The organism is Zobellia alginiliquefaciens, from assembly GCF_029323795.1.
Classification (GTDB): Bacteria; Bacteroidota; Bacteroidia; order Flavobacteriales; family Flavobacteriaceae; genus Zobellia; species Zobellia alginiliquefaciens.
This window is the reverse complement of record NZ_CP119758.1, coordinates 2,076,173-2,191,515: the sequence shown is the minus strand read 5'-3', so window position 1 is coordinate 2,191,515 and position 115,343 is coordinate 2,076,173. Positions and strand designations below refer to the sequence as shown.

At 39.0% G+C, this 115,343-nt stretch carries 97 protein-coding genes and 1 tRNA gene (2 of these 98 running past the window's edge); 52 read left to right on the top strand and 46 right to left on the bottom strand.

All coding sequences use genetic code 11. From position 1 onward, the window contains the following. A protein-coding gene (locus P0077_RS09275; RefSeq protein ID WP_276168898.1) for a TFIIB-type zinc ribbon-containing protein crosses the window boundary here: on the bottom strand, nucleotides 1–430 show its start. The gene continues 656 nt to the left of window position 1, outside the view; only the first 430 of its 1,086 coding nucleotides appear in the window; its start codon is at nucleotides 428–430; its stop codon lies beyond the left edge, outside the window. A gap of 60 nt (nucleotides 431–490) precedes the next feature. Next, a complete protein-coding gene (locus P0077_RS09270) occupies nucleotides 491–1,624 on the bottom strand; it encodes an SPFH domain-containing protein (RefSeq protein ID WP_276168897.1) in 1,134 nt (377 codons plus the stop codon). 175 nt (nucleotides 1,625–1,799) lie between these two features. On the opposite strand from P0077_RS09270, the gene P0077_RS09265 reads away from it, so the two are divergent. After that, nucleotides 1,800–2,747, top strand: a complete 948-nt coding sequence (locus tag P0077_RS09265; RefSeq protein ID WP_276168896.1) for a carbohydrate kinase family protein — start codon at nucleotides 1,800–1,802, stop codon at nucleotides 2,745–2,747. On the opposite strand, the gene P0077_RS09260 is transcribed toward P0077_RS09265, so the two are convergent. Genes P0077_RS09260 through P0077_RS09250 form a run of 3 tightly spaced genes read right to left on the bottom strand, consistent with a single transcriptional unit; the run spans nucleotide 2,748 to nucleotide 5,523 of the window. Beyond that, the gene (locus P0077_RS09260) at nucleotides 2,748–3,884 is read right to left on the bottom strand and encodes an ATP-binding protein (RefSeq protein ID WP_276168895.1); all 1,137 of its coding nucleotides are present in this window, start codon (nucleotides 3,882–3,884) and stop codon (nucleotides 2,748–2,750) included. Then, entirely contained in the window at nucleotides 3,881–4,636 is a 756-nt protein-coding gene (locus P0077_RS09255) for an SDR family NAD(P)-dependent oxidoreductase (RefSeq protein WP_276168894.1), read from the bottom strand. Before P0077_RS09255 ends, P0077_RS09260 begins: the two co-directional genes overlap by 4 nt. 11 nt (nucleotides 4,637–4,647) lie before the next feature. Beyond that, nucleotides 4,648–5,523, bottom strand: coding sequence for an aldo/keto reductase (locus tag P0077_RS09250; RefSeq protein ID WP_276168893.1), 876 nt, complete (start codon nucleotides 5,521–5,523; stop codon nucleotides 4,648–4,650). Nucleotides 5,524–5,680: 157 nt separating this feature from the next. Between P0077_RS09250 and P0077_RS09245 the strand changes: the two genes are divergently transcribed. The 21 genes from P0077_RS09245 (at nucleotide 5,681) to P0077_RS09145 (ending at nucleotide 29,659) form a co-directional block, all read left to right on the top strand. After that, a complete protein-coding gene (locus tag P0077_RS09245; protein ID WP_276168892.1) occupies nucleotides 5,681–6,682 on the top strand; it encodes an AAA family ATPase in 1,002 nt (333 codons plus the stop codon). Nucleotides 6,683–6,771: 89 nt separating this feature from the next. Beyond that, nucleotides 6,772–7,638, top strand: coding sequence for a DUF58 domain-containing protein (locus tag P0077_RS09240; RefSeq protein ID WP_276168891.1), 867 nt, complete (start codon nucleotides 6,772–6,774; stop codon nucleotides 7,636–7,638). Further along, a complete protein-coding gene (locus P0077_RS09235) occupies nucleotides 7,638–9,305 on the top strand; it encodes a hypothetical protein (RefSeq protein ID WP_276168890.1) in 1,668 nt (555 codons plus the stop codon). Before P0077_RS09240 ends, P0077_RS09235 begins: the two co-directional genes overlap by 1 nt. Then, on the top strand, nucleotides 9,306–10,304 hold the full coding sequence (locus tag P0077_RS09230; protein WP_276168889.1) for a vWA domain-containing protein: 999 nt from the start codon (nucleotides 9,306–9,308) through the stop codon (nucleotides 10,302–10,304). A 60-nt stretch (nucleotides 10,305–10,364) separates the two neighbouring features. Beyond that, complete coding sequence (locus P0077_RS09225; protein ID WP_276168888.1) at nucleotides 10,365–11,411, top strand: VWA domain-containing protein; 1,047 nt, start codon at nucleotides 10,365–10,367, stop codon at nucleotides 11,409–11,411. Further along, entirely contained in the window at nucleotides 11,411–12,274 is an 864-nt protein-coding gene (locus P0077_RS09220) for a tetratricopeptide repeat protein (RefSeq protein WP_276168887.1), read from the top strand. The genes P0077_RS09225 and P0077_RS09220 overlap by 1 nt, the downstream gene beginning before the upstream one ends. Continuing rightward, on the top strand, nucleotides 12,268–14,058 hold the full coding sequence (locus tag P0077_RS09215) for a BatD family protein (RefSeq protein ID WP_432422806.1): 1,791 nt from the start codon (nucleotides 12,268–12,270) through the stop codon (nucleotides 14,056–14,058). Before P0077_RS09220 ends, P0077_RS09215 begins: the two co-directional genes overlap by 7 nt. A 38-nt stretch (nucleotides 14,059–14,096) precedes the next feature. After that, a complete protein-coding gene (locus P0077_RS09210) occupies nucleotides 14,097–14,855 on the top strand; it encodes a tetratricopeptide repeat protein (protein ID WP_276168885.1) in 759 nt (252 codons plus the stop codon). 60 nt (nucleotides 14,856–14,915) lie between these two features. Beyond that, nucleotides 14,916–15,212, top strand: coding sequence for a hypothetical protein (locus P0077_RS09205; protein ID WP_276168883.1), 297 nt, complete (start codon nucleotides 14,916–14,918; stop codon nucleotides 15,210–15,212). Nucleotides 15,213–15,288: 76 nt separating this feature from the next. Beyond that, nucleotides 15,289–16,881 (top strand): SulP family inorganic anion transporter, encoded by a 1,593-nt coding sequence (locus P0077_RS09200; protein WP_276168881.1) that lies wholly within the window; start codon nucleotides 15,289–15,291, stop codon nucleotides 16,879–16,881. A gap of 5 nt (nucleotides 16,882–16,886) precedes the next feature. Then, nucleotides 16,887–17,732 (top strand): universal stress protein, encoded by an 846-nt coding sequence (locus P0077_RS09195; protein ID WP_276168879.1) that lies wholly within the window; start codon nucleotides 16,887–16,889, stop codon nucleotides 17,730–17,732. 16 nt (nucleotides 17,733–17,748) lie between these two features. Next, nucleotides 17,749–18,375, top strand: a complete 627-nt coding sequence (locus tag P0077_RS09190; protein ID WP_276168876.1) for a carbonic anhydrase family protein — start codon at nucleotides 17,749–17,751, stop codon at nucleotides 18,373–18,375. Between the two features lie 97 nt (nucleotides 18,376–18,472). Next, nucleotides 18,473–19,099: a carbonic anhydrase gene (locus P0077_RS09185; RefSeq protein WP_276168874.1), complete on the top strand. Its 627-nt coding sequence runs from the start codon at nucleotides 18,473–18,475 to the stop codon at nucleotides 19,097–19,099. A 49-nt stretch (nucleotides 19,100–19,148) separates the two neighbouring features. Beyond that, on the top strand, nucleotides 19,149–21,029 hold the full coding sequence (locus P0077_RS09180) for a SulP family inorganic anion transporter (RefSeq protein ID WP_276168872.1): 1,881 nt from the start codon (nucleotides 19,149–19,151) through the stop codon (nucleotides 21,027–21,029). 77 nt (nucleotides 21,030–21,106) lie between these two features. Next, complete coding sequence (gene pheS, locus P0077_RS09175; RefSeq protein WP_276168870.1) at nucleotides 21,107–22,126, top strand: phenylalanine--tRNA ligase subunit alpha; 1,020 nt, start codon at nucleotides 21,107–21,109, stop codon at nucleotides 22,124–22,126. An 8-nt stretch (nucleotides 22,127–22,134) separates the two neighbouring features. Next, on the top strand, nucleotides 22,135–22,530 hold the full coding sequence (locus tag P0077_RS09170; RefSeq protein WP_276168868.1) for a hypothetical protein: 396 nt from the start codon (nucleotides 22,135–22,137) through the stop codon (nucleotides 22,528–22,530). Nucleotides 22,531–22,787: 257 nt separating this feature from the next. Further along, on the top strand, nucleotides 22,788–23,267 hold the full coding sequence (locus P0077_RS09165) for a GbsR/MarR family transcriptional regulator (protein ID WP_276168866.1): 480 nt from the start codon (nucleotides 22,788–22,790) through the stop codon (nucleotides 23,265–23,267). Between the two features lie 82 nt (nucleotides 23,268–23,349). Beyond that, complete coding sequence (locus P0077_RS09160; protein ID WP_276168865.1) at nucleotides 23,350–24,438, top strand: efflux RND transporter periplasmic adaptor subunit; 1,089 nt, start codon at nucleotides 23,350–23,352, stop codon at nucleotides 24,436–24,438. A gap of 37 nt (nucleotides 24,439–24,475) precedes the next feature. Next, the gene (locus P0077_RS09155) at nucleotides 24,476–27,625 is read left to right on the top strand and encodes an efflux RND transporter permease subunit (protein ID WP_276168864.1); all 3,150 of its coding nucleotides are present in this window, start codon (nucleotides 24,476–24,478) and stop codon (nucleotides 27,623–27,625) included. Between the two features lie 7 nt (nucleotides 27,626–27,632). Then, on the top strand, nucleotides 27,633–29,036 hold the full coding sequence (locus tag P0077_RS09150; protein WP_276168863.1) for a TolC family protein: 1,404 nt from the start codon (nucleotides 27,633–27,635) through the stop codon (nucleotides 29,034–29,036). Nucleotides 29,037–29,050: 14 nt separating this feature from the next. Continuing rightward, the gene (locus P0077_RS09145; RefSeq protein WP_276168862.1) at nucleotides 29,051–29,659 is read left to right on the top strand and encodes a TetR/AcrR family transcriptional regulator; all 609 of its coding nucleotides are present in this window, start codon (nucleotides 29,051–29,053) and stop codon (nucleotides 29,657–29,659) included. Nucleotide 29,660: 1 nt separating this feature from the next. Here P0077_RS09145 and P0077_RS09140 read toward each other — a convergent pair whose 3' ends face one another. Next, nucleotides 29,661–30,128, bottom strand: a complete 468-nt coding sequence (locus P0077_RS09140; protein ID WP_276168861.1) for a CYTH domain-containing protein — start codon at nucleotides 30,126–30,128, stop codon at nucleotides 29,661–29,663. After that, nucleotides 30,121–30,795 (bottom strand): NAD-dependent epimerase/dehydratase family protein, encoded by a 675-nt coding sequence (locus tag P0077_RS09135; protein ID WP_276168860.1) that lies wholly within the window; start codon nucleotides 30,793–30,795, stop codon nucleotides 30,121–30,123. The genes P0077_RS09140 and P0077_RS09135 overlap by 8 nt, the downstream gene beginning before the upstream one ends. A gap of 28 nt (nucleotides 30,796–30,823) precedes the next feature. Between P0077_RS09135 and dinB the strand changes: the two genes are divergently transcribed. The 3 genes from dinB (at nucleotide 30,824) to P0077_RS09120 (ending at nucleotide 35,530) form a co-directional block, all read left to right on the top strand. Then, nucleotides 30,824–31,924 (top strand): DNA polymerase IV, encoded by a 1,101-nt coding sequence (dinB, locus tag P0077_RS09130; RefSeq protein WP_276168858.1) that lies wholly within the window; start codon nucleotides 30,824–30,826, stop codon nucleotides 31,922–31,924. 234 nt (nucleotides 31,925–32,158) lie between these two features. Beyond that, a complete protein-coding gene (locus P0077_RS09125) occupies nucleotides 32,159–32,980 on the top strand; it encodes an AraC family transcriptional regulator (RefSeq protein WP_276168856.1) in 822 nt (273 codons plus the stop codon). Nucleotides 32,981–33,055: 75 nt separating this feature from the next. Continuing rightward, nucleotides 33,056–35,530 (top strand): TonB-dependent receptor, encoded by a 2,475-nt coding sequence (locus tag P0077_RS09120; RefSeq protein ID WP_276168853.1) that lies wholly within the window; start codon nucleotides 33,056–33,058, stop codon nucleotides 35,528–35,530. Nucleotides 35,531–35,595: 65 nt separating this feature from the next. Here P0077_RS09120 and arfB read toward each other — a convergent pair whose 3' ends face one another. The 7 genes from arfB to P0077_RS09085 all read right to left on the bottom strand — a co-directional run bounded on the left by arfB (nucleotide 35,596) and on the right by P0077_RS09085 (nucleotide 42,730). After that, nucleotides 35,596–36,000, bottom strand: coding sequence for an alternative ribosome rescue aminoacyl-tRNA hydrolase ArfB (arfB, locus tag P0077_RS09115; protein WP_276168851.1), 405 nt, complete (start codon nucleotides 35,998–36,000; stop codon nucleotides 35,596–35,598). 3 nt (nucleotides 36,001–36,003) lie between these two features. Then, nucleotides 36,004–36,984, bottom strand: a complete 981-nt coding sequence (locus P0077_RS09110; protein ID WP_276168849.1) for an ABC transporter ATP-binding protein — start codon at nucleotides 36,982–36,984, stop codon at nucleotides 36,004–36,006. Nucleotides 36,985–37,055: 71 nt separating this feature from the next. Next, nucleotides 37,056–39,185, bottom strand: a complete 2,130-nt coding sequence (locus P0077_RS09105) for a prolyl oligopeptidase family serine peptidase (protein ID WP_276168848.1) — start codon at nucleotides 39,183–39,185, stop codon at nucleotides 37,056–37,058. Between the two features lie 98 nt (nucleotides 39,186–39,283). Beyond that, a complete protein-coding gene (locus P0077_RS09100; protein WP_276168846.1) occupies nucleotides 39,284–40,273 on the bottom strand; it encodes an aspartate-semialdehyde dehydrogenase in 990 nt (329 codons plus the stop codon). A 207-nt stretch (nucleotides 40,274–40,480) separates the two neighbouring features. Beyond that, nucleotides 40,481–40,885, bottom strand: coding sequence for a large conductance mechanosensitive channel protein MscL (gene mscL / locus P0077_RS09095; RefSeq protein WP_276168843.1), 405 nt, complete (start codon nucleotides 40,883–40,885; stop codon nucleotides 40,481–40,483). A gap of 95 nt (nucleotides 40,886–40,980) precedes the next feature. Further along, a complete protein-coding gene (gene alr / locus P0077_RS09090) occupies nucleotides 40,981–42,093 on the bottom strand; it encodes an alanine racemase (protein WP_276168841.1) in 1,113 nt (370 codons plus the stop codon). Beyond that, on the bottom strand, nucleotides 42,077–42,730 hold the full coding sequence (locus P0077_RS09085; RefSeq protein WP_276168840.1) for a thymidine kinase: 654 nt from the start codon (nucleotides 42,728–42,730) through the stop codon (nucleotides 42,077–42,079). Before P0077_RS09085 ends, alr begins: the two co-directional genes overlap by 17 nt. A 167-nt stretch (nucleotides 42,731–42,897) precedes the next feature. On the opposite strand from P0077_RS09085, the gene P0077_RS09080 reads away from it, so the two are divergent. From P0077_RS09080 to P0077_RS09060, 5 genes are all read left to right on the top strand, one after another. After that, nucleotides 42,898–43,608 (top strand): DUF8457 domain-containing protein, encoded by a 711-nt coding sequence (locus P0077_RS09080; RefSeq protein ID WP_276168839.1) that lies wholly within the window; start codon nucleotides 42,898–42,900, stop codon nucleotides 43,606–43,608. Between the two features lie 115 nt (nucleotides 43,609–43,723). Continuing rightward, entirely contained in the window at nucleotides 43,724–44,080 is a 357-nt protein-coding gene (locus tag P0077_RS09075; RefSeq protein WP_276168838.1) for a DoxX family protein, read from the top strand. Between the two features lie 5 nt (nucleotides 44,081–44,085). After that, entirely contained in the window at nucleotides 44,086–44,757 is a 672-nt protein-coding gene (gene rsmI, locus P0077_RS09070) for a 16S rRNA (cytidine(1402)-2'-O)-methyltransferase (RefSeq protein ID WP_276168836.1), read from the top strand. 5 nt (nucleotides 44,758–44,762) lie between these two features. Further along, nucleotides 44,763–45,107: a HopJ type III effector protein gene (locus tag P0077_RS09065; RefSeq protein ID WP_276168834.1), complete on the top strand. Its 345-nt coding sequence runs from the start codon at nucleotides 44,763–44,765 to the stop codon at nucleotides 45,105–45,107. 6 nt (nucleotides 45,108–45,113) lie between these two features. After that, on the top strand, nucleotides 45,114–45,689 hold the full coding sequence (locus tag P0077_RS09060; protein ID WP_276168832.1) for a uracil-DNA glycosylase family protein: 576 nt from the start codon (nucleotides 45,114–45,116) through the stop codon (nucleotides 45,687–45,689). A gap of 2 nt (nucleotides 45,690–45,691) precedes the next feature. Here the strand turns inward: P0077_RS09060 and P0077_RS09055 are convergent, their stop codons facing one another. Next, entirely contained in the window at nucleotides 45,692–46,537 is an 846-nt protein-coding gene (locus tag P0077_RS09055) for a class I SAM-dependent methyltransferase (RefSeq protein WP_276168831.1), read from the bottom strand. 203 nt (nucleotides 46,538–46,740) lie between these two features. Here P0077_RS09055 and P0077_RS09050 point away from each other — a divergent pair, with 203 nt between their 5' ends. From P0077_RS09050 to P0077_RS09035, 4 genes are all read left to right on the top strand, one after another. Next, nucleotides 46,741–47,169 carry an OsmC family protein gene (locus P0077_RS09050; RefSeq protein WP_194531104.1) on the top strand — a complete coding sequence of 143 codons (429 nt, stop codon included), beginning with the start codon at nucleotides 46,741–46,743 and terminating at the stop codon, nucleotides 47,167–47,169. Nucleotides 47,170–47,225: 56 nt separating this feature from the next. Then, nucleotides 47,226–48,914 (top strand): single-stranded-DNA-specific exonuclease RecJ, encoded by a 1,689-nt coding sequence (recJ, locus tag P0077_RS09045; RefSeq protein WP_276168828.1) that lies wholly within the window; start codon nucleotides 47,226–47,228, stop codon nucleotides 48,912–48,914. Beyond that, the gene (locus tag P0077_RS09040) at nucleotides 48,911–49,291 is read left to right on the top strand and encodes a VOC family protein (protein WP_276168827.1); all 381 of its coding nucleotides are present in this window, start codon (nucleotides 48,911–48,913) and stop codon (nucleotides 49,289–49,291) included. Before recJ ends, P0077_RS09040 begins: the two co-directional genes overlap by 4 nt. Nucleotides 49,292–49,622: 331 nt before the next feature. Continuing rightward, a complete protein-coding gene (locus P0077_RS09035; protein ID WP_276168825.1) occupies nucleotides 49,623–50,885 on the top strand; it encodes an MFS transporter in 1,263 nt (420 codons plus the stop codon). Here P0077_RS09035 and P0077_RS09030 read toward each other — a convergent pair. After that, nucleotides 50,872–51,648, bottom strand: a complete 777-nt coding sequence (locus tag P0077_RS09030) for a UDP-2,3-diacylglucosamine diphosphatase (protein ID WP_276168823.1) — start codon at nucleotides 51,646–51,648, stop codon at nucleotides 50,872–50,874. The genes P0077_RS09035 and P0077_RS09030 overlap by 14 nt on opposite strands. A 42-nt stretch (nucleotides 51,649–51,690) precedes the next feature. Next, nucleotides 51,691–52,140 carry a 6-pyruvoyl trahydropterin synthase family protein gene (locus P0077_RS09025; protein ID WP_276168821.1) on the bottom strand — a complete coding sequence of 150 codons (450 nt, stop codon included), beginning with the start codon at nucleotides 52,138–52,140 and terminating at the stop codon, nucleotides 51,691–51,693. An 87-nt stretch (nucleotides 52,141–52,227) separates the two neighbouring features. On the opposite strand from P0077_RS09025, the gene P0077_RS09020 reads away from it, so the two are divergent. Next, nucleotides 52,228–52,869, top strand: a complete 642-nt coding sequence (locus P0077_RS09020) for a 2OG-Fe(II) oxygenase (RefSeq protein WP_276168820.1) — start codon at nucleotides 52,228–52,230, stop codon at nucleotides 52,867–52,869. A 178-nt stretch (nucleotides 52,870–53,047) separates the two neighbouring features. On the opposite strand, the gene P0077_RS09015 is transcribed toward P0077_RS09020, so the two are convergent. The 3 genes from P0077_RS09015 to P0077_RS09005 are packed head-to-tail and all read right to left on the bottom strand — an operon-like array spanning nucleotide 53,048 to nucleotide 55,700. After that, on the bottom strand, nucleotides 53,048–53,815 hold the full coding sequence (locus P0077_RS09015) for an enoyl-CoA hydratase/isomerase family protein (protein ID WP_276168817.1): 768 nt from the start codon (nucleotides 53,813–53,815) through the stop codon (nucleotides 53,048–53,050). A gap of 39 nt (nucleotides 53,816–53,854) precedes the next feature. Beyond that, nucleotides 53,855–55,189: an MATE family efflux transporter gene (locus P0077_RS09010; RefSeq protein WP_276168815.1), complete on the bottom strand. Its 1,335-nt coding sequence runs from the start codon at nucleotides 55,187–55,189 to the stop codon at nucleotides 53,855–53,857. A 10-nt stretch (nucleotides 55,190–55,199) separates the two neighbouring features. Continuing rightward, nucleotides 55,200–55,700 (bottom strand): GNAT family N-acetyltransferase, encoded by a 501-nt coding sequence (locus P0077_RS09005; RefSeq protein WP_276168813.1) that lies wholly within the window; start codon nucleotides 55,698–55,700, stop codon nucleotides 55,200–55,202. A 51-nt stretch (nucleotides 55,701–55,751) separates the two neighbouring features. Here P0077_RS09005 and P0077_RS09000 point away from each other — a divergent pair, with 51 nt between their 5' ends. Beyond that, nucleotides 55,752–56,546, top strand: coding sequence for a universal stress protein (locus tag P0077_RS09000; RefSeq protein WP_276168811.1), 795 nt, complete (start codon nucleotides 55,752–55,754; stop codon nucleotides 56,544–56,546). A 74-nt stretch (nucleotides 56,547–56,620) separates the two neighbouring features. Then, nucleotides 56,621–56,694 (top strand) — tRNA-Ala (locus tag P0077_RS08995). Nucleotides 56,695–56,758: 64 nt separating this feature from the next. Here the strand turns inward: P0077_RS08995 and P0077_RS08990 are convergent. The 12 genes from P0077_RS08990 to P0077_RS08935 form a co-directional block, all read right to left on the bottom strand. Continuing rightward, nucleotides 56,759–58,459 (bottom strand): beta-N-acetylhexosaminidase, encoded by a 1,701-nt coding sequence (locus P0077_RS08990; RefSeq protein ID WP_276168809.1) that lies wholly within the window; start codon nucleotides 58,457–58,459, stop codon nucleotides 56,759–56,761. 37 nt (nucleotides 58,460–58,496) lie between these two features. After that, nucleotides 58,497–60,257 carry a RagB/SusD family nutrient uptake outer membrane protein gene (locus P0077_RS08985; RefSeq protein WP_276168808.1) on the bottom strand — a complete coding sequence of 587 codons (1,761 nt, stop codon included), beginning with the start codon at nucleotides 60,255–60,257 and terminating at the stop codon, nucleotides 58,497–58,499. Nucleotides 60,258–60,268: 11 nt separating this feature from the next. After that, entirely contained in the window at nucleotides 60,269–63,418 is a 3,150-nt protein-coding gene (locus tag P0077_RS08980; RefSeq protein ID WP_276168806.1) for a SusC/RagA family TonB-linked outer membrane protein, read from the bottom strand. A gap of 332 nt (nucleotides 63,419–63,750) precedes the next feature. Continuing rightward, nucleotides 63,751–65,166, bottom strand: a complete 1,416-nt coding sequence (locus tag P0077_RS08975) for a Gfo/Idh/MocA family protein (RefSeq protein WP_276168804.1) — start codon at nucleotides 65,164–65,166, stop codon at nucleotides 63,751–63,753. Between the two features lie 50 nt (nucleotides 65,167–65,216). Further along, a complete protein-coding gene (locus tag P0077_RS08970) occupies nucleotides 65,217–67,163 on the bottom strand; it encodes an FAD-dependent oxidoreductase (RefSeq protein WP_276168802.1) in 1,947 nt (648 codons plus the stop codon). Nucleotides 67,164–67,196: 33 nt separating this feature from the next. After that, entirely contained in the window at nucleotides 67,197–68,270 is a 1,074-nt protein-coding gene (locus tag P0077_RS08965) for a hypothetical protein (protein WP_276168801.1), read from the bottom strand. A gap of 11 nt (nucleotides 68,271–68,281) precedes the next feature. Next, nucleotides 68,282–69,667, bottom strand: a complete 1,386-nt coding sequence (gene glmM, locus P0077_RS08960; protein WP_276168799.1) for a phosphoglucosamine mutase — start codon at nucleotides 69,665–69,667, stop codon at nucleotides 68,282–68,284. A 13-nt stretch (nucleotides 69,668–69,680) separates the two neighbouring features. After that, on the bottom strand, nucleotides 69,681–71,609 hold the full coding sequence (gene nagB / locus P0077_RS08955; protein ID WP_276168796.1) for a glucosamine-6-phosphate deaminase: 1,929 nt from the start codon (nucleotides 71,607–71,609) through the stop codon (nucleotides 69,681–69,683). Nucleotides 71,610–71,630: 21 nt separating this feature from the next. Further along, on the bottom strand, nucleotides 71,631–72,965 hold the full coding sequence (locus tag P0077_RS08950) for a sugar MFS transporter (protein WP_276168795.1): 1,335 nt from the start codon (nucleotides 72,963–72,965) through the stop codon (nucleotides 71,631–71,633). A gap of 5 nt (nucleotides 72,966–72,970) precedes the next feature. Beyond that, complete coding sequence (locus tag P0077_RS08945) at nucleotides 72,971–73,903, bottom strand: NAD-dependent epimerase/dehydratase family protein (RefSeq protein ID WP_276168793.1); 933 nt, start codon at nucleotides 73,901–73,903, stop codon at nucleotides 72,971–72,973. Beyond that, nucleotides 73,900–75,009 carry a phosphotransferase enzyme family protein gene (locus P0077_RS08940; protein ID WP_276168791.1) on the bottom strand — a complete coding sequence of 370 codons (1,110 nt, stop codon included), beginning with the start codon at nucleotides 75,007–75,009 and terminating at the stop codon, nucleotides 73,900–73,902. Before P0077_RS08940 ends, P0077_RS08945 begins: the two co-directional genes overlap by 4 nt. Continuing rightward, nucleotides 75,006–75,932, bottom strand: a complete 927-nt coding sequence (locus P0077_RS08935; protein WP_276168789.1) for a nucleotidyltransferase family protein — start codon at nucleotides 75,930–75,932, stop codon at nucleotides 75,006–75,008. The genes P0077_RS08940 and P0077_RS08935 overlap by 4 nt, the downstream gene beginning before the upstream one ends. 286 nt (nucleotides 75,933–76,218) lie before the next feature. Between P0077_RS08935 and P0077_RS08930 the strand changes: the two genes are divergently transcribed. Further along, nucleotides 76,219–77,271 (top strand): substrate-binding domain-containing protein, encoded by a 1,053-nt coding sequence (locus tag P0077_RS08930; RefSeq protein ID WP_276168787.1) that lies wholly within the window; start codon nucleotides 76,219–76,221, stop codon nucleotides 77,269–77,271. Nucleotides 77,272–77,339: 68 nt separating this feature from the next. On the opposite strand, the gene P0077_RS08925 is transcribed toward P0077_RS08930, so the two are convergent. The 5 genes from P0077_RS08925 to P0077_RS08905 form a co-directional block, all read right to left on the bottom strand. Beyond that, a complete protein-coding gene (locus P0077_RS08925) occupies nucleotides 77,340–78,542 on the bottom strand; it encodes a sensor histidine kinase (protein WP_276168785.1) in 1,203 nt (400 codons plus the stop codon). A 256-nt stretch (nucleotides 78,543–78,798) separates the two neighbouring features. Continuing rightward, nucleotides 78,799–79,359 carry a type 1 periplasmic binding fold superfamily protein gene (locus P0077_RS08920; protein ID WP_276168783.1) on the bottom strand — a complete coding sequence of 187 codons (561 nt, stop codon included), beginning with the start codon at nucleotides 79,357–79,359 and terminating at the stop codon, nucleotides 78,799–78,801. 17 nt (nucleotides 79,360–79,376) lie between these two features. Next, nucleotides 79,377–81,782: a TonB-dependent receptor domain-containing protein gene (locus P0077_RS08915; protein WP_349292989.1), complete on the bottom strand. Its 2,406-nt coding sequence runs from the start codon at nucleotides 81,780–81,782 to the stop codon at nucleotides 79,377–79,379. Between the two features lie 33 nt (nucleotides 81,783–81,815). Continuing rightward, on the bottom strand, nucleotides 81,816–82,148 hold the full coding sequence (locus tag P0077_RS08910; protein ID WP_276168781.1) for a hypothetical protein: 333 nt from the start codon (nucleotides 82,146–82,148) through the stop codon (nucleotides 81,816–81,818). A 145-nt stretch (nucleotides 82,149–82,293) separates the two neighbouring features. After that, on the bottom strand, nucleotides 82,294–83,640 hold the full coding sequence (locus P0077_RS08905; RefSeq protein WP_276168779.1) for an exopolysaccharide biosynthesis polyprenyl glycosylphosphotransferase: 1,347 nt from the start codon (nucleotides 83,638–83,640) through the stop codon (nucleotides 82,294–82,296). Nucleotides 83,641–84,376: 736 nt separating this feature from the next. On the opposite strand from P0077_RS08905, the gene P0077_RS08900 reads away from it, so the two are divergent. The 3 genes from P0077_RS08900 to P0077_RS08890 are packed head-to-tail and all read left to right on the top strand — an operon-like array spanning nucleotide 84,377 to nucleotide 87,502. Next, nucleotides 84,377–85,666, top strand: coding sequence for a DUF5690 family protein (locus tag P0077_RS08900; RefSeq protein WP_276168777.1), 1,290 nt, complete (start codon nucleotides 84,377–84,379; stop codon nucleotides 85,664–85,666). A 2-nt stretch (nucleotides 85,667–85,668) separates the two neighbouring features. Then, complete coding sequence (locus P0077_RS08895; RefSeq protein WP_276168775.1) at nucleotides 85,669–86,832, top strand: TIGR03364 family FAD-dependent oxidoreductase; 1,164 nt, start codon at nucleotides 85,669–85,671, stop codon at nucleotides 86,830–86,832. Next, complete coding sequence (locus tag P0077_RS08890) at nucleotides 86,825–87,502, top strand: phosphonatase-like hydrolase (RefSeq protein WP_276168773.1); 678 nt, start codon at nucleotides 86,825–86,827, stop codon at nucleotides 87,500–87,502. Before P0077_RS08895 ends, P0077_RS08890 begins: the two co-directional genes overlap by 8 nt. 81 nt (nucleotides 87,503–87,583) lie before the next feature. On the opposite strand, the gene P0077_RS08885 is transcribed toward P0077_RS08890, so the two are convergent. Then, nucleotides 87,584–88,150 carry a helix-turn-helix domain-containing protein gene (locus P0077_RS08885; RefSeq protein WP_276168772.1) on the bottom strand — a complete coding sequence of 189 codons (567 nt, stop codon included), beginning with the start codon at nucleotides 88,148–88,150 and terminating at the stop codon, nucleotides 87,584–87,586. 273 nt (nucleotides 88,151–88,423) lie between these two features. Here P0077_RS08885 and P0077_RS08880 point away from each other — a divergent pair, with 273 nt between their 5' ends. From P0077_RS08880 to P0077_RS08835, 10 genes are all read left to right on the top strand, one after another. After that, entirely contained in the window at nucleotides 88,424–91,642 is a 3,219-nt protein-coding gene (locus tag P0077_RS08880) for a SusC/RagA family TonB-linked outer membrane protein (protein ID WP_276168770.1), read from the top strand. A 30-nt stretch (nucleotides 91,643–91,672) separates the two neighbouring features. Continuing rightward, nucleotides 91,673–93,118 carry a SusD/RagB family nutrient-binding outer membrane lipoprotein gene (locus P0077_RS08875; RefSeq protein WP_276168768.1) on the top strand — a complete coding sequence of 482 codons (1,446 nt, stop codon included), beginning with the start codon at nucleotides 91,673–91,675 and terminating at the stop codon, nucleotides 93,116–93,118. Nucleotides 93,119–93,205: 87 nt separating this feature from the next. Beyond that, nucleotides 93,206–94,852: an alkaline phosphatase family protein gene (locus P0077_RS08870; RefSeq protein ID WP_276168766.1), complete on the top strand. Its 1,647-nt coding sequence runs from the start codon at nucleotides 93,206–93,208 to the stop codon at nucleotides 94,850–94,852. After that, nucleotides 94,853–96,127, top strand: a complete 1,275-nt coding sequence (locus tag P0077_RS08865) for a ComEC/Rec2 family competence protein (RefSeq protein WP_276168765.1) — start codon at nucleotides 94,853–94,855, stop codon at nucleotides 96,125–96,127. Continuing rightward, nucleotides 96,114–97,487 carry a (R)-1-hydroxy-2-aminoethylphosphonate ammonia-lyase gene (pbfA, locus tag P0077_RS08860; RefSeq protein ID WP_276168764.1) on the top strand — a complete coding sequence of 458 codons (1,374 nt, stop codon included), beginning with the start codon at nucleotides 96,114–96,116 and terminating at the stop codon, nucleotides 97,485–97,487. The genes P0077_RS08865 and pbfA overlap by 14 nt, the downstream gene beginning before the upstream one ends. 3 nt (nucleotides 97,488–97,490) lie before the next feature. Beyond that, nucleotides 97,491–99,086, top strand: coding sequence for a fibronectin type III domain-containing protein (locus P0077_RS08855; protein WP_276168763.1), 1,596 nt, complete (start codon nucleotides 97,491–97,493; stop codon nucleotides 99,084–99,086). After that, nucleotides 99,083–100,162, top strand: a complete 1,080-nt coding sequence (locus P0077_RS08850) for a sulfatase-like hydrolase/transferase (protein WP_276168762.1) — start codon at nucleotides 99,083–99,085, stop codon at nucleotides 100,160–100,162. Before P0077_RS08855 ends, P0077_RS08850 begins: the two co-directional genes overlap by 4 nt. Nucleotides 100,163–100,563: 401 nt before the next feature. Then, nucleotides 100,564–101,427 carry a UDP-2,3-diacylglucosamine diphosphatase gene (locus tag P0077_RS08845; protein ID WP_276168761.1) on the top strand — a complete coding sequence of 288 codons (864 nt, stop codon included), beginning with the start codon at nucleotides 100,564–100,566 and terminating at the stop codon, nucleotides 101,425–101,427. A 22-nt stretch (nucleotides 101,428–101,449) separates the two neighbouring features. Then, on the top strand, nucleotides 101,450–102,457 hold the full coding sequence (locus P0077_RS08840) for a glycosyltransferase family protein (protein WP_194529274.1): 1,008 nt from the start codon (nucleotides 101,450–101,452) through the stop codon (nucleotides 102,455–102,457). Between the two features lie 6 nt (nucleotides 102,458–102,463). Then, nucleotides 102,464–103,837, top strand: coding sequence for a GH1 family beta-glucosidase (locus tag P0077_RS08835; RefSeq protein ID WP_276168760.1), 1,374 nt, complete (start codon nucleotides 102,464–102,466; stop codon nucleotides 103,835–103,837). Nucleotides 103,838–104,104: 267 nt separating this feature from the next. Here P0077_RS08835 and P0077_RS08830 read toward each other — a convergent pair whose 3' ends face one another. Genes P0077_RS08830 through uxaC form a run of 4 tightly spaced genes read right to left on the bottom strand, consistent with a single transcriptional unit; the run spans nucleotide 104,105 to nucleotide 108,256 of the window. Continuing rightward, nucleotides 104,105–105,400, bottom strand: coding sequence for a TRAP transporter large permease (locus P0077_RS08830; protein WP_194525444.1), 1,296 nt, complete (start codon nucleotides 105,398–105,400; stop codon nucleotides 104,105–104,107). Nucleotides 105,401–105,405: 5 nt separating this feature from the next. Then, complete coding sequence (locus tag P0077_RS08825) at nucleotides 105,406–105,864, bottom strand: TRAP transporter small permease (RefSeq protein ID WP_194525443.1); 459 nt, start codon at nucleotides 105,862–105,864, stop codon at nucleotides 105,406–105,408. Between the two features lies 1 nt (nucleotide 105,865). Next, nucleotides 105,866–106,846, bottom strand: a complete 981-nt coding sequence (locus P0077_RS08820) for a TRAP transporter substrate-binding protein (RefSeq protein WP_276168759.1) — start codon at nucleotides 106,844–106,846, stop codon at nucleotides 105,866–105,868. A gap of 12 nt (nucleotides 106,847–106,858) precedes the next feature. After that, nucleotides 106,859–108,256: a glucuronate isomerase gene (gene uxaC, locus P0077_RS08815; RefSeq protein WP_276168758.1), complete on the bottom strand. Its 1,398-nt coding sequence runs from the start codon at nucleotides 108,254–108,256 to the stop codon at nucleotides 106,859–106,861. Nucleotides 108,257–108,562: 306 nt separating this feature from the next. On the opposite strand from uxaC, the gene P0077_RS08810 reads away from it, so the two are divergent. Next, nucleotides 108,563–109,273 carry an SDR family oxidoreductase gene (locus tag P0077_RS08810; RefSeq protein WP_194525440.1) on the top strand — a complete coding sequence of 237 codons (711 nt, stop codon included), beginning with the start codon at nucleotides 108,563–108,565 and terminating at the stop codon, nucleotides 109,271–109,273. Between the two features lie 18 nt (nucleotides 109,274–109,291). Here P0077_RS08810 and P0077_RS08805 read toward each other — a convergent pair whose 3' ends face one another. The 4 genes from P0077_RS08805 to P0077_RS08790 all read right to left on the bottom strand — a co-directional run. Then, entirely contained in the window at nucleotides 109,292–112,045 is a 2,754-nt protein-coding gene (locus P0077_RS08805; protein WP_276168757.1) for a PD-(D/E)XK nuclease family protein, read from the bottom strand. 62 nt (nucleotides 112,046–112,107) lie between these two features. Next, a complete protein-coding gene (locus tag P0077_RS08800; protein ID WP_276168756.1) occupies nucleotides 112,108–113,466 on the bottom strand; it encodes an OmpA family protein in 1,359 nt (452 codons plus the stop codon). 113 nt (nucleotides 113,467–113,579) lie between these two features. After that, the gene (gene kbl / locus P0077_RS08795) at nucleotides 113,580–114,773 is read right to left on the bottom strand and encodes a glycine C-acetyltransferase (protein ID WP_276168755.1); all 1,194 of its coding nucleotides are present in this window, start codon (nucleotides 114,771–114,773) and stop codon (nucleotides 113,580–113,582) included. 4 nt (nucleotides 114,774–114,777) lie between these two features. Further along, nucleotides 114,778–115,343, bottom strand: the end of a protein-coding gene (locus tag P0077_RS08790) for a UvrD-helicase domain-containing protein (RefSeq protein ID WP_276168753.1). 2,542 nt of this gene lie beyond the right edge of the window; the window shows 566 of its 3,108 coding nt (coding positions 2,543–3,108); its start codon lies off the right edge, out of view — the gene reads right to left on this strand; the stop codon is at nucleotides 114,778–114,780.

Sequence of the window (115,343 nt, the reverse complement as noted above, 5' to 3'; positions counted from 1 at the left end):
TCAACTTATTTGGCGCAAACCAGAGCCCACCAACCCATGTTTTGAAAGTTGCTTTTGCCTTTTTGGCATCCATCTGAAATGGAACGAGAGCTCCGGGCACAATCCAACCCTCTCTTTCTACATCTTCGAGAATTAAGGGCTCACTGCAGTATATACAGTTTAGTGATTTATAATTCTCCTCTACGTGTTGATTCGCACCACAATTTTTGCAATGGAGTATATCAATAGTTTCTGTATAGGCGTTCTCGCCCACTACTGTCAGGTAATGCTGAAGTTCTAGCTCTTCAAAACTACTTTTGGTCTGTTCTATAAACTCTTCATAACCGCAATATTCACATTTTAGTTGATGCGAACCTGGTCTGAACTTTAACTCGGCACCACAATTGGCACACGCCTTTTTATGTTCCGATTGTTTTGTTTCTTCTTCCATCAATCAGTTTACCTCAATTTCTAAACTCAGTATTTGCATATGACAAAAGCAGCTTGTATCTTAATTTGGTAACGGCGGTGGTGTATTACCCCCTAAAAAGGATTTTAACTCTTCTACCTCCTTTAAAGCCGTCCAGTTTTGCATTCCCTGTTTCCAAACCAATGAATCTCTGTTAATGGTTCTACTAGCAAAAAGTTCTTTTAACTTATCAAAAGGAACTGGTCCGTTCTGCTGACCGTTGGCCGCATAAAAATACTGAACTTGAACTGGCATTGGTGGTGGCACGGAAGCTGCTTGTGCCTGACCACCAAACGGTTGTTGTGTTGCCTGCGGGCTCATCATATTCCCCATTTGTTGTGCTAATACAAAACCCATGCCCATGCCCATGCCGGCACCTGCTGTACCTCCTTCATTTTTGGCAGCAGCCTCCATAGCTTTCGCGGCCTTAAATTGAGAAAGTTTGACCATGTCTAACTTATCTAACCTGCTATATTCAAAAATTTCTTTCTTGAGTTCTTCGGGCATAGAAACATTTTCAATATAGAAACGCTCTAGTTCTATACCTACTCGCCCAAATTCAGGTTGCATTACCTCTTGGCACGTTTCTGAAAGTTCATTGGTATTAGCGGCGTAAAGTTCTATGGGCAAATTGGCTTCACCAACCGTATCCGTAAAACGAGTGACAATCAAACTTTTTAGATGTTCATTAACCTCATAGTTCGTAAAATTACCGTCCGTACCCACTACATCTACAACAAATTTTCCCGGGTCTTTTATTCTAAAACTATAGGTGCCAAAAGCCCGTATCTCCACTAACCCAAAGCGCTCATCGCTCAACATCACCGGGTTTTTCGTTCCCCATTTTTCATCGGTAAACAAATGCGTATTCACAAAATAGACCTCCGCCTTAAATGGGCTATCAAAACCGTACTTCCACCCTTTTAAAGTAGTAAGAATTGGTAGGTTCTTCGTATTGAGGGTATAGGTACCGGGCTTAAAAACATCGGCCAACTGCCCCTCATTGATAAAAACCGCCGTCTGTCCTTCACGAACAATCAATTTGGCATTGTTTTTTATTTCATTTTGATACCGCTCAAAACGATGAACAATGGTTTCATCAGTATTATCTAGCCATTCAATTATATCTATAAACTCATGGCTAAGCTTCTTCTTTATTTCGTTGAACAAATCCATTTCTAGTGAAGTTTAAAATTTTTAATAAGGTAGGGGATTTCTTGAAAAGGGACAAAGAAGGGTTAGCGCAATTTCGATTTGATGGGATAAATAACATAAATTTGACCCAACTCAGCATGTACTTGCAAAGCGCAAAGTTATAATTGGTAAAATCTTAAAAACCACACTATTCATAATGAAAACCATATACTGCATAGGAGAATTACTTATAGATTTTGTGGCCATTAAGCAAGGAAACGACCTTTCAAAAGCAAATGAATTCACCAAAAAAGCGGGTGGAGCACCTGCAAATGTAGCTTGTGCCATTTCCAAATTGGGAGGTAAGGGTCAATTCATTGGAGCGGTCGGAAACGACCCTTTTGGAACATTTTTACTGAATGTGCTTAAAGAAAACAGGGTGGACATTTCCCTTGCCCAACGTTCTAAAACCTTTACCACAATGGCTTTTGTGTCTTTAGCGGAAGATGGCGAACGAGATTTTGTCTTTAGCAGAGGCGCTGACAAAAAACTTAAATATGACTCATCATTAAAAAAACAACTCAAAGGAAATATAGTCCATTTTGGTGCAGCAACCGGTTTTTTGGGAGGTGGATTAGAAGAATCATATGACCGCTATTTATTTGATGCGCTAACCCAAAATGCTTTCATCAGCTTTGACCCTAATTTTAGAGAGGATCTATGGAAAGGTGAAGAAGAAACCTTTGTGCGAAAAAGCTTGAGGTTCATTGAAAAATCGCATTTATGTAAGTTTAGTGAAGAAGAGGCCCAATTAATTTCGGGTGAAAGTGATTTAGAACGCGCCTGTAATATTATACATGAAATAGGATGTCCTACCATTTGTGTCACCTTAGGCGGAAAGGGCACATTGGTTAGTACATTGAAGCAGAAAACTATAATAGAAAGCATCAAGGTTAGCCCTGTAGATACTACAGGTGCAGGCGATGCCTTTATTGGTTGCCTTTTATATCAAATATCTAATTTAGGCGAACCTTCAAAAATCTTAACGAATTACGATCAACTGCTAGAAATGGTTGCAATTGCTAACAAGGCCGGAGCAGTTACCACCACGGGATACGGTGCCATCCCTTCGTTACCTGATAATGAAGCGGTGTTCAAAGATTAATCAATTATATCTCACCTTTCTTAAAATTCTCAAGGCCTCCTTAATACCTAAATATACTTTGGGGTACCCTTTTTTCAATAACGAACGCGCCATCTCCATTTGTTCTTTCGCCTCGTCAAAACCGTTTAGGTAACAAATTAAATAGCTGTCGGGCAGATATTTTAAATCCACTTTCTCCGCTGGTTTTAATTCTATCTTTTTCTTAATTTTCTCCAGCATAGCGTTATTGGCATTCCAAATATGAAAAAGATTCTTTTTGTTGTATTTGGGAGGGTCAAAGATTAAGTGGCTTTCTATTTTATAGGTTCCGTTATCAAAAAAATTAATGACTACTTTTTCTAACTGAAAATACCGCTGTTTAGAACCCAGTCCTAATTGCACATATTCAATCATTGTAAAGGAATCCTCATCATAATCAATACTTATTTCATCCAAGGCCGAATAGAAAAGCCTAACCTGTTCGTTGATCAGTTCAATATCCACACGTGAATAATAGACGTTGTCCTTCACCGTTTTTTTATTCCCTGCCCAACAAACAACAAATTGCTCTTTAAAGACCTTATAATCATTGGTCAAATGCTTATGTCTATTATTGATGAAGTCAATTACGCCATCTAAGGTTAATTCTATATTATTTCTTGCGTGCTGCTCTATAGTTGCTACAGTTTCGGAATTCATATCCCGCAACACAACGCCATAAGCCTTTGGCATACTAATACTACCATCTCTAAAGAAGACCATACCCCCATAATATTTCCAAATATTCTTTCGCAGGGCACAGACTTTACCATTAGACCTAATGGTTACAAGCCCCACTACCTTACCTTCACGTAAATTTGGAAATGGAATATTCTCATATGAAATTAAAGGAGGGTTATCTAAATAAGCATTGACCAAATTTTGAATCTTACTATCATCAAAAAAATCGACCCCAACTATTTTATTGTCCTCATCTTCTACTCCAATAACAATAAATGAATTGTTCTCCGGGTTGCTATTGGCCAATGCACAGACATGCTTTAAAAATTTGGCCTTACCCTCTTTTTCACCAATGCTTATAAAACGTTTCTTGTCATAAAAACTATTCTCGTCATTATGAGCAAGTAAGTTTTTTACAAGTAAACGTTTATTAATCATAATGACCTATTCAATAGAGTTGCAGAAGCTTGCGCTGTAGGCATAACAATTAAATCGGCAATGTTTACGTGATACGGCCGGGTAACCACAAAATGTATGATTTCAGCAATATCCTCGGGTTTTAAAGGCTCAAAACCATCATAGACTTCATCGGCCTTATTATCATCTCCTTTAAACCTCACATTACTAAATTCGGTTTCTACAGCTCCAGGGTGAATCCCTCCCACCTTAATTCCGTACGGGTTCAAATCCATTCTCATTCCTTTGGTTAGTGCATCAACCGCATGTTTACTGGCACAATACACATTTCCTTTGGGGTAGACCTCTTTCCCCGCCGTAGACCCAATATTAATAATATGGCCCGATTTTCTTTCCACCATATGGGGAATCACAGCTTTAGAAACATAAAGCAGCCCTTTTACATTAATATCTAGCATGGCATCCCAATCGTCTGTATTTCCCTGATCAATAGGGTCTAGACCATGGGCATTACCTGCGTTATTGACCAAAACATCTATCTGGGAAAAATCTTGTGGTAAAGAACCTATCGCTTTAAAAACAGCATCTTTATCCCGTACATCAAAATTTAGGGTCTGTACCTCACATTGTTTACTTAATTCTGACTGAAGCGCATCAAGACGCTCCTGTCTTCTTCCGCAGAGCACCAGTTTAAAACCTTGTACCGCGAACAAAATAGCTGTTGCACGCCCAATACCACTGGTTGCCCCTGTAATTAATACGGTCTTTCTCATAGCATATATTTTTAAGCAACTTCATGACCTTTTGCAGCTTCCAACAAAATAAACCAATCAGTTTTTTCTATTTCAATTTTTGTAGCTTCAATTGCTGCGGACAAGCGAGACTTAGTGGCCGTACCTACAACCGGAAACACTTTGGAAGGATGCTTCATCACCCACGCTAACAACAATTGGTCTTCAGTAACCTCATATTTCTCAAGCATGGGTTTCATGGCATTTTTTAATCGTTTTGAAACCTCATCATCATTCCTGAAATACGAGCCAAGTGGACTATAAGACATTACCATTCTTTGGTTCGCCAAACAATCGTCTAAAGTGCCGTCATACATTACATCGCTTTGCGTTAAAGAAAATTCCACCTGATTCCCTTCTATAGGCATTACCGTTTCTACAAGCGCTATTTGGGACGGCAAAAAATTAGATACTCCAAAACTCTTTATTTTTCCTTGTTCTTTTAATCTTACAATTGCAGCAGCAATGTTGTTTGGTTCCATCAAAGGGCTTGGCCTATGCAGCAAAAGCAAGTCCAAATAATCCGTTTTTAGTTTTTGAAGCGATTGTTCTGCAGACCAAATAATATAATCTGAGCTGTAGTTGTAATGTTTTACCTGATTTTTTCGGGCTTCGGAATCTATTTGAATCCCACATTTAGAAATTAATTGGATAGATTCACGCGAAATACCACTCTCTTTAAACGCATTTCCAAAATCTTCTTCGGTAGTGTATCCCCCATAAATATCAGCGTGGTCAAAGGTGGTTATCCCTGTTTCCAAACAGTGGTTCATTAGCTCAATCATACTAGATTTGGAAAAACCTTTTCCCCAGCTGCCCCAAGTCATAGTTCCTGCTATAACTTTGGAATAAAAATTGTTCTTTTGCATAGAGCGGTTAAATTAAAAAGAAATCCCTTAAAAACTTCATAAAAAGAGGGTTTCAACTTTTTTTTTAACCAATCATTAACAGCGAAGCAGCTAATAAATTTTCAATTTGCATGCCTGTTTAATAACAACCGGCCTAAACCAAAATTTGTAATCTTATATGGAAGAAAATACTACGGTAGATATTAATGCGGTAAACGAGAAAATTGCACAAGAGAGTGCATTTATCGACTTATTGATATTAGAAATGAACAAAGTAATCGTTGGCCAAAAACACATGGTTGAAAGATTACTTATTGGTTTACTTGGCCAAGGTCACATTTTATTGGAAGGTGTACCTGGTTTGGCAAAAACATTGGCCATTAACACATTGTCAAAAGCAGTGAAAGGTAGTTTTAGCAGAATTCAGTTTACACCAGACCTTTTACCTGCGGATGTTACAGGTACATTGATCTACAATATGAAAGAGAACGACTTTTCAATAAAGAAAGGTCCGATTTTCGCAAATTTTGTGTTAGCAGATGAGATTAACCGTGCTCCGGCCAAAGTGCAATCCGCACTTTTAGAGGCCATGCAGGAGAAGCAGGTAACTATTGGTGACGAAACTTTTACCTTAGACAAGCCATTTTTGGTTATGGCAACGCAAAACCCAGTGGAGCAAGAAGGAACATATCCCTTACCGGAAGCACAGGTTGACCGTTTTATGCTAAAGACCGTTATTGACTACCCAAAATTGAACGAGGAGCAAATGATTATGCGCCAGAATTTATTAGGGTCTTATGATACGGTGAATCCGGTAGTTAGTATTGAGCAAATACTAAGTGCCCAAAAGGCTGTTCGTGAAGTTTACATGGACGAAAAAATAGAAAAATATATTCTAGATATTGTTTTTGCTACTAGATATCCAGAGAAATACAACCTTGAAGATTTAAAACCTCTTATTAGTTTTGGCGCTTCACCAAGGGGTAGTATTAACTTGGGCACTGCAGCAAAATGTTACGCTTTCATCAAAAGGAGAGGTTATGTTGTTCCTGAAGACGTAAGAGCCATAGTTCATGATGTTCTACGCCATAGAATAGGAATTACCTATGAGGCGGAGGCCGAGAATATTACTTCCGAAGAAATCATCAATAAAATTGTTAACGAGATTGAAGTACCTTAAAAGGTAGACGTTTGCAGATGTTGCCGGTAGTAACAGACACTTTGTCTCCTACCATTAGAAACTGCTTGTTGAAAACTGTTTGCTGAGAAATGGATACTAAAGAGCTACTTAAAAAAGTACGGAAGATCGAGATAAAGACACGCCGTCTGTCCGATCATATTTTTGGCGGGGAATACCACTCTACGTTTAAAGGGCGCGGTATGACCTTTAGTGAAGTTCGCCAGTATCAGTTTGGTGATGATGTCCGCACTATTGACTGGAACGTTACCGCTCGCTACAATGAACCCTATATTAAAGTTTTTGAAGAAGAACGTGAGCTTACCATGATGCTCATGGTAGATGTAAGTGGCTCAGAACTTTTTGGTACTACAAATCAGTTTAAAAAAGATGTAATTACAGAAATATCGGCAACTTTGGCCTTTTCTGCATTACAGAACAATGATAAAGCAGGTCTTATTCTTTTTTCTGACGAGATAGAGCTTTTTATCCCTCCTAAAAAAGGAAAAAGCCATGTGCTTCGCATCATTAGGGAATTGCTAGAATTTAAACCAAAAAGTAACAAAACGGATGTTGCTGCCGCCCTTAAGTTCTTGAGTAGTGTAATGAAGAAAAAGGCAATAGTTTTTGTGCTATCGGATTTTATCGCTGAGGACTACGAAAAGACTTTAAAAATTTCTGGCAACAAACACGACCTTACGGGTATACGGGTGTATGATGAGCATGAAGAGTCCATACCCAACCTAGGCATGGTTCAAATGCAAGATGCAGAAACCGGCAAGATAAGCCTAGTAAACACCCAGTCAAAGAGTGTGCGTAGGTCTTACGAGGCGTATTATAGACAACGAGTGGATTATTATAAGAACACGTTTTCTAAATCTGGCTGCGGAGTCATAGATTGTAGGGTAGACGAGAGTTATGTAAAAAAATTATTAGGCTATTTTAAGCGCAGAGGTTAATGCTAAATAAATACTTTATAAACTATTCTAACAACAACTATACATTGCTTTTAAAGCGATGTGTTTTACTTTGCGTTTTGTTTGTAGGGTTTTCCGCTTTTTCACAAACCACTCCCAAAGTAAGTACCAAGATCGATACTACCTCCATAAAAATTGGAGACCAGATAACATTTACCGTCACGGTAGAAACGGATACAACAGCACAGGTTATTTTCCCAGAGGGGCAAACATTTTCGCCCTTAGAAACGGTAGAAGCATTTGCTACGGATACCACACGTCTGAACGACCGAATGACCCTACAGAAAATCTACGCCCTTACCCAATTTGATTCTGGTTCATATAAAGTGCCCGCACAGCGAATAGAAATTAATGGAGAAGGATTTTTAACGGATTCAACTCGCGTAGTTAATGTTACGAATGTTGCCGTAGACACCTTAGCGCAGAAGATGTACGACATTAAACCCCTCATGGAAGTAGATAAGAGCTACGCTGCCATTTGGAAAATTCTTTTGTTCGTACTCCTTGGGCTTCTTATAGTTGGAGGCCTGTTATACTGGTTTGTTTTCAGAAAGAAACCTCTAACAGAAGAAGAAAAAGTAGCGCTTTTACCTCCCTATGACCGGGCTTTACTTGAACTAAAAAATCTTGAAAAATCAAAATACCTTATTCAAGACGAGTATAAAGAGTACTATTCAGAACTGACTGGCATTGTTCGTTCTTATCTGGAAGAAGATGCTAATGTTTCCGCTTTGGAAAGTACAACGGATGAACTCATTGGCAAGCTTGAATTGCTTAAAGATGCGGGAGAACTAAAAATAGATGATGACACGCTACAACAGTTCAAACGTATTCTACAGACTGCAGATTTAGTAAAGTTCGCAAAATCCAAACCGGACACTTCAGTTGCCGAGCAAGACCGCCAATCTATTGAGCAAATCGTTCACAAAACCCATGATGCCCTGCCTGAGCCTACAGTGGAGGAATTGATGGAGCAAGAAGAATACAAAGAGGAGCTCGAGAAAAAGAAACAAAAGAAAAAGATTATTTATGCTAGCGTGGCCGTTATTGGTGCTTTGGTGATTTCATTTGCAGCTGCTTCCGCCTATTACGGTTTCACATATGTAAAGGATACTATTCTTGGCCACCCTACAAAAGAACTTTTGGAGGGCGAATGGGTGTCAAGTTCTTACGGTTACCCGCCTATAAGTCTTGAGACTCCTCAAGTGCTCACTAGACAGGAAACCAAACTTACGCCAGAAATGAAGGGCTCCATAAGAGAGTTGCAAATGTTCAGTTACAATAGTAACGAAGGCTTCTTTATGGTAGGTACCACCTCAACCACCTTGGCACAGGAAGTAGAGCCCGAGTTCAATAAATCTATTGAAGCATTTATCACGAATTTAGAAAAAGGAGGAGCAAAAAACATCATCACCAAACAAGAAGAGTTTGTGACCGTTACCGGCGTAAAAGGAATTAAGGTCTTTGGTAGTGGTAAATTCCCAGTACCCGAATCAGATAAATTGGTAGATGGCGAATACAGCATACTGCTTTTTGGCGGAAAAGGATTTCAACAGCAGATTATTATAAATTGGCTAGAAGAAGATGAATACGCCCAAGAAATAGTAGACCGGATTTTAGGCTCAGTAGAAGTAAAAACAGAATTATAGATGTTAGATAATATATCATTTGCAAACCCGGAATTTTTTTGGTTGCTATTATTGCTTCCACTGGCCGTGCTTTGGTATTTCTACAAACGTAAGGAACAGGTTGCCTCTTTAAAAATACCCACTATTAAAGGTTTTGAAAACATAGGCTTCCTTCCAAAATTAAAGCCTTTATTGTTTTTGCTCCGTCTATCCGCCCTTACCGCAATTATTGTGGCTATGGCAAGACCACAGACAGAGGATATCTCTACTAGAACCAAAACTACCAAGGGTATAGACATTGTTATGGCTATAGATGTTTCTTCCAGTATGTTGGCAAGAGATCTTAAACCTAATCGTCTGGCCGCTTTAAAAGACGTTGCTGCGGAATTCATTAAGGAACGTCCTAATGATCGTATTGGCTTGGTTGCTTATGCAGGCGAAGGCTACACCAAAACACCCATAACAAGTGATAAGGAAATCGTTCTACGAGCGCTACGGGAAATTACTTATGGGCAGCTAAATGATGGTACGGCAATAGGTATGGGCTTAGCTACGTCGGTAAATCGCCTAAAAGAAAGTAAAGCGTCCAGCAAGATTATTATTCTATTGACGGATGGTGTAAACAATTCTGGTTTTATAGAACCGCAGACCGCTGCAGATTTAGCTATAGAGTTTGGAATTAAAACCTATACCATTGGTTTGGGAACTAATGGCAATGCACTTTCTCCGGTAGCTTATAACAGTGACGGTTCTTTTAGATATGGCATGCGCCAGGTTGAAATTGATGAAGACCTCTTAAAAGATATTGCAAAAGTTACAGGAGGGAAGTATTTTAGGGCCACTGATAACGAAAAGTTAGAGGCCATCTATGACGAAATAAACAAACTTGAAAAAACAGAGATAGAAGAATTCAAATACTACAAGTACGAAGAGAAATTCAGACCTTGGGTTCTCTTGGCCGGCGCCTTACTTTTATTGGAATGGATTTTGAGAAATACACTTTTCAGAAGTTTTATTTAAGATTTCTTTAGTGCAATATTTGACAAACTTGTATTAGATTCAAACTACGAACAAAGCAGAATGATTCAATTAGACGAAAAAATATATTTCTATTTACTGGCCATAATACCGGTCATCATCGTCTTGTTCGCACTTTTGCAACTCTGGAAAAAGCGAACACAGAAGAAATTTGCCGAAACACCTCTTTTAAAACGTCTCTCACCGGACAAGTCCAATTTTAAATCGGGCTTAAAACTTTTGTTCTTTTTGTTGGGCATCACCTTTCTGACATTGGGGCTGGTGAATCCTAAAATTGGCACGAAATTGGAGACCGTAAAACGCGAAGGTGTTGACGTGGTTTTTGCCGTAGATGTCTCTAAAAGTATGTTGGCGGAAGACATTGCCCCTAACCGTTTGGAGAAGGCCAAACGCCTCGTTTCCGAGATTATCAACCAATTGGCAAGTGACCGTATCGGTATTATTGCCTATGCAGGACAAGCCTTTCCGCAACTGCCCATTACAACGGATTATGGTGCGGCAAAAATGTTCTTGCAAAGCATGAATACAGATATGCTTACCTCACAAGGTACTGCCATTAACGAGGCCATTAATCTGGCTACCACCTATTATAATGATGAAGAGCAGACCAACCGTGTGCTTTTTATTATTTCGGATGGGGAAGATCACTCGGAAGGCAATACAAATGATGCTGTAGAGAAAGCCATAGAAGAAGGCATTCAGATTTATACTATTGGGGTTGGAAAAACCAAGGGCGCTCCTATTCCAATTAAGAGAAATGGGGTTGTAGAAAGCCTTAAGAAAGATTCTCAAGGAGAAGTGGTCATTACCAAATTGAACGAAGATGTTCTTATAGATATTGCAGATGATGGCAATGGCGAGTATATTGATGGTTCTAACACCGAGGCTGCCGTAGAACGGATAAAAGAACAACTCCTGCAAATGGACAAAAAGGAGTTTGAAGCCAAGCAATTTGCAGAATTCAAAGACCAGTTTCAATGGTTTCTAGGAATTGGATTGTTATTTTTGCTATTGGATATCTTTATTCTTGAAAAGCGAACAAAATGGCTTAAAAAGCTGAATTTATTCAACGAAAAAGAAATAGAATAATGAGAAATATTGTTTTCATATTGTTTTTTATCGGTTTCGTTTCTTTTGCACAAGACGAGGAAAAGGAAAGAGAAAAAGCACTTGATGCTTCTAAAAATCTTACTTACGAAGGCAATAAAGCACTCTCAGAAGATAATTTTATTGATGCCGAAGTAGATTATAGAAAAGCTATTGCCAAAAGCGATGAGAACTCTGCCGCACCTTACAATTTGGCAAATGCCTATTACAAGAAAGAAACCTATAGCGAAGCTTTTGGGCGTTACAAGCAAGCTGGGGAACTAGCAACCAATAAAGCAGATAAACACCGTGCTTACCACAACATGGGCAATGTGTTCATGAAAAGAAAAGAATATCAAAAAGCGGTGGAAGCGTATAAAGAAGCCCTTCGCAACAATCCTAAAGATGAAGAAACACGTTACAATCTAGCTTTGGCAAAAAAGATGCTCGAAAAAGAACAAGAGCAGAATGACCAAAACCAAGATAACAAAGACGACCAGGACAAGAACGAAGACCAAAAAGACGAAAACGAGGACAAGAAGGACGGGGACAACAAAGAAGAGAACCAAGACCAAGATAAAAAGGACGAAGGAGACAAGGGAGACGAAGGCGATAAGAACGAGGAACAGAAAGACGAGAATAAAGAAGGGGAAGGCGATGAAAAAGAAGAGCAGAAAAAGCAACCTGACCAAGGCGAAGGTGATAAACCCGAAGAACAGCAACAACAGCCCCGACCTAATCAATTAAGTAAACAGCAAGTACAAAATCTTCTTGAAGCCATGCAGAACGAAGAGAAAAAAGTACAAGAAAAAATAGACGCCCAAAAAGTAAAAGGCGTTAAGGTAAAAAACGAAAAAGATTGGTAAAGTCCACTATACATAAAACCCTTGTAGCACTATTACCCATACTGCTTCTTGTTTTTTCGGTAAACGCGCAAGATGACGCGAGCATTACCTTTGAGATGAAACTCAGTAAAGACAAGCTAGGCATTAATGAGCGGTTACGTGTAGATTTCACCATGAATAAGGATGGTGATAATTTTAGTCCGCCAGATTTTGAAGGATTCAGAGTTTTGATGGGTCCTTCACAATCCATTAGTTCTTCATGGATCAATGGGGTACGCAGTTATTCCAAAACCTATTCATACACGTTAGCACCTACCACTAGGGGCAATATGACTATTAAGCAAGCTACCATAGTTATTGATGGAAAAACATATAAGTCCTTAGCAAAAAAGGTGGAAGTAACAGCGGCCGTAGACAAACCTAGCGATCAAATGACCGCAGATGATGTTGCAGACGAAAGTCTACATCTGGTTGCTGAAGTTTCCAAAACGGACCCATACCTAAACGAAGGCTTAAGTGTGGTTTATAAGCTATATGTTAGTCCTTCCATTAGTGTTTCCAACTATCAACCGTTGGACAATCCAAAATATAATAACTTCTGGAGCCAAGATATTCCTGTTTCCAGACCTGTTGCTGAAAATGGAACGTATAAAGGAAAGCCTTATCGTTATGTAGTATTAAAACGAGTAGTACTTTATCCGCAGAAATCCGGAAAATTAGAGATTGAACCGCTTTCATTGGATGTTACTGTAGATGTACCGTCCAACAAGCGTGATTTCTTTGGAGGCCGCATATATTCCCAAACCAACAAAACGGTGTCCGCCGGAAAACGCACTATTAACGTAAAGCCATTACCGGAAAAAGGGAAGCCCGTTAACTTTAGTGGAGCCGTTGGTAGCTTTGATTTTTCTGTAACTACCAGTAAAACCGCACTGAACGCTTCAGAATCGTTACAGGCAAAGGTTGAGGTTACTGGTAAAGGAAATTTAAAACTCTTTCAACTACCTGAGCCCAATTTACCAGGTTCTCTTGAGGTTTATGAACCTGAATTTAATGAGAGCGTACGCACCACCCTATCTGGTTCTCAGGGAAAAGTTAGCAACAGCTATACAATTGTACCCTCCTTTAAGGGCAAATATCCGATTCCTAGTATATCGTTCACCTATTTTGATCCTAGTGCAAAGACGTACAAGACCATTGCTTCGGATGAAATTGTTATCAACGTTAAAGAAGGACCTACCAACTCTAGCATTGGAAATTCGGCAGGCGGAAACACAAATACAAAACAAACCGTAGCAGTAGGAAACCAATTCAATTTCCTAAAATTAAATCCCAATTTAGCACCAATTGGTTCTAGCTACTTCTTTGGTACCACACCTTACTACCTATGGTTGTTATTGCCGTTACTATTAATTCCCCTAGCTATTTTGTTAGGTAAAAAACGCGATGCAATTGCTAGCGATGTAGTGGGTAACAAAGTTAGAAAAGCCAATAAGCTTGCAAGGAGGTTTCTCTCTAAAGCCAAAAAAGAATTGGGTAACAAAGAGGCGTTTTACATTGCATTGGAAAAGGCATTGCACAATTACCTAAAAGCAAAACTTAAGATTGAGACATCGGAATTCAGTAAAGATAAAATAACCTCTCTTTTAAATGAAAAACAGGTAGACAGCACTACCACGGAAGGTTTTATTTCATTGCTTACAAACTGTGAAATGGCACGTTACAGTCCTTTTTCGGATGTACAGATGCAACAGGATTATGATAAAGCTAGCGAGGTAATTTCGCATTTAGACAAACAGCTTTAACAAAAAAGTTATAAATTATTCAAATTGAAAATAACGAAGTGAAAAACATACTTCTCATACTTATTTCCTTTTTAACCTTCACGGTTTCCGCCCAGAACAATGCGTTGTTTGACAAGGCTACTGAAGCCTATAATGTGGGTGAGTACCAAAAGGCAGTAGATAGTTATTTAGAGATTTTAAGCAACGGCAAGCACTCCGCGGAACTCTATTATAACCTGGGAAACGCATACTATAAGCTCAACCAAGTTGCTCCAAGTATCTATTATTATGAAAAGGCACTTTTGCTAAAACCTAATGATAGTGAAATCAAGAACAATCTAGGTTATGCCCAGAACATGACCCTAGATGCTATTGACCAAATACCGGTTACCGGACTTTCTAAAATTTATAATAGTATTATAGGCAGCTTAACTTTTGACCAATGGGCCTATGTCTCCATCATTTTTATGGTGCTTTTTGTTCTATTATATATAGCGTTCTACTACTTTAATTACTCCTCCAGAAAACGTCTTGCTTTTATCTTTAGCATAATTTCACTTTTAATAATGATAACCTCCGTGGTTTTTGCTTTCCTGCAGTATAACGAGTTTAAAGCAGACCGGCCGGCTATTGTTTTTGCTAAAGAAGCCAGTGTAAAGGCCGAGCCAAACAAAAGAGGTCTAGAAGCTTTTGCACTTCATGAAGGCACGAAAGTCAACGTTATAGAAGAACTAAACGACTGGAAAAAAATCCGCATTTCTGATGGAACTACAGGTTGGATTCCATCCGAAGACATAAAGACATTAAAGGATTTTTAATATTTCCTTAACGATGAATAAAATAGTTGGTGTTATATTTGCGTTTACTATACACAACTTATGAAGGTTTTTGCTCGTTTTCTACTGCTTTCTCTTTGGCTCTTCGCCATTGCAGCACCGAGCGTTATTACTTTACTAGATGTTGACAACCCTGTTATTGTAACAAATCTTAATGAAGAGGAGCAACAAGAAGCTGGTAAAAAATCGCCTTTAGAAGAAAAATTTGTCAGTAACAATTATTTTGATTTCTCACTAATAGCCCTATTAGAAAGGTCCGCCATGGGTCACTACTACGCAATGGGCTCTATTGATTTCACACTTGAGATTCTTCTACCCCCACCCGAACATATAAGTTAATCTTTTCCAGAAAATTTATTTCGATTAGCTAAAACTTGTCCTCGATGTTTTGTTGGGGACGAAACTATTATATTATATGTTCAAAACTTTTAAGAGCGACCTTCCAGCAAGTGTCGTAGTATTTTTTGTGGCCCTACCCCTATGTTTGGGTATTGCTTTGGCCAGTGGAGCACCATTATTTTCAGGTGTAATAGCCGGTATAATTGGCGGTGTAGTTGTAGGAGCACTTAGTGGCTCAAAAATTGGTGTAAGTGGACCAGCGGCCGGATTGGCAGCGATTGTCTTAACCGCTATTGGCACTTTGGGAGGTTTTGAAAACTTCTTGGTTGCCGTAGTTCTAGGTGGTATTATTCAAGTTGTATTTGGTATTTTAAAAGCAGGAGTTATTGGATATTATTTTCCTTCTTCTGTGATAAAAGGAATGCTGACCGGTATTGGTATTATTATCATATTAAAACAGATTCCCCACTTTTTTGGTTACGACCCTGACCCAGAAGGCGATTGGGCTTTTTTCCAAGTAGACGGAGAAAACACCTTTTCTGAAATCATCAACACAGTTAATAACATTAGCCCCGGGGCTACTCTAGTTGCTATCATTGGGTTATCAATTTTATTATTGTGGGATAAAGTTCTTTCAAAAAAAGGAAAAATATTTCAATTGATTCAAGGGCCATTGGTTGCCGTTGCCGTAGGTATTATATTTTTCGTTCTGACTCAAAACAGTGAAGCTTTGGCAATTTCGTCCGAGCATTTGGTAAAAGTTCCAGTCCCTGAAGATGCTGCCTCGTTCATAGGCCAGTTTAGCTTCCCAAATTTTGCAGCTATTGCAAATCCCGCAGTTTGGGTTACAGCTTTCACCATTGCATTGGTAGCAAGTTTAGAGACCCTATTGTGTGTTGAAGCAACTGACAAGCTAGATCCAGAGAAGAATGTAACACCAACAAACAAAGAACTACTTGCGCAAGGTGCTGGTAATATACTTTCTGGTTTAGTTGGAGGTTTGCCTATTACCCAGGTAATTGTACGTAGTTCTGCAAATATACAATCTGGTGGAAAATCAAAATTATCTACCATTATGCATGGCTTTTTCTTGCTGATTTCCGTGATTCTTATTCCAACTTTATTAAACATGATTCCTTTGTCCGTATTGGCTGCAATCCTTTTTATTGTAGGCTACAAACTGGCAAAACCAGCACTTTTTGCAACAATGTACAAATTGGGATGGAAGCAATTCGTTCCTTTTATTGTTACCGTTCTAGGTATTGTGTTTACCGATTTACTTATTGGTATTAGTTTAGGATTGGCTGTTGGGATTGTTGTTATTCTATTAAAGAGTTACCAGAACTCACATTTTCTTCATATTGAAGATGTTAGCAATGGTAAGCACAAAATAAAAATGACCCTTGCAGAAGAAGTAACCTTTTTTAACAAAGGAGCAATTCTTAAAGAACTGGACAGTTTGCCAAGGGATACTTATTTGGAACTAAACTTACTTAAAACCAGATACCTGGATATTGATATTATTGAAATTTTAGATGATTTTTCGGTAAAAGCGAAAGAGCGAAACATAGATATTCAATTGGTATCAAAACGTGGTGTAATAGAAAACCCACCTAGTTTTAGTGAGTTTTTCAGAACAAGACCTAAATCTAAAATAAGTCTAAGTTAAGCGCTATGAGAAGGACCAGACATAAAATAGCGGTATTCTCAGATTTGACGGACAGCATGCTTAGCCTTCTTAAAAGTTCGGTTAGCTTGGCACAAATGATTGATGGTGAAATAGAGGTTTTTAACGTGACAAAACCTACCCAGATCATAGGCAAGGACAATCAACTATCGGCAATACGCACTATAAACCGTGAGTATATTTTAACCGATAAGCGAATGAGAGACATCGTATCACCAATATCAGAGGATTACGGGGTTCCTATTAGCTATACCAGCACTTTTGGCAATGTAAAAGCTGAAATTGCCCGATATTTATCGGACAATGAACCTGATGTTATTGTTTTAGGAAGAAAAAAAATAAAACCTTTCAATACAATAAATGATAGAATCACCAACTTTGTCTTGCGTACTTTTAAAGGATCTGTAATGATTGTCTCGGAACAAAACAGTATTGAGCCAGGCAAAAAAATTGGAATTGGCATGCTCAATTGCTCAGGTGAATTAAATAATTCCCCTTTCAGTGAAACCCTTTTTACCTGTGCCAACAGTCCATTAAAGTCTTTCAATATTATTGATAGTTCTAAGACGCAGATGCAACCCTTTCAGTTTTTAGGGCAGAAGACCGTTAATTACGTATTCGATTATAATCAAAATACAATAAAGACGCTCCCTACTTATCTTTCTATGAGCAACATAGATTTATTATTTATAGAACGAAAAAGAAAGGAAAATCACAGTATCCCCGCCATATCAAACATGTATGATATGGCAAAAAAACTAGGGGTCACCCTCATGATTACCGGTGAAAAACGAACCAATTATGAGTATCAAAGCAATTTACAAATAGCATAAATTAAAATAAAGAAATATGAAAGCACATACTAAGGAGACACAAGCAACAATGACTCCTGAGAAGGCATTAACCTTTTTAAAAGAAGGCAACCAACGTTTTCAACAAAACTTGAAAGCCAATAGGAACCTTTTAGAGCAAGTAAACGATACTAGTGAAGGACAGTGGCCTTTTGCCACTATATTAAGTTGTATTGACTCTAGAGTTTCAGCAGAATTGGTTTTTGACCAAGGTCTAGGTGATATTTTCAGTATTCGTATTGCCGGTAACTTCTCTAACGAAGATATTCTGGGCAGTATGGAGTTTGCCTGTAAACTTGCCGGTACCAAACTTGTTGTTGTATTGGGCCACACTAGTTGTGGTGCTGTAAAAGGGGCTTGTGACCATGCAAGATTGGGGAACCTAACAGCTTTAATCAATAAAATAGAACCTGCAGTAGAGGCCGTGACCGAGCCCGCGGATGAAAGTCTGAGAAATTCAAAAAATCTTGAATTTGTAGATAAGGTTTCCGAAAAGAATGTCCTTTTGACCATAGACAACATTCGCCAGCAGAGTCCGGTTTTAGCCGAGATGGAAGACAAGGGCGAGATTAAAATTGTAGGTGCTATGTATGACATATCTAACGGAGAAGTCGTATTTTATTAGTAGTCTGAATCAGTAAAACACAAAAGGTCAATGTTGGCATTGGCCTTTTTTTCAAGTATTGCCCTAGATTTAGTTTTATTTTGTAAAAAACTACATAATGAACCTAGATACTGTTTTTGAAAATAATGAAAAGTGGATTGCTGAAAAATTAGAAACAGATCCGGACTATTTTGGGCAATTGGCAGAAGGCCAAAATCCGGAATTGCTATATATTGGTTGTTCGGATAGTAGGGTTACGGCAGAAGAAGTGATGGGCGCAAAGCCAGGTGAAGTCTTTGTGCATCGCAACATTGCGAATATGGTAATCAGCATTGATCTTAATGTACTTTCTGTTGTAAAGTCCGCCGTAGATTATTTAAAAGTAAAGCACATTATTGTTTGCGGTCATTATGCTTGTGGCGGCGTCAAAGCCGCAATGCAATCACAAGACCTAGGTGTACTGAACCCATGGTTGCGTAATATTCGTGACGTGTATCGTCTTCATAAAGAGGAACTCAACCAGATTGAAGACGAATCAAAAAAATACGATAGGTTAGTAGAGCTTAACGTAAAAGAACAATGTGTAAACCTAATTAAAACAGCCGTGGTACAAAAAGCATTTCGTGACCACGGATTAAAAGTACACGGTTGGATATTTGATGTCCATACCGGAAAATTAATAGACTTAAAAATAGATTTTGAAGGTTATCTCAAAAACATAATGGAAATCTATCATTTAGATTGATGGAGTCCATTTAAAAGAAACTTAAACTAATAGCATTAATCTAAACTCTATGAAAAATCTTTTCTCAAACTTAAAAGGAGACTTATTTGGAGGTATAACGGCCGGTATTGTTGCCCTACCCTTAGCATTAGCTTTTGGTGTTAGCTCAGGCCTCGGCCCTAGCGCCGGACTCTATGGTGCTATATTCATTAGTTTTTTTGCAGCCCTTTTTGGCGGTACCAACACCCAGATTTCTGGGCCAACCGCACCAATGACCGCAGTAAGTATGGTGGTCATAGCCGGTATCATTGCTATAAACGATGGCAGTATAGAAAAAGCATTGCCCGCAATTCTTATTGTATTCCTACTGGCAGGCCTTATGCAGATCGGTCTTGGTCTTTTAGGCATAGGTAAATACATACGCTATATTCCGTATCCCGTTGTCTCTGGTTTTATGACCGCAATTGGCGTTATTATATTGGTAACACAGATTCTACCCGCTATAGGCTACTATCCAAAAGAGGATGAAGCCTTTGTTGATCAGTACAAACCAATGGCAGAAGAGATTATTCTGGACAATATCTTAAAAGAAGAAGCCGGAGAAGGCATTCTTGTTCTAGAAAATTTTGAAGAAACCATTAAACGTGCAGAAGGTATTACAGAAGAAGATATGCTCAAAGAAGCACGTACCTTGGCAAAAAGTGAAGCTTCTGGAGTTTTAGGAGCTATTAAAGTGATGCCCCGGGCTTTACAGAACATAAATTGGTTAGAGCTTATTCTTGCCTTATCTACCATTGCAATTATTTATGGGTTCAAAAAAATAACAACAGCCATTCCCAGTGCATTGGTAGCACTGATCGTAGTATCTGGTGTGGCTTACGGTTTTGGATTGAACTACAGACCTATTGAAGAGATCCCAAGCGGTTTTCCCGTACCCAACCTAGACATATTTACCGGTTTTGAACTAAACTCGGTTACACCCTATATTTTCACGGCCCTCACTTTAGCCTTGCTAGGAGCTATTGACTCCTTATTAACCTCTGTAGTTGCTGATAATATGACCAAAACCAAGCATCAACCCAATAAAGAATTAGTGGGACAGGGAATTGGAAATAGTATTGCGGCCATTTTTGGAGGTATTCCGGGAGCCGGTGCGACTATACGAACCGTTGTTAATATTAACGCAGGTGGTAAAACCAAACTATCCGGTATGGTAGCCGGTGTATTGCTATTGGTAATTCTTTTGGCATTAGGACCCGTAGCTTCTCAAATACCGGCAGCGGTACTTGCTGGAATATTAGTGACCGTAGGTATTGGCGTTATGGATTATAAAGGTTTAAAAGCTATCCCTAGTTTACCTAAAGATATGAGTTTAGGCCCTATCAAATTCAGTTCGGAAGTAGTTATCATGCTGGTTGTACTTGTTCTTTCTTCCGTATGGAATTTGGTCTATGCAGTAGGTGTTGGCTTGGTAATTGCCTCTTTAATGTTCATGAAGAAAATGGGTGATCTTACAGCTGAGAGATCGGATGTAAAATCCTTGGAAAAAGAAGAAGGATGGGCAGATGAAACTGGCATTCCTAGAAGCCTGAGGGAGAAAATTTTCATCAAACACCTTAAAGGTCCATTATTCTTTGGTTCTACAAGTGAATTTCAAATATTGGCCGATCAAATACCTAGGTCTGCATCAACGGTAATTATTAGAATGGATCGCATGCAGTATATGGATCAATCCGGTCTTTACACTTTAGAAGATGTGCTTATAGATTTACATAATTCTGATATAGAAGTCCTGTTTGTAGACGTACTGGAACAGCCACGTTATATGATGGAGCGTGTAGACTTAATACCGGATTTAATACCTACAGACCATATTTTTGACACCTTTAATGATTGCATAAAATACTTACAACAAAACAAAAATGATAGGTCAATTGAAGCTTCGGCGTAACTGCGAAGCAATTTATGACCAATAATGTATTTGGTAATGCCGCAAAAGTCCTAAATTTGCGGCTTTAGCCGAACATCATGATCGATACCATAAAAAAGCACATTACAGAGGTAGAAACGTTTACTGCTACCACCAAAGAGGAACTGGAAAGCTTCCGCATTAAATACCTAGGTAAAAAAGGCCTCTTGAACGATTTCTTTGCGGAGTTCAAAAACGTGCCCAATGAGCAAAAAAAGGAGTTCGGTCAGACTATAAATCAGTTAAAACAAGCCGCGAACGAAAAGCTAAATACTTTACGGGATGCACTTGAAAGTAAAACTGAGGAAAAAGGCATCTACGGTGATTTAACCCGGCCAGGTGAACCTATAGAACTAGGGGCGCGTCATCCTATTTCCATCGTTAAGAACCAAATTATTGAGATTTTCTCCAGAATAGGTTTCAATGTATCCGAAGGACCAGAAATTGAAGATGATTGGCATAATTTTACCGCCTTGAACTTACCTGAATATCACCCCGCCCGAGATATGCAGGACACATTTTTTGTTCAGACCGATCCAGATATTTTATTGCGTACGCATACGTCATCCGTACAAGTGCGCTATATGGAAAACAATCAACCGCCTATACGTACCATATCACCAGGAAGAGTATATCGTAACGAAGCTATTTCGGCACGTTCCCATTGCTTTTTCCACCAAGTGGAAGGTTTATATATTGATAAAGACGTATCGTTCGCAGACCTAAAGCAAACACTTCAATTCTTTACCACCGAACTGTTTGGAAAATCTAAGATTCGCTTACGCCCATCATATTTTCCATTTACGGAGCCTAGTGCAGAAGTAGATGTATACTGGGGCCTTGAAACCGAAACCGACTACAAAATGACAAAAGGTACCGGGTGGCTAGAGATTATGGGCTGTGGCATGGTTGACCCCAATGTATTGGACAACTGTGGTATTGACTCAAAAGAATATTCCGGTTTCGCTTTTGGTATGGGTATAGACAGAATTGCATTGTTGCTTCACCAAATATCCGATATACGTCTATTGAGCGAAAACGATGTTCGCTTCTTAGAGCAGTTTAAAAGTGCATTATAAGATAAGGTGTGAAGAAAGATATTGAAATACCTGTTGCAAAAGATGTTCATGTAGTCCTTATAAGGGAATGGAACGACGAGTTTCTTTCCAAAGAATGGAATGCCTACATCATAAACAACCGAGTAGACCCAATTGAAATGACCATAGTAGTGTCCAAAGGTTTTGACCAGGAACGCAAAACCTCAACCATGCGGCATGGTATTGGTACCATCCTGTCCAAAACTTTTAGAAAGATAGAATTGGTACAAGAAGAAGTTCTTGCGTTGGACAATGAATTTTTTGTGACCTTCTTTGCAGAAGATAAACTCTTTGAAAAACGTTTTCTCTTTCCAAAAAACACGGTCTCAGAAAAAAGTCTAACTACTATTCCACTGATTGAAAAAGACGGAATTTTTGCTAAGTAAGCTACACCTTCATTTTTCGTTTTTACCCATTCCTTAGATTATATTTGGAGCCTTTACGTCTTGACAATACCTAAAAACATATAGTTTATTAAAAAACAATCCTATCAAAAAATTACATTAAAAGCTAACAACCAATTGGTTAAGCCCTCAAAAGACACTTTCTAACATAGTTTTAACTCGTTTTAACAAAATTTAAGTTCTTTTAGTTTGTCTACTACCGAACTAACACTACCTTTGTCCCTTCAAAAATTGGAACAATGGATAAAGAAGAACGTAAACAAAGGTTAATAGAGGAGCTAGGTGTCCATTTTGAGACAGAGTATAGCCTTCCTCCATTAGCTGCTAGAATCTTTGCAAATCTTGTAGTAACGGATGAACTTGGACTTACTTTTGAAGATTGTCTTGAAAAAAGAGGTGCTAGCAAAAGTTCAATTTCAACCTCATTAAACTTATTACTACAGTTAGGCATGATTACCTACTTCACTAAGTCAGGTGATAGAAGAAGATATTTTAAAATAGCAGATAAAAGTGATTTCTTCATAAAAAAATTAGAACAAGCTCTTAAAAAAGCCGGTAACGAGTCAAAAATGATTCAAAAGGTAGCCGCTTATGACCAAGAAAACAATCCAGAAAAATATGAACAATACAAGCAAAAAATAGAAGTATATATAGAGTGCCTGAATCAAAACAAAAAGACATATCAGAAAACAATTGAGACTTTAGGAAAACTATTTTAAAAAAATTTAAACATTTAGTTCGTTTTGTACCGAACATTTAGAATTAACAAAACCTTAACAACAATATAACATCCATCTAAAAATGAAAAAGCTATCAATTATAGGAGTATTAAGCGCAGGACTTTTACTGAGTTCCTGTTTTGGAACATCCCCATCATCACCGGCAGAAGGTGCTGCTGCCCCACCGCCACCCAGTTTAGAAGTGAGTGATTTAAAAGCACAGGATATTACTGTGTATAAAGAATTCTCTACCACTTTAGAAGGTAAACAGAACGTAGAAATTTGGCCCAAAGTTTCAGGGTTTGTACAAGAAGTATATGTAGAAGAAGGTCAAAAAATTAAAAAGGGACAACTTCTTTTTAAGCTGGAAACCCAAACCTTAAACCAAGATGCAAATGCTGCAAAAGCTTCAGTAAATGTTGCTCAGGTAGAAGTTAACAAACTTAAACCCTTAGTAGAAAAAGATATTATCAGTGAAGTACAATTAGAAACTGCAAAAGCACAACTTGCTCAAGCACAAGCTAATTACGAAAGTGTTGCCTCAAACATTGGTTACTCGCGTATTACCAGTCCTGTAGATGGTTTTATTGGTGAAATTCCATTCAAAATTGGTGCCTTGGTTAGCTCTAATATGGCCCAACCGTTAACCACGGTTTCCGATGTTAGCCAAGTACGTGCTTATTTTTCCTTAAATGAAAAAGAGCTACTGCAACTAAAAGAATCCATGCCTAAGAACACCAAAAATCTTATGGATCTTGAGAAAGCACCAGAAGTAAAGTTGATTATGATAAACGGCGAAGAATACCCTGAGTCAGGTAAGATTGCGATGATAAATACTATTATAAACAGCACTACAGGTAGTGTTACCGCAAGAGCAGATTTCAACAATCAAAACAATATTTTGAGTAGTGGCAGTACGGGTAAAATAAAAATACCTACAGTTTATAAAAACGCTTTTGAAATACCACAGTCCGCAACGGTAGACCTACAAGGTAAAAAACTGGTTTATGTAGTAAAAGATGATAATACGGTTACAACTATGCCCTTAGATATTATCACAACTACCCAAAAAGGTTTTATTGCTAAAAACGGAATTGAAGAAGGAACCACAATTGTTCTAGAGGGAGTGTCTAAACTAAAAGATGGAATGGCAATTAGTCCGGCTAAATAAGCATCCGTCAATCATCATAACGTATAAATAAAGAACAATGTTTCAAAAATTTATAGATCGTCCCGTACTTTCTACGGTAATATCGATCATCATAGTTATTCTAGGTATCTTAGGTTTGACTACTCTACCTATTGAAGAATATCCAGAAATAGCACCACCTACGGTGCAAGTTACAAGTACCTATACCGGTGCAAACGCAGAAACGGTACTTAATAGTGTTGTTATTCCGTTAGAGGAACAGATTAATGGTGTGGAAGACATGTTGTACATGACCTCTAACGCGAGTAATGACGGTGCATCAACAATAAATGTATTTTTTAAACTAGGTACGGACCCAGATATTGCAGCGGTAAACGTACAGAATAGGGTTGCGAGAGCTAACAGTGTATTGCCGCAGACGGTTGTACAGACTGGTGTAATTACGCAAAAATCCCAGACCAGTGCTTTACTGTTTTTCTCATTATTCTCGGATAATGATGAGTATGATGCAACGTTCGTGGAAAACTATGCTAGAATTAACATAGTACCTAAGCTACAACGTATTGAAGGTGTGGGTAACGTTACCGTTTTCGGATCTAAAGATTATTCGATGCGTATATGGCTAAACCCAGAAAAGATGGCGGCCTATAAACTTATGCCATCAGACATACAGGCAGCCCTTAGCGAACAAAACCTTGAGGCGGCAACCGGTAAAATTGGTGAAAATGCAGATGGAGTTTACGAATACGTATTAAAGTACAAAGGTCGTCTTTCTGAAGAAGCCGAGTACGAAGATATTATTATTAGAGCTCAGGAAAACGGACAGTTTTTACGTCTTAAAGATGTTGCCGAAATTGAATTAGGCGCCTTTAATTATGGTACTAAAAACGAAGGTATGGGTAAACCCGGTACCGCTGTTGGTATTTTTCAAACTTCCGGCTCCAATGCGAATGCCATTATTGATGAAATTCAAATCATTTTAGATGAAAGCGAAGCCGATTTCCCTAAAGGATTGGATTACGTAATCCCTTATAACACAAAAGATTTCTTAAGTGCCTCCATAGAACACGTGGTACAGACATTAATTGAGGCCTTCTTGTTGGTTTTCTTAGTGGTATTTATATTCTTACAGGATTTTAGGTCAACATTAATCCCAGCCATTGCTGTTCCCGTAGCAATTGTCGGTACGTTCTTCTTCCTCTCGTTATTTGGATACTCCATAAACATGTTAACGCTATTTGCAATGATTCTCGCCATTGGTATTGTGGTGGATGATGCCATTGTGGTAGTAGAGGCGGTGCATGCTAAAATGGAAGAAGGTGCAACCCATGCAAAAACGGCCACTAAATCTGCCATGTCGGAAATATCAGGTGCCATTATCTCTATTACCTTGGTAATGTCTGCCGTATTTATTCCGGTGTCCTTTATTAGTGGTTCATCTGGTGTCTTCTACCAACAATTTGGTATAACGCTGGCCATTGCAATTCTTATTTCTGCGGTGAATGCATTAACCTTGAGTCCAGCTTTGGCAGCACTTTTATTGAAGCCCCATAACCCATCGGAAGAGCATAAAAAAGGAATTACAAAACGTTTCTTTTCTGCTTTCAACACTGGTTTTGACGCCGTAACCGATAAATATGTGGGTTCCGTAAAATTCATAGCCAAAAGAAAATGGTTAACATGGGGGTCTATTGCAGTTTTTGGAGTAGTAGCATACCTGTTGTTCCAATCAACGCCTACCGGATTTATTCCAAATGAAGATAAAGCAATTGTATTTGCTGATGTTACCATGCCTCCTGGAACTACTTTAGAGCAGACTCAGAAGACCGTGAAAAAATTAGATTCTATTTATCAATCTATGGATATTATAGAAGCTAGGATGAACATTACCGGTTTCAGTATTTTGAATAGTGTAAACGGTGGTTCTTATGGTTTCTCAGTACTTCGTCTAAAAGATTGGAGTGAACGTACAGGAGAAGGAGAATCTGTTCAAGAAGTTGTAGGCAGCTTGTTCGCAAAAACAGCAGGACTCAAAGATGCCAAAATATTCTTCTTTACTCCGCCAAGTGTGCGTGGTTTTGGTAACTCCACCGGTTTTGAAATGAATTTGCAAAGTAAAGATGCAGATGACTGGCAGACGGTAAATAAGGTAACTAACGAATTTTTAGCTGCCATAAATGCTAGACCAGAGGTACAATACGCCATTACGAACTTCAACGCTAATTTCCCTCAATATGAGTTAGAAGTAGATGCTGAGAAAACAAAAATGGCAGGTCTAGCAGTGACGGATGTCTTTAACGCTATGCAAGGATACTACGGAGGGTTGTACACAACAGACTTTAACAAGTTTGGTAAGCAATACCGTGTAATGATCCAAGCAAAACCTGAGGATAGAGCAGATGAAAATTCATTGAATCATATTTTTGTAACGAATGCCAATGGTGAGTCTGTTGCCGTATCTCAATTTGTATCATTAAAGAAGATATACGGCCCTGAAGTCGTAAGTAGATTTAACTTATTGAGTTCCGTTAAAATTAACGGAGCCATGAACCCCGGTTATTCTACTGGTGATGCTATTAAAGCTATTGAAGAAGTAACTGCAGAGGTGCTACCTAACAATTACACCTATGAGTATTCTGGTTTAACAAAAGAAGAAAATAGTGCGGGTAGCCAAACTATTATCATATTTATGTTGAGTTTGGTGTTTGTATACTTCTTATTAAGTGCACAGTATGAATCTTACATATTGCCATTATCAATATTACTATCTCTACCGGTTGGTATTGCAGGTGCTATTGGGTTCGTTAGTATGGCAGGTCTTGAAAACAACATCTATTTCCAGATTGCCCTGATCATGCTTATTGGTCTCCTCTCTAAAAATGCCATTCTGATTGTAGAGTTTGCATTGCAGCGTAGAAAGCACGGTATGTCTATTATGGATTCTGCTATTGATGGTGCAAAAGCAAGACTTAGACCTATATTAATGACATCATTTGCTTTTATTCTTGGTTTAATGCCACTTGCATTATCATCAGGTATTGGAGCCGTGGGTAACCAATCTATTGGTATGAGTGCTGTTGGGGGTATGTTGATAGGTACCATATTTGGTGTATTCGTCATACCGGCATTATATGTCATTTTCCAGACCATTCAAGAGCGTATAACCGGTGCTCCACAACAAGAAGTAATTGAAGAACCAAAGAACTAGAGAAATCATGAAAACTATTATAACAAATAAATTCATATTGGTGGCCCTGTTTCCGCTCTTGCTGCAGTCTTGTTTTGTAGCAAAAAATTATGAGCGGCCAGAGGTCGAAACCGAAAATCTATATAGAACCGATAACCTACCTCAGGACAGTGTTTCTTTTGCATCGGTTTCTTACAAAGACTTGTTTACCGACTCTCATTTGAAGACCTATATTCAAAGAGGGTTGGAAAACAACCTTGACATTCGCATTGCCTTACAGAGCATTGCGGCAGCAGAGGCATATGTAAAACAAGGGAAAGCAGGTTACCTGCCAACTTTAAATGGTGCAGCAAGCGCTACAAGAACAGCAAAAAATAGTGAAAACGGACAGTTTGGTGCTCTTTTTACTCAGCCTTACAATCAATTTGAAATGTCGGGTACCGTTTCTTGGGAAGCTGATATTTGGGGAAAAATTAGAAGTAGTAAACGCGCTAGTGACGCAAGTTACCTACAAACCGTAGCGGCCCATAAAGCTGTAAAAACTAGTTTGGTGGCACAAATAGCCACAACCTATTATCAAATTTTAGCCTTGGACAAACAGATTTCGGTAACGGAAGAAACCATAGAAAACCGTTCCAAAAGTCTAGAAACCATTTCTGCTTTAAAAGAAGCGGGACAAGCAAACCAAGTGGGAGTTGACCAGACAGCGGCTCAACTGTATAGTGCTCAAAGTCAGTTATTAGACCTTAAGAATACACTATACCAGACAGAGAATACTTTAAGTCTTCTTTTGAGTGAACAGCCACAATCCTACGCACGTGGTTCTTTGGATGAGCAATCCTTAACCAATGAACTGCAACTTGGTGTTCCGGCCCTATTGTTGCGCAACAGACCGGATATTATGCAAGCTGAATACGACTTGGTCAATAGTTTTGAATTGACCAACGTTGCAAGAAGTAACTTTTACCCATCTATTACCCTTTCGGCACAAGGTGGCTTACAAAGTTTGGAGATAGATAACTGGATAGACTCTAGTTCTATTTTTGCCAATTTAGTTGGTGGACTTACACAGCCTATTTTCAACGGTAGAAAAATAAGAACGGCCTATGAAGTGGCGCAAGCAGAACAAGAACAATCCTTATTAAGCTTTAAAAAAGCACTTTTAACCGCAGGTACGGAAGTGTCGGAAGCTTTATATGATTACGATATCTCTGTAGAAAAAGAAGCGTATGTAACCAAACAAGTGGTTGCACTAAAAAGAGCGGAAACAAACTCTGAAGAATTATTAAACAGCGGATACTTAACCTATTTGGACCTTTTGACCGCAAGGGAAAACTCACTGAATGCAGAACTTAATTTGGTCAATAACAAGTTTGATCAATTATCTGCCAAAGTAGAACTATATCGTTCCCTTGGTGGCGGATGGCACTAAACATTTGCTGACACATGATAAACAAAGACCAATTTTTAGAATTTGCCCTTTCTAAATTCTTGAAATTTGGAAGCAAGCGCTTTACTATTGATGATTTGGCCCACGAACTTGGCATATCTAAGAAAACGATATACAAGAACTTTACGGGCAAAGAACAAATCATAAAAGAAAGTCTGGCCGCTTTTCTTACCAAATTAAGGTCTAACATTTATGAGTGTGTAGAGAAGGAGAAATCCGATCCTATTCTAGCGGTTATTTCAATATATAGAATAGGATTGGATACCCTTAAAAGTTTTAATCCTACCTTTTTACGCAGTTTAAAAAAGTACTATCCCGAAGTTTATAAAATGTTTAGCGATTTCAGGGAAAATGAAGTTTCGGTTCTTGTAAAAGACTTGTTGCACAGTGCTCAACAAAAAGGTCATATCCGAAAAGATGTGAATATAAAACTGACCTATGAGCTCTATTATAACCGAATGGAAGATATTCTTCATGCCGCACCCAACAATTTTTATAAGGATTTCACTCTAGAAGAGCTTCTGAACCACCTTATCATAAATAATATTAGGGGTATTGCCACAAAAAGCTATTTGGACAAAAACGATGCTTTTTTTCTTTCCTAGATTACCATAGTTTATATGGGTGCTTGCTCAATTGTGAATTGTAATATTTTACAATGCCCGTTACTTCTTCTCCCAACCACAATGGTTTTTTAAAGTTTTGGTTTTCAGATTGTAGCTCTACTTCCGCAACAACGAGACCTTCATTATCACCATGAAATTCATCTATTTCGTAAATGTGACTGCCTATCGGCACATTGTAGCGTACTTTATCTATAATTCCAGGCTCGCAAATCAGCAATAGTTGCTCGGCATCGGAAACGGAAATTTTCTTCTCCCATTCAAATCGGACGGTTCCCGCATCATTAGATTTTCCTTTTACGGTCAAAAAACCCAGCTCCCCTTTTATACGCACACGCACGGTACGCTCTTTATCCGTATTTAAAAAACCTTGAACAATCCGTTCTTTTAAAGTTGCCTGCTCTTGATACGCTACTGACGTAACCAAGAATTTACGTTCAATCTCAATCACTTGATGCTGCTATTTTCTTTATGGTGTCGGATTCTATAATATGCGACTCAAAGCCGTCGTTGGCAACCTTAACCATAGCGGTTGCTATCGTTTCTGGTTGTATTGAGCGGAATTTTTGAAGCGGCCCCGCTAAGACCAGATTCACTACTTTCATTAACTGTTTAAATAGCCATTCGCCTGCCCGCTTTTCTTCGCGTTTGCCGCCAATCAACGATGGTCTAAACATATAGGTCTTCCCTAAATGTTCCTTTTGCACCGCTGCTTCCATTTCGCCTTTTACACGATTATAAAAGACGCTACTTTTAGCATTCGCCCCCATAGAAGAAATAACTAAAAAAGATGAAATGGCATGTTTAGCGGATAGCTTGGCAGCGGCTACGGGAATACCATAGTCTATATTCCGGTACACTTCTTTATTGGGTGTTTTTGACTTTGTAGTACCAATACAACAAAAGACCTCATCACCCGTAAAATCAGATTTAAATTGCTCTAACTTCATTAAATCCCCTAAATGTTCTTCTATCTTTTCATGGGATGATCCAACGCTGGAGCGTGAGAACAATTTAATTTTCTCGTAGCGGTCATCCTCAAGTAAAAGTTGTAGCAAAATGCCTCCGGTAAGACCGGTTGCCCCAAGAATAATCGCTGTCTTTTTTTGTGTTTCCATCCAACTAAATATAAACTAATTTTGCAGTATGCCAAACGATTTTCCATTGCGAAAAATTATTCATGTGGATATGGATGCCTTCTATGCATCTGTAGAGCAGTTGGACAATCCAGATTTACGCGGAAAGCCCATTGCCGTTGGCGGAAGCTCAAAAAGAGGTGTAGTAGCGGCAGCCAGTTACGAAGCCAGAAAATTTGGTGTTCGCAGTGCAATGAGTAGTGTAGTGGCACAACGCAACTGCCCTGAACTCATTTTTGTAAAAGCACGCTTTGAACGTTATAAGGAAATATCCAAAATTATACGCGGCATTTTTCATGAATATACGGATCTGGTAGAACCCCTTTCCCTAGATGAAGCCTATCTGGATGTTACCGTAAACAAAAAAGGAAATCCCTCTGCTTCATTAATGGCAAAAGAGATACGCCAAAAAATATTTGATACTACTGGACTTAATGCATCTGCTGGAATTTCAATTAATAAGTTCATCGCCAAAGTTGCCAGCGACATTAATAAACCCAATGGGCAGAAAACAGTAAACCCAGAAGAAGTATTAGAGTTTTTGGAAGAGCTTGAAATCAGAAAATTTTATGGTGTAGGGAAGGTTATAGCCGAGAAAATGTACAGATTGGGTATTTTTACCGGCAGGGATTTGAAATTAAAAACAGAGGAATTCCTAGAAGAAAATTTTGGCAAGAGCGGAAGCTATTATTACCATGTGGTCCGTGGTATTCACACAAGCGAGGTTAAACCGCACCGCATTCCAAAATCCGTTGGTGCGGAACGTACCTTTAATGAAAACCTGAGTAGTGAGGTCTTCATGCTAGAACGACTTGAGCATATTGCCGAAGAACTTGAAAAACGCCTCAAAAAAGCAAATATAGCCGGCAAAACCGTGACTTTAAAAATTAAATACAGTGATTTTACACTAAACACACGTAGTAAGACCCTGAATTATTTCATCTCTTCTAAAGGATTAATTTTAGAAACGGCCAAAGAACTTTTGTATCAAGAAAAATTACAGAACTCGGTTCGCTTGTTGGGTATTTCCTTGGCAAATCTCAATACGGAGAAAAAACAGAAAGATATAAACAAGGAAACAGTCTCGGTACAGTTAAAGTTTGAGTTTTAAGAAATTCATCTTTTTTTCGTAAAAAATTAACAAGATTTTAAATGTTTACACAAGAGTGCTACAATTTAGATAGTTTGTGTTAGAATTTTTGGCCTTTCAACACCTTTCTAAGCCAACTCCCTCCGCTTTAATCCACTATCTTTATATCTAGCTTAGGCGTCATTTGCACTATGAAAAAAGTGCATTTCAAATTGACGTTTTTTCATACGAGTATTCAGTTAAAAGCCTGTCCAGTTGATACGAACTAAAATTAGAACCTACACTAAAATTTCTGCTTTGGCAGATATTAAGATCGAACCATTTGATGTTAATAAGCGGTACACCAAACCGCATAGGCACAACAAGTACATGGAGCTGGTCTTTTTTAGTGCAGGTAGCGGTATGCACTATATGGATGAAACAGGTTATCCCATAACGCCACCCGTTATTTTTATTATTAAGAAAGATGAAGTCCACCATTGGGAAATAGACACCATACCAGAAGGGTTCGTTATTATAATTAAAGAAGGATTTCTAGAAAAAACATTAGATAAACACATCAACCTTCAATTAAAGCAGTTAACGAACATGCGGGTTATCCATCCGGAGCCAGACCCGAGTATTCAATCCCTTTTTGAAATCGCATCAAAAGAAATAAAAGAAAATTGCGCCGGTAGGGATATTTTGGTAGAAGGTGTACTCAAAGCCTTATTCTCTAAAATATTGACCTACGTAAAGGTTGATGAAACCGTATCTACCAATAATTTAGAGGAGCGTTTTGATGAGCTATTAGCGCGCAAGCTTAAAAACGATGTAGCTTATTATGCCGAAAAACTGAATACTACCGCCCAGAACCTAAATGCACTTTGCAAACGAAAACATGAGAAAACGGCTTCTACTGTGATTGCCGACCATATATTGAAGGAAACAAAACGCCTTTTACTTTACACCGACCTTTCCGTTACCGAAATTGCATACAAATTTGACTTTACCGATGTTTCTCATTTTGTCAAATATTTTAAGCGTCATGAAGGTCAAACGCCATTACAATTTAAAAAAGTAGCGATCGTACCTTAACTTTTTCAAACAGACCATAATTCAATAGGGGTTAAGGGTAATTTCGACACCTAATTAATACCAAACCTATTGAACATGAAGTTTTATCGCGCATTATTAGTATTATTTGCACTAATCCCGATAGTTACATCTGCCCAGATTTCAGGAAAAATAACTGATGCAGACAATGATTATCCACTGGAATATGCAACTGCCGCCATCTTTAATCAAGAAAACGGTGAATTGGTTACCGGAGTCATTACAGACCTAAACGGATTCTTCACCATTGAAGACGTTAAAAACGGGACCTACTACCTAGAAGCATCTTTTATCGGTTTTGAAACCAAAACCGTTAGGGACATTACAGTACAAAACAGAAAAGCAGTAGATCTGGGCACAATAGCCCTTTCTATTGGTGGCACCCAACTTGAAGAGGTTGTAATTAAAGGAGAACGTGCTACGGTTATCAATAAAATTGATCGCCAAGTTTTTGACACTAAAAAATTTCAGAATAGCCTTGGCGGGAGTGCCACGGATATTGTTAAAAATATACCCTCGGTCAGTGTTGATGGTCAAGGAGAAATAAGTGTTCGTGGAAGTACAGGTTTCGTTGTTTTGCTTAATGGAAATCCGGTGCAGGGGAATGCTTCCAATCTATTGAACCAGCTTCCTGCCAATGCCATAGAACGTGTTGAAGTTATTACCGCTCCCTCTGCAAAATATGACCCTGAAGGGAAAGCGGGCATAATGAATATCATCACTAAAAAAGGTGCTGCAGATGGCACGTTTGCACAAGTAAATATCAAAGGAGGATTGCCTTCTTTTGAAACGTACGGTAATGATGAGGCTCACCAACGCTACGGCGCAGATGCTACCTATAACATTCGCCAAGGAGATTGGAATATTTCTATGGGTGCCAGCTACCAACGTAACGACCTTGGTGGAAGGCGAGAAGGTGATGTTTATACTATTATTGACGATACCCGCACCCAATTTCCGTCAACCGGAGAGCGTAGTTTTGATGAAACAAATTATAGTGGTCGCTTTACGGTAGATTATGCTCCGGACGAGAAAAATGCCTATTCATTAGGTTTTTACGGGGGGAAAAGAGAAAAAGACCGTTTAGCGGATATTGTATATTATGACAACCATAGTATTACCCCTGCCGATGGCGGAGACCGAGATTATACTTTTCAGTACTATAACCACAATTTAAGAACTAGAAAAAGTGATTTCATCCTTGGAAGCTTTGACTATTCCCATATTTTTGAGAACACATCAAAACTATCTACCTCATTCTTATATGAATACACGCTATTAGGTGGCCCTACCGAGAGTGATAATTTAGGTGAACCTGATAGGAGTATTATCTACCAGCAGGAATATAACACAAACGACAATCCTTTAAATGGTGTTCGCTTATCATTAGATTATGCTTGGAAGCCTTTTGCTATAGGTCAGCTTGAAACAGGTTACCAATTCCGAAACTTAGACCATACGGGTGATTTTGTTTACGAGCGAAAAGATGATACTACTGGTGGCGCTTTTGAACTTGTTCCTGAATTTTCGAGTGAAGTTGATCTGAAAAGAAGTATTCATTCCGGCTATGCACAACTAACCGGTGCCAAAGACAAATGGGAGTACGCCGCTGGGGTTCGTATTGAAGCAATGGACCGTGAACTTGACCTGAGAGACAAGCAAGGTCTAATCGATACTACATACTCTTACGATTACGTAAAACCGTTTCCATCCGCATCCGTACAATATACCTTTGAAAACAATACAAAATTAAAAGCGGCTTATAGTAAAAGGGTAGAAAGAACGGCTACTTTTAAAATGAATCCTTTTCCTGAACGTGAGCACTCCGAAACTTTAGAGCAAGGTGACCCAACCCTTAAACCAGAATTCATAGACTTGTTAGAAGTAGGGCTTAGTAAAAACTTTGGCAATGGTAATTCCCTTTTTGCCACCGCTTATTACCGCGATACCAAAAACTTGGTAAATAGGGTAAATACCGTCTATAACGATACTATTCTAAATCGTATCTACTCCAATGTAGGTAAGGCAAAATCCATAGGTGTGGAAATAGGAACGCAATTAAAACCCACTAATAACTGGTCCAATTTCATTGGCGCCAATCTTTACAATTATGCTATTGATGGGGAATATGATGGTAGGGATGTAGATAGCAGCTCTTTTGTCTACTCTATTAATGCGAACAGTACCTACGATTTTTCGGAGACCGCTTCGTTGCAATTGACTTTCAACTATCTATCGGAAAGAATTACGGCACAAGGAGAAGATTCTCGTTTCTATTCGCCTAATCTAACCTTTAAAAAGTCATTTCTAGACAATCGTTTGACGGCAACCTTGCAATGGCAGAATATAGATTTAGGATTATTGGATACCAACGAACAACGAATTACCACATATCGTGAAGGGGAATTTTACACCACAACAAATTACATTTATGAGGTAGATATGGTGTTACTTAACCTGTCGTACAATTTCAATCAGAACAAAAACAAATCTAAATTCATCGATAGTGAATTCGGGAAACAAGAATTTTAGTTTTTCATAGTTGATGTTTAGTTGAGTAGTAGGCGAGAGCCTAAAAGAGAAAGCCCCAATGACAGCTAGTCTATTCGGGGCTTTCCTCTATTTGCCTTTTTCTGGGCGTTGTTCTTTTTGTGCTTTAGCCGTTTTTCTATAGAAGATCTAGAAGGTTTTGTTTTTCTACGCTTTTTACGAACTTTAAGAGCTTCTTCAATAAGATTAAAAAACCTGGATATGGCTAGTTCCTTATTTTTGTGCTGACTCCTACTTTCATCGCATTGCATCTGTAAGATACCCTCTTTGGTAAGTCTCTTTCCTATTTTTCTCTGAATGCGTGATTTCTCAACCTCGGTAAGTCCGGAAGAGTTTTCAACGGAAAAACTAAGTTCTATTTTAGTCGATACTTTATTAACATGCTGACCGCCCGCCCCACTACTCCTCACAGCTTTAAAATTCAGTTCTTGAAGTAATTGGTCCTTATTCATGTTTTAGGAATCTGACATACGCTGGTTAATGGTCTCCAGCGCTATATTTAGAAAAATCACTTTTCCGACCTCCAAAGGTTTATCGTGATGAAAATAAATATCCTCACCTTCATAAACACCTACGATCATAAAATGGCTTCCCATATAGTACGCTCCCTTGACCACGCACTCCAGACCAGATTTCCCGGAAACCTTAAATTCGTGTGCATATACTATAATACGTCTTTTGGTATCTGCGTATGATTTTACAATATTTATGGGAATTTTATTGGCTTCGCCGAAGAGAGATGCCACATATAGATCCTTAGGATGCTCATACAGGTTTTTAGGGCTGTCCTTAGCAATAATAAACCGATTTTTAAGTACAACCACCCTATCCGCAAACGGAAGCATATCCATATGGTCATGCGTAGCCGTAAGTACGGTAATTTTTTGGCGTTTTAAATAACCGAAAAGGTTACGCCGTAAACTATTCTTTCTAAAATTATCAATATTGCTAAAAGGCTCGTCCAATAAGAGCACTTTAGGTTCCTGAGCCAAGACCCTTGCCAATGCCACGCGCTGCTGTTGGCCACGACTAAGCAATTTCACCTTAGTTTTGGCAAACTTGGTCATTTCTATCATTTCAAGAAGCTCGTAGGTACGTTCTTCCATCTCCTCAGGTTCAAAAACCGATAAAAATTGACTGATGTTCTCTTCTACCGTAGTAAAAGGCATCAAATCAAAATCTTGAGAAAGGTATTTCATGTACGGTTCACCCGGCACAAGATTATGCTGTGGCCCCAAAACTTGAGTTTCGTTCCAATATACCTCACCCACCTCAATATGTAAGAGTCCGTATATAATTTTAAGAAGTGTGCTTTTACCGCATCCACTTTCACCTATAATGGACACATGTTCCCCTTTAGCGACTTTTAAGTTGATATTTTCCAAAACGGGAGTACCATCTTCATAGCCAAAAGAAACATGATCTACTTGTAACATATATTCATATTCAAAAAACCAGAGGACCAAAAAGTCCAATCGGTATTACACTTGTGTTCTTCAATTCCTATTTAATTAGAAAGAGCTTCAAAACCCATATTATACAGTGTAAACGCAAAAATATCAGCATACTGTTCAATGGTCTTACTTACGGGCGTACCTGCTCCATGACCCGCATTTGTCTCGATTCTAATCAAGGTAGGGTTATTTCCGGTTTGTTTGGCCTGCAGATCAGCTGCGAACTTAAAACTATGCGCAGGCACCACGCGATCATCATGATCTCCGGTAGTAACCAAAGTAGCAGGGTACTCCACTCCCTTCTTAATAGTATGAACGGGTGAATATCCTTTTAAGTATTCAAACATTTCTTTACTATCTTCGGACGTACCGTAATCATATGCCCATCCTGCACCCGCGGTAAATGTATGGTAACGTAACATATCCAAAACGCCAACTGCAGGCAATGCTACCTTCATTAGATCTGGTCTTTGCGTCATTGTAGCCCCCACTAATAATCCACCGTTACTTCCTCCTCGAATAGCAAGATATTCAGATGAAGTATAGTTGTTTTCAATCAAATATTCCCCTGCGGCGATAAAGTCATCAAAAACATTCTGCTTTTGCATTTTTGTGCCCGCATCATGCCATTTTTTACCATACTCACCGCCACCCCTTAAATTAGGCACGGCATAGATACCTCCTTGCTCTAACCATACAGCATTTGCTATACTAAAAGCAGGAGTTAAGCTGATATTGAACCCTCCATAACCATATAAAATAGTCGGGTTTTTACCGTTTAGTTTCAATCCCTTTTTATGTGTAATGATCATAGGCACCTTTGTACCATCCTTAGAGGTATAAAACACCTGGTTAGATTCGTATTCATCAGAATTAAAATCGATGTTTGGCGTCCAATACGATGTATATTCGCCTGTCTCAACATTGTATTTATAAGATGAACCTGGAATGGTATAATTGGTAAAGGAAAAATAAAACTCCTTATTTTCTTTCTTACCACCAAAACCGGAAGCAGTACCCACACCTGGAAGCTTTACTTCACGGATTAAATTTCCTTCATAATCGTATTGGAGCACTTTACTAATGGCATCCACCATATATTCCGCAAAGAAATAACCACCACCGGTACCAACAGTCAATACATTTTCTGTCTCAGGAATAAAATCCACCCAATTTTCTTCGCTCGGGTTTTCGGCATCTACCGTTACAATTTTCTTATTGGGAGCATTTCTATTGGTTACAATATAAAGTTTAGAACCTATATTCTCTATAATGTAATTGTCAGAATCCGTATCCTCCACTATGGGCACCAATGGACTGTTTTCGTTTGAAAGGTCCTTTATAAAAAGTTTATTCCCTGAAGTGGAAACTGCCGCAGAAATCTGAAGGTAACGTTGGTCTTCGGAAACAGAAGCCCCTATATACCTATGTTTTTCTGTTTCAGTTCCCCCATATACCAATTGGTCTTCTTTTTGAGAAGTACCTAATTTGTGGTAATAAACCTTGTGCTGATCGGTCTTTGCAGAAAGCTCACTACCCTCCGGTTTGTCATAACTAGAGTAATAGAAACCTTCATTTCCTTTCCAGGAAATGCCGCTGAATTTTATATCGGTAAGCGTGTCTTCAACAATTTGTTTGGTATCGGCCTTGATTACAATGGCCTTACGCCAATCACTACCGCCTTCGGATATTAAATATGCAGCAAGTGAGCCATCTTTTGTAAAACTTAATCCCGCAAGGGAGGTAGTACCATCTTCTGAAAACGTATTAGGATCCAAAAACGTTTCTTCTTTACCTTCCCCTTTTTTTCTGTATATGACATACTGGTTCTGCAAACCATCGTTTTTATAGAAATAAGTATAGTCTCCTTCTTTAAAAGGAGAACCTAACTTTTCGTAATTCCACAGTTTTTCCAAACGCTGCTTTAACGCCTCACGGAACGGAATTTTTTCCAAGTACTTAAAAGTAACCTCATTCTGAGCCTTTACCCAAGCACCCGTTTCATCACTCATATCATCTTCTAACCAGCGGTACGGGTCCGCTACGGGAGTTCCAAAATAAGTGTCAACGGTTTCTGATTTATGTGTCTTAGGATATTTCACAATAATAGTCTCTGTTTTAGGTAATGCCTGACCAGCCAAAGTAGCCGAAGCCAATGAAAACAATACAAGGTATTTCTTCATGATGTAGCGATTGAAATTCGCCAAAAGTACCATAAAAAAACCTATGCCGGCAGTGCCCAGCATAGGTTTTAACTAAAAATTTAGAAAGGTCTTAACTTTTATACCAAGTGGTTTTCTACTAGATACTCAGCAATTTGCACCGCATTTGTAGCAGCACCTTTGCGCAAGTTATCCGCAACAATCCACATATTTAGCGTATTACGTTGCGACTCGTCCCTACGAATACGTCCTACGAAAACTTCATCTTTATCATGCGCATAAATTGGCATTGGGTAGGTATTCGTATCCGGGTTATCCTGTACGGTAACACCTGAAGTTTCATTCAACAAACCTCGAACATCGTTCAAATCAAAATCATTGTGAAACTCCACATTTACTGATTCTGAATGTCCTCCTGCCGTTGGAATACGTACAGCGGTAGCACTGATAGAAAAGCTACGGTCATCTAAAATCTTTTGTGGCTCACGAGCCAATTTCATCTCTTCTTTCGTATACCCGTTCTCCAAGAAAACATCACAATGTGGTAATGCATTTCTACCAATAGGATAAGGATAGGCCATTTCACCTTCTATACCCGCTATTTCATTTTCTAACTGGCGCACCGCCTTAACCCCAGTTCCTGATACCGATTGGTATGTTGAAATAACCACCCGCTTCATCTTGTACTTTTCATGCAATGGAGCTAAAGCCATTACCAATTGAATTGTAGAACAATTAGGATTGGCTATAATCTTGTCTTCTTTAGTTAATTCACCTGCATTGATTTCAGGAACCACCAATTTCTTGGTCGGGTCCATCCGCCATGCAGAAGAGTTATCTATAACTGTAGTACCAGCCTCTGCAAATTTAGGCGCCCATTCCAATGAAGTATCTCCTCCAGCAGAAAATATGGCAATCTCTGGCTTTGCTGCAACAGCATCGGCCAAACCAATAATTGTATATTCTTTGTCTTTGTATGAGAGTTTTTTACCTACCGAACGCTCAGAAGCTACCAACAGCAACTCTGTAACGGGGAAGTTACGTTCACTCAACACCTTAAGCATCACCTCGCCAACCATACCGGTGGCACCTACAACGGCTACTTTCATCTTTAATTAATTTTAGAAGCACAAATGTAGTGCAACCCTATTGACTGGACAAGCATTTTAAATTCGTATAATCATTATTTAACAAATTGTTTTAAATATAACATTTCAATAAAAAAAGAACCGTCAAAGAAGTAGCGAACTTCAATGACGGCTTTAAGATTAAACTGCAGTGCAGCGGTGGCACTCCTTTTAGAGTACCTATATTATTTATTGCTTTTTAAGCAAATCTCTAATTTCACCTAATAAATCTTCTTGAGATGGACCTGTTGGAGCTGGTTCTGGCTCTGGGCCTTTTGCTTTAGCATAAGCCTTCACAATAAGGAACATAACGAAACCAACGATCAATAAGTTTACAATTGTATTGATCCATGCACCGTAACGGATAGCATTTTCAGCTACGTAACCTGGTTCTCCTTCTACACCTGAGGCTGGAGTAAGTATGTGCTTCAAATTGGCAAAATCCACTCCACCCGTAAATTCACCAACAACTGGCATAACGATGTCATTTACAAATCCGTTTACTACAAGGCCTACGGCTCCGGCCATTATGACTGCAACAGCAAATTCAATGACATTGCCGGTCATAATAAAATTTCTAAAATCTTTTAACATGATTAGTGTTTTTAATGGTTAATTAATTTATAGCGCAACTTAATGCATTGCAAATTAACAAAAAAAGGCTTACTTCTAAGATTTAGAGTCACGTTTTAATTATCAACCACAAGGCGTGTTACCCGTTGCGATATACCTGTTAGTATTTCATATGATATAGTTTTGGCTCCACTCGCAAACGCTTCGGCAGTAGGACTTTTCCCAAAAACAATAACCTCATCACCTTCTTTACAATCTATTCCTGTAATGTTCACCATAATCATATCCATACACACATTCCCAATAATTGGTGCCTTTTGCCCGTTAATTGTCACATAGGCTTTACCATTACCATACTGTCTACCAATACCATCTGCATGCCCAACAGGCAAGGTAGCTGTTACAATATCTTCTTGTGCCCTATAGGCCATGTTGTACCCTATGCTCTGCCCCTTTATAATGGTATGAATCTGAGAAATAACCGTCTTTAAAGTTGCTACCGGTTTAAGCTGAGCGTCTATAGCAGCTTCATTACCAAAACCATAAAGCCCTATACCACTACGTACCATATCATATTGAGATTGGGCCGCATAGTTTATAATACCTGACGTATTCAATAAATGCAGCATAGGCTTATGCTTCAGATGTTTTACAAGTGCATTCACAATACCTTCGAACCTTGCAATTTGGTTTTCCGTAAACTCGCGCTCGTTCAAATCCTCAGATGCTGCCAAATGTGAAAAAAGAGAAACGACCTTAACTTGATTTTGTCCCTTAAGCATTTCCGCCAAAGTCTCAACCTCATTCTCTGTAAAACCTAATCTATTGAGCCCGGTATTGAATTTTAGATGTATAGGATATTGGTTGAGTCCCCTTTCTTGAGCGACTTGCAGAAAATCTTTCAATATTTTAATCGAATAGATATTAGGCTCCAGATCATAGGTCACTAAATTATCAAAACTCACAGGTAGCGGATGCAACACTAAAATTGGCAACTTAATTCCTGCTTGTCGCAACACCACCCCTTCACTAACATAGGCAACAGCAAGATAATCTGCACCTAAAACCTCTAACTTTCTAGCAATAGCCACTGAATCACTACCATAGGCAAATGCCTTTACGACTCCCAGGAATTTAGTGGTTTGCTTTATTCTTGATTTTAAAAACCTGTAATTATGTTCTAAGGCCAAAAGGTCAATTTCTAGAACGGTCTCACTTGCTTTCGCCATCCGCTTTCTTATCATTAGTAGTTATTTCCTCACCCTTTACATCTAAGTGCTTTACTTTTTCCTTTAATCTTGCCTTATAGTAAGCACCACGGCTCAACGGCTCATATTCTTCCGTCTCACCCAATAAAACCAGATTATCATTACTGGATTTTCTATGGCTATAGTGAGCTAGATTTCCCGTGCGTGTACATATAGCGTGGACCTTGGTTACATATTCTGCGGTGGCCATTAATGCCGGCATTGGCCCAAACGGATTTCCCTTAAAATCCATATCCAATCCCGCTACAACAACACGTACCCCTTTGTTGGCCAAATCATTACAAACCGTTACGATCTCATCATCAAAAAATTGTGCTTCATCAATTCCTATAACATCACAGGTGTCGCCTAGAATTCTAATATTGGCGGCAGCAGGCACAGGCGTAGAACGTATTTCATTGGCATCGTGGGATACAACCATGTTCTCGTCATACCGAACATCTACCATCGGTTTAAAGATTTCTACCTTTTGTTTGGCGAATTGAGCACGCTTTAATCTACGGATTAACTCTTCGGTCTTGCCCGAGAACATAGAACCGCAGATGACTTCTATCCAACCGAATTGTTCTTTATGATTAACAGTATTTTCGAGAAACATTTTGTAATTTTAGACGAAAATATGGGGTTTTTCGTTCTTAATATTGCAGAACTAAAGTGGAACCGTCATTTTCATTAAAACATTCCACCAAAGTTCAGATTTTAAAGTTAGCAAAGATAGAGATACCATTTTTACCCCAACCCAGTAGAATTAGAAAAAATTGTCAGATGAAGAAAAAACTAAAAGAAGAGTTACGAAAATTATCTACTGATATTATTACTGCTCGCGATGCGGATATTAGCGAAATGTACGAGGCTGCCAAAAATCTTTATGAAAAATTAGCCGTTCTCAAATTCATAGAAGAAAAATTACACGATATAGAAATAGACGTTTCCAAAAACGTAATCGCCAGTAAATTTGAAGCGATGGCCAATGCCGTTTTAAATGAAAATTCTTCTGTGCCCGAGAGCAACCCGCATGAAGAAGACATAATTACACCCGGCATGGATACGATAAAAGGTTTTATTTCCGAAATGCCAAGTCACGAAGAACATGTGGATGAAGTTTTAAAAGAGTTCTTGTCCCAACCGGATTACATGAAAAATGACAAAGAGCTTTTTGAACCTCAACAACCGGTGGTACCAAAATCTAATGGTGTAACGCCTTCAAAGGAAGTAGATCCTAAGTCTTTAAACGACAAAATATCCAACAAAGAGCTTAAGGTTGACCTTAACAACAGGCTAGCTTTTGTAAAGCATCTTTTTAATGGTAGCATGGAAGATTACAACCGCGTACTTTCACAATTAAACACAATCGATAGTGAGGAGCGTTCCATATCATTTATAGAAAATATGGTAAAGCCAGATTACAATAATTGGGCTGGAAAAGAAGAATACGCGGAGCGATTTATGCAATTTATTGAGCGTAAATTTTCATAATAAGCCATTTATCCATAAAAATGAAGTCCTTTGCGATACGTAAAGGGTTTTTTTGGTGAAAAATTAGCCAAGTATTAAAGCTAAACCTTTATTTTAGGGTAAAAATTGCCCCGCCATGAAAACTCAAAAACGAATTTACTGGTCAGCCCTTGGGGTTTTGACCGCAATAATACTATTCTCCGTTTACAATTATTTCACCAACTACGAAATGATTGCCGGATTTTTTGAACATCTTGGCTACCCTACCTACCTTATTTACCCCTTGGCAATAGCCAAAATATTGGGTCTTATAGCGGTATGGACCAATTTCTCATCTTGGTTAAAAGAATGGGCCTATGCAGGTTTCTTTTTTGATACACTTTTAGCGTTCTTTGCACATTACATTACGGACGGCCAAGATTACTTGTTCGCCTTTGTTGCACTTATAGCCACCTTGATCGCTTATTTTGTAGACAGGGAGCTACGACCTTAAATTTTATGGGAAAATTATATTTGGTACCAACACCTATTGGCAACCTAGAGGATATGACCTTACGGGCCATTCGTGTTTTAAAAGAAGTAGATTGTATTTTAGCGGAAGACACACGTACCAGCGGAAAGCTACTTCAGCATTTTGAAATCACTACTCAAATGCAAAGCCACCATATGCATAACGAACACAAAACAGTAGATGCTTTGGTAAAGCGCTTGCAGGCCGGTGAAACTATTGCATTGATTTCCGATGCAGGCACACCCGCCATATCGGATCCCGGGTTTTTATTGACCCGAGCTTGTGTTGAAAAAAACATAGAGGTAGACTGCCTTCCCGGTGCTACCGCATTTGTACCTGCTTTGGTCAACAGTGGCCTGCCTAACGACAAATTTGTTTTTGAAGGATTTCTTCCTCCAAAAAAAGGCCGACAAACGCGACTAAAATTACTGGCGGAAGAAACCAGAACCATTATTTTTTATGAATCGCCTTATAAATTGATGAAGACTTTAGGGCAATTTGCTGAATATTTTGGTGCGGACAGACAAGTTTCCGTTTCACGGGAGCTTACCAAACTCTACGAAGAAACAATTAGGGGAACAGCGGAAGAATTAGTACTGCACTTTACCGAGAAACCTCCAAAGGGCGAAATAGTAATTATTGTTGCAGGAAAAAAATAATATAAATGACATTGAAAGATTTTAAACAAAAGCTACAAGCCAACCCAAAAGGAATAGAATTCACCGAGACTATGGCTGTCATAGAAGAAAACTACAGCTTTGAACCAACGGCTTTCACCAACGGAAACCTAGAGAACGCTGAAGGACAAAACTCAGGTTCATGCAAGCTGTTTGCCTTTGCAAAAGACCAAGGTTTTAGCAAAGAAGAGACTTTAGCTTGTTTTGGGAATTATTATTTTGAAGATGTACTGAAAGACCCAGATGGAACGGGACACCAAAACATCCGAAATTTTATGAAAACGGGTTTTGACGGGCTATCCTTCGTCCAAGCTCCTTTAAAAAAGAAATAAGCTAACATGCAAAAGCTACTTTCCGAAATACGTTCGTGTCAAGTTTGTAGTGAGCATCTCCCTTTAGGCCCAAAACCTATTGTTGCCGGCACCAGTAAGTCCAAAATTATACTTGTAAGCCAAGCTCCTGGTAAAAAAGCCCATGACCATAATAAAGCTTGGGACGACCCTAGCGGAAGAAAGCTTAGGGAGTGGTTAGGCGTTACCGACGAACAATTTTATAATCCCAATAATTTTGCGGTCTTACCAATGGGATTCTGTTTTCCGGGAAAAGGTAAAACGGGCGATTTGCCTCCTCGTAAAGAATGTGCACCTCTTTGGCACGACCTGTTCTGGAAACAGCTAAAAGAAGTGAAACTCATTCTTGTAATAGGTAAATACGCACAAGATAGATATCTAAAAGACCTATCTAAACGAAATCTGACTGCAAACGTTGCTAATTACCACGAATTTTTACCGAAGTATTTTCCTTTGCCTCACCCTTCTCCGGTAAATCGGTTTTGGATGTCAAAAAATCCTTGGTTTGAAACTGAAGTGGTTCCCACATTACAAACCGAAGTTGCAAAAATTCTTGCGACTTAATCTTAATTTTTTAACGACGCTTTTTTACGGAACAAAGCCCAAAACAAATCTTCAGATGGGTATGGAAATTTAACCTTCTCAGGAATCATATTCAACATAAAATTCTTTCCTAATTTGTATTCGAGTAGCGACTTAATGTGTCTCCCTGAGATTTTTTTTGATGGCCTTCCGTGAGAAACGCGCTCAAACCCAAAGTTTTTTAAGAAAACTGTTAGCCCTTCCAAAGAATACCAGTGCAAAACACTTGGAGGCGCATATTCATGCCAGTTCTTCCCAAAGATTTTAGCAGAAATACTTTGCCTATTCCAAGATTCTATAAGTAAAAAACCATCGTCTTTTAACACCTTGGAAGCATTCAAAAATGCTTTGTGTTGTTCATAAAAGTGAGGAACTACTTGTATCATCGAAATAAGGTCAAACTTATCTTGGGGCCTGAAATTTTCAAACGCACCTTGCTCAATTTTCAAGTTATATTGTTTTCGGCCGTATTGTGCCATTTGCCGGTTAGGTTCTATTCCTACGCCGTTCCAACCTTCATCAACATAACCTTTTAAAATGCATCCTGCCGCTGCCCCAACATCTAACACCCTTCCCTTTTTACCGATAATATGTTCCATTTGTTTTGCATACCGCTTACCACGTTCGTAAAGCAAATCGGATTCCAATAAATAATCCGAGTAACCGGCACCTCCATCATTAAAATAAGAATCATCATAAGTCTTATCAACATGCTTTTCGTCTGTTTTAATATTGGCGAACCGATGATCGCAAGACACACAGTCGTGTATATCAAAACCATTTATTTTAAAAACAAATTTTGATTCCGAAGCACAAAGGGGACAATTCATAACCAAATTTTTAGACTTGAAACATTTATTATCTCTATGTGTAATGCGTGCTTTTTCAATTGCACTATACAACTACAGCGCGTTATTTTTTGGGGAGAATTACGACTTATTGGTTTTCCCTCTTTTTAAAAGACAAGATAGAATACAAGCTTAAAATCTATCAATTAATCGTATTTTTGATTCCTACAAGAAACATAAAAATTATGGCTACTACAAATCATATTACAACTAAATGGCTGGGTAACATGCAATTCGAAAGCACCAACCCATCTGGCCTAACGTTAAACATAGATGCCGGCCCAGATGATGGCGGTGAAGGAAAAGGATTGCGCCCAAAAGCTTTAATGTTATCCGGACTGGCAGGCTGTTCTGGTCTTGATGTGGCTGCTCTTATTAAAAAAATGAAATTAGAGGTAGATGATTTTCACATTGAAACCATTGCTAACCTTACTGATGAGCATCCAAAATTTTATGATGCCGTAACTATCGAATATCATTTTCACGGAAACAATCTAGCTGAAAAAAAATTGCAAAGAGCGGTAGACCTATCCGTAGAGAAATACTGTGGAGTTATGGAAATGTTCAGGCAGTTTGCTAAATTGGAAATCAAGACTATTTTTCATAAAGAGTAAGTTTTAAAGTTAAAGTTCAAGACCTAAATTCAAGTTAAAGATTTCATACGAACCCTATGCGCTGGACCATTAAACCTAAACCTGAACAAGAGGCTATTGACCAATTGGCCAAAGCACTTAAGGTAGATGATTTAGTGGCTCAATTGCTATTGCAACGCGGCATATCTACCTATGATGAGGCCAAGCGTTTTTTTAGACCTGAATTAAGTCATCTGCACGATCCCTTTTTAATGAAGGATATGCAATTAGCCGTAGAACGCATTGAAAAGGCCATATCCAACAACGAAAATATTCTTGTTTATGGTGATTATGATGTAGACGGAACAACATCCGTAGCCTTGGTTTCTTCTTATTTACTGAGTTATTACCCGAATGTAGCCACCTATATTCCCGATAGATATACCGAAGGGTATGGTGTTTCTTTTAAGGGAATAGATTTTGCGGAAGACAATGGTTTTTCATTGATAATAGCGTTAGACTGTGGTGTAAAGGCTATTGATAAGGTTGCCTACGCCAAAGAAAAAGGCATTGATTTTGTTATTTGCGACCACCACAGACCTGGTAACCAACTCCCGGATGCCATTGCGGTTCTTGACCCTAAACGAGAGGATTGTAGTTACCCTTATGATGAACTTTGTGGTTGCGGAGTTGGTTTTAAACTTATTCAAGCTTTAGGTTCTAGACAAGGACAGACTATTGATGATCTCCTACTTTATTTAGATTTAGTCGCAACAGCTATTGGTGCCGATATTGTACCCATTACTGGGGAAAACCGAGTGCTCGCCTATTTTGGGCTTCAAGTTATCAATACCAACCCTAGAATGGGGTTTAAAGCAATTATCAACCAGATTAAGAAGTCCGTGCTCACCATAACCGATGTGGTTTTTATAATTGCTCCTCGGATAAATGCCGCCGGTCGTATGGAACATGGACAGCACGCTGTAAACCTCCTCACCGAAACCGACTTATCACAAGCGGAAATATTTGCAAGTCAGATTGAGCAATTCAACCTAGACCGTCGCGGATTGGATAAGGAAATTACCCAAGAAGCGTTGGACCAAATTCTACAAAACAAAGAGGAAGAACGTTTTACTTCCGTGGTCTACAAAGATTCCTGGCACAAAGGTGTTATCGGTATTGTGGCTTCCCGACTTACCGAAACGTACTACCGTCCAACACTGGTATTTACCAAAAGTGGTAATAAACTAGCAGCTTCGGCTCGCTCTGTAAAAGGTTTTGATGTTTATAATGCCCTGATGGGATGTTCGGAATGTATTGAGCAGTTTGGCGGGCATAAATATGCCGCAGGTCTTACCATGCTTGAAGAACAGTTTGAGAATTTCAAGACTCAATTTGAAAAAATAGTTTCTGAAACCATAGATCCAAATCTTCTTACCCCTGAGATTTCAGTAGATACTCTAATAGATTTTAAAAATATTACCCCAAAACTTATGCGGATCATTAAACAGTTCGCACCTTTTGGCCCTGGAAATATGACTCCGGTATTTATGGCCGAAAACCTGAAAGATACGGGTTATGCAAAAGGAGTAGGTGAAGATGAGGCCCATTTGAAACTTGCAGCTACACAAAATGGCATTGGCCCTATTGGCGGAATCGGTTTTAATATGGGTGATAAACTTTCTCTTGTAGCTAACAGACAGCCTTTCAATGCTGTTTTTTCTTTGGATGAAAATGAATGGCAAGGCAACATCAACTTACAAATGAAATTGAAAGACATACAATGAAAATAGAACATCTCGCCATTTGGGTATCCGACCTTGAAACCATGCGTCAATTTTACGAGAATTATTTTGATGCTATTGCAGGAGAACGCCATCACAACCCAACTAAAAATTTCACCTCTTATTTTCTTAGTTTTAGTGAAGGAACACGATTGGAATTGATGCACAAACCTGAAGTTAAAAACATCGCAAATGGCGAACATTTAGGCTACGCCCATATCGCTATTTCTATAGGCACGAAAGAAAAAGTAGATTCCCTCACCGAACAACTGAGAACAGATGGATTTCAAGTTGCGGGCGAACCTAGAACAACAGGAGACGGGTATTATGAAAGCGTCATACTTGATCCGGAAGGCAACCGAATAGAGATTACCGTTTAACGATTTTCTTCATCCTATTTGCAATAGAAATGGATTTTAGCCAATTCGTTTTCCATTCTTTTCTACGTTTATCCAAAAACACGCTACAAACTATACGGTCGGTTATGGTTTTTATTTAATCCAAGCGCTATTTAATCATCACTTTTCCCACATAAAAAACAACCGATTATCGATAAAGTCCCAATATACCTTAAATCCAAAGCTTAAAATAACAGACTACCCGGTTTGTTTAAGTAAATAGGGCCCAATATAAAATTAAAGCTTTTCGGTATACCGTTCATCGGTTTATAATAATACCTTTGCCCCTTATTTCTCTTTAAGAAGCATGTTTATGGATCCCTATGCTGCCTTACGTTTCAAAGAATTCAATATCTTTTTATTGGTTCGTTTTGCTATGGTTTTTGCATGGTCCATGCAGTTCATAGTCATAGAATGGCAAGTATATTCAATGACAAAAGACCCGCTTTCTTTGGGGATAATAGGGCTAATGGAAGTGATACCCGCTGTCTCCATGGCACTATTTGCAGGGCATATTGTAGACCAGAAAGAAAAGCGTAATCTTCTTATAAAATGCATTTTTGGTTTCTCGGTAATCAGCTTTGGATTGTTTATGCTGAGTTGGCCTTCCATGGAAGAAAAAGTAGACTCCAAGACCATCTTATACGCCATCTATTTTTTAGTTTTCTTGGGCGGAATTGTACGTTCTTTTCTTGGGCCAACAATCTTTTCTTTAATCGCTTTAATCGTTCCTAAAAAAATATATCCTAACGCTGCTACCTGGAGTAGTACCACTTGGCAATTGGCAGCAGTTCTAGGTCCGGCATTGGCAGGGTTTTCAATAAGTTGGATAGGTGTGCATTGGTCCATGTGCCTTATTTTTGGTTTCTCGGTATTGGCACTGATGGCCCTGTCTCAAATCAAAAGAAAACCGATTCTTAACCCTAAAATTGGGGAACCTGTTTTTGAAAGCCTACGCGAAGGCCTCCGATTTGTTTTTAACACCAAAGCTGTTTTTGGCGCATTAACGTTGGATATGATCGCCGTACTTTTTGGTGGAGCGGTTGCCTTACTGCCAATATTCGCACAAGATATTTTACATGTGGGTTCCCAAGGGTTTGGCGTTCTTCGTGCAACTCCAGCAGTGGGCGCGGCACTGACCATGTTAGGTTCTACGCGTTTTCCGTTACATAAGAATGCTGGAAAGAAATTACTGTTCGCAGTTTTTGGTTTCGGTATTTGTATGATAGTTTTTGGTCTTTCAACCTATTTCTGGCTTTCGGTTATTGCCTTATTCGTGAGCGGTGCCGTAGATGGCGTTTCCATGATTATCCGTCAGACCATTTTACAACTTAAAACTCCTGATAACATGCGTGGGCGAGTAGCATCGGTTAATTCAATGTTTGTAGGCTCATCCAATGAGTTAGGTGCTTTTGAAAGTGGCTTGACGGCAAAACTTATGGGTACGGTTACCGCTGTAGTATTTGGAGGAGCAATGACTTTAATCACAGTAGGCGCCACAGCTATTGTTTCCCCAACGTTCAGAAAACTGGATTTGCAGAAAGATATTGATGAGCACGAGGCTAATGATGAGTAGGCTCGTATTTTTCTAAGCTTAACTTCTCCCCATCAAAAACGGCATAGGTGTAATAATGAATCCAATCCCCGAGATTGGTGTATCTTGAATTCTCTCCCACTTCTACCTCCATAGGCAAGTGACGGTGACCGAAAATAAAATGGTCATAATGCTGCGTTTCTAATTTTCGCTTGGCGTATTGAACCAACCACTCTTTGTCTTCCCCTAAGAATTTAGCATCATCATCTCCTGAAATCAACTTGTTCTTAACGGATAAATGCTGTGCCATACGCACTCCAATATCTGGATGCAACCATCTGAAGAGCCATTTCGCAAAAGGATTGGTAAACACCTTTTTCATACGTTTAAAACCCAAATCATCAGGGCCAAGACCATCGCCATGGCCTACAAAAAAAGTAACTCCGTTTATGTTGTACTGCTGGGGTTTATGAAAAACGGGGATATTCAGTTCCTCCTCAAAATAACCGTTCATCCATAAATCATGGTTTCCCACAAAAAAATAAATGGGTATTCCTGAGTCGGATATTTCCGCAAGTTTCCCCAAAGTACGGGTGAATCCTTTGGGAACTACCGTTTTGTATTCCATCCAAAAATCAAACAGATCACCCATTAAAAAAATAGCCGCAGCATCTTCCTTTATGGTGTCCAGCCAAGCAACGAATTTCTTTTCACGTGGTCGGCTATCGGCCATAGTAGGCGCACCAAGGTGATTATCACTGGAGAAATAGACTTTTTTGCCCTGAGGAACGGTAATGGTTTTCATCTGATCGTAAATATAACGAATACCCTTTTTAGAAAGGAGTTACTAATTATCGGATGCGTACCACTCGGCAAACGAAGTATCTGTTTCTTGAAGTCTTAATGAATGTAGACTTATATTTTCGGGTAGTCTAGCACGAATCTTTTTTGAAAAGTCGATGACCATATTTTCACTGGTCGGCTGATAATCGGCTAAAATAACATTGTGCCCTCTATCCGTTAGCTCTTTTGCCAACTCTACATGAGGTGTATTTTTATTAAAAACCGTAGCATGATCAAACTGATCTACAATTTCTTCTTTTACAATTTTTTTCAGATCCCCAAAGTCAATGACCATCCCTAGTTTTACATGGGTGGTGTCCGTAATGGGCGTACCTATTACCGTTACCGATAATTTATAGCTGTGTCCATGCACATTTCTACACTTTCCGTCATAGCCATAAAGTGCGTGACCGGTCTCAAAATTGAACTGTTTGGTGATTCTAATTTTACTCATGAAATACAATTGTTCTGCAAAGGTATTCAATTTGTAAAACCAATTCGTTTTTAGATTACATTTGCCGGCTTTTTTAATTTTTTTGAGGTGACAGAATTATATGAACAACTGGACTTTGTCGTAAATGATACGTACGAAAAAGTTATTGATGACATCTTAAGAGATGGCTATAGTATTGTAGACGATTTACTTTCCGAAAGTACGGTAAACGCCCTGCGTACAGACCTTCTGAACAAATACGAGGATGACCTTTTCAAGAAAGCTGCTATTGGAAACCGTACCAACGAGGTTATACAATCGGGAAAACGTGGAGATTTTATCCTTTGGATGGAAGAAACAAATAGTACCGCAATCCAAAAATTGTTTTTTGACCGAATCAATGATTTAGCGGCCTATTTGAACCGCACTTGCTTTTTAGGAATACTTAGGAAAGAATTTCATTACGCCGTTTATCCGGAAGGGAAATTCTACGAAAGACATTTGGACACTTTTCAAAATGACGATAGGCGGAAGCTTTCCATAGTTTGTTATTTGAATGAAGACGACTGGATACCCGAACATGGTGGTGAACTAGTACTCTACCTTAATGGTAAAAATGGCGAAGAGCCAAAAACTATTTATCCATTCCCAGGGAGAGCGGTTATTTTTGAAAGTCGCGATTTAGAGCATGAGGTAAAGCCTGCAAAACGCGAACGGTTGAGCATTACCGGTTGGTTGAAAACCCGTTGATCTAGAATAGACCTGAAAATTATCTTTTATACTTTCTTTTGGTGCGAACGCGGTTTACGAAGTAAATAACCACTACAAAAAGGGCAAGAATGGGAAAAACAAGATCACCATTCAAGAAATTTAAAATATTCATAACTAGGATTTAAAAAAGTAGAACGTCTACAACAGACGGTTATTGTTATTTTTTGAATTTGGACAATGCATTTCGGGTAAATTCAGACAATACCAATCTGCCTGTTATAGCAGCACGATCGACCAAAAGCTCATTCCAATGGTCCGTTCCTTGCCAAAGTACTTTTTTCCACTCTTCTAGCGCTTCAGGGTTGTAGCTGGCTAGTTTCTGTACATGAAAATCGAGTTCCTTGTCCAACTCCTTTATATCATCAAAAACCTTGGAAAAAAGTCCTTTTTCCTGTGCCCAATAGGCGTTTTTCCATTCGGTTGGAGACAAAGACAAATCAGAAATAGCACTAGTACCAATTTTTCGTTCCACAGCGGGGGCTATAACCAAAGGTGCAATGCCTATAGTAAGTTCGGACAAACGTATGGATGCCGCTTCGGACGCATACGCATAATCACACGCAGCAGCAAGACCCACACCTCCACCTACTGTTTTACCTTGAATACGGCCAACAATTACTTTTTTACATTTGCGCATGGCATTGATGACATTGGCAAAACCACTAAAAAACACCTTGCCTTCTTCCAAATTAGACACTGCCATAAGCTCATCAAAAGATGCGCCAGCACAAAAAGCTCGGTCACCTTCAGACCTAAGGACAATTACAGAAATAGCATCATTTTCCGAAAGCTTATCGAACTCGGCAGTTAAGCGATCTAACAGTTCGGCAACAAAAGAATTACTTGCCGGATGGCCAAATTCAATTGTGGCTACTTTATTATCTATTTTAGTATAAAGACTTCCGTTTTCACGATTGGTTCCCATAAATTCAAGTTTAAAAGTTGAGCAAATGTACTTTTAAAATTAGGGGTTTTTCAAGAGCGGCCGAAACTTTCTTATAAACTTAACGACCAGGGCACCGCCACGAATGGCCATCCAAACGGTGAAAGCTATCCAAATTCCGTAAAGACCCCAATTCATATATATTCCAAAGAAAAGAACAGGAACAAAACCCAAGAAGGTAGCTGCCAAAAGGGTATTTCTTAGGTATTTCATTTCTCCCATCCCTTTAAAAATTCCATCAAAAATAAAAGCAACGGTATTCATGGGCAACCCTAAAATCACAATAAAAAACACGGCATAAAAAGCATGAAGCACCACCGTTTCCTTTGAAAAAATAAGTCCGATCGGTTTATAGAACAGAAATCCTGCGGCAACCAATGCCACACTTACTAGAAGTCCGTACTTCAATATTTTCTTGGCAAGTAACCATAAGCCATCATAATCTTTAGCGCCCAGAAGCCTACCGCCCATAATATTTCCCGCAGCGGCATATCCATCAATAAAAAAGGCGGAAAACAACCAGATATTGACCGCTATGGTGTGTGCTCCAATATATTTTGGCCCCAGTTCAGTAGCTTCGCGAACCGCCAAGATCAAAGCAGTATTTAGAGCCAATGCCCGTACAAAAAGATTCAGGCTCATAATGACCAATCTACCCAATTCATTATGAACGGGTAATTGTAAGCGTAGGTTTATATTAGTCTTTGTAATCAACAATACAAAAGCAATAATAGCCATAACACCCTGTGCCAAAAGGCTTGCCCATGCGGCACCTTCTAAATACATAGGCTCAAGAACACCTTCTATTCCGTACACAAAAATAAAGTCCAACACCACATTAAGAACGGCCCCAACAATAGCAATCAACATAGGGTAATACGTATTCTGCAAACCACGAAAAATACCCATTACAGCAAATACAAAAAGGGTTAACGGAAAGCCCCACACACGAATAGAATAATACGAAACACAATACTGGAGAATCTTTCCCGTGGCGTTTAGAAGTTTAAAAATATCTTCTACTATAAAAATAGTAGACAGCAGAACTAGAATACTCAGCCCGATATTCAGGAATATAGCTTGTGCTGGCAAGGTTTTCACTTCCTCTATGCGACCTGCACCCAAATATTGTGAGATTATAGCTGATATAGCGCTGCGCGTCTGACCTAATATCCATATCAACATTGATAGAAAAGAACCGACGATTCCCGCTGCAGCCAGCGATTCCAATCCGTCTACGGGAATATTACCCACAATAGCGGTATCGGTAATGGACAATAGCGGTTCCGCAATACCCGCAACCGTTGCTGGTATAGCTAACTTATTAATGGACTTAAAATTGATTTCCGCCTTCAAGAGGGCGAAATTACAACACTAATTCATAACAATGAAAGGGATATTCACTCTGTTTTGGAAAGAAAATATCTCCCAAACGCTGAAACCCTCTGGCTTCATAAAACCTTTGGTTGCGTTTGTTTTGGCTGAAGGTATCCAAACGAATAGACTCAAACCTGTTTTCTCTGGCATAATTCTCTGCAAAAGCCATCATTTTTTGGGCGTAGCCTTTACCTTGATAATCCGGATGAACCGCCACCCGATGTATATAAATGTTCTTACCTGTGGGCGTTAACCATTTTATGGGCACATATTCTTCATCCATTAAAGTAGAGAGTACTATACTGCCAATAATTTGATTATCTTCCTGCAAAATGTACAACTCCCCTCGTTCAATATCAGTTTCAAATGCTTGTTTTGACGGGTAATTTTCATTCCATTGGTAAATACCCTGCTGTATCATTGCCGTAGCACAAGCCTTGGTAACCGTGAGTATTTGAGGGATATCAGTTAATTTTGCCGGCCTGATCATTTTTGATTAGTTTAATTTAATTGTAAATTTAAAAGATAAATTCAAAGATATATGAAACATATATTAGTACCTATTGGGACATCTCCCGATGCACACCAAACTTTACAATATGCGGTAGATTTTGCCTCTCAATTTTCTTCCGAAATCTATGTTATGGAAGTTTACAATATTTCTGCAGGAGCTACCTTGGCCAATGTTCCACAAAAAGTAGCCGAGAGTAGCAAAGAACGTGTAAAGGAAGTCATAGAAAAAGTAGATACAAAATCTATTGAAATAAAAATAGCTACCTACAACGGTGGTATTGTAGATGGACTGAAAGATATTGATAGAGAGTTGGGAGTTGACCTGATCATTATGGCCCCAAGAAGTAACGACGTTACAGAAGAGGTGTATTTGGGCAATACTTCAGGGAAAATTATAAAACAAACGGATATACCTACCCTAATTGTACCAAAAGGGAGTGTATTTGCACCACCAGCTGTAATTTTGACCGCTTTTAAATCGGGCATTCTAAAAAGAAACCGCATCCTTAATCCGCTGATACAGATTAAAAACAAGTTTCGCTCCACCGTGAATCTATTAATGGTAAAAACACCCGGTTACACTGATGCCGATTTACGAATTAACACAGCGTTAATGGACATTAGCTCCCAAGTAACCATGACCGAAGCTCCAACCACTTATTTGGGAGTTTTAGAACGTTTTCAATCTCAACAACCAGATTTGCTGTGTGTTTTTAGACATAAAAGAGGTTTTTTCAAGAAGCTTTGGGAAAAGAACACCATATTAAAATCTGAATTTTCTGCCCGCATACCTGTACTTGTACTAAGTGTAAAAAAGGATTAGCGGATAACAACATTTACTTGCTTAAGTATTTTGTTACTAGGGCAAAATGTATTTTCTTTGCCTGCAGCCAAAATGGGGGATTAGCTCAGCTGGCTAGAGCGCTTGCCTGGCAGGCAAGAGGTCACCGGTTCGACTCCGGTATTCTCCACAAAAAAACCACCAATTTTATTGGTGGTTTTTTATGTACTACATTTTGGGAATAAAACTATTTTCTATTCAAACACATGTTTGGCATAATTCAATCCTTTTTCATCATATATATCTTTGAAACCATCAAGCCTTTGAAGAAATTCATGGTAGTCTTTATCAGCATTTGGTGAAGACCAAGCAACTTCAGAAATTGCAGTCATTCGCGGTAGCAACATATATTCTGCATAGTCAGGTGTACCTATATATTCTGTCCATAAATTGGCCTGAACTCCCCAAATATGCTTTTGCTCATCGCTTGAAAGTTCTTTTGGTAAAGGATCAAAAGTATAAACATCTTTCACCGTGTTGGGTCCTCTGCCTCCAATAGCTAATGGTTCGCTAGCAAAGTCTTTATCTTGATAATAGTCAAAATAGCAAGGCTCCCTAGGTGAAATAATAACGGGGTGGCCTTGCTTTGCCGCCTCTATTCCACCTGTAAGTCCGCGCCATGACATAACGGTAGCATTAGGTGCCAAACCACCTTCCAGAATCTCGTCCCAACCTATGATTCGCTTGCCTTTGCTGTTGACAAACTTTTCCATATGATTAATAAAATAACTTTGAAGACCGTTTTCACCTTCTAAATCATTTTCGGCAATTTTCTGTTGACAATTAGGGCAACGCTTCCAGTTATCTTTTCTGCACTCGTCCCCGCCGATATGAATATATTCCGAAGTAAAAAGGTCTATTACTTCACTTAAAACATCTTCATAGAATGCATAGGTGCTCTCCTTTCCAGCGCATAGTACATCCGTTTTAACGCCCCAAGATTCTTGAACAACCTTTTTTGTGCCACTTGACATAAGCTTCTTTGTGGCTTCGGAAATTATGTTCTCGTTCATTGGGGTTTTCTCTTCCGGGAAACAACTCAAAAAGGGATATGAGGCTATGGCCGCACCATTATGACCGGGCATATCTATCTCGGGTATAATCGTAATGTGCTTCTTTTTGGCATATTCGATTACCTCTTTTATTTGTTCTTGAGTATAGAATCCGCCGTGCTTTTTGTTATCACTTTCCGTTCCGGGAGTTTGGCCTATTTCCGTACCGTTTCGCCATGCGCCTACCTCTGTAAGTTTAGGGTATTTCTTAATCTCGATTCGCCAACCTTGATCTTCCGTTAGATGCCAATGAAATATATTCATTTTATGTAAAGCTATTAAATCAATGAATTGCTTTACGAAAGCAACGTCATAAAAATAACGGCCCGTATCCAGCATCATACCTCTATACGCAAACCGAGGTGCGTCTTCGATTTTTGTAGCAGGTACCACAAACATTTCTTCCCCTTCTACCGTTTGCTTGGTAATTAATTGCCTTAAAGTTTCAATACCATAGAATATTCCGGTCGAGGTTTTTCCCTTGATAGTTATTTTGTCGTACCCTACTTCAAGTACATAACCTTCTTCTTCACTTACCTCATCGGAGATTTTTAGCTCAATAAGATGTTGACCTTCGGAATTATTCAATATATCATCGGCAGAAAGCCCTTCTACAACACCTAATATTCCCGCTAAATAATTAGCCTCATTTTCAAGCGACGCAGAACTATTGATAACAACGTTTTCGTCCAGAGCAAAAACACCTGAATTCTTGGTTAAATTATTGGGTTTGGGAATAATACCGTAAGCCTTTTCGCTAGCAGTAACATCTTTATATCTATCATAATTTTCTGCACAACTAAAGCTTAAGAGTACAATGCTCAACAGGAGAATTTTTTTCATATTTTCATTTATTTGGAAAATTTGGTTTTGGTAGAAATTAATACCCAGGATTTTGGGTAAGATTAGAATTCAACAACCTATCTTCTTCTGGAATAGGAAAAAGATATTGACGCTCCGGAAATGTTGTAACGTTTAACGTACGGCAATACCCGGCATTCAATAAATTAGAGAAATCGGGAAGCCCGTCTTCTCCTATTTCCGGTGTTTGACCCCAAAACCATAGTCCTTCATTCACCAAGTCATCCATTAATGGGCCTGTTGGCGCCACACTAACTTCTGCATCTGCAGTAACATTTAAAAGACCATAAGTGAAACCCGTAAGCGCTTTCTCTGCCAACCTCCATCTAATCAAATCCATATATCTACGACCCTCAAACGCAAGTTCTGCCCTTCGCTCATTACGGACCTTGTACCGCAATTCGGTTTGGTCCGTAGTTGATATTGCAGGATTTTCAAAATTAGAATTCGCATAAGCTCTGTCTCTTACGGCATTCATAGCATCTAAAACAGATTGATCTATTTCGTTCAACTCAATTTTAGCTTCGGCATACATAAGAAGCACATCCGCATATCTTATTACGATTAAATCTGGATCTGTTCGGTAATCTTTCCAATCTTTAGTAACACCCTTTTTAAATAAAAGACCATTGAATGCCGCAAATGCCCCAATAGACCTAGTGTCTTGGTTTTTAATTTCAACATTGTTTTCAAAATCAAACACCTCTTTACTTTCCGGATGCGGATTGTACTCAATATCCATAAAATTGGAGCCGTCCTTGGGCTCTAGACCATCTCCATCTTCCAAAGAACCAAACGGGGCAATGGTAGCCAACAAACGCGGATCCCTATTCTTAAATGGGTTCTGAGGGTCAAAAAGAGGCGATTCGTCTACTGGCATACCGTCTACACATTCATAAGATGCCAAAAGCTCCCAAGTTGGGTTTCGTCCCGCATATCCACCATGATTTCTAGGTAAAAAGTCTCGGACATTATCGTTTCTGATAACGTTCAGATCTGTATTTCTAGCAATATGAAAAATAGTTTCAACCGAATTCTTCGTGGTCGGTTCAAAAAGCTCAGCGTAGTTTGGGTACAGCTCATACAAGCCTAAGTCTATGACGTTTTTAGATGCTTCCGCAGCTATTTCATAATCCCCCATATATAATGCCAAACGAGCTTTCATTGCATAAGCTGCCCCTTTTGTTGCATATTCTAACCCGTTATAGGACAACGGAAGGGATGCTGCTGCATTGTCATAATAGGTATATAATTTCTGTTTAATGGTCTCTTTTGAAGTACGTTCAATTTCAAAAGATTCATCTATACTTAACTCATCTTCATAGAAAGGCACATCACCAAAATGAGTAATAAGATAAGAATAGTACGAAGCCCTCAAAAAATCGGCCTCACCCCTATATTGTTCGGCTTCTTCTGCGCTCAAAACGGTTTGGTTCTCTAACTGACCTACAACAACTAAAACCCGGGCGATAGCCTTATAAAGATTTGACCAATCTGTATTTGACTTGGGGTATTCAGAAGAAATATTACCAGCTTTTATGGCATTAAGAACGTCTCGACGTTGCCAATCATCGTCCATACCCTCATAAACTTCATCCAAGGGCCAGAACACTTCTCGGTAACCTTCATTTAAAGATTGTCTAAACTGGTCTTTGGTTTGATACCAAGTTGCAGAGCTCGCCGCATCTTCTTGAACCAAATCGAGTTCAGTACAAGAGTTGAAGAGAAAACCTACAACAAGAAATAATGTATAGCCTATTTTATGAATATATTCTTTCATCTTTATATTTTTTAGAAGTTAGCTTTTAGACCTAAAATGAATGATTTAGTAATCAAGTATCCACTCTGTTGCTCAGGATCAATTCCATCCGGCAAACTGTCAAAAGAGAATAGGTCGTTACCGGAGGCATACACCCTTAAACTTGTAAACGGTGAACTCTGCATAAAGTCAGAAGGCAAGGTATAACCCAAGGTGATATTCTTTATTCTTGTGTAAGATCCATCTTTAAGCCAAAAGTCAGAGAATCGGTAATTATTGCTAGATGAACTTTCGGATAAACGTGGATACTCAGCACTCATATTTTGCGCAGGTGTATTGTAATTACTGTAGTAGTTGTTGTCATAGATGCTATTGACAGCTTGCCAGTTATACAAGAAAGGACGAATGTAACTTTGATCTAGATAGAACTTTTGCTTGCCTACACCTTGAACGGTAACCCCAAAATCAAAATTCTTGTACTTAAGGTTTATGGTTCCTCCATATTGATATCTAGGTAATGACCCTCCTAAATGTTGCTTATCAAGCTCATTGATAACACCATCTGGAACACCATCTGGGCCACTAATATCTTTATAGCGCACATCACCTGGCATTACTGAAGCACTGGTAACAGCAGAATTGTCTATTTCTTCTTGAGACTGGTATATACCGTCCGATACGTATCCATACCAAGACCTAAACTCTTCACCTTCTTCCGAAATGACATTACCGGAAATAAGTCGTTTATCGTTAATATCGCCTACGGTTGACTTTGAATCAAATATGTTGGCAGAGACGGAATAATTGAAATCACCAATACTATTTTTATACGATAGGGCCATTTCCCATCCTTCGGTCTTCATACTCCCGACATTTACGGTAGGATCTTCATAACCTATTAAAGAAGGTATACTTAAACTAAGTAACATATCTTCCGTATCCTTTATATAATAGTCCGCCGTTAAGGACAAAGAACTGTTGAACATGGAAAGGTCAATACCTACGTTTTTTGAAATTGTAGTTTCCCAAGTAACATCCTCTACCGCCAAGTATCTTTGGGCGGCAGAACGAACGGCTTCCACATCATTACCATTTGCAATTAATGCATTGCTAAATTGAAGTACGGAAAGGTATAAGTAGTTACCTAAGCGATCGTTTCCTAAAGAACCGTAGGAAGCTCTAAATTTTAAGAATGAAATGGTTTCGCTCAACGAATTCATAAACTTTTCGTTGGACAAGACCCAGCCTGCTGAAATAGATGGGAACGATCCCCATCTATGATCTTTACCAAAACGAGACGACCCATCTCTACGTACATTGGCCTGTAAATAGTAGGTGTCTTTATAGTCATAAGCCAATCTACCAAAATAAGAGGTGTATGCGTTCTCAGATATCGTTGATCCATTATCGAACACTCCATCTATAGGTGCTTGACTTAAGTAAGGGTATTCAGCGCTTACGAATTCATTTCCTCGCACACTTAGGGTTTCATAATCCGCAGAAAATTCTTCATAACCAAGAACCCCGCTTACGGAATGGTTTCCAAACTCCTTGTCATAATTTACGAGCGCCTGTGTGGTTAATGTTTTGTCATTAGTTCTATTTTCCAAGAGGTAGTTCTGACTATCATTATGGCCCGAAATATAATTAGGAACGCCTGTTTGATTAGGGTCATCATAATCCCAATATGGAATTGCTTTATTGAAAAACTTGTATTTATTGAAGTTAAAATTAGGAGCTACATTTACTGATAGCTTTAAGCCTTCAACAGGTTTATAATAAGCCCCTACTTTACCATAAAACAAATAGGACTCACTGGTCTGAAATCCTCCGCTTTGCAATACCGCATAAGCGTTTTCCCCAGATTTTCCACCGGCAAGACGTCCATCTTCCCATACCGCAGGATAATTAGGACCTGAATTTAAGGCCAAGTCAGTAGGATCTACAACAGGGTTGTTGTTCGTTGTCAATTTTAAGGCGAAATCAATATTGGCTCCTATTTTATCAGAAATTTTAATATCATTATTTATACGTGCAGTGTACCTATCCCAATCACTATTGTCGTATATGGCATCTTGGTATTCGTAACCCATGGTAAGGTTAGATTTAATACGTTCAGAACCTCCGCTAATACTTATATTATGACGGTAACCGAACGATGCATTTTTTAAAATAAGATCTTGCCAATCCGTATCTGGATATTGATCAGGGTTTGCCAAGTGGTTTGCATCGTAATTAGAAATATAATCATTTGACCAAGTTGGGTCTTCTACTCCTGTATTTCCATTATCGTTCCATGCTTTCTCATTATCCATTTGAAGATAACGAGAGACACTTACATTTTCTCTGGTCTCGGTAGGGGTATTAACTATAACTTCTCCACTATAAGACACCCTATAGACACCTTCTTTTCCTCGTTTAGTGGTAATTATAATAACTCCTGCCGCTGCTCTGGATCCGTAGAGGGAAGACGAGGCACCATCTTTAAGAACCGAAATACTTTCAATCTGATCAGGATTTACGTCGTTAATATCATCTACGGGAACATCATCTACCAATATTAAAGGAGAACTATCGCCTTGTAAGGTGGTTATACCACGTATGTTGATTGTGTTCCCTGCTCCAGGAGCACCACTACTACGAGTTACGCTAACCCCAGCTACCGCACCTTGCAACGCGTTAGATACATTGGTTACATTTCTTGAGGTTACATCATCACCATCAACTACACTAATTGATCCGGTAATATCTTTTTTGGATTGGGTTCCGTAGCCTACAACAACAATTTCATCTAAAGCTGAAACATTTTCTTCAAGGACAATCTTAACTTGTTCCTGATTGTCTACCGCTATTTCTTTTGTTGAGAAACCCATGTATGTCACTACTAATATGGCATCACCGGAAGAAAGGTCAAGGACAAAATTTCCGTCAAAATCGGTCTGGGTTCCATTGTCGGTTCCTTTTTCTACAACAGAGGCTCCTGGCAAAGGCAGCCCAGTGTTATCGAGCACACTTCCAGAGATAGAGAAATCTTGGCTCGGTGAAAGCTCAAGTTTTTCAGAAAAGGCAAAAGACTGATAATTAAAAACTAAGAAGATTAAAATGAAACTGAGCCATTTACCCCCCTCTACTTTACCTATACCACCAGGGCATAGCGAACTAAACTTTGATTGTTGATTCATAAAATTGTGATTATAATTTGAATTAGTGAGCTTGACGAATAATCGAGTAACAAATGGAAAGCACAATTTTAGAAGTTGTCCTTTCCGAGGTTATAATAGGCTCTGAAAAATGGCCCATACTTTCTTAATCTTTTACTAAAATACAAAAATTATTGAATAATGTGTTCGAACACACTAATAATTTAAAATTTATCATAAAATCATAAATATATCTCAATACTGATACTATTACCTATCTACTCTTACCAATTTCCAAATTTTACTACAGCAAATAGGGGGTCTTCAAGTACGTGTTCATCCCTAAACATTGGGTACTTTCTTCTTTTTTAGGATTACATATTCACAGAAGTATTTCCTGCTCCCTTTAAACCGATATCTACCGGTTCATTCGATTTCCAGTTCCCTCTTGTAAAATCGGGTACATCAATGGCGTTAGATCTATTCGCTATAGACTGTTCGCTTAAGGGTCCTATTGCACTCCACAACGCTGCATCGTATACATCTTGATCAAGTGGAAGTCCGTTTCGCAGGCAATCGATCAAGCGCCAATCCATAATAAAGTCCATTCCACCATGTCCACCAATTTTCTTGGCAAGTTTACCAACTTTCTTTATAAGCTCTGGTGTGTACTTCTTTTCAACACTTTTCATTTCAGCATCCTTCAGCCATTCATCGTTTACTGCAATTTTTCCAGGTGTAGGCCACTTTTGGGCAAAAGCTTTCGTACCACTTATCATGTGAATACGTGAATACGGTCTAGGTGAACTAACGTCATGCTGTACCATAATACTTCTTCCCAAACTAGTTTTTATAAGCGTAGTATTCATATTGCCTCTAAAAGTTCTGTTCGCGTACTCTGAAAAAAACGCATCATCCTTAGCATATTGTTTCGCTCTGTTCTGCATATCAAAATCTGCAGATGACAAAGAGTTCAGATAATCCATTCGATCACCTCTGTTGATGTTCATTATCTGACATATCGGGCCCAAACCATGGGTAGGGTATAAATTCCCGTTACGAGCGGCATTCTCCTCCAGTCTCCACATGCTCTCATAGCCCTCATTTTTATCAAAGTTAAGGTCTAAAAGATTGTGAATATAAGCCCCTTCACCATGAATTATTTCGCCAAAGTAATTTTGACGGGCCATATTTAGAGTAAGCAATTCAAAAAAGTCATAACAGCAATTTTCCAGCATCATACAATGCTTCTTGGTACGCTCAGAAGTCTCCACCAATTCCCAGGCTTCATCTATCGTTTTTGCAGCTGGCACTTCAACTGCCACATGCTTATCGGATTCCATTGCATAAACGGCCATAGGAGTATGCCAATCCCAAGGCGTAGCAATATATATTAAATCTATATCGTCACGATCCACCATTTCTTTCCAGGCATAAGCGCTACCATAATATAAATCGGGGTCATGATCGGTTCCCTTAAGTAGCTCCTTAGATTTCATAACACTTTCTTCTCTAAGGTCGCATAAAGCTTTAATCGAAACTCCTTCAATAAGACTCATGCGTTTAACCGCTCCTGGGCCGCGCATTCCCAAACCTATAAAACCAATACGTACCTCATTAAGTTTTGGGGCGCTATAACCCGACATATTAAAAGAGGCCTCTGACGTACCGAACAATTTTGAATTAGATGATATACTCTCAATGGACGGTGCCGAAAATACGTTGCCCCCAACTAAACCCAAAGCGCCTACAGAGGACATCTTCATGAATTTTCTTCTTTTATTTTCCATGAAATAAAAAGATTTTAAATTATTAATAAAATATTGACCCTAGATAAACGCTATGCCATTTCTTCAAGATAGCACCGCACCTCAAATAGTCTAGCCAAATCATCTCCGTTAGTTCTACTTACACGAATACGCATTGACTTGATCGTTTCCTGCCCAAAAGTATGCTTGGCCAATCTCAAGTAATTATCATTGACTTCCGCTACCACTTTCTTGTTACCGCTTGCAGTTTCTATTTCAATGCTGTAATCCGCAATCGTTTCGGGTTGTGGGCCGCGTACTTGATCGTTATAGACCCAATCTTGAGGAGACATGCGTAAAAATCTGTCTAAACCAGTGTCAAAAGTGAGTTGCACGGTATTGACGGTTACCGGTTTTTTCCAATTTAAGGAAATCCATTGCTCGCCTTCTTTCATTGAAGCTTGCCACTGGTGTACCTTCCCATCGGCAATATCACGGTTTATACCATCTAGAATGTTCGTGTCCTTACCATTTTTTGTTTGCGATGAGCTTTTCACCTTTGCAGCTCTGGCCAAATCATCCTCATCTTCATTTTTAACCCCTAAAATACCTTGGTCTTGTTTTAAAAGAAGTTGCTGCAGACGCTTTATCTCATCAGTACTTGCAGTCAAATTTTGTGGGGTTATTTTCTTATTTAAACAATACGCCATTGCAGTACCTATGGCCTGCCCCAAAAGAGCACAGGTAGCCATAACACGCGTAGATGAAAGCGCTACATGTGAAACGCTTATATTTCGTCCCGCAAAAAGCAAATTAGAAATACTATTACTATACAAAGAGCGGAACGGAATAGAATACGGTTCTTTTAAAGGAATAGAAACATACGGCACATCTCCGGTAGTGTCCATACCCCCAGGTGGATGGTCATCTAGAGGCCATCCTCCATAAGCTACTCTATCTTCAAAGAGGGTTGCCGCTTGTACATCTTGTTGCTTCATTATATAAGGACCTTCAATACGACGACTCTCCCGTTTTCCAGGAATCATGCCTACCCAAGACAATGCCCAATTTTCAGATTCGGGGTGGTTGCCAGAGTTTTTGATATAATCCCAAACACCAAAGAGTGTAGCCAATAAATCATGCCGGTTCTGTTGTCCATCCCTTACAATATCAATAGAACCACCAAGTTCTAACCACCAATATCCATACTCATAAGACCCAATATTACGATGAACAAAGTCTTTTGTGGTATATTTTCTAGCCCATACCGGCGGTGTATATGGCATTGCTTTCTCATGCGGCTGCGCCATGAACAAGAGGCTGTTTCCCATAGTTTTTTGATCGGCCACATCTACTGCCAAAGATTCATTAAAGGTAGATTTCGCTTCGCGCCCACGCATATAATTCGCCCCTGCCTTGGCCGCTAAGGAACCATCACCCGTACAATCGGAAAAATAGGTGGCTGTTATCTCCGAAATTTCTTCGGTAGGGGAACACAATCCCCATACCTTTTTAATTTTTCCATTAGATACTTCTACATCATAGAAAGAGGTGTCCAATAAAAGGGTAATATTCGGTTCTGAGACAATCTTGTCATAGAGTACAAAATCCCACATTTCATATGAACGTTGCGGATTTGTTACGGCTTCGGTAAGCACCAATTCCTCTAATATTCCAGTCTCGCGCCAAACCTGTTTCAGCTGGCTTGCGCCTGATATGTGCATACGAATCTCACTACTGGCGTTACCACCTAATCGTGAACGGTCTTGCATTAAAAGAACTTTGCTGCCGTTACGGGCAGCAGCTATTGCCGCACAAATACCGGACATACCACCGCCCACTATGCATACATCAACATTATACTGCACCTTCTCGTAGGCTTTTGTCTTCGTTAGAAATTCTAACGTTTTGATCTCTTCCTCACCATCAAGCGGGAAGCCTGTGTTGCTGTTGGCAAAAAGTGTAGTAATAGGGCCGCCCAGGGCCATTGCTCCGGAACTTACACCTAATTTTTTTAAAAACCCTCTCCTTTTATTCATCGTATCTGTTTTTAAACCGTTATTATCCTCTTTTTAATTTTTAGCACCCTCAACTAGTTTTCTTGCATAAGGGGCAAACTCCATATCGCTTTCAGAAATTTTCTTGAGATATGTTATATCTTCCTTTGTTAAAGCTGATGTACTGCCACTTATGATTGAGCTCAACTTCTTATATTGACTTTCTTTCAAAGCCGACAGTTTATCTAAGAGTTTCGTAACATTGCCGGAAACAAGTTTTGTTGAGCTTAACCCGTTTAAAATTTCGTTTTGCATCTCAAAATTTTGTGAGTCGAGCAGATCGATCAACTGGCTTTGAATTTGGGCATCTGCCCACATATGGGGCGTCAATTTTGCTATGGCAAAAAAGGGCACATATTCTTGACCATTTTTAACAAGGGAAACCAACAGATCCGGGTATTCTTCAACATCTGGGGTTATGTGTCGCATACCATACATTTGTAGCGCATGCCTATTTGAACGAATCATCTTTACAAACAGTTCTTCGTTCTGTACGGTAGCAGTATAATTTTCAATTTTACTCGCAATTGTACCGTTTACAATATTCCATAATGTATGTGTACTGTAAACCGCCCCTTGAACAACTTCGTCCTTTAACGCAGGAAAGGTTGCACCTGCCATACCATCTATTACAGACGAGTAGACCGATTTATTTTTGTCTATTAAATCTACGGGAGCATAATTAGCGAGCGGCGATGTTTTATCGGCCAATATTTTCTGCAACTTTATATGATCCTCAGCTGTAAACAAATCATGTTCAAACTTTGTAAAAGGGTCTGAAGCTACCTCCTTGTACTCTATAAAATTACCGAGCAAATCCCAATAGAGGTGAAACTTCAAATCATAACAAACACCATCTTCACAAACCGGACTTTCAATATAAGCGTAATATTTATCTGGCAAAGAATCTGTATCATAAATCAAATCTACGGTTACAGGTATAGAATCTTTTATATAGGCCGTAAAAACAGGCTCACCCCTTTTTTCTTGAAAATTCTCCGGTACAGTATACGCCAAAAATTGTACAACAATCAGTAGAAATATACCCATTATTGCCAAACGTCTGAATGTATCCCGCGCTATTCTCAAGATGAAAAATTTTAAATTAAGTCTATTATAGTTTCAATCATTAATTGCGCCAAATCTGATGCTTTTTTAATTGATGTACTTTCGGCATAAATTCGGATAATGGGTTCGGTATTCGATTTGCGCATGTGCACCCATTCTCCATTTTTGAAATTTATTTTTGTTCCATCGATCAAATCGAGCTTTTCATTTGCGTATACCTTTTGAATCTGAACAAAAACAGCATCAATATCTGAATCCGGCGGAAGCTCTATTTTTTCTTTCGCTATAAAATAAGAAGGATATGATGCCCGCAATTCTTTACATGACATATTGGACTCTGCCAATAAGGATAAGAATAGCGCAACCCCTACCAGCGCGTCCCGACCGTAGTGCGCTTCAGGATAAATCACTCCACCATTACCTTCACCGCCAATAACAGCATTCACCGACTTCATTTTCTTTACCACATTAACCTCTCCTACAGCGCTTGAAAAATGCTGTCCACCATGCTTTAAGGCAATATCTTTTAATGCTCTTGTAGAAGATAAATTAGAAACAGTATTTCCTGATTTTTTTCCCAAAACATAATCTGCGCAAGCCACTAAAGTATACTCTTCACCAAACATGGTGCCGTCTTGATTTACCAATGCCAAGCGATCTACATCTGGATCTACCACGATACCAAAATCCGCCTTTTCTTTGGCTACCAAAGAAGATATTTCTGTTAAATGTTCTTCTAGCGGTTCAGGGTTATGAGGAAAATTTCCTGATGGATCACAATATAATTCTACACATTCAACACCTAGCTTTTCTAACAAAGCGGGTATGGCTATACCCCCGGTAGAGTTTACCGCATCTAAAACCACCTTATATTTTTTCCGCTTAATAGCTTCTATCGCAACTACATCAAGAGCTAATACCTGTTCTACATGCTCTTCTATGGCGTTGTGCTTGGAAGTGGTTTTTCCTAGGTCATCAACCTCAACAAAACTAAAATCATCGTTGCGCGCAAGCTCAATAATTGCTTCACCTTGTTCCGCGTTTAGAAACTCACCTTTATAATCCAATAATTTTAAAGCATTCCAATGTCCAGGATTATGGCTTGCCGTTACCACAATGCCTCCTTGCGCCTTTTGGGTCACTACCATTACTTCAACGGTTGGGGTAGTGGACAACCCTAAATCGACTATATCAATACCTAGAGCCATAAGTGTATCAGCAACTAGACCGCTGATCAAAGAACCGGATACTCGGGCATCTCGGCCTATCACAACTTGGACAACTTCACCGTTCGATTGTTTTTTTAACCACGTACCATAAGCGGCAGCGAATTTCACTGTATCTATAGGTGTTAGGTTGTCTCCAGGAATTCCTCCGATCGTACCCCTTATTCCCGATATAGATTTTATTAATGTCATATGATATTAAATTTTAATATTCCCAACGTACAAATGCCTCCATTGCCGCATAATGTGCCAACCCCAGCTGATCGTACAGAGTGGCGGTTTCTCTATTTCGGTCTTCTGCCCTTTGCCAGAATTCACGGCTATCAGATCCTTGAAAAACAACCCCATCTTTTTGTGATTGATGTTTAAAAATACCCAATCGCTTTTCGATGACCTGATCAGGGCTCATAGGCACTGCCATATCAATTTCATCAATACCCCATTCTTGCCAAGCACCTCTATACAACCACAACCAACAATCTTGCATAAAGTCTTTATGCTTTATTGATTTTAGCGCCGCAAAAACAGCATCAAGACACACCTTATGGGTGCCATGTGGATCAGCAAGGTCTCCAGCGGCATAAATTTGATGTGGTTTTATTTTTTCTATTAAATCTATGGTCAAAGCAATATCATCTTCACCTAATGGATTCTTTTCAATAGCCCCGGTCTCATAGAACGGAAGGTTCATAAAGTGAATCTGAGCATCTGGCAAGCCTACAAAATGACTCGTAGCCCGAGCCTCTCCTCTTCTTATAATACCTTTAATTTTTCTTAGTTCAGGAATGTCTATCCCACCAACTTCCTTGTTTTTTATAAACTGCCTGCTCTTGTCATAAATTTCCTTTGCACCATCACTAGATATATTAAAAGCCTCGTTGAAATCAGTTATAAATTTTGCAAACCGAATAGCTTCATCGTCAGCAACGGCAATATTACCGGACGTCTGATATGCGACGTGTACCTCATGGCCCTGTTCTCGCAATCGCTTGAAAGTACCTCCCATACTAATAATATCGTCATCCGGATGTGGGCTAAATATCAAGACGCGCTTTTTAGCTGGCTCAGAACGCTCAGGTCGTTTGCTGTCATCTGCATTGGGTTTACCTCCCGGCCAACCCGTAATTGTATTTTGAAGTTTGTTGAAAATACGAATATTGATGTCATAAGCCGGACCTTTTTCTGCCAATAAGTCGCTCATTCCGTTCTCTATATAATCCGCATCGGTAAGCATTAGAATGGGTTTTTTCAATTCTAACGCCAACCCCAAAACAGCTTTGCTGATTAACTTGTTGGTCCATTCTACTTCCTCTACCAACCATGGCTTTTTTAAGCGGGTAAGTTGAGATGCAGCTTCTTTATCCACCACAAAATCAACAGCGTTGTGTTCTTGTAAGAAGGAAGCCGGTACCTGATTGGTAAATTCTTCTTCTACTGCCTTTCTAACGATTGCCGATTTAGCTTCGCCCCATGCCAATAGAATGACACGCTTGGCCTCCATAATTTTGCTGACCCCAAGAGTGATAGCGGTACGTGGCGTATTTTTCAGGCCTTTAAAATCCTTACTCGCAGCAATACGTGTACTATGGTCTAAAGCAACTAAACGTGTTTTAGAGTTTTGTAATGAACCGGACTCATTAAAACCGATGTGTCCATTACCTCCTATACCTAAAATCTGAAGGTCAATGCCTCCCAATTCTTCTATTTTTGATTCGTAGGAATTACAATATTCCGCAATCTCTTGTTTTGAAAGAGTTCCATCGGGAATGTGGACATTTTCTGCATTAATATCTACATGGTCGAACAATTGTTCATTCATAAAACGAACATAACTATGTATAGATTCGGCCTTCATAGGGTAGTACTCGTCAAGATTGAAGGAAATCACATTCTTGAAGCTCAAGTTCTCTTCTTTGTGCAATCGTACAAGCTCTGCATACAGGCTTTTTGGAGAAGAGCCCGTTGCCAAACCTAAAACACACATTTTCTGTTGTGCCTGTTTTTCCCTAATTAAAGAAGCGACCGCTGCAGCTACTTCCTTTGATGCATCCAACGAATTGTTAAATACATGGGTATTAATTTTCTCGAACCGTTTTTCAAGCTCTGTTGCGTTATCAATTACACTTGTCAACATTATATTATATATCCTTTTTAATTAATATTTTTTTCTCGACCAACTTTTAAACTTATAACCCCAAATAGCAAAAAACAAAATGATGAAGTAACAGGGAATCAAAATTATATAGCCCGATGTTGCCGCACTTCCAACTGCTTCCGAAGCTGATACTCCTTGATTTATTAATTCCGCCTTGTTCACATCCACAATTTTCCCATAGAGAGGCGGAATGATAGCCCCACCTGAAATACCCATGACCAACAGGGCCGCCCCGGTCTTGGTGTGCTTGCCCAAATCACTCAAAGCAAGCGGCCAAATTGCTGGCCACACCATTGCATTTGCCATTCCAAGAGCAGCTACAAACAATATAGAAGTTAATCCCTGGGTAGAGATGATACAAATGCTCAGGACAATACCTAAAACCCCACTGCCAACCAATGCGTCTCGTTGCTTAACATATTTGGGCACCAAGAAAATTCCCAAACCATAACACGCCACCATTGTCAACAGGGTAAACGAAGCAAAATATTTTGCCTGGCTTGCAGGAAAACCCATAGCCAAGCCATACGCTATAATACTATCTCCGGCTATTACCTCTATTCCTATGTAGACGAACAGAGTAATGACTCCCAAGAATAAATGAGGATATTGAAATATTGAACTTTTTGTTACTGTTGTTGTTTCTTCTTGCGTACTTTCAACTTGAAGCTCAGGAAGAGGAGCTTTCCGTATTAAAAATGCACCTATAAACAGGCATATTGCCATAATAATATAGGGCAAAACCACACTATCTGCCATTTGATCCAACAGCTGGTTTTTTTCTTCATCGCTAACGACACTCAATCTTTGCTCTGTCGCTTCGATACCCGATAGTAAAAGTGCTCCGAAAATCAGTGACCCAAGAGCACCGGCAACTTTATTGGAAATACCCATTATTGCAATACGTTTAGCTGCACTTTCAATCGGCCCCAATATGGTTATATACGGATTTACCGCGGTTTGCAGCAATGTCATTCCTGCGCCTTGTATGAAGATTCCTATCAAGAAATAGCTATAGGTACGTGCTCCTGCTGCAGGTATAAAAACCAGAGCTCCCAAGCCCATGATCAAAAGACCAAGCGACATACCTTTACAGTACCCTATTCTCTTAAGTATATATGACGCCGGAAGTGCCATGACCACAAAAGATATGTACGAAGCAGATGCCACAAGATAGGATTGTTGATCACTTAACTCGTTAATAGCCTTCATGAAAGGAATAAGCGCTCCGTTCACCCATGTAACAAAACCCAAAATAAAGAACATACCCGCAATAATAGCGATGGAGATTTTTTTAGAATCTGATTTTTTTGTGGGCGAAGAGGTTGTATTCATAGTTATTACGCGTTTGTTTGCTGTACCAACTGTCCTTCATAAAAGGCAATCGTTTCTTTGAGACCTTGTTCAATTGTAAACTTTGGTGTAAAACCTATTTGATTAATTTTTTGAGTTTTGGCCACAGAATGCTTGATATCCCCAGGTCTTTGATCTAGAAACTCAATAGCTGATTTAGAATTGGTAATTTCAATAATATTTTGTGCCAACTCTAAGACCGAAGTCCCTTTTCCCAAGGCCACATTATACACCCCTTCACCCTGACCGGCTGCCAAAAGATTTGCGGACACGACATCTTTCACATAAACAAAATCTCTGGTTTGCTTTCCATCTCCGTAAATAACCAAAGGCTTATTTTGCAATGCATTCATAATAAAAATAGGTACTACGGCCGCATAGGCAGACTTTGGGTTTTGACGTGGGCCGAACACATTAAAATACCGCAATGACGTAGTGGGCACCTCAAACTCGTTCCGGTACATATCTAGATAATACTCCCCGTCTAACTTTGTAATTGCATAAGGAGTCAAAGGCTCCGGCACCATTGTCTCTACTTTTGGAGACACAGGGTTGTTTCCATAATTAGCTGCCGACGATGAAAGCACCACCTTACAATTACCTGTTTTCTTGGCAGCTTCTAAAATGTTTATGGTACCTATTGTATTTATTGAGTTGCACTCGTTTATTTTCTCTATTGACTCGGGCACACTCACTAATGCAGCCAAATGAAAAACAGCAGAAGCCCCGTCAATTAGTTCGGTTATCTTTTGTTCATCGCGAATATCAGTATTGCTGTACTGAACGTTCATTTGGGCGAGATTTTTTTTAAATCCGGTGCGTAGATTGTCTACCACGACCACTTCGTGACCCTCACTTGTTAAATGCTCAACAATATGGCTTCCTATAAATCCCGCACCTCCGGTTACTACATATTTCATGCTTCTTTCAATTTTATGATATCGTTGCTTATTTCAAGAATTTGGTCATATTGCTCTTCAAAGCTATCAATGAGTTTCAGCTGATTTTTAGAACGATTCAGGTTATGATCGTCGTAGTTTGTCTTGTAGTACACGTCACCGTTCAGGTAATCCGTTAGAAAACGAAGTGCCATAATGTAAATAATCGTTTTAGCCCCAAGCGGTAGATGTTCTTTCTCAAGTGGACTAAGGGAGAATCGAAGTTCTTCAAGAAAACCTTTAAAATACGCCTTATAATAGGGCACATTAAAACTTACCAAGCTTAAATCTTTCTCATCTTCCTCAGCGGTATTGCAAATGGTTCGAATGGCATCGCCAAAATCGTTGTGTACAATACCGGGCATTACAGTATCCGTATCAATAACACAAAGTCCTTTATTCTGCTGATTAAAAAGCGCGTTGGAAATTTTAGTGTCATTGTGGGTAACACGTACGGCTATTTTGCCTTTATCCTTTAGGTTTTGCAAAATCAACATCTCCTCCTTCAATTCGTAGATGCTTTCAATGCATGTTCTAGCTTTCTTCAAACGCTCTTGAGTAGCTTTTTCCTTAGCGTTTTCAAATTGCACCAATCTACAGTTCATATCATGAAAACCAGGTATAACCTCAACTAGCTCCGATGCATCAAAATCGCTGGTCTGATTGATAAAATTCCCGAACAGTTTACCGCCTTCATACGCAACTTCTTTCTCTGTTACCGTATCGAACGAAATACTTTTAGGTATGTAGTAAGAGAGATTCCAATACTGACCATTAACATCCCTATGATGGTAGCTCCCATTCACAGCAGGAACAAAAGACAACACCCTTCTATACTTTTCACAATCGGCCATCACCGGTAATTTACTCAACAGGTGCTTACTGATTTTGACTTTGTTTTCTACCAAGGCCGGAATATTTTTGAACACCTCTCCGTTGATGCGCTGTAAAACAAAATCTCGTTCCTGTTCTGTTTCGATTAAATACGTGTCATTGATATGTCCGCTTGAAAATTCTTGAATGCACTTTAGGGTAGCCTGATGATTAAATGCCCCAAAAACAGCTACTATATTTTCTTCATTTCTCATTCCCATAGTTTTTTGGGGTATACTCCGTTTTCCTTGAGTTTCATAATCTCATTTTGAACGATAGCCTTGTCCTCTTTGTACGTTACCCCAAACCATTTTTCATTAGTAGTAAGCACGTTCACCTTCACTTTATCAGACTTCAGCATTTCATTTACCACTGTGGGGATATAGAATTCGGCCTTACTATTTTCTTTGTTGCTTTCAAGAAAATCAACAAACAATTCCCACCCAAACTCAAAGCATTTTGGTGTGAAGCCCCAAAAGTTCATAGAGACATTGGTATCCGCATCTATTGGTTGCAAATCCCCCTCTTCATTTTCAACTACAATACCTCCATCTTTTTTCTCTATATGAGTACGTTCCGTAACGTCTTGAAGAAAATTATCGGTAGAAACCTTGCATTCTCCTCTAGAAACATATCCGTAATCCGAAACTGTATTCTTTAGTTTGTAGGCCACCATATGAAAAGTATAGGATTTTGGATCCGTCTCTCTCAATGAACTGGCCATGGTTTCAAAAGCTTTACGACCATAAAAGTCGTCTGCATTGATAATCGCAAAGTTTTCTTTGACCACATCTTTGGTAAGCAATAATGCGTGACCTGTACCCCATGGCTTTGTACGACTTTCATTGATGTAAGCATCGGGCACTCGGTCCAATTCCTGAAAAACAAACTCCATTTTTGCACGCCCTTTAAGTTTAGGCCTAAAAGTCTCATCAAACTCTTTCAACAAATTCTTCCTTATTACAAAAACAATTTTTTTGAATCCAGCCTCTATGGCATCATATATTGAAAAATCAATAATACTGTCTCCTTCTGGCGAAAAAGTATCCAGTTGTTTTAGACCGCCATAACGACTTCCGATACCTGCAGCAAGAATAACCAAAGTAGGTCCCTCTGAACTGTTATTAAATTTTGACATAACTATTATTTTATTATTTGGAGTTCTCAACGCTATCGCTGAATTATTACTCTTAAAAATTTAAAAGGAACCAGACCGCACTAAAACCCGTTAAATCTTGTTTTTCAGGTTATTATATTAAATAAAGAACATAAATTTCTAAACTACAATCTTAAATTCTGGTACAATTTATCTAAAATAAACTCCATAAAAAAGAAAAATCAATAAAAATGTGTTCGAACACACAATAATTGCGTTATCGAGCACATTTTGTTTCAAATTAAAATAGATTCTTATATTTGTTAAAATGGAAAAAAATTATACCATAAAAGACATAGCACAACTTGCCGGTGTCTCTAAAGGAACCGTAGACCGTGTTATTCATAAACGTGGTAGAGTGTCTACAAAAGCGGCCGATAAGGTGAATGCCGTTTTGGCTAAAATTGAATATAAGCCAAATCCGATTGCCAAAAGTTTAAAGAACAACAAGGTATACAGGATATCCATACTTTTGCCTAAGGCTGATACGGACCCGTTTTGGCAACCCTGCTACTCGGCCATAACACAGGTAGAAAAAGAGTTTGGACACTTTGGCATAAAACTAGAGCAGTGGCATTTTAACCCAGAGGACACCCAAACATTCATTACTGCAGGATTAAAAGCTATTAAGTCCAAACCTGTTGCCATATTAATGGTTCCCCTTTTTTTCAATGAAGCCGAAAACCTGATAAAAAAATGTTCGGAAGCAAAGATTAAAGTAGCCACCTTTAATAATTATATTAAACAGAGTAAAGTTGATTTATTTATTGGACAAGACCTGAACCAAAGTGGAAGAGTCGCCGCAAGTCTATTTAATGTGCTTTTGCAAAAAAATTCAACTATTGCCGTTCTTCATATTGACGAAGTATTTCAAAATGCTTCACATATGCAAGAGAAAGAATGTGGGTTCAAGGGTTATTTTAGCACTAAAAACATCAAAAACTTTAGGATACAGGTACATAATCTTAAAAAAGAATCAGGACGGCCGTTTGAAAACACTATAGAACATTTTGTAAAGACAAATGCAAACGCGTTAGATGGTATATTTGTTACCACTTCTAAGGCCTACTTGTTAGCCGATCAAATCGCTAACCACACCAACAAAACTATAATAATAGGTTACGACCTTGTTGCGGATAATATTACTCATTTGACGAACCAGAACATATCTTTTCTAATTCATCAAGACCCTAAAAAACAGGTCTATTTGAGTCTAACTTATTTGATAGAACATTTTCTTTTTGACAATCCGTTGCGAGAGGAACAGTTATTACCGATTGATATTGTCAATGCCGAAAACTATTCTCAATATCTAACTTAACATTAAGTAAAACTATCCAATATTGGTCCGAAATAGTTTTGCGTATTTCAGAAAGAATTTAGCATCCATCACCTAGGCAACGTAAACTTAAAGTAAGTTCCGGAACAACTATCCGGTCTGTTTTGTAATGTTATGGTTCCGCCAAGTTTTTCTATAATGGCTTTTATTGTGGCAAGGCCTATTCCCGTATCGGTAGGGGTTACTTTGATCAGGGTTTCGAACATTATAAATACTTTTTCCCAGAACTGCTCAAGAATTCCCGGACCATTATCTTGGTACTCAAAGGAATGTAAACCGTCTGTTTCAGAGAATGAAATGTCAATAGAAGTAATGGGTTGTCTTGAAAATTTTATGGAATTTGTAATCAACTCAGAAATTATTTGATCAAAGCTTTTTATGGAATGGTTTACTACGTTATCACAATTGGTAAGCTTCAACTCTATAGCAGATGAAACATTTAACCTTTTTACAATGTTGTGGATTTCCCCTTCTATATTAAACTCAGAGAATTCAACCTCACTGTTCATTATATTGGTGTAGTTAGTAATACCGTTAATGAGCGCTTCCATATAGCTAACACGATCTTCAATAGTATCCAACCACGCTGGAACTTCCGTTTCTTTTAATAAGTGAAGATAATCCAACTTAATAAAGCTAACCAAAGAGCTAATGCCCTGTAGGGGTGTCTTCATATCATGTGCCAACCGATATGTAAAGTGTTTAAGTTGATTGTTTTTTAAACTGAGTTCGTTATTTATTATTCGTTGTAGGCTATTCTGACGTCTAAGCTCTAACTGAGCCATGACTTGATTAGCGAGTGACCTTAAACAATCTTGTTGCCTTTTAGTGAAATTATTTCTAGGCTGTACATCTATAACGCATAGCGTACCTATTGAGTAACCATCTGTAGTATTTAAAGGGGCCCCCGCATAAAACTGCACATTTGGTCCTCCTGTAACCAATGGATTATCTGCAAAGCGCTCATCCTTACTTGAGTCCTCTACAATAAATAAATTTTCAGGTGTGTTTATAGCGTGTGCACAAAATGCCAAATCGCGGGGAGTTTCGGTAGCATCAATACCATAATGTGATTTAAACCATTGTCTATCTGCGTCAACTAAAGATATAAGTGCCATTGGCGTATTACATATGTCTGCGGCAATACGGGTAATGGCATCGTACTCTTCTTCTTCCAACGTATTCAGGACTTCAAAGCTTTCAAGTGCTTTAAGTCTATCGGTTTCGTTAAATGGTATTTCGGGTTTTAGCATAATATCCTACGGATTGAAACATATAAATTTAATAAATGTAGGGGGATACTTTCGTAATAAATCACATTTAACTGACTTATAATTGTTTACAACGTAATTGTAGAGCAGGTTATTGCGTTGCAAATCCATAAATATAAACTAATAAAAATCCCAGAGAGAACTTATATAAATGCGCACGGATAAAAAACAAAACCTCAGCAATCATACCTGTAGATTGCCGAGGTTATTTTATTAGAAAAGATTGTATAAATTATACCTATTCTATTTCAATATCAAAACTGGCTTCAACGTCCGTTTCTCCACCGGCATCGGCCAAGGACCCATCATTTGGTTTACTCGGCTCGTGACGCAAAGTAAATGTAAGCGTACCTGTACTAGCTTCTCCTGTAGTTACGGTAAATTCAATTCCTATTGGATTACCGTCCTCATCTAAATCAGCATACTCCGTTGTAAGATCAAGACCTGTTCCTACACTGTAGAAAAACTGGTGCTCATCACCTTCTTCTTCAACCTCTTCCGTAATATTTTCAGCAGGGCTTTCGGTTTCGTTCCAAAGAACTATACTACCATCATATACCATGTTGGCCGCTAGGCTTCCTGACACCGTATAAACCGGTTTATCTGAACCATCACCGTCTAAATCTTGTAATTGTAGTGTAATATCATCTCCATTCCCTTCAGGGGCGAGGGTTACCGTAACCGTAGTAATAAGCTCTTCTTCGTTTACTATTTCTGGCGTATTGTCATCATCATCTGAACAAGAAACAAACAAGGTTCCGGCTACAAGCAATGCGGTTAATAATTTAATCTTTTTCATTTTTTTAGGTTTAAAAATTAGTAATTCAATTTAAGGTTTAACAAATAGTTTCTACCCAACTCATCTGCATAGTAGCGCAAACGATTCAGGTAATTTCTATATGAATTATCCAGTAGGTTGGTAACTTTAAACCCTACTGTTAATTGTGATTTTTGTGTAATATTGAAATCCACACTGGAATTAAAATTTAATACGTGATACGCGTCTGGCGACGTACTGACATCAACAATTTCATTGGTTTCCGTTTGCGGTATGTATACTTCAAAATTGTTGTTTGGAAATTCATTCTGGCGAAATACAAATTCACTTTGCAATGCCAATTGAAGGTTATTAATCTTAGGGTTTTGGTATACTACACTATTTTTTGTGTTGACAGGGGGCATACTTATTAAAGGTTCTTCTCTACTCTGATCATAGCCTTTAACAAAAGAAAACTGGTGATCCAAACGCAAGTTTTCAGTAAACGCGTAGGAGGCATCTAGATCAAACCCTAATAAAAGTGCATCGGTCTGGCGGTATTCCCAAACTTGAAAGTTACCTCGTATAGTCTGTTCTATAGATGTAGGTTCAATAACAATAAAATCATTGATACTATTAATAAAAGGGTTAATAGAAAAACTGAAAATTGGATTCTGACGTTCAAATGTCATAGCCCCCTTATGAGCAATTTCTGATTTAAAACCAAGGTCTCCCATCTCAATTCGCGAAGCCGAGTGATGCAGGCCCTCACTAAACAATTCCGAAGGATTGGGTGCCCGTGAAGCCAATGAATAATTAAAGAAAATCTTGTATTCGTCATCAAATGCATACGTTGCCGCCGCGGTTGCAGATGCATTGTAAAAACTTAATTGTGGGTTGGTCAAAATCTGATTGCCCGTTTCCTCTACAATGATATCTGGGTAGAGTTCATCATAATTACGACTTTCCCAAGTTGAAGTCCTATAGAATTTAAATGCGTCCATATATGTGTAGTCAAAACGGCCACCGATTTCAATAAGTAAATTCTCGTTCAGGTCATAATCTGCTACGGCATATCCGCCCAAATCATATTTGTCATAGTCTGGTATTAATCTACGAATACCGGTAGTGGGATCAGCAAAATTGGTTTGATACCGCGCCATTACACCCGTCTTTAAATTGATTTTTTCAGTAAGGTCACTATCCAAATCAAGTAAAACGGTATGTGTATCCAGTTCCAAATCAATAGATGCCTTATCTGCATCATCCCCTACACGTATATCGTATTCCAACCTATTATTTCGTTGAAAATCATACTGTAGACTTAGTTTTCCGAGACCTTCAAAACGTGAGAATATTTTAAGACGAGCCAAATGATGCGTAACATCCTGTCGGGGCTCTGCAATGTCATAGGTAAAATCTTCGATTACTAAAGGCCTATTGCTATTGATTGCCGCTAATTGGTCTGAAGCACCTCCTAAGTGAGAGGCACGGAGTATTCCTATTTCGTTTTTAAAGAAGGAATAATACCCTTCTAATCCATATTTAAAACGGTTTAAACCAAAATGCAAAGACGCACTACGTTCAAAAATACCGGTATTGCTCAACACATAATCCGGAGTCTCAAAATCTCCGTAACGTTTTACCGTTCCCTGGGCAGTGGCATACCAACCATTTTGATAGCTTTTCGTAAGTTGTGAGGTGACCGAAGAACCTCTGCCGTTAGAGGCCAAGTTCCAAAGTGTTTTTCCGTACAAGCTGTCCTTTACGGGTACTTTTAATGCGTCAGCAACAATAACCCCACCAACCGCACCACCACCGTACTGAAGTGCTCCAGCACCTTTTATTAGAGTTAAGTTTCCAACAGAATTCACATCAATATTAGGGGCGTGTTCCGCTCCCCATTCTTGATCTTCCATTCTAACACCATTATTAACGATAACTACACGGCTACTATGCAAACCGTGAACCATAGGCTTAACAACGGCATTACCCGTATTCAACGAAGAAACGCCGCTAAGACTGTTTAGGGCATCACCCAAAGAACCGTTACTGAAGTCCTCTAATTTTTCAGTTGATATTTTGTTCTTAAAAATGGTTTTAGCTTCACGCTGATATGTTTCTCCTTTAATGGTTACCTCATTAAGTTCTTCTAAATGATGTTCCAACCGAAAAATCTTACTGGTGTTACCGGATACCTTTACGGTATACCCTTGAGTTAGACAGTAAGGATGCGAAACCTGTATGGAATAGGTACCATCACAAAGCCCGGTAATAGTATAGTTACCATCAACATCTGTCTGTACGGCCTGTTCGGTTCCGGCTACAATTAACAAGGCACCAGATAATACAGAACTATCGTGCAAATCGATTACTGTTCCGGAAAGGGTGTTGTCACAATCTTGGGAAATAGGAGATATACTGCCAAATAGCAGCATAGATATAGCATATAAAAGCATATACATTCTTAAATTAAATAAAACGGAATCCGTGTTTGTTTAACTAAGAAAATGTGGGGGTGCTCTTAATTGGGTATTGGTTATTTTAAATGAGTGAAACAGTAAGGAAGAAAATGAACTTTCTAACCGTTGCGGAACAGATGCAACGAAAAAATCCACATACTCAGGTACTTTATAGTCAAATGAGACCAATTGAAAATGACAAATTTGACAATCGGCAACATCTGCATGAATGTGAGTAGTCTGCTCATGGCAAATCTCGTGTTCGTGTGCTTCAAAGACATGAGTGAACTTTACAAGCATAGGCAACATTAGTGCTGACATGAGCAATAATGCGACAATATTCTGTCCTATTTGTTTTCTTGTCTTCATTGAAATTTCACCATCCTCTTAAAATAGGAGTCGTTTTTTCTAAGGCGCAAAGATATAAAACTATTTTTCACAGTGAAAAATTTATGCTAAACCACATGGACCAACAGTTCATATATGCTACATACATGAGTTACCGTCCTATCCCCTAATAGGCCTTTTCCTCGCCACGAACAGCATTCACTATAGTTAGATATATAATGCTTAGATCTAGACCTAGAGACCAGCTTTCCGTGTAAAAAATATCGAACCGAATGCGGTTAACGATATCCGCCTTTTTAATAATCTCTCCTCTATACCCTTTTATTTGAGCTAAGCCAGTTATACCAGGTTTTACAAAATGCCGAACCAAATATTTATCAATTGAAGTTTCGTACATTTCCGTATGTGATTCCATATGGGGCCTAGGGCCCACCACGCTCATATCTCCTAGAAAAACATTAATAAATTGCGGTAGTTCGTCTATACTTGTTTTTCGTATAATTTTACCTATCCGGGTTACGCGCATATCATTTTTAGTGGCCATAACGGTATCCGCACTATCGTTCTGCGTCATAGAGCGAAACTTGTAGCACCAAAATGTTTTTCTATTTACTCCATGCCTTTTTTGTTTGAAAAAAAGAGGCCCTTTGGATTCAAATTTCATCAAAATATACAGCAGTGGTGCAAGCCAAGAAAGTACCAAAAGAATTACCATTGATGAAAACAAAATATCAAAAGTACGTTTAACTATAGGCGCATATTCTACCTCAAGAGGCGATTTTCGCATAGCAAGAACGGGAATCGTATCATAAAGTTCAATGAACATGGAGCGTGTAAAGATTTCCTTATTATCCGGAATGATTTTAAGTTTCTTCAAATTATTGTCGGCAAAAGTGACCAAGTACTCCAGTTCTTTTTTTGATAATTTAGAAGCGATACAATAGATATAATCAACATCGTTTTCTAGAATGTATTTAAAGCAATCGTTCATCTTACCCAAATAGGTTGGGCTAACAGAAGGCTTATCATCAAAGAAACCCTTATAACGATAACCCAGTTCCGGTTGATCAAAAACCCTTCTTATTTTTTTTAGATTCCTATCACGGCCTATAACAACAACATTTCTAAAGTTACCCCCATATAACCTGTATTTTTTTCTGACCCAATAAAAAAGAGATCTATAGGCGGTTATGAAAAAGCAGATTATCAAAAAGACAGAGGCCCTATATTCAAAAGTATAAATGCCATCACTCCTAAGACCATAAAGCGCAAAATACGCCAGTCCGTAAATACCCAGTAACTTAAAGAATTTCCCAAGATTGGTTTCAAATGTCTCTCGCCTTTCTGTGGGATAAAAATTGAGGCTAAACGTAATAATCAGCCAAGATAAATTATAGTAAATCATATTTGAGCTCTCTACATACGTAATGGGAGTCATTAGGTAAAGAATGCCGTTTAATATACAGAGGTGTAAAAGAACTGAAAACGGAATAATCAATAAAGACTTTTTCATGATAGCTACATTTTGGTTACAACTAAGTTGGTTTTCAAATTTTATTTTTCGCCATATGGAATGATTAAAAAGCACGAACAACCTCGTGATCTCTAAATCAACAGTTCAAAATAAGATTTGGGATGCGTATGCAGCTGGGGGAAATTACAAGCACGTTTAGTGCTTGTAGAAAAAATTAATGCAATAGTAGGTGTATTGCAATCAAAAGGTAAGTCGATCTAAGTAGCTGTAAAAGAGAATTTCAGCTTGAATCCAAGCGGTAAGCTGGGTGTCATGATAATAATTTAAAAAACGATTGGTAAAATTCAGGTACTAACAATTTAAACAACCCTAATATCCAATCAATCAACATACTGCCATCACAATTGCCGATATCGTAATTAACATTTATTTAAGAAATTAACGTCTCGGAAAAATATCACACCCTAAAACAGAGAACATTCAATTTAGCGATCTGTATTTTACGAGTATATCAAATTAGAGCGTTTTAACGATACGAATATTTGTCTTAAGCATAGGGATACCTATTCTTTGATACCGAATTTTTTATTTGATAAACATTCCAGTGCTTTTTATCGGAATTATCTGCTTCATTTTTTTAATTCATTAAAAATTTCCTTTAGTCAGATAGCAATAAAATAATTAACCCATAAGCTTTTCTTAACATCATAAAATTTACAAATAGTAAAATAATATTGAGATTTGTAATTTAATATTTACTATTTGTAAACTTTTAATGACTTTCAAAATAAATTATAAAGACATTAGATTTCTTTCCTATGGAGCATTTGCGTCATTTGGCACGTATTTCTGTATGTACGCTTTTCGAAAGCCATTTACGGTTGCAACCTATGAACAGCTAGCGTTTATGGGTATAGATTTCAAAATTATTCTAATTATTACCCAAGTGCTTGGGTATATGCTCTCTAAGTTCATAGGCATTAAGCTCATATCTGAACTAAAAGCCACTAACCGTTTACGTTACCTAATACTAATGATTGCCATTGCGGAATTGAGCTTAATACTTTTTGGTTTGGTCTCCCCTCCGTACAACATCATATTTATGTTTTTTAACGGTCTCTCCCTGGGCATGATCTGGGGTATCGTTTTCTCCTATTTAGAAGGAAGGAAATTTACGGAAATACTTGGCGTTACCTTATGCTCAAGTTTTATAGTTTCTAGTGGTGCCGTAAAATCCTCAGGCTTATTGTTAATACAATTGACCGGAGTTTCAGAAATGTGGATGCCCGCCATGACAGGCGCAGTTTTCTTGATCCCATTTTTAAGTTTTGCTTTTCTATTGGATAAAATCCCAAAACCTACAAAAGAAGACAAGGCACTTAGAAAAGAACGGAAGCCTATGAGTCGCGAAGACCGTAAAAAGGTACTCTCCAACTTCTTCTTCCCTATTGTAATTCTTGTCTTTTTCTACATTTGCCTTACTGCGATACGCGACTTTAGGGATAATTTTTCTCGTGAAATTTGGGATGCCGTTGGTTTTGAAGACAATGCTTCCATTTATACTTTGTCTGAGCTACCTGTAGCCATAATCGTTCTAATATCCATCGGTCTTTTTGCCTTTGTTAAAGATAATTACCGGGCCTTTATAACCTACCATTACTTGTTAATTTTTGGGGCGATCCTTATTGGCGGTAGCACCTTTCTATTTCAAACACAAGTAATGGGACCGGTACTATGGATGGTTTTAGTGGGTCTGGGACTGTACATCTGCTACGTACCTTTTAACTGTATATTTTTTGATAGGATGATAGCCACTTTCAAAATAGAGGGTAATGCCGGCTACCTCATCTATATTGCAGATGCCTTTGGGTACTTGGGAAGCATGGCCATCCTACTATATAAAAATTTCGGACATCGCTCCGTCTCATGGCTACAATTCTTTAGCTATGGAACTTATGCTATTGCCTTTGTGGGCTTCGCGGCAACTACTTGCTCATTAATCTATTTCAAGAAAAAATATAAGATGGAACAACTAACGTTAAACAATGAACTGCATATTATATGACCATGGAGAATAAATATGACCTTGTCGTAGTTGGTGGAGGCATTTTAGGTACTTTTCATGCTTATCACGCAATGAAAAACGGTCTAAAAGTTGCTTTGCTCGAAAAGGATGGAAAACCCCAAGGGGCTACCGTACGCAATTTTGGACAAGTGGTACCCTCGGGCATGGACTCTAAATGGCAAATATACGGACGGGAAAGTTTAAGAATATATAAGGATATACAATCTAAATTTGATATTTCCGTACGGCAAGAAGGGAGTATCTATATTGCTTCCAATGAAGAGGAAGTTCAACTCTTGGTAGAATTAAACGCCATCAACCTCAAAAATTCCTACAAGTCTAAGTTAATGACCAAAGAGGAATGTCTTAAAAAGTATCCTGGTCTCCGTGAAGATTATGTAAAAATGGGGCTTTTCTTTCCTGAGGAAGTTATGGTAGAGCCGCGTCTAATGATCGGCAAACTACAAAGCTATCTAAAAGAAATAGGCCTGGATATTTATATGAACAAGACCGTGGTAGAATGCAATTCCCTTACCAATTGGGTACAAGTACACACCACGGACAATATGGCACTATCCGCCTCTAAGGTCATTATCTGTAACGGAAGTGATTTTAAAATGCTGTATCCGAATTTGTTTTCAGAAAGCGACCTCATCGTATCAAAATTACAGATGATGCAAACCAAGGTTCAGCCTAATTACAAACTGCCAAGCTCCGTTCTAACTGGCCTATCCATAAGACGCTATGAAGCCTTCTCCGAGTGCCCATCCTATGCTTCGGTTAAAGCAAATGAAAAAAGTGAATCCCTAGAAAAAAAATGGGGTGTACACATTCTGTTCAAACAAGCTATGGATGGTTCGGTTATTATTGGTGATTCCCACGAATATGCCCCTGCTGCAAGTATAGATGATTTAGGTATGGATCTGAATATGGACATTGACAACTTCATTTTAAACGAAGCAAAGAAAATATTTGATTTGCCTACCTACCAATTACAAAACAGATGGTACGGTCTTTATTCCCAATGTAAAAATGCGGACCTATATCAGCATACCATAGATCGGAACATTCACATTGTAACCGGTATAGGTGGCAAAGGAATGACCGGCAGTGCAGGCTTTTCAAAAGAAAATATCAATTCAATATTCAATTTACAAAATGCATAACATAGTATTAGCAGTATTTGACATGGCCGGAACGGTCGTAAATGAAGACAACGTAGTTTATAAAACGGTACAAAAAGCCATTAATAAAAGAGGGTATGATGTTACATTAGATTTTGTACTGGAACATGGTGCAGGAAAAGAAAAGCATCAGGCTATAAAAGATATTCTGATAGCAAGCGACAAAATATCCTCAGAACCCTCCGAACCCATTTTTGAAGATTTTAAAACGATGTTAGACGATGCCTATAGCAATTTAGCAGTTTCTTCTTTTGAAGGCGTTGAAAAAACTTTGGCGGACCTAAAATCTAAACATATTAAGATTGCCTTAAACACAGGTTACAACAGGGCCATAGCGGAACTTCTACTTCAAAAAATGAACTGGAGCCTAGGTAACCAATATGATACACTGGTTACGGCCGATGATGTAACGGAAGGAAGGCCCCATCCCGAAATGATTTCTAAGGCTATGGAAAATTTGGGAGTGACCGATGCAGAAAAAGTATTGAAGGCCGGGGATTCAATCATAGATATTGAAGAAGGAAAAAACGCAAATTGTGGTGTTACAGTTGGGGTTACTACTGGAGCCCACACGGCAGAACAGCTAAAATCCGCCAACCCTACTTACGTACTAAATTCTCTTGTTGAACTTACCGATTATATTGAAGGGTAAACTATAACTGGCATAGTAAAATTAAACTAACGATCCGCTATCCTATGATAGCGGATCGTTTTGCTTTCACTGTGGTAAAACTTAAATAAAGAAATAAATGACCAACATCTTAGTTGGCGCATCACTTCTATTTACCGGAACATGCGGAATACGACCATCAAAGAAAATAGAGTCCCCTTCTTTCAAAAGCACTTCTTCCTCTCCAATTATATAATAACATTCACCGGTAAGCATATACTTAAACTCGTAAGCATCTGTAGTGACTTTATCACGTTCCGAGCTGGGTTGAACCTCTAATAAAACCGTCTCAAAACCTAAGGAAGAAAGCTGTTTTCCAAAAATGTAAGTATAATTGAAACCAACTGCGGTGTCCTCTTTTTCAATTATAGAATTGTCCTCTTTTCTCGAAACTATATAGCTAGCCCCGTTTACCTGTGGCATACCATTGAAAAACTCGATCACTTCAATTTCCAATGAACTTATTATTTTCAATAATACGGGCAAAGATGGTATGGTTCTTCCGTTTTCAATCCTTGAAATCAAGCCACCGGTTACCTCTGCACCACGCGCAATATCACTTATCGTTTTGTTGCTTTCCTTTCGGATTTCTTTTATCCGTTTTCCAATACCTATCAGGTAATCATCCATAGTTAAAACTTAAAGTACAAACATACTATTTAATTAAAATATGTAACTGAAATCTCACAGGTAACATGACATTTTACACGACCTAGATTTCAATTTAGACGTCATAAGTACAAAATCTATAATTGAGTATTTGTAAATAACATTAAGATAACCTTTTCATAATAAAACTCTTTTAAACCTTGCAATAACTTAATATTTAATGACATTTCGCTTAACTTATTCATTAGATATTTGTTGCCTAATAATTAACCAAAGTTTACAAATACGAAAAAAATGAAAAGAACACTTCTTTTAACCTTATTCGCATTAATGGTCAGTTTGGCCGCCCGTGCACAGACTACTTTTACGGGAACGGTGCTAGACGAGAACCAAGTACCATTACCGGGAGCATCCTTAGTTATTAAAGGAAGTGCAACTGGTGTAGCCACGGATTTTGACGGTAATTTCAGTATAGAACTACCTCAAGGAAATGAAACTTTAGTAGTATCCTACCTAGGTTATATCCCCTCTGAATTAGATACTTCTGGAAAAACATCGGCAACAATCGTTTTACAACCCAATTCAGAACAATTAAATGAAGTTGTGGTGACTGCTTTGGGCATAAAAAGAGAAGCTAAAAAATTGGCCTACGCGGTACAAGAGGTCTCCGGAGACGAAATTTCAGAAGCAAAGGAAACTAATGTGGTCAACTCTTTGGCAGGTAAACTCGCGGGGGTTCAAATAACCGGTGGCAATTCGGGAGTAGGGTCATCCTCTCAAATTATAATCCGTGGTGAAAGTTCGTTAAACCCAAGTCCAAATGCCAATTCACCACTTTTTGTAGTTGATGGAATTCCTATCAACAATAGTGTAAGCAGCCGTTCTAGCGAAGGTAATATGGAAGTAGATTACGGCAACGGCGCGCAAGACATTAACCCTGACGACGTTGAGACCATGAACGTTTTGAAAGGCCCGAGCGCAACAGCCCTTTACGGCTCAAGAGGAGCGAACGGAGTTATATTGATTACTACAAAATCAGGGAAAAACAATAAAGGTATAGGCGTTTCATATACGAACAACACTACTTTTGAGTCTATTCTAACATTTCCTGAATATCAATACGAATACGGTCAAGGCTCAAACGGTCAGTTTGCTTTTGCCGATGGTGGTCAAAACCGCTCCATAACGGGAGGCGTAAACGATCATGTTGATGAAAGTTGGGGTCCTGCTTTAAACGGTCAATTAATCGCACAACACGACAGCCCTACAACTAGCGGTTTGCGTGCTGGAGACGTTCATGTTCGCCCAAGAAATGCAGACGGTACTTTTGCCGATGAAATTATCGCTACTCCTTTTCTATCAAGACCGGGTAACATCAAAAGTTTTTTTGAAACAGGTCACACCATTAGTAACAATATCGCTCTAACAGGAGGAAACGATAAAGGTAATTTCAGGCTCTCTTTTACTGATTTGCAAAGCGAGGGCATAGTACCCAATACCGACTACAACAGACGTTCGTATGCCCTCAATGGTTCATACCAACTTACAGATTGGCTTAAGGTTTCGGGTTCTATGAATTATATAAACAGTAATTCTGGCAACCGCCCTGTAAACTCTTACGGTACAGAAAATATCATGTATTTATGGATTTGGTTCGGACAGCATGTAGATATGAACTCGCTTCGTGACTACTGGCAACCGGGTCTGGAAGGCGTACAACAGTACAATTACAATTACAACTACCATGACAACCCTTTCTTTAACGTATACGAAAACACAAATAGTCTTGATAAAGACCGTCTGATTACCAATATGCGCGCAGATATTAAATTGGCAAAGGGTCTTGATTTTATGTTCAGAACAGGTTTTGATTATGCCAATGAACTGAACATGCGCAAAAGAGCTTATTCTACACAGCGGTTTCCAAAAGGCCAGTATAGAGAAGATAACATCTATGCCTTTGAGCAGAACACAGACTTTCTACTTGGCTACAACACTTCACTTAATGAAGATGTTGACCTAGGACTTTCAGTTGGTGGTAACAGTCGTATAGTAAAGAATAGATATCAGAGAATAAGTGCCAACTCACTATCCATACCCGGTATCTATAACTTCGGAAACACTGCGGAACCCTTAACTTCTAGCGATTATGATGACAAAAAGGAAATTAACAGTTTGTACGCCTTTGCTAATTTTGGGTTTAAAGACTATCTATTTTTAGATGTAACCGGCAGAAACGACTGGTCTTCTACACTTCCTCTAGAGAACAGTAGTTATTTTTATCCCTCAGCCGGGTTGAGCCTTATCCTATCGGATATGTTCACCTTTCCTGAAACTATAACTTTTGCAAAATTAAGAGCTGGTTGGGCAAGTGTAGGTAACGACACCGATCCTTACAACTTATTATCCACTTATGGATTTGGAACAACCTTTAATGGCTTTTCACGAGTAAATTCTCCTTCAGAACTGAAATTACCGGATTTAAAGCCAGAAAGAACCAACTCTTTTGAAGTTGGGACCGATTTAAGATTCTTCAGCAATCGCTTGGGCTTAGATGTGGCATTATATAGGTCGGAAACAAAAAACCAGATAATTTCACTACCTGTTTCTAATACTTCGGGTTACAATCAAACAGTGATCAACGCTGGTAAGGTTAGAAATGAAGGTCTTGAAATCACTTTAAACGCAACACCCGTAAAATCTGAGAATTTCACTTGGAACACCAACATCAACTTCACCACGAATAGAGGTGAAATCTTAGAGCTTGCAGAGGGACTCGACTTTTATCAGATAAAAGAAAATTATCTTATCGTAGGTGCCGAAGTAGGTGAAAGAATGGGAGACTTATACGGCACAGGTTTCGTAGAAGTAACCGATACCAGCAGTCCATATTACGGACAATGGATTATTAACCAAGATACTGGTCTACCTTCAAGAGATAGTGAACTTAGAAACTTGGGCAATTACAACCCTGACTTCATGGTTGGGCTTCAAAACAGTTTCCGTTACAAAAACCTAAATCTAGGCGTTCTTTTTGATTGGCGGCAAGGTGGTGTTTACCACTCTAGAACAGTATCCATTGGTGGCACCACAGGTCTTTTGGATTTTACTACTGAAGGTCGTGAAACAGGAATTGTGGCAGAAGGTGTTATCAATACCGGAACCGAAGAAAATCCTGTATATGAAGAAAACACCATCAATGTTCCTGCATCAGGGTACTATTCTACGGTATATAACCGGAGCAACGAAGAAACTACCATGTACGATGCCAGCTATGTTAAGCTGAGAGAAGTGAAATTTGGTTACAACTTCCCTAAAAAGATGTTCGCCCAAACACCAATTGCTTCGGCTAGTATTTCTCTTGTTGGCCGTAACCTAGCCTTGTGGACAGAGAATCCTCATGTAGACCCGGAAACCATTTCTTTCTCGGGCGGAACGGTGGTTCCAGGTGTAGAAGATATGGCATTACCAAGCACAAGAAGCTATGGTATCAATATAAACATAGAGTTCTAAATAGAATTAATCAATACAATATTATTCAAGATGAAAACATCAAAAATATTCACCATAATTCTTCTTACGGGCTTAAGCTTAACGGGCTGTACAGCAGATTTTGAAGAAACAAACTCAAACCCCAATGCTCCAGAAATGGTAAGTGCCGATTTACTTACCGCTACGGCAACTTCCGATATTGTCCGCACTTTAACTTCCGAAGGGTATTCAGACGGAAATACCCTTACACAGTTAATGGCGAAGAACAACTTCCCTGGTTTTGGCCAATTTGAATGGGGAGATCAAGGTCTATGGAATTTTTTCTATCAGATTTTGCCCGAAGTAACGGACATTTTAGAAATCTCTAGAGCTGAGGAAACCAAGAATAGTACGTATGAAGGTATAGCCTTAACCTTAAGAGCACTTTGTTACGCCAACTTAACCGATTTGTATGCAAACGTTCCTTTCACGGAAGCCATTACCGGAAAAACAGATGCGGTTTTTACTCCAAAATACGATGATCAAGAAACGGTTTACAACGGTGTTCTTCAAGATTTAGTGGATGCCGATGCTGCATTGGCCTTGGGTGAAGCCATTACAGGCTCAACAGGAGACGTTATTTTTGATGGCGATGCCTCAAAATGGAGAAAACTCGCAAATTCACTTCGCTTACGCTACTTGTTGCGAATCTCAAAACAAAGAGATGTTTCCGCCGAAATGCAAGCTATTGTTAGTGCCGGTAATTATATCATGACCAACGATGACAATGCCGTCCTAACTTTCAGCGGAACTTCAAATACTGATTCTTGGCCCGAAAGTACAGGTCGAATCGGTGGTTTTGACGAGAAAAGTTTATGTACCACCGGACTGGAATACCTTACCCGTTTTAACGACCCTAGATTGGATATTTGGTTTGATCGTAACAGTGATGGAGAATATGTGGGCATACCTATTGGCTTAAATCAAGATAACGCTAGAGCGTATGACGATGCTAATAGCCCTAGCCGTTTAGATGTTGAATTGTTCTACTTTTCCAGAACTGAGGCTGAGGCTTATATTATTAAAAGCTCTGAGGTAAACTTTATATTGGCCGAAGCGGCAGAAAGAGGATTTATTCCCGGTGATGCCGAAACTTTTTACAATGAAGGTATTCGCCAAAGTATGAAGTATTGGGGTGTAACCGACGATACGGTTATTGACGCCTATTTGGCTCAGCCTTCCGTGGCATACGATGGAAGCATCGAACTGTTGATGACCCAAAAAACACTTGCTCTTTGGAATGTCGATTACCAAGGATGGTTCAATTACAGAAGAACAGGTTTACCTGCGCTTGAAGCTGGTCCAGACAACGAGAACCAGGGTCTTTACCCAGTAAGATTCCTATACCCTTCTTCTGAGCAAACATTGAACGAAACAAACTATAAAGCTGCAGTAGAAGCAATTGGTGGTGACAACATCAACGCTAAGGGTTGGTGGGAAACTGGAACTAGGTATTAAGACGACCTTTTCTAATGTAGGATAACAATTGTCTCGATACTTAATCGAGACAATTGTATTTTTAAAACATAAACCTCTAAACAAAAAATGAAACTACTTAAATTACTTATCCCAGCTATACTATTCTGGGGAATAGGGTTAAAAAGTGTTCATGCTCAAGATGTAGCCAACCTTGGCATCGAACACGTAGTAGTCATAGGTTTTGACGGACTTAGCCCAGACGGACTTCAAAATGCCGAAACCCCAACCTTCGATAAGATTATCGCTGAAGGTGCTTCAACCATGCACGCTAGGGCTGTACTGCCCACAAGTTCCAGTAGTAACTGGGCCTCTATGATCATGGGTGCAGGTACCGAACAGCATGGCATTACATCAAATTCATGGCAACGTGACAACTTTGTTTTGCCGGCGGTTGCCCAGAGTGAAGACTTTTTATTTCCGACTATATTCAAGCTAGTTGACAGTAAATTTCCCGATGCAGAGATTGGCGCCATTTATCATTGGGGCGGTTTTGGAAGATTGTTCGAAAAAAGTGCAGTTGATTATGACGTGAGCCCTGAAACCGAGGAGGAAACGGCCCAAATTGCCAGCGAATACATTCGAGCAAAAAAGGCAAAATTCACTTTTATTCATTTTGACCACGTAGACCATGCTGGTCATGAATATGGCCATGGCACCCCACATTATTACGAATCCGTTGAAAAATCGGATAAACTTCTTAAAGAAGTTATGGATGCAATTAAAACAGCCGGTATTGAGGACAAAACCCTGGTTGTCGTAAGTGCCGATCATGGTGGTTTGGGCAAAGGGCATGGCGGCGAGTCTCTTCAAGAAATTGAAATTCCCTTTATCGTTTGGGGAAAGGGAGTCAAGAAAAACCATAAAATTACCCACCCTGTCTACCAGTATGATAACGCAGCTACGGTAGCCTTTGCATTGGGAATTAAGACGCCACATGCTTGGATCGGCAAACCTGTTGCATCTGCTTTTGAAGGTTATGAAATAGAGGACCAATACACCGTTCTAGAACAGCTAAAAGAACCCATTATTTTCCCTGAATCTGATGGGTATAAAAAAGCTGGCGGACTTTTCACAGAATCTACTTCCGTTGAAATCAAAAATATGAACGAAGAGGGAACCATTAGGTATACCTTGGATGGTTCATTGCCTACCAAAGCTTCGGCCATTTACGATAAACCTTTCCGCTTAACGAATAACACCGTAGTTAAAAGTGCCTTATTTACAGATAATAAAATTAGTAGCCCTGTTGCCGAAGGTTATTTCAGGATACAACCTAAAAAAGCGAAAAAACCAGTAAACTACGAGATTTTTTATATGGATAATCTCACTTTTATTCCAGCCTTAAGCACTAAAAAACCAGATTTGAAAGGCACTACTTCTGAAATTACCTCAGATGAAATAAATGACAAGATCAAGAGCAACACAGCGGTAAGGTTCACTGCTAGAATAGAGATAGAAAAAGAAAAAAATTACAGGTTCTATCTTCGTTCGGATGACGGTAGCAAACTCTTTATTGATGACGAACTCGTAGTAGACAATGATGGTGATCATGGTGTAAAGACCAAAGATGGCACCATCACTTTACAACCTGGCATACACCTTATAAAAGTACTATGGTTCAATGGTGGTGGCGATGGCTGGTTAGACGTTTTTGTAGAAGAAGGCGATGCTGCCAAACAGATATTATCTCAACCGTTATTGATGACCGATTAAATGAATTTTTTCAATTTTAGTTTCGTTTTACTCTCTTTTTTGCTGGGCACTACAGTTTGTGCCCAGCAATTTTTTTCCGAACTGCCCCCTTGGCAAGAAGGTATGCTAGACATACACCACATCAACACAGGAAGAGGCGATGCTGCCTATTTTATACTTCCGGACGGAACAACGCTTTTAGTAGACGCTGGTGACATGTCCGAAACGCATGAACGAACCCTTTCCGCTAGAAATGCCAAATTGATGCCCAACAATTCTAAATCGGCGCCTGAATGGATTGTAGATTACATTGATCAATTTACACCCAAAAACAAAACTCCGCAGTTAGATTATGCGCTTCTCACCCATTATCATGACGACCATTTTGGTGAAATGGATGTGAATAGAAAAAAGGCTGAAAACGGAAATTACTACTTAACAGGAATTACAGAAGTAGGCCACCACCTACCGATAAAGACCATACTTGATCGCGGCGATTCTTATCCTGTTGACCTAAAAAACGTAGAAATTCAATCAAAAATAGATAAGAACGATGCTTATGGAACGATAGCTACGCTTAAAAACTATTGGAACTTTATCAATTTCCAAGCAAAAACTAATGGGCTACAATATGAAGTCTTTGAAGCTGGTCAGCTGAATCAAATAGCCCTTAAAACAAAACAAAAAGATTTTCCTGATTTCAATATTCGAAATATAGCAGTGAACGGTGAGATTTGGACCGGAGAAAAGAACCGTACATTTTCCATTTTTAAAGAAGGTGAATATCCTGGAGAGAATCCATTGAGCACTTGCCTTAAAATTAGCTATGGTAATTTTGATTATTTCACCGGAGGTGATATCAGCGGGATTAATGCTTTTGGAGGCATCAATATTCACTCGGTAGAATCCAACATAGCGCCTATTGTTGGTGCGGTAGATGTCGCAACTTTAAATCATCATGGCAACCGCGATTCACAAAACACATTTTACGTGCGCACCCTACGTCCACGCGTCTGGATTCAGCAAAACTGGTCTAGCGACCACCCGGGCGAAGAGGTCTTAAGACGTATAACTTCAAAAGAACTTTATCCGGGTGAACGAGACATTTTCAGTACTGTTCTTTTACAAGCCAACAAAGATGTGATTGGCGGCAGACTCGACCAGTATAAAAGCCATAACGGACATATTGTTCTACGGGTTGAAAAAGGAGGCGCATCCTATAAAATATTTATCTTGAACGATACTTCCGAAAAGCGTGAAGTACTATCAGAACACGGTCCTTATGAGTCAAAATGAAAAACGGGAAATAAAACAGAATAAAAGAACCGAGGGCGACATCAACTACACGCCAGCAAGACAAGAATGGTTATTCAATGAAGTTGATGAAACCACAAAGGAGCTACTGGAAAAAGACGCTCGGTATTTCTTTCATCAATCTTTATCGTCACCATGTTTAGATGTTCTAAAAAACTGTGACGGTCCTTATATCGAAAACCTATCCGGGAAAAAGTATCTCGATTTTCATGGGAATAATGTGCACCAATTGGGCTTTTCGCATCCAAAATTGGTACAACGCCTAACCGAGCAATTGCAATCGCTGACTTTTTCCACCAGAAGATACACCAATGAAAACGCTATCGATTTTGCAGAAAAACTAGCCTCTCTTTTACCTTCTGACCTGAACCGTACGCTAATGACACCCAACGGTAGTGCCGCAATTGGTATTGCTCTAAAACTGGCCCGTGCGGTTACCGGAAAGTTTAAAGTGGTCTCCTTTTGGGATTCTTTTCACGGGGCTTCCTTGGACGCTATAAGTGTGGGCGGAGAATCGGTTTTTAGAGAACACATGGGCCCTTTAATGCCGGGTGTAGAACGCATTCCACCGCCGGTGACGTACAGAGGTATTTATGAAAATAATGAATCTAAATGTCTGGAATATCTGGAATATGTATTCGCCAAAGAAGGCGATATTGGTGCTTTTTTAGCGGAAACCGTTCGAAACACAGATGTTCAAATTCCCTCAAAAGCTTTTTGGAAAGAAGCCAGACGCCTCTGTGATCAATATGGGGTACTATTAATCTTAGATGAAATTCCCATAGCGATGGGCCGAACGGGAAAAATGTTCGCTTTTGAAAATTATGATATTGAACCTGATATTCTGTGTTTAGGGAAAGGGCTCGGTGGTGGAATTTTTCCGCAGGCAGCGATTGTCGCTCGGGATGCCTACAACAAATTCAGCGATATTTCATTGGGTCATTACACCCATGAAAAGAGTCCGCTTGGTGCTGTTGCAGCCTTAACTACCCTAGAAATTATTGAAGAAGAACTCCACTCCGGTACGATTAAAAATCTGGAGGGTATGATGCAGCAAGAAATGAATCGCCTAAAACAAAAGCATTCTATCATTGGTGATATTCGTGGATTGGGACTTTTGTGGGGTGTTGAACTGGTGACAGACCAAAAAACTAAAAAGAAAGCCATAAACGAAGCCGAAAAAGTCATGTACGAATGCCTTAAGAACGGACTCAGTTTTAAAGTTTCGTCAGGGAATGTTTTACAACTGGCTCCAGCACTCACAATTTCTTCTGAAGAGCTTAAAAATGCCCTCACAATACTAGATAACGCACTTTCTACTTTAAACCATCAATCTTACTGAAAAATGAAAAACAAACATCTATTACTTGTTCTCAATCTTCTATTATGTTCTTGGGCTTTCGCCCAAAAAGAGAAACCAGAACTTGTCGTAAACCCGTATTTACAGGATGCCATGCCCAACTCCATTAAAATAGTTTGGCAGACTTCCAGCGGAGAGGAAAGTATTGTAGAATGGGGTACGACACAAAAATTGGGTAAAAAATCGGAGGGTTCTGCGCATGACATCAACTTTTCTGAATCTCGCATTCACGAAGTCCAAATTGATGGTCTAAAACGGTTTACAACTTATTTTTATCGCGTACGAACCGGAATGGTTGTCTCGGACATTTTTCAGTTTAAGACACCTCCTTTTGGCAATGACAATCAATCGTTTAATATGCTCGCTATAAGCGATATGCAAAAAGACCACCATAATCCGGATAAATTTTCTGAGATTGTAAACGAAGGTATCATTCCTTACCTCAAAACCGAATACGGTGAAGCGCTTCCTGAGAATTTAGCCTTGGTAATGGTTCCTGGAGACCTAGTAGAAAATGGCACCAAATATAAACAATGGAAAAATGATTTTTTTGACCCGGCCCAAAACCTGTTCGCCGAGGTTCCCGTTTATCCGGTGCTTGGAAACCATGAAAAAAACTCATCTTACTACTTCAAATATTTCAGTCTTCCTGAAAACGGTACGCCCGCTTACGCGGAACATTGGTGGTACAAAGATTACGGTAATACCCGTATCATTGGCCTAAACAGTAATAACGGATATAGAGATATTGATGCACAATACACTTGGTTGGAAGAAGTCTTGGCAGAAGCGGCAAAAAATGAAGACATCGACTTTGTTTTTGCTCAATTGCACCATCCCCATAAATCAGAATTATGGATACCTGGAGAAGAGGCATCTTCGGGAAAAGTAGTGAAACTCCTTGAAGATTTCAGCACAAAAACAGGAAAACCCAGTCTTCACTTTTTTGGGCACACCCATGGCTATTCCCGTGGTCAGTCCAAGGACCACAAACACCTTTGGGTAAATGTGGCTTCTGCAGGAGGTGCTATTGATAATTGGGGTGAGTTTGAAGGTCGTGATTATGATGAATTTACGGTTACGCAAGATGAATATGGTTTTGTAATGGTAGAAGTAGATGCCAACCAGGACAACCCTAAATTCACTTTAAAAAGAATAAGTCGAGGTAATGAAAATAAATTTCGCTCAAACGAAAAAACAGATGAGATTACCATCTACGCCAACAGTCACAAGCCCGAAGTTCCAAAAGCCATTTCCCCAAAGGGAGAAAACATCCCATTTACCGGAACAATGCTCAAAGCGGAAAACTTCAACAGTTCTTTTAACGATGCTTACCACGCCGCTTCTAACTGGCAAATTTCTACTAATTCCGATTTTTCGGACTTAGTTATCGATAGCTGGAAGCAATCGGAAAATTGGTACTATCTTGAAAACAGACAAGAAGGAGACGACTTAACGGACGAGCCTTCCAAAAGATTAAAACCTAACACCACCTATTATTGGCGCGTTCGCTACCGCGACCAGCACCTAAATTGGAGTGATTGGTCCAACCCGCTAACTTTTAAAACCAACAACCCATGAAAAAATTGATATTCTGTATTCTAGGACTTCTCTTATTTATAAAAACCAATGCGCAGGAGAACGACACTAAGGTTGTACTGATTACCTTGGATGGATTGCGGTGGCAAGAACTTTTTTCAGGAGCTGACTCCCTTTTAGTCGCCAACAAAAAATACGTCCATGATACCACAGCATTGAAAAGCAGCTTTTGGAAATCCACGGCAAAAGCCAGAAGGGAAGCCTTGATGCCTTTTGTATGGAATTCTGTTTCCAAGATGGGAACAATTCACGGTAACCGAGAATTGGGCAGCAAGGTAGACCTAACCAATAAAATGTGGTTTTCCTACCCAGGCTATAATGAAATTTTGACCGGTAAGGCCGATGACGCACGCATTGGCAGCAATGACAAAATACCTAACCCAAACACAACCGTGCTAGAAATAGCAAACAGGGATGAACGCTATCAGAACAAAGTAGCCGCCTTCGGCAGTTGGGATGTTTTTCCTTATATCGTAAACGAAGAGCGGTCGGGCGTACCCGTAAATGGAGGTTTTGAAATTGCAGAAGGCAAAGACCTAAGTGAACGTGAAAAATTCCTGAACGAGCTGCAACCTAAAGTGCCTAGTCCTTGGAGTACGGTTCGATTGGATGCCTTTACCCACTATTACGCCGTAGAGCATATGAGGAAAAATCATCCAGAGTTGGTATACATCGCTTATGGGGAAACTGATGATTTTGCTCACGATGGAGATTATGAAGCGTATTTGAAATCTACTCATAACACAGATGGCCTTATTAAAAACCTCTACGATTTCACCCAACAAGACCCCTTTTACAAAGACAAAACGCTTTTCATAATTACCACGGATCACGGACGCGGAACCCAACCCTTAGAAACTTGGAAAAGCCATGGGGAAAACATAAAAGGTGCCGGTCATGTTTGGATCATCCTATTTGGTAAAGGGGTCTCTAAAGGTGGAGAGATTTCAATTTCAGAGCAATTGTATAGCAACCAAATAGCTCCAACACTCCTAAAAGTATTAGACCTGAAAAATCCATCGAAAAATAGGCCGGCCAGACCTCTTTCCCTAAACTAAGATTCAGGTACTATTTTTCATAAAGATAGCTTGATATTAAGTTAACCCAACAACAGCGAGTTTAGACGAATTTTGCAGTGTGATTATTTGAGTTAATCTAGTTTGAGTTAGTTTAGTAAAACCGATGCAAGTCTCGTGCATCGGTTTTTTCTTTTTAGAGCTAGCACTTTCAGTTTTTTTCTTATTAAAAAAATAAAGATTAACTAACAAATTGTTAATCTAATGTTTACGGCCGGGTAAACTAAAAAAACCACCTTTACCCAAACTTATTTTCTACCTATGAAAATAGTTCTTTTATACCTATCGACCCTTGTGGCAGACCTTCTAATCTCTCGGCTTAGAAGCTATTTTTCGCCCCTAAAATTCAAGAAAATCAGAAAGCATAGTCGCCCCTCCATACAATGAAAAAAAGACCTGTTGACATTGTCGTCATATCAGACATACACCTTGGAACATACGGATGCCACGCCAAGGAGCTGATCAAGTATCTAAAATCCATTAACCCAAAACAAGTTGTTCTTAACGGGGATATTGTTGATATATGGCAGTTTAATAAACGTTACTGGCCCAAATCCCACATGAAGGTGGTAAAGCTGCTAATGGAGTGGATTACAAAGGGTGTAAAGGTTCATTATATTACAGGTAACCATGATGAAATGATGCGGAAGTTTTCCGGTTTTAAATTGGGGTCTTTCAGCATTGTCAATAAATTGGTTCTCACCGTTCATGGCAAGAAAGCTTGGATTTTTCATGGTGATGTTTTTGATGTTACCATGCAACATTCAAAATGGTTGGCCAAACTAGGGGCTATTGGTTATGACACCCTTATTCTTATAAACAGTGCGGTAAACTTTTGCTACAAAAAACTTGGAAGAGGACCGGTTTCCATGTCAAAGAAAATAAAGAACAGTGTAAAATCTGCCGTAAAGTTCATAAACAACTTTGAACAGACCGCTGCGGATATCGCTATTGAAAATGAATTTGATTATGTGATCTGTGGTCATATTCATCAACCAGAGATTAAATCAATAGAAAACGAGAACGGTTCCGTAATGTATCTAAACTCGGGAGATTGGATAGAGAACCTTACGTCATTGGAATATGTAAAAGGAGAATGGAAACTCTATAGTTACGAAGATGACATGTACATTCAGGCCTACAATTCGGACAGTAACGACCATGTTGAAATGCTAGAGAAAAAAGAGCTTTTTCAAAGCTTAATGGCGGAGTTCAATGACATGGTCGCCTCAAAAGTAAGTAAATGACCCACCCAAAAAGAAACAGTAGATGAAAGTTCTCTACGCAATACAAGGTACGGGAAATGGGCATTTAAGTAGAGCTCGAGATATTATTCCCTCCCTACAGAAAAACAATATTGATCTGGATATTCTGGTCAGTGGTACGCAAGCCGATATTAAATTACCCTACCCCATTACCTACCAACTGAGCGGATGGAGTTTTATTTTTGGAAAAAAGGGTGGTGTTGATATGTGGCGCACGTACGAAAAAACCAATTCTGCCAGAATAAAAAAAGAAATAAAGAGTATCCCCATTGAAAAATACGATTTGGTAATTAATGACTTTGAACCTATCTCCGCATGGGCTTGCAAGTCAAAAAAATTGCCCTGTGTAGCACTTAGTCATCAGGCTGCGGTTATATCTCCCAACTCACCCAAACCCAAGAAAAAAGACCCTCTAGGAAAGCTAATATTGGAGAAATACGCGCCGTCTACAACCCAATATGGTTTTCACTTTAAAACCTATGGAGAAAATATGTTCAAACCCATTATCCGGCAAGATATAAGGTCTACAACGAGAACACTAGGGGAACATTACACGGTTTATCTTCCTTCTTACAGTGATGAGAAATTGTTAAAAATGCTCTCGCAAATTAAAGATGTAAAGTGGCAAGTTTTCTCTAAGCACAACCAAAAAGAAATTTTCTCGAACAACATAACCATTAGCCCCATCACTAATGAGGCCTTTGTAAGCAGTATGGCGAGCAGCAAAGGTGTACTTTGCGGCGCAGGGTTTGAAACGCCTGCGGAAGCACTCCACATGCAAAAGAAACTTCTGGTCATACCTATGAAAGGCCAATATGAGCAACAGTGTAATGCAGCAGCTTTAAAAGAAATGGGGGTGCCCGTAATAAAATCCCTAAAAATGAAACATCTTGACAAAATTAAAACTTGGATAGATACGGACACCAAGTTAGACGTGCACTACCCTGACATTACCGATGAGATAATCAAGTCCGTTTTAGAAAAATCGCTATCCTTATATAAAGGCAAATAATTTTAAATGACGCATACGAGTGAGCAATCAAATTTTGACTTGCAACCTGATGATTTTGGACAAGATTTTATTTGGGGTGTATCTACCGCAGCCTACCAGATTGAAGGCGCCCACAATATTCACGGAAAGGGTACGTCTATTTGGGATGATTTTGTATCCAAAAAAGGGAACATTTTTGAGGACCAACATGGGCAAATAGCCTGTGATTTCTACAATAGATACAGGGACGATATTCTTTTAATGAAGTCGATGAATATTAAACATTATCGGTTTTCATTATCATGGTCTAGAATTCTACCTGACGGAACGGGTAGGGTAAATCAAAAAGGCATAGAGTTCTATAATGATGTTATTAATTTTTGCCTTAAGTGCGGCATTACCCCATGGGTAACCCTTTACCACTGGGACCTACCCCAAAATCTAGAGGATTTAGGAGGTTGGACCAATAGGAAAATATTAGATTGGTTTGAAGATTACGTGAAAATCTGTGCCAAAAACTTTGGTGACCGCGTGAAGCATTGGATGGTCCTTAACGAACCTATGGTTTTCACAGGCGCAGGATATTTTTTAGGCGTACATGCCCCCGGCAAGAAAGGGCTCAAAAATTTTCTGCCTGCTATACACCATGCAGTTCTATGCCAAGCTTTAGGAGGAAGATTGCTTCGTAAAATGGTCTCCGATGCCATAATTGGGACAACTTTCTCTTGTTCGCAAATTACACCTCAATCGGATAGTAAAAGAGATATGAAAGCAGCGGATAAAGCAGATGCTCTTTTAAACCGACTTTTCCTTGAACCCAGCTTGGGTCTAGGTTACCCTGACGAGAGTATAGCCGTTCTTAAAAAGATTAAAAAATACGAACAACCGGAAGATGCCCAAAACAGCATTTTTGAGTTTGATTTTATCGGTATTCAAAACTATACCCGAGAGGTGGTTAGGCATAGCTATACCGTGCCCTATTTAAGAGCAAAGATTGTAAAAGCACCGGAACGCAATGTACAAACTACGCTTATGGATTGGGAAGTTCACCCTCCCAGTATTTATGAAATGCTGAAAAAATTCAACACCTACAAAGGCGTGAAAAAAATATTGATTACCGAAAATGGAGCCGCTTTTGAAGATACCATAGAAGCGGGAGAAGTGAATGATATAGAACGTACTAACTATTTAAAAAGCTACTTAAAACAGGTGCATAAAGCGAGTTTGGAAGACCTAAAAATTTCAGGTTACTTTGTGTGGACATTTACAGATAATTTTGAGTGGGCAGAGGGATATTACCCTAGATTCGGTTTGGTACATATCGATTTTGATACGTTGAAACGTACCATTAAAGCTTCGGGAAAATGGTACAGTACTTTCTTGGGAAGGAAAAAGAGCTAAGAAACGTACGGAAACAAAAAAAACCGATGTCCCCATCGGTTGAATTCTATTCAAGCTAATTCAAATAAGAACGTATGCCGGATAATGCGCTGCAAAGATGCTCCTTATTAGAGCACCTTTAGTAACCATAAGTTTAGGGGTTCATTACGCTTGTGTTAAGGAGTTATAATCTCACTCTTATCCATTTAAATTCAACAAAAAACTAACAATTATAGATGTAATCCCTTATCATCTATAAGTGTTAGCTTCTGAAAATCAAATTACTTCCTACAAATCAAACAAGCTGGGTAACCATAAACTAAGCTGAGGAATATACGTTACTAGGAACAGTGCTATTATCATAGCTATAAAAAGTGGAAATAGTGGTTTTATCACTTTTTCTATGGTGGTATTGGCTATACCCACCCCAACAAAGAGCACCGAGCCCACAGGAGGCGTACAAAGACCAATACAAAGGTTCAGTACCATGATGATTCCAAAATGCACTGGATCTAATCCCAATTTAGTTACCACAGGTAAAAATATCGGCGTAAATATCAAAACCGCTGGAGTCATATCCATAAAAATACCAACGAACAACAATAACAAGTTAATGATTAGTAGAATTACAATCTTATTATCGCTAATACCTAAAAGTCCTGAACTAATTTCTTGAGGTATGTTCTCATAGGACAATGCCCATGACATACTCATGGAGGCACCTATTAACAACATTACAATTGCAGTAGTAGAAGTAGAGTCCAACAGGATTTTAGGCAGCCTATCAAATGATATTTCCTTATAGAAAAAACCCAATAGCAAGCTATACAGTACGGCAATGGCGGAAGCTTCTGTAGCGGTAAATACGCCTACTACAATACCTCCAATAACCACAACTAGCATAAACAAACTAGGCAATGCATCTACAAACGTTTTAAAAATCTCTTTTAAAGAACTACGTTTTCCCACTTTGTAACCTTTTTTCTTTGCCCAAAAAGAAGCTACGATCATTAGAAAAAGACCTGTGAGTATCCCAGGAATATATCCTGCCAAGAACAATGCGGCAATAGAAGCACCACCACTTGCCAAAGAATACACAATAAGTACATTACTGGGCGGTATAACCAGACCCGTTGTAGCAGCCGTTATATTCACCGCTGCACCAAATTCACGGGAATACCCTTCCCTTTCCATTTCAGGCCCCAAAATACTGCCCATAGCGGATGCTGCTGCCATAGACGAACCTGCAATAGCCCCCATAAGCATAGCCGAAACAATATTGATCAACGCCAAACCACCAGGTAGTGCCCCCACCATGGTCTTCGCAAAGGCTATCAACCGGTGTGCAATACCACCTTTGTTCATTAATTCTCCCGAGAGTATGAATAAGGGAATAGCTAACAGCGCGAAACTATCAAGTCCGGTTCCTATTCGTTGCGAAACAGTTGTGAATGCCGGTAACACGGGAATGCTTACCAACATGGTAAGAACAGATGATATGGCAATACTCCATGCCACGGGAGTTCCTATGCCCAATAGAACAACAAAACTCAGCACCAAGACTAAAATTGGTAAATACTCCATAATATTTAATCGTTAAGAAGGTCAGATATTTTATAATAGATGATAAGGATGCCGCTTATTGGAATTACAAGGTACACCACGGATAATGGCACTTGCAAAGCAGGTGAATGCTGGTCTAGCACATGGGTAATATAAACTAGACGAGAACCACCTATGACCAAAGCTCCAAGGCTGAACAAAATCACCAACCAATGCACTACCAATTGTAACTTTTTTTGAGTGCGTTCACTAAATCTTTTGGGTAATACATCTATGGCTACATGAAGGTTTTTTCCGGAGACGTATGCCGCACCCAGAATACCGATCCAAATCATAAGATATCTTGCCAACTCATCTGTAAAAGAACTTGGTGAGCCCAATAAAAACCTACTGAACACCTGCCATAGTACGTTTAAGACCATAATCCCCATTATTGTAACGAGAAAATAGGCCAGGACCTTATCAATGTTTTTCCTTAATTCCATATTATTTAGTTGCTTGTATTTCTTGAATCAATTTGTAGATGACCTCGTCTTCCTTATACTTATCAAACGAGTCTTTTATTTTATCAGAAAAGAGGGTTTTATCCGGTCTAATAATTTCCACTCCTGCCTTTTCAACTTCGGCCAGAGCTTCATCTTCGGATTCTGCCCATAATTTACGCTGGTAACCTATGGAGCCATCTACAGCTTTCTTTAACCAACTCTGTTCTTCTTGGGATAAACTTTCCCATAAATGGGTTCCGGCCAATAATACATCCGGCAAAACCGTGTGCTCATCTAGCGTATAGAATTTACAAACCTCGTAATGTCTGGAAAGATAGAAGCTAGGCGGGTTGTTCTCAGCACCATCAACCACACCTTGCTGTAAGGCAGTATACAGTTCCCCCCAAGAAATTGGTGTTGGAGAACCGCCTAAATCCTTAACCATATCCATGGCGGTTACACTTTCCATAACCCGGATTTTTAGCCCTGCCAAATCATCCGGGTTATTTATTGGGCGGTCTTTGGTGTAAAAACTTCGGCTTCCCGCATCATAATACCCTAAGCCTTTAAGCCAATATTGTTCACCATCGTTCAAGAGTTCTTGACCTATAGGACCATCCAAAACATCAAAAGAATGTTGTCTGTCCCTAAAAAGAAAAGGCAACCCCAAAACCTTCATTTTTGGGGCAAAATTTTCCAGTGTCCCAACGGATACTTTTGTCATATCTAGACTTCCTATCTGGAGCAGTTCTAGACATTGTCTTTCTGTACCCAATTGTTGGTTCGGATAGATTTCCAATAGCATTTTGCCTCCGGAAAGTTCCTTTAGGTCTTCCCCCATTTTCACCATGGCCTTATGAACCGAGTGGTTTACATCGAGCCCATGAGCCAAACGAATAGTTCGATTACCGCCCAACTCACCACAGCCGGATAACAAAAGTATCCCCATGGCGAAAAAAATAAATTTTAGATTCAATTTCATATGATAATCAAATTAGAGGTCAAAATACTCTTTAGCGTTATTGTAGCAGATATTTTGGAGCATTTTACCTATCCATTCCATATCATTAGGCAATTCTCCTTTAGCCATCTCGTTACCGAAAAGATTACATAAAATACGACGGAAATACTCGTGTCTCGGGAAGGACAGAAAACTTCTTGAATCTGTGAGCATTCCCACAAAACAACTTATCAATCCCATATTGGAAAGCGTATTGATCTGATCGATCATACCATCTTTTTGATCTAAGAACCACCAACCGGAACCCCATTGTACTTTTCCCTTTACACTACCGTCATTAAAATTACCCGCCATAGTTGCCATTAAGGCATTGTCACGAGGGTTTAAATTATAAAGTATTGTTTTGGTAAGTTTATCCTTGCTATCCAGTGTATCAAGAAATTTCGATAAACTTTCCGCTTGCGTATAATCGCCTATGGAATCCCAACCCGTATCAGGGCCTAATTCCGATAGCATTCTTGTATTGTTATTTCTAAGGGCTCCCAAATGAAATTGCTGAACCCAACCAAACTCATGATAAGTTTCTGATAGATACAACAAAATAGCACTCTGAAACTTTGCAGCTTCCTTTGCACTAACCTGCTCTCCCTCCCTTCTTTTCTTAAAAATTGATTTTACTTCTGTCTCCGTAAAGTCCTCAGCGTAAAGATGAGACAATCCGTGGTCGCACACGAAACAACCATTAGAATTAAAATACTCAATACGTTTCCGTAAAGCATCGCAAAGTCTATCATACGTAGTAATTTCCGTATCCGACACTTTTTCAAGACTGTTTATATAATCATTATAGGTCTCACTACCAATTAGAATAGCTTTATCCGGTCTAAAAGCCGTACTAACTTTAGTTTTAAAGTCGCTTTTGGCCAGCTGCTGATGGTATTCTAAAGTATCTGTTGGGTCTTCTGTTGTGCAGAGTACATCTACATTCATTTTACGAATAAGCCCTCTAGAAGTAAACTCTTGGGATTGTAGCATTTCCGTAGTAGCATCATAAACTGAAGACGCATTTTTACTACTAAGTGTATCCGTAATACCAAAGTATCTAGACAGCTCCAAATGCGTCCAATGATACAATGGGTTTCGCATGGTGTGAGGCACCGTTTCGGCCCATTTAGAAAATTTCTCCCTATCGGAAGCATTACCGGTAAGGTACTTTTCATTGACCCCGAGAGTTCTCATTGCCCTCCATTTGTAATGATCACCATCTATCCAAGCATTGGTGATATTGCCAAAAACCTTATTCTCCGCTAAGTCTTTTGGTGGCAGGTGGTTGTGATAATCAATTATGGGCATTTTAACGGCATAGTCGTGATAGAGCGATTGTGCCTGCTTACTTTCCAGTAAGAAATTGTCGTCTAAAAATTTAGTCACTTTGTATCGTTTTTGAATTGGTCATTTATTTGAAAGGACAACTTTCCCTAATTTTGTTGGATGACCTTAAACCTCTAAAATAGGTTTCTATTCTGGCATAGACAAGAAAAAATACAGAATCAACACTCAGGCATTAGCATCAATGCAAATATTAACAATTTAGCCTGTTAAAATTGCATAAATAGTATCATCAGCATGATTTTATCCACATTTTAAAACGGACCACTTTCTTATTTAAGAAAAGAATAACGCTCTCAACTTTCTTTCCGCTTTAAAGACATTTATTTTTATAAAAAAATGGACATTATGGATTTAAAAAATAAGGTAGTTTATATAACAGGAGGCTCAAAAGGTATAGGGTATGGTGTAGCCGTTACATTATTGGAAGCAGGGGCTAGAGTAGCCGTAAGCGGAAGAACACTCTCTACCGTTGAAGAAGCCGCCAAACAACTAGGTTCGGAGGATCGCGTTCTTGCCTTGGCATCGGATGTTTCAAAACATGGTGATGAAAAAGCAGCTGTTCAAAAGATTTTGGATAAATGGGGGCAATTGGATGTGGTTTTAGCGAATGCAGGAGTGGGCTATTTTGCTCCTGTAGACGAGCTAGAAGATGATGCTTGGCACAAGATGATAGATACTAACTTAAATGGTGTGTTTCATACTCTAAAAGCGTCTGTAGAAGCACTTAAGAAGTCTAAGGGGTACTACATAACCCTAGCTAGTTTGGCGGGCACTAACTTTTTTGCTTCCGGAGCGGGATATAATGCCACTAAATTTGGTGTAGTAGGTTTTACACAGGCGGCCATGCTAGATTTACGCAAGTATGATATAAAAGTATCAACCATTATGCCTGGTTCTGTTGCCACGCATTTTGCCGGTAATGAGCCGGACGAAAAAGATGCTTGGAAAATTCAGCCCGAAGATATTGGCGAACTTGTTTTGGATTTATTAAAAATGAATCCGCGTACCTTGCCCAGCAAAATTGAGGTGCGCCCCACAAGACCGGATAAAAAATAAGCTTAAACACGAATTGTATTACACTTCCTTTTCTTCAAAAGGCGTGTTTAAATCACATATTTCGGAAATGAGGGCACTGAGCTCAGTATAGAATAGGGAAAGGGTTTCTTTCCCTATTTTTGTTTCTTTTTTGGCTCCATTGCCCGCTTTGTCCTTTGTAGCGAATTTTAACACTCCAGAACTTAATTTTTTAAAAGATATGATACCCGCTTCCATAGTATCTTCCGGATGCTCGGAAGCATACATAGTAGCATAGCAAAGGAGCTGGAAAGCTTTGCTGAATTTGTAATCCGAGGTAATGGATACACCATCTACAATCTCTAATTGGTTCCGCTCAACACTTCCTGTTTTGTAATCTATTATTCGCAACGTACCATCTACTTCATCTATTCTATCTAGCTTTCCTTTTAAATTAACAGGAAAATCAACAGACGGGACATTTAAGGACACTTTTAAGTTCGTTTCTAGACCAATTATTCTTATTTGGTGTTTCTTGACATCGGCTATTTCTAAGTTGATGAAATTTTCAATATAACGAAGCACAACATTAAAGGCTATAAGGTTTTTTCCCCTAGAAATATCGCCATCCAAATATGTTTTTGCAAAATGCTTTTGCACTAATCCGGCAACCAGAGATTTGGACTTTACAAGTTTCTCTTCCGTTAAAACCTGCCCTATAAAAGGCGTATAAAGTTCTTCTAAAGTATCATGAACTATGGTTCCAAACGTATTAGCCGCTATGGTTTCTTCTACTTCTAGAACATCATCAATACCCAACAAGTTTCTTTTGTAAAAATCAATAGGGTTACGCACGTAATTACTGAGGGATGTTGGTGAAAAACCCCTTAACGCATGGGCTTTGATGAGTTCTAATAAACTATCATCTTTTTCTATGGACTCTAAAGAATATCTTTTTGGATCTATAGATGGCGATGCTACACTTTCTGTAATACTAGAATTCCTATTCTCATCCGTTAGCAACTGGTTTATAAGCCTACTACGCTCACCCCCTTCCAGCACATCTGGTTCGGTATTGTAAAGAATATAAATATTTTTTGCCCGTTGCAACAACCTATAGAAATGATACGTATAGACCGCATCTTTTTCCTTAAAAGTAGGGAGCCCCAATTGCACTTTTAAATCGAACGGAATAAAAGAATTGTTCGATTTTCCAGATGGTAGGATTCCTTCATTTACGGAAGTAATAATAACCGTTTCAAAGTCCAGATTACGACTTTCTAGCATCCCCATCACCTGTAAACCTTCTAAAGGTTCCCCTTGAAAATCCAAGGTTTCCGAAGATAGCAACTCACGATAAAGGCCTAATAAGGATTTAAGGTCTGTAATAAAATCATATTTCTCGACTAAATCCGATAGCTGATTGAATAAATTAAAATACCTATAAAGGTATTCAAATGATAAGGCATCTTTAGCATCATCTAGTTTGCCCCTCAAGGCAGTAATTATATTTAGACAATGTTGTAAAATTCGCTTAGGCGATGGTGTTTCCTTATGAAATAAAAGTGAAGAAGCTACCGCATCTCCCCTCTCAACCTCTTTGATCTGTTCTGCAGTAATATATACCCAATTCTTATTTTTTATGACCTCATCAATAGTCTCTGTATCTTCATTATTGGCCTGCCCTAACAGAATATGAATATAAGGGTGTGCTAAAAAGGATAGTATATTTTGATGAAACCAACCCTGTTCATTTCTGTTGATATACAAATTCAAGAACTGGTCGAACAAACTGGCCAAGGGAATTTTATTTAAAGGATATCCCATGGTTACGTTAACTCTTTCTATACACTCAGGAATAGAATTTAAAATAGGATTCAGTAAAGACTCATCTCCCAAAACAACGGCTGTACGTTTTAAATCGGAAGCCTTCTCTCCATGAATACGCTCTAATAAAACGGCCGTATACTTTGCTTGGGACACGTTTTTGGGCACCCCTACTACGTTTATTTTCTTATCTCCTAAATAATGAGAGCTTACCCCTTTAAGCGCATTCTCCTTTAAATAGGACCAAGATTTAAGATGTTGCCTTAGAAAAAAACCTGCATCATGAATTTTATCTTCTAAGAAATATGCATCTATATCCCAATATATATCCGAATTAGCATTCTCTAGAATATGTTGAATTATTTTCGTTTCGGCCGTATTGAGCGCATTAAAACCGATAAAAACAAAGAGTTTATCCGGATTAATCTGCAAATAAGACTCTAGCTGCGTATATGCCGTTCTATAGACTAGCCCTTGATGTCCTAGGCCCATATTCAGCAACGCGGAATTAAAATTAGTATATAACGATTCTAGGTTATTCCAAAAGCGCAGGTAATCTTCCATCATTTTGGTCTTCTCCTTTTGAAGGGACCAATGGGTCAGTTCCTGAATAGCCGCAAGATTAGAAAATAGCTTTTTGGCATCTACCAAATACCTATCTATCTCATTAAAATCTTGTAAAAGGGTTTGCGCCCAGTTGGAAAAGCTATAAAAGCTATCTTTCTCTTGAGAAGTCTCTTTTAGATAAGTATTGTAGAGAACAAAGAGTTGCTGCGTATTACTCGCGTACGATAGACCTGAAACCTGTTCAATGAAAGTTTCTATACTATATATCTCAGGAGCAAAAAAAGTATTGTCAGCAGATTTTGCTATAGCATTTTTCAGGAAAGTTCCTGCCCGCTTACTGGGAAGCACAAAAACAATATGCTCATGGGAACTATGTTTTTCCCAAACTTCTTTGACTACTTCTTCTAGAAAACTCTGCATAGTCAAAAATAAAAAAAGCCCTGACAAATGTCAGGGCTTTTAAACTTATTTAGTGGAGAGAATTACTTTACTAAGTTAATCTCAACTCTTCTGTTTTCTTTTCTACCGCTTCTTGTGTTGTTAGATGCGATTGGCTTGTCTTCACCGTAACCGATAGCAGACAATCTGAATTCTTCAATACCTTTATCTACTAAGAACTCTTTTACAGAAAGTGCTCTTGACTCAGAAAGGCTTTGGTTCAATTTCTGGCTACCAACGCTATCTGTGTGACCTTCTACTGTAAATTTAGCAGTTGGGTATTCTTTTAGGATAGTGATGATGTCAACCATTACAGAAGTAGACTCAGCTTTGATAGAAGACTTACCTGTATCGAACAAGATAGTTCTAGCGTAGTCATTCAATTGCTTCTGAACTTCTTCAGTTACTTCAGGACAACCAGCGTTAGCTACAGTACCTGCAACATCTGGACATTTATCATCTTTGTCCAATACACCGTCACCGTCAGTATCAGGCCATGGGCATCCTTTGTTCTCAGCAGGACCTGCTTCGTTAGGACATTCATCGTCACCATCAGCAACACCGTCACCGTCAGCATCAGGACAACCTGCTAGGTTAGCCAATCCAGCTTCGTTAGGACATTTATCATCTTTATCAGCAACACCGTCACCGTCAGCATCAGGACAACCGTTCATTTCTTTAGAACCAGCTTCGTTAGGACAAGCATCTTTGCTGTCTTCGATTCCGTCACCGTCAGCATCAGGACATCCGTTGAAAGCCTCTAGACCAGCAACTTCTGGACAAGCATCATCTTTGTCATATACACCGTCACCGTCAGTATCAGTACCACCAAACTTAACAGAGATACCTGCTAAATGTTGCCAGTGCTTACGACCGTAATCTTCAAAAGCGTGCTTGTAAGTAGTCTGTACAGTAAGACCGATGTTTTCAGTAAACCAAAAGTTTACACCAACACCACCATTAACAGTACCAGCTCCAATTTCATCAACCCAAGTGTAACCACCACCTACTTCTACGAAAGGATCAACTACTTTTTGGTCAAGGAAGTTATATTTAATAGTACCATCTAAAGCGTAATGCGAAAGATCGTCTACACCTATATCTCCTAATTTGCTGATTTTGTTCAAAGATCCTCTAACGCCTACAGAAAGACCGTCACCTACAGATCTAGACACACCAACATAAGAGATAGAAGGAAGAATATTCCAGTGATCAGATGCGTTGAAAAGCTCATTACCGAAAGAACTAGTCTGAGTCGGGAAATTGTCATCGCTTGTCGGGTACACATCTATGGCATTAACTCCGAATTGCACTTGCCATGGATTATTCTCGTCTTGCGCTTGTACGTTATTGATGCCTACAATAAGGACAACAACAACCAATAATTTGCTAAGATGTTTCATGTTCAAAATTTTAAGTTTAAGTGTTTATTAGCTGCAAATGTAAGTTGTTAAATATTATTAACAAAATCAATTTCTTATTTTTTTTAACGCATTTAATGCCGTAAATAATGCATTTAAACGATTTTTAAGTCCTTACCAACTTCGATAAAAGCACGGATTGCACGGTCTAAATGCTTGATTTCATGGGCGGCAGATAACTGAACCCGTATCCTTGCCTTACCCTTTGGAACCACTGGAAAGAAAAATCCTATAACATAAATTCCTTTTTCCAATAATCGACTAGCCATTTCTTGCGCCAATTTAGCGTCATACAGCATTACGGGCACAATAGCGGATTCTCCATCAATAATATCAAACCCGGCCTTTTTCATTCCCGCTTTAAAATACGATGCGTTTTCCTGCACTTTGTCTCGTAATGAGGTATCGTTTTCCAACAGTTCAAAAACCTTTATAGATGCCCCAACAATGGCCGGAGCCAAAGAATTTGAAAACAAATACGGTCTAGAACGTTGACGCAAAATTTCTATAATTTCTTTTTTCCCTGTGGTATAACCACCCATAGCACCGCCAAGGGCTTTGCCCAAAGTACCGGTTATAATGTCTATACGGCCCATTACATCTTTTTCCTCAAGCGTACCTATACCTGTAGGACCTATAAAACCTGTGGCATGACATTCATCTATCATAACCATAGCATCATATTTCTCTGCCAAGTCGCAAATCTTGTCTAAAGGTGCCACAAGACCATCCATAGAGAAAACACCATCAGTAACAATTATCTTAAAACGGGCGTCATCTTCATTGGCTTGTTTCAATTGCTTTTCTAAGTCGGCCATATCACTATTGGCATATCTATAGCGTTTCGCCTTACACAACCTAACCCCATCAATGATAGATGCATGATTGAGCGAATCCGAAATTATCGCATCCTCCGCAGTTAGCAATGGTTCAAAAACTCCCCCATTGGCATCAAAGGCCGCAGCATACAATATGGTATCCTCAGTCCCGTAGAAATCGGCTATTTTCTTTTCAAGTTCTTTATGTATATCCTGCGTGCCGCAAATGAAACGTACCGATGACATACCAAATCCATGACTATCCAAAGTATCCTTTGCCGCCTGTATTACTTCCGGATGAGATGATAGTCCCAAATAATTATTTGCACAAAAGTTGATTACTTCTTCCCCTGTGGAAATCTTAATCTCTGCACCTTGAGGCGTGGTTATTATTCGCTCACTTTTATAAAGACCCTCATCTTTAATGCTTGCAAGTTCTTGTTCTAAATGTTCTTTTATTTTTCCGTACATATAGTTATATGAATTCTGGTGTTACTTCTTCGTTAATGTAAACAATGATTTTATTTTCTACAACATATCCCATATCCGTTAATGCATCTGCATAAGAATAAAGTTGCTCCTTATATTTAGGGTTGGTCTTACCTGTTTTATAATCGATAAGGGTTGCATTCTTTTCTTTAAACACTATTCTGTCCGGACGTAATATCTTCCCATCAGCGGTAATAATATCCTTTTCGTTCTTAATGATATCGCTATCCTTATAATAGGTCTGGAGTTTAGGGTGATTTACGATACGTTGCAACTTATCCCTTACCTCATCTACCTCCTGGCTTTCTATCTCCCCTTGCTGTATTGCTTTCTGCAGGGCGGGTTCAATATCATCTTGAGTTGCTATATAACCTAATATATAATGTATAAGGTTTCCCTTAGAAATTGCAGCTTCACGTTCTGTATCCCACAACATCCCTGATCGGGTAAGTATTTTAAAACTTGACCTGTCTTTATGCGTAAAACTATAATCTATATCCTGTTGCTCTTTTGTTTGATGAGGGGCAGGTGCTTTTTCCAGCTCTCCAAAAC

Bases quoted from the DNA above. Each gene is read 5' to 3' on its own strand.
- P0077_RS08825 (WP_194525443.1), bottom strand. From the start codon at position 105,864: ATGGAATTAAGGAAAAACATTGATAAGGTCCTGGCCTATTTTCTCGTT.
- P0077_RS08875 (WP_276168768.1), top strand. From the start codon at position 91,673: ATGAAAACATCAAAAATATTCACCATAATTCTTCTTACGGGCTTAAGC.
- P0077_RS08920 (WP_276168783.1), bottom strand. From the start codon at position 79,359: ATGAAAAAGATTAAATTATTAACCGCATTGCTTGTAGCCGGAACCTTG.
- P0077_RS09050 (WP_194531104.1), top strand. From the start codon at position 46,741: ATGGCTACTACAAATCATATTACAACTAAATGGCTGGGTAACATGCAA.
- P0077_RS09165 (WP_276168866.1), top strand. From the start codon at position 22,788: ATGGATAAAGAAGAACGTAAACAAAGGTTAATAGAGGAGCTAGGTGTC.
- P0077_RS08915 (WP_349292989.1), bottom strand. From the start codon at position 81,782: ATGTATATGCTTTTATATGCTATATCTATGCTGCTATTTGGCAGTATA.
- alr (WP_276168841.1), bottom strand. From the start codon at position 42,093: ATGGCGAAAGCAAGTGAGACCGTTCTAGAAATTGACCTTTTGGCCTTA.
- P0077_RS08925 (WP_276168785.1), bottom strand. From the start codon at position 78,542: ATGCTAAAACCCGAAATACCATTTAACGAAACCGATAGACTTAAAGCA.
- P0077_RS09035 (WP_276168825.1), top strand. From the start codon at position 49,623: ATGGATCCCTATGCTGCCTTACGTTTCAAAGAATTCAATATCTTTTTA.
- P0077_RS09180 (WP_276168872.1), top strand. From the start codon at position 19,149: ATGAAAAATCTTTTCTCAAACTTAAAAGGAGACTTATTTGGAGGTATA.
- nagB (WP_276168796.1), bottom strand. From the start codon at position 71,609: ATGTTGACAAGTGTAATTGATAACGCAACAGAGCTTGAAAAACGGTTC.
- P0077_RS09075 (WP_276168838.1), top strand. From the start codon at position 43,724: ATGAAAACTCAAAAACGAATTTACTGGTCAGCCCTTGGGGTTTTGACC.
- P0077_RS08885 (WP_276168772.1), bottom strand. From the start codon at position 88,150: ATGGATGATTACCTGATAGGTATTGGAAAACGGATAAAAGAAATCCGA.
- P0077_RS09205 (WP_276168883.1), top strand. From the start codon at position 14,916: ATGAAGGTTTTTGCTCGTTTTCTACTGCTTTCTCTTTGGCTCTTCGCC.
- recJ (WP_276168828.1), top strand. From the start codon at position 47,226: ATGCGCTGGACCATTAAACCTAAACCTGAACAAGAGGCTATTGACCAA.
- P0077_RS09185 (WP_276168874.1), top strand. From the start codon at position 18,473: ATGAACCTAGATACTGTTTTTGAAAATAATGAAAAGTGGATTGCTGAA.
- P0077_RS09270 (WP_276168897.1), bottom strand. From the start codon at position 1,624: ATGGATTTGTTCAACGAAATAAAGAAGAAGCTTAGCCATGAGTTTATA.
- P0077_RS09260 (WP_276168895.1), bottom strand. From the start codon at position 3,884: ATGATTAATAAACGTTTACTTGTAAAAAACTTACTTGCTCATAATGAC.
- P0077_RS08895 (WP_276168775.1), top strand. From the start codon at position 85,669: ATGGAGAATAAATATGACCTTGTCGTAGTTGGTGGAGGCATTTTAGGT.
- P0077_RS08835 (WP_276168760.1), top strand. From the start codon at position 102,464: ATGACGCATACGAGTGAGCAATCAAATTTTGACTTGCAACCTGATGAT.
- P0077_RS08820 (WP_276168759.1), bottom strand. From the start codon at position 106,846: ATGAAATTGAATCTAAAATTTATTTTTTTCGCCATGGGGATACTTTTG.
- P0077_RS09120 (WP_276168853.1), top strand. From the start codon at position 33,056: ATGAAGTTTTATCGCGCATTATTAGTATTATTTGCACTAATCCCGATA.
- P0077_RS08905 (WP_276168779.1), bottom strand. From the start codon at position 83,640: ATGAAAAAGTCTTTATTGATTATTCCGTTTTCAGTTCTTTTACACCTC.
- P0077_RS09135 (WP_276168860.1), bottom strand. From the start codon at position 30,795: ATGGAAACACAAAAAAAGACAGCGATTATTCTTGGGGCAACCGGTCTT.
- P0077_RS09220 (WP_276168887.1), top strand. From the start codon at position 11,411: ATGAGAAATATTGTTTTCATATTGTTTTTTATCGGTTTCGTTTCTTTT.
- P0077_RS08800 (WP_276168756.1), bottom strand. From the start codon at position 113,466: ATGAAACATCTTAGCAAATTATTGGTTGTTGTTGTCCTTATTGTAGGC.
- arfB (WP_276168851.1), bottom strand. From the start codon at position 36,000: ATGAATAAGGACCAATTACTTCAAGAACTGAATTTTAAAGCTGTGAGG.
- P0077_RS08810 (WP_194525440.1), top strand. From the start codon at position 108,563: ATGGATTTAAAAAATAAGGTAGTTTATATAACAGGAGGCTCAAAAGGT.
- P0077_RS09230 (WP_276168889.1), top strand. From the start codon at position 9,306: ATGTTAGATAATATATCATTTGCAAACCCGGAATTTTTTTGGTTGCTA.
- P0077_RS09055 (WP_276168831.1), bottom strand. From the start codon at position 46,537: ATGAATTGTCCCCTTTGTGCTTCGGAATCAAAATTTGTTTTTAAAATA.
- P0077_RS09150 (WP_276168863.1), top strand. From the start codon at position 27,633: ATGAAAACTATTATAACAAATAAATTCATATTGGTGGCCCTGTTTCCG.
- P0077_RS09060 (WP_276168832.1), top strand. From the start codon at position 45,114: ATGCAAAAGCTACTTTCCGAAATACGTTCGTGTCAAGTTTGTAGTGAG.
- P0077_RS09235 (WP_276168890.1), top strand. From the start codon at position 7,638: ATGCTAAATAAATACTTTATAAACTATTCTAACAACAACTATACATTG.
- P0077_RS08975 (WP_276168804.1), bottom strand. From the start codon at position 65,166: ATGGAAAATAAAAGAAGAAAATTCATGAAGATGTCCTCTGTAGGCGCT.
- P0077_RS09005 (WP_276168813.1), bottom strand. From the start codon at position 55,700: ATGATCAGGCCGGCAAAATTAACTGATATCCCTCAAATACTCACGGTT.
- P0077_RS08990 (WP_276168809.1), bottom strand. From the start codon at position 58,459: ATGAAAAAAATTCTCCTGTTGAGCATTGTACTCTTAAGCTTTAGTTGT.
- P0077_RS09265 (WP_276168896.1), top strand. From the start codon at position 1,800: ATGAAAACCATATACTGCATAGGAGAATTACTTATAGATTTTGTGGCC.
- pbfA (WP_276168764.1), top strand. From the start codon at position 96,114: ATGAGTCAAAATGAAAAACGGGAAATAAAACAGAATAAAAGAACCGAG.
- P0077_RS08850 (WP_276168762.1), top strand. From the start codon at position 99,083: ATGAAAAAATTGATATTCTGTATTCTAGGACTTCTCTTATTTATAAAA.
- P0077_RS08950 (WP_276168795.1), bottom strand. From the start codon at position 72,965: ATGAATACAACCTCTTCGCCCACAAAAAAATCAGATTCTAAAAAAATC.
- P0077_RS08980 (WP_276168806.1), bottom strand. From the start codon at position 63,418: ATGAATCAACAATCAAAGTTTAGTTCGCTATGCCCTGGTGGTATAGGT.
- P0077_RS09240 (WP_276168891.1), top strand. From the start codon at position 6,772: ATGGATACTAAAGAGCTACTTAAAAAAGTACGGAAGATCGAGATAAAG.
- P0077_RS09190 (WP_276168876.1), top strand. From the start codon at position 17,749: ATGAAAGCACATACTAAGGAGACACAAGCAACAATGACTCCTGAGAAG.
- P0077_RS08900 (WP_276168777.1), top strand. From the start codon at position 84,377: ATGACTTTCAAAATAAATTATAAAGACATTAGATTTCTTTCCTATGGA.
- P0077_RS09160 (WP_276168865.1), top strand. From the start codon at position 23,350: ATGAAAAAGCTATCAATTATAGGAGTATTAAGCGCAGGACTTTTACTG.
- P0077_RS08830 (WP_194525444.1), bottom strand. From the start codon at position 105,400: ATGGAGTATTTACCAATTTTAGTCTTGGTGCTGAGTTTTGTTGTTCTA.
- P0077_RS09250 (WP_276168893.1), bottom strand. From the start codon at position 5,523: ATGCAAAAGAACAATTTTTATTCCAAAGTTATAGCAGGAACTATGACT.
- rsmI (WP_276168836.1), top strand. From the start codon at position 44,086: ATGGGAAAATTATATTTGGTACCAACACCTATTGGCAACCTAGAGGAT.
- P0077_RS08945 (WP_276168793.1), bottom strand. From the start codon at position 73,903: ATGAAATATGTAGTAACCGGAGGTGCGGGATTTATAGGAAGCCATATT.
- P0077_RS08890 (WP_276168773.1), top strand. From the start codon at position 86,825: ATGCATAACATAGTATTAGCAGTATTTGACATGGCCGGAACGGTCGTA.
- P0077_RS08865 (WP_276168765.1), top strand. From the start codon at position 94,853: ATGAATTTTTTCAATTTTAGTTTCGTTTTACTCTCTTTTTTGCTGGGC.
- P0077_RS09110 (WP_276168849.1), bottom strand. From the start codon at position 36,984: ATGTTACAAGTAGATCATGTTTCTTTTGGCTATGAAGATGGTACTCCC.
- P0077_RS08840 (WP_194529274.1), top strand. From the start codon at position 101,450: ATGAAAGTTCTCTACGCAATACAAGGTACGGGAAATGGGCATTTAAGT.
- P0077_RS08910 (WP_276168781.1), bottom strand. From the start codon at position 82,148: ATGAAGACAAGAAAACAAATAGGACAGAATATTGTCGCATTATTGCTC.
- kbl (WP_276168755.1), bottom strand. From the start codon at position 114,773: ATGTACGGAAAAATAAAAGAACATTTAGAACAAGAACTTGCAAGCATT.
- P0077_RS09000 (WP_276168811.1), top strand. From the start codon at position 55,752: ATGAAACATATATTAGTACCTATTGGGACATCTCCCGATGCACACCAA.
- P0077_RS09105 (WP_276168848.1), bottom strand. From the start codon at position 39,185: ATGAAGAAATACCTTGTATTGTTTTCATTGGCTTCGGCTACTTTGGCT.
- P0077_RS08855 (WP_276168763.1), top strand. From the start codon at position 97,491: ATGAAAAACAAACATCTATTACTTGTTCTCAATCTTCTATTATGTTCT.
- P0077_RS08940 (WP_276168791.1), bottom strand. From the start codon at position 75,009: ATGAGAAATGAAGAAAATATAGTAGCTGTTTTTGGGGCATTTAATCAT.
- P0077_RS08880 (WP_276168770.1), top strand. From the start codon at position 88,424: ATGAAAAGAACACTTCTTTTAACCTTATTCGCATTAATGGTCAGTTTG.
- P0077_RS08935 (WP_276168789.1), bottom strand. From the start codon at position 75,932: ATGTCAAAATTTAATAACAGTTCAGAGGGACCTACTTTGGTTATTCTT.
- P0077_RS09225 (WP_276168888.1), top strand. From the start codon at position 10,365: ATGATTCAATTAGACGAAAAAATATATTTCTATTTACTGGCCATAATA.
- P0077_RS09085 (WP_276168840.1), bottom strand. From the start codon at position 42,730: ATGTTTCTCGAAAATACTGTTAATCATAAAGAACAATTCGGTTGGATA.
- dinB (WP_276168858.1), top strand. From the start codon at position 30,824: ATGCCAAACGATTTTCCATTGCGAAAAATTATTCATGTGGATATGGAT.
- pheS (WP_276168870.1), top strand. From the start codon at position 21,107: ATGATCGATACCATAAAAAAGCACATTACAGAGGTAGAAACGTTTACT.
- P0077_RS08870 (WP_276168766.1), top strand. From the start codon at position 93,206: ATGAAACTACTTAAATTACTTATCCCAGCTATACTATTCTGGGGAATA.
- P0077_RS08970 (WP_276168802.1), bottom strand. From the start codon at position 67,163: ATGAATAAAAGGAGAGGGTTTTTAAAAAAATTAGGTGTAAGTTCCGGA.
- mscL (WP_276168843.1), bottom strand. From the start codon at position 40,885: ATGTTAAAAGATTTTAGAAATTTTATTATGACCGGCAATGTCATTGAA.
- P0077_RS09080 (WP_276168839.1), top strand. From the start codon at position 42,898: ATGAAGAAAAAACTAAAAGAAGAGTTACGAAAATTATCTACTGATATT.
- P0077_RS09015 (WP_276168817.1), bottom strand. From the start codon at position 53,815: ATGGGAACCAATCGTGAAAACGGAAGTCTTTATACTAAAATAGATAAT.
- P0077_RS09155 (WP_276168864.1), top strand. From the start codon at position 24,476: ATGTTTCAAAAATTTATAGATCGTCCCGTACTTTCTACGGTAATATCG.
- P0077_RS08930 (WP_276168787.1), top strand. From the start codon at position 76,219: ATGGAAAAAAATTATACCATAAAAGACATAGCACAACTTGCCGGTGTC.
- P0077_RS09025 (WP_276168821.1), bottom strand. From the start codon at position 52,140: ATGAGTAAAATTAGAATCACCAAACAGTTCAATTTTGAGACCGGTCAC.
- P0077_RS08805 (WP_276168757.1), bottom strand. From the start codon at position 112,045: ATGCAGAGTTTTCTAGAAGAAGTAGTCAAAGAAGTTTGGGAAAAACAT.
- P0077_RS09255 (WP_276168894.1), bottom strand. From the start codon at position 4,636: ATGAGAAAGACCGTATTAATTACAGGGGCAACCAGTGGTATTGGGCGT.
- P0077_RS09195 (WP_276168879.1), top strand. From the start codon at position 16,887: ATGAGAAGGACCAGACATAAAATAGCGGTATTCTCAGATTTGACGGAC.
- P0077_RS09065 (WP_276168834.1), top strand. From the start codon at position 44,763: ATGACATTGAAAGATTTTAAACAAAAGCTACAAGCCAACCCAAAAGGA.
- P0077_RS09030 (WP_276168823.1), bottom strand. From the start codon at position 51,648: ATGAAAACCATTACCGTTCCTCAGGGCAAAAAAGTCTATTTCTCCAGT.
- P0077_RS08985 (WP_276168808.1), bottom strand. From the start codon at position 60,257: ATGAAAGAATATATTCATAAAATAGGCTATACATTATTTCTTGTTGTA.
- P0077_RS09245 (WP_276168892.1), top strand. From the start codon at position 5,681: ATGGAAGAAAATACTACGGTAGATATTAATGCGGTAAACGAGAAAATT.
- P0077_RS09100 (WP_276168846.1), bottom strand. From the start codon at position 40,273: ATGAAAGTAGCCGTTGTAGGTGCCACCGGTATGGTTGGCGAGGTGATG.
- glmM (WP_276168799.1), bottom strand. From the start codon at position 69,667: ATGACATTAATAAAATCTATATCGGGAATAAGGGGTACGATCGGAGGA.
- P0077_RS08845 (WP_276168761.1), top strand. From the start codon at position 100,564: ATGAAAAAAAGACCTGTTGACATTGTCGTCATATCAGACATACACCTT.
- P0077_RS09145 (WP_276168862.1), top strand. From the start codon at position 29,051: ATGATAAACAAAGACCAATTTTTAGAATTTGCCCTTTCTAAATTCTTG.
- P0077_RS09200 (WP_276168881.1), top strand. From the start codon at position 15,289: ATGTTCAAAACTTTTAAGAGCGACCTTCCAGCAAGTGTCGTAGTATTT.
- P0077_RS09040 (WP_276168827.1), top strand. From the start codon at position 48,911: ATGAAAATAGAACATCTCGCCATTTGGGTATCCGACCTTGAAACCATG.